At 72.1% G+C, this 115343-nt stretch carries 85 protein-coding genes (2 of these 85 cut by a window edge); 18 read left to right on the top strand and 67 right to left on the bottom strand.

From position 1 onward, the window contains the following. The 22 genes from ASE15_RS10415 to ASE15_RS10310 all read right to left on the bottom strand — a co-directional run. Window positions 1-1470, bottom strand: partial view of an RDD family protein gene (locus tag ASE15_RS10415; protein WP_056763167.1) — the 5' portion only. It extends 192 nt beyond the left edge of the window; 1470 of the gene's 1662 nt are visible here — the first part of the coding sequence; it begins with the start codon at window positions 1468-1470; the stop codon falls past the left edge of the window. Then, window positions 1470-3977 carry a transglutaminase family protein gene (locus tag ASE15_RS10410; RefSeq protein ID WP_056763165.1) on the bottom strand — a complete coding sequence of 836 codons (2508 nt, stop codon included), beginning with the start codon at window positions 3975-3977 and terminating at the stop codon, window positions 1470-1472. The genes ASE15_RS10415 and ASE15_RS10410 overlap by 1 nt, the downstream gene beginning before the upstream one ends. Further along, window positions 3977-5425, bottom strand: coding sequence for a DUF58 domain-containing protein (locus tag ASE15_RS10405; RefSeq protein WP_082618364.1), 1449 nt, complete (start codon window positions 5423-5425; stop codon window positions 3977-3979). The genes ASE15_RS10410 and ASE15_RS10405 overlap by 1 nt, the downstream gene beginning before the upstream one ends. 4 nt (window positions 5426-5429) lie before the next feature. Beyond that, on the bottom strand, window positions 5430-6404 hold the full coding sequence (locus ASE15_RS10400) for a MoxR family ATPase (protein ID WP_056649837.1): 975 nt from the start codon (window positions 6402-6404) through the stop codon (window positions 5430-5432). 44 nt (window positions 6405-6448) lie between these two features. Next, a complete protein-coding gene (locus tag ASE15_RS10395) occupies window positions 6449-12472 on the bottom strand; it encodes an Ig-like domain-containing protein (RefSeq protein WP_235534335.1) in 6024 nt (2007 codons plus the stop codon). A gap of 343 nt (window positions 12473-12815) precedes the next feature. After that, on the bottom strand, window positions 12816-13838 hold the full coding sequence (locus ASE15_RS10390; RefSeq protein WP_056649835.1) for a polyprenyl synthetase family protein: 1023 nt from the start codon (window positions 13836-13838) through the stop codon (window positions 12816-12818). Next, on the bottom strand, window positions 13835-15643 hold the full coding sequence (nuoN, locus tag ASE15_RS10385; protein ID WP_056763162.1) for an NADH-quinone oxidoreductase subunit NuoN: 1809 nt from the start codon (window positions 15641-15643) through the stop codon (window positions 13835-13837). The genes ASE15_RS10390 and nuoN overlap by 4 nt, the downstream gene beginning before the upstream one ends. After that, a complete protein-coding gene (locus ASE15_RS10380; protein ID WP_056763160.1) occupies window positions 15640-17205 on the bottom strand; it encodes an NADH-quinone oxidoreductase subunit M in 1566 nt (521 codons plus the stop codon). Before ASE15_RS10380 ends, nuoN begins: the two co-directional genes overlap by 4 nt. Window positions 17206-17212: 7 nt before the next feature. Next, on the bottom strand, window positions 17213-19165 hold the full coding sequence (gene nuoL, locus ASE15_RS10375) for an NADH-quinone oxidoreductase subunit L (RefSeq protein WP_369800586.1): 1953 nt from the start codon (window positions 19163-19165) through the stop codon (window positions 17213-17215). 115 nt (window positions 19166-19280) lie between these two features. Continuing rightward, window positions 19281-19580 (bottom strand): NADH-quinone oxidoreductase subunit NuoK, encoded by a 300-nt coding sequence (gene nuoK / locus ASE15_RS10370; protein ID WP_056649827.1) that lies wholly within the window; start codon window positions 19578-19580, stop codon window positions 19281-19283. A gap of 1 nt (window position 19581) precedes the next feature. After that, window positions 19582-20409 carry an NADH-quinone oxidoreductase subunit J gene (locus ASE15_RS10365; protein WP_056649825.1) on the bottom strand — a complete coding sequence of 276 codons (828 nt, stop codon included), beginning with the start codon at window positions 20407-20409 and terminating at the stop codon, window positions 19582-19584. Further along, complete coding sequence (gene nuoI, locus ASE15_RS10360; RefSeq protein WP_056649822.1) at window positions 20406-21074, bottom strand: NADH-quinone oxidoreductase subunit NuoI; 669 nt, start codon at window positions 21072-21074, stop codon at window positions 20406-20408. The genes ASE15_RS10365 and nuoI overlap by 4 nt, the downstream gene beginning before the upstream one ends. Continuing rightward, on the bottom strand, window positions 21067-22500 hold the full coding sequence (gene nuoH, locus ASE15_RS10355) for an NADH-quinone oxidoreductase subunit NuoH (protein ID WP_056763159.1): 1434 nt from the start codon (window positions 22498-22500) through the stop codon (window positions 21067-21069). The genes nuoI and nuoH overlap by 8 nt, the downstream gene beginning before the upstream one ends. Beyond that, complete coding sequence (locus ASE15_RS10350) at window positions 22497-25235, bottom strand: NADH-quinone oxidoreductase subunit G (RefSeq protein ID WP_056649816.1); 2739 nt, start codon at window positions 25233-25235, stop codon at window positions 22497-22499. The genes nuoH and ASE15_RS10350 overlap by 4 nt, the downstream gene beginning before the upstream one ends. Further along, window positions 25235-26569, bottom strand: coding sequence for an NADH-quinone oxidoreductase subunit NuoF (gene nuoF, locus ASE15_RS10345; RefSeq protein WP_056763259.1), 1335 nt, complete (start codon window positions 26567-26569; stop codon window positions 25235-25237). Before nuoF ends, ASE15_RS10350 begins: the two co-directional genes overlap by 1 nt. An 11-nt stretch (window positions 26570-26580) precedes the next feature. Then, window positions 26581-27444 (bottom strand): NADH-quinone oxidoreductase subunit NuoE, encoded by an 864-nt coding sequence (gene nuoE / locus ASE15_RS10340; protein ID WP_056763157.1) that lies wholly within the window; start codon window positions 27442-27444, stop codon window positions 26581-26583. Continuing rightward, window positions 27441-28802 (bottom strand): NADH-quinone oxidoreductase subunit D, encoded by a 1362-nt coding sequence (locus ASE15_RS10335; RefSeq protein ID WP_056649810.1) that lies wholly within the window; start codon window positions 28800-28802, stop codon window positions 27441-27443. The genes nuoE and ASE15_RS10335 overlap by 4 nt, the downstream gene beginning before the upstream one ends. Next, window positions 28799-29521, bottom strand: a complete 723-nt coding sequence (locus ASE15_RS10330) for an NADH-quinone oxidoreductase subunit C (RefSeq protein WP_369800585.1) — start codon at window positions 29519-29521, stop codon at window positions 28799-28801. The genes ASE15_RS10335 and ASE15_RS10330 overlap by 4 nt, the downstream gene beginning before the upstream one ends. A gap of 71 nt (window positions 29522-29592) precedes the next feature. Next, window positions 29593-30144 carry an NADH-quinone oxidoreductase subunit B family protein gene (locus tag ASE15_RS10325; protein ID WP_056649804.1) on the bottom strand — a complete coding sequence of 184 codons (552 nt, stop codon included), beginning with the start codon at window positions 30142-30144 and terminating at the stop codon, window positions 29593-29595. 25 nt (window positions 30145-30169) lie between these two features. After that, window positions 30170-30532 (bottom strand): NADH-quinone oxidoreductase subunit A, encoded by a 363-nt coding sequence (locus ASE15_RS10320; RefSeq protein ID WP_056649801.1) that lies wholly within the window; start codon window positions 30530-30532, stop codon window positions 30170-30172. A 151-nt stretch (window positions 30533-30683) separates the two neighbouring features. Further along, window positions 30684-31985, bottom strand: a complete 1302-nt coding sequence (locus tag ASE15_RS10315; protein ID WP_082618380.1) for a geranylgeranyl reductase family protein — start codon at window positions 31983-31985, stop codon at window positions 30684-30686. 290 nt (window positions 31986-32275) lie between these two features. Beyond that, entirely contained in the window at window positions 32276-32971 is a 696-nt protein-coding gene (locus ASE15_RS10310; protein ID WP_056649794.1) for a demethylmenaquinone methyltransferase, read from the bottom strand. A 32-nt stretch (window positions 32972-33003) separates the two neighbouring features. On the opposite strand from ASE15_RS10310, the gene ASE15_RS10305 reads away from it, so the two are divergent. Together ASE15_RS10305 and ASE15_RS10300 are read left to right on the top strand one after the other, a co-directional pair. After that, complete coding sequence (locus tag ASE15_RS10305; protein WP_082608815.1) at window positions 33004-34416, top strand: isochorismate synthase MenF; 1413 nt, start codon at window positions 33004-33006, stop codon at window positions 34414-34416. 168 nt (window positions 34417-34584) lie between these two features. Beyond that, entirely contained in the window at window positions 34585-35118 is a 534-nt protein-coding gene (locus ASE15_RS10300) for a hypothetical protein (RefSeq protein ID WP_157257544.1), read from the top strand. Between the two features lie 319 nt (window positions 35119-35437). Here ASE15_RS10300 and ASE15_RS10295 read toward each other — a convergent pair whose 3' ends face one another. The 5 genes from ASE15_RS10295 to ASE15_RS20825 all read right to left on the bottom strand — a co-directional run bounded on the left by ASE15_RS10295 (window position 35438) and on the right by ASE15_RS20825 (window position 40839). Next, window positions 35438-37060, bottom strand: coding sequence for a S1C family serine protease (locus ASE15_RS10295; protein WP_082618362.1), 1623 nt, complete (start codon window positions 37058-37060; stop codon window positions 35438-35440). Between the two features lie 113 nt (window positions 37061-37173). Continuing rightward, the gene (gene menD, locus ASE15_RS10290) at window positions 37174-38991 is read right to left on the bottom strand and encodes a 2-succinyl-5-enolpyruvyl-6-hydroxy-3-cyclohexene-1-carboxylic-acid synthase (RefSeq protein WP_056763150.1); all 1818 of its coding nucleotides are present in this window, start codon (window positions 38989-38991) and stop codon (window positions 37174-37176) included. Beyond that, a complete protein-coding gene (locus ASE15_RS10285) occupies window positions 38988-39983 on the bottom strand; it encodes an o-succinylbenzoate synthase (RefSeq protein ID WP_056763256.1) in 996 nt (331 codons plus the stop codon). The genes menD and ASE15_RS10285 overlap by 4 nt, the downstream gene beginning before the upstream one ends. A 107-nt stretch (window positions 39984-40090) precedes the next feature. Beyond that, on the bottom strand, window positions 40091-40699 hold the full coding sequence (locus ASE15_RS10280) for a TetR/AcrR family transcriptional regulator (RefSeq protein WP_082618361.1): 609 nt from the start codon (window positions 40697-40699) through the stop codon (window positions 40091-40093). After that, window positions 40699-40839, bottom strand: a complete 141-nt coding sequence (locus ASE15_RS20825; RefSeq protein ID WP_157257542.1) for a hypothetical protein — start codon at window positions 40837-40839, stop codon at window positions 40699-40701. Before ASE15_RS20825 ends, ASE15_RS10280 begins: the two co-directional genes overlap by 1 nt. A gap of 54 nt (window positions 40840-40893) precedes the next feature. Between ASE15_RS20825 and ASE15_RS10275 the strand changes: the two genes are divergently transcribed. Then, window positions 40894-41859, top strand: coding sequence for a 1,4-dihydroxy-2-naphthoyl-CoA synthase (locus tag ASE15_RS10275; protein WP_056650045.1), 966 nt, complete (start codon window positions 40894-40896; stop codon window positions 41857-41859). Window positions 41860-41908: 49 nt separating this feature from the next. Here ASE15_RS10275 and ASE15_RS10270 read toward each other — a convergent pair whose 3' ends face one another. Next, complete coding sequence (locus ASE15_RS10270) at window positions 41909-42157, bottom strand: hypothetical protein (RefSeq protein ID WP_056649781.1); 249 nt, start codon at window positions 42155-42157, stop codon at window positions 41909-41911. A 174-nt stretch (window positions 42158-42331) separates the two neighbouring features. Between ASE15_RS10270 and ASE15_RS10265 the strand changes: the two genes are divergently transcribed. Then, the gene (locus ASE15_RS10265; RefSeq protein ID WP_082618360.1) at window positions 42332-43003 is read left to right on the top strand and encodes an alpha/beta hydrolase; all 672 of its coding nucleotides are present in this window, start codon (window positions 42332-42334) and stop codon (window positions 43001-43003) included. On the opposite strand, the gene ASE15_RS10260 is transcribed toward ASE15_RS10265, so the two are convergent. Beyond that, the gene (locus ASE15_RS10260; RefSeq protein ID WP_235534332.1) at window positions 42996-44069 is read right to left on the bottom strand and encodes a DUF3048 domain-containing protein; all 1074 of its coding nucleotides are present in this window, start codon (window positions 44067-44069) and stop codon (window positions 42996-42998) included. The two genes, ASE15_RS10265 and ASE15_RS10260, sit on opposite strands and share 8 nt — an antisense overlap. A 71-nt stretch (window positions 44070-44140) precedes the next feature. Between ASE15_RS10260 and ASE15_RS10255 the strand changes: the two genes are divergently transcribed. Together ASE15_RS10255 and ASE15_RS10250 are read left to right on the top strand one after the other, a co-directional pair. Further along, a complete protein-coding gene (locus ASE15_RS10255) occupies window positions 44141-45373 on the top strand; it encodes an AMP-binding protein (protein ID WP_056649774.1) in 1233 nt (410 codons plus the stop codon). A 10-nt stretch (window positions 45374-45383) separates the two neighbouring features. Continuing rightward, window positions 45384-46253 (top strand): 1,4-dihydroxy-2-naphthoate polyprenyltransferase, encoded by an 870-nt coding sequence (locus ASE15_RS10250; RefSeq protein WP_056649771.1) that lies wholly within the window; start codon window positions 45384-45386, stop codon window positions 46251-46253. Here the strand turns inward: ASE15_RS10250 and ASE15_RS10245 are convergent. Beyond that, window positions 46250-46552, bottom strand: coding sequence for a DUF4229 domain-containing protein (locus ASE15_RS10245; protein ID WP_056649768.1), 303 nt, complete (start codon window positions 46550-46552; stop codon window positions 46250-46252). The two genes, ASE15_RS10250 and ASE15_RS10245, sit on opposite strands and share 4 nt — an antisense overlap. 134 nt (window positions 46553-46686) lie before the next feature. On the opposite strand from ASE15_RS10245, the gene ASE15_RS10240 reads away from it, so the two are divergent. Next, window positions 46687-47193, top strand: a complete 507-nt coding sequence (locus ASE15_RS10240; protein WP_082608809.1) for a PLD nuclease N-terminal domain-containing protein — start codon at window positions 46687-46689, stop codon at window positions 47191-47193. A gap of 47 nt (window positions 47194-47240) precedes the next feature. On the opposite strand, the gene ASE15_RS10235 is transcribed toward ASE15_RS10240, so the two are convergent. The 7 genes from ASE15_RS10235 to ASE15_RS10205 all read right to left on the bottom strand — a co-directional run bounded on the left by ASE15_RS10235 (window position 47241) and on the right by ASE15_RS10205 (window position 54381). Further along, window positions 47241-48530 carry an LCP family protein gene (locus tag ASE15_RS10235; RefSeq protein ID WP_056649765.1) on the bottom strand — a complete coding sequence of 430 codons (1290 nt, stop codon included), beginning with the start codon at window positions 48528-48530 and terminating at the stop codon, window positions 47241-47243. A gap of 151 nt (window positions 48531-48681) precedes the next feature. Then, window positions 48682-49647 carry a c-type cytochrome biogenesis protein CcsB gene (gene ccsB, locus ASE15_RS10230; RefSeq protein ID WP_056649761.1) on the bottom strand — a complete coding sequence of 322 codons (966 nt, stop codon included), beginning with the start codon at window positions 49645-49647 and terminating at the stop codon, window positions 48682-48684. Beyond that, window positions 49644-51554 (bottom strand): cytochrome c biogenesis protein ResB, encoded by a 1911-nt coding sequence (locus tag ASE15_RS10225; RefSeq protein WP_056763146.1) that lies wholly within the window; start codon window positions 51552-51554, stop codon window positions 49644-49646. Before ASE15_RS10225 ends, ccsB begins: the two co-directional genes overlap by 4 nt. Beyond that, on the bottom strand, window positions 51554-52327 hold the full coding sequence (locus tag ASE15_RS10220) for a cytochrome c biogenesis CcdA family protein (RefSeq protein WP_056763251.1): 774 nt from the start codon (window positions 52325-52327) through the stop codon (window positions 51554-51556). Before ASE15_RS10220 ends, ASE15_RS10225 begins: the two co-directional genes overlap by 1 nt. 69 nt (window positions 52328-52396) lie before the next feature. Next, window positions 52397-53041: a TlpA disulfide reductase family protein gene (locus ASE15_RS10215; protein ID WP_082608808.1), complete on the bottom strand. Its 645-nt coding sequence runs from the start codon at window positions 53039-53041 to the stop codon at window positions 52397-52399. Window positions 53042-53093: 52 nt separating this feature from the next. Further along, window positions 53094-53783 (bottom strand): histidine phosphatase family protein, encoded by a 690-nt coding sequence (locus ASE15_RS10210; RefSeq protein ID WP_056649749.1) that lies wholly within the window; start codon window positions 53781-53783, stop codon window positions 53094-53096. 91 nt (window positions 53784-53874) lie between these two features. Next, window positions 53875-54381 (bottom strand): MarR family winged helix-turn-helix transcriptional regulator, encoded by a 507-nt coding sequence (locus ASE15_RS10205; RefSeq protein WP_056763145.1) that lies wholly within the window; start codon window positions 54379-54381, stop codon window positions 53875-53877. Between the two features lie 215 nt (window positions 54382-54596). Here ASE15_RS10205 and ASE15_RS10200 point away from each other — a divergent pair, with 215 nt between their 5' ends. Next, window positions 54597-55148, top strand: a complete 552-nt coding sequence (locus ASE15_RS10200; protein ID WP_056649743.1) for a YceI family protein — start codon at window positions 54597-54599, stop codon at window positions 55146-55148. Window positions 55149-55306: 158 nt separating this feature from the next. On the opposite strand, the gene ASE15_RS10195 is transcribed toward ASE15_RS10200, so the two are convergent. Together ASE15_RS10195 and ASE15_RS10190 are read right to left on the bottom strand one after the other, a co-directional pair. Further along, window positions 55307-56011, bottom strand: a complete 705-nt coding sequence (locus tag ASE15_RS10195; protein WP_056763142.1) for a redox-sensing transcriptional repressor Rex — start codon at window positions 56009-56011, stop codon at window positions 55307-55309. A gap of 95 nt (window positions 56012-56106) precedes the next feature. Further along, complete coding sequence (locus ASE15_RS10190; RefSeq protein ID WP_369800582.1) at window positions 56107-56475, bottom strand: glutaredoxin family protein; 369 nt, start codon at window positions 56473-56475, stop codon at window positions 56107-56109. Between the two features lie 105 nt (window positions 56476-56580). Here ASE15_RS10190 and ASE15_RS10185 point away from each other — a divergent pair, with 105 nt between their 5' ends. Further along, the gene (locus tag ASE15_RS10185) at window positions 56581-57390 is read left to right on the top strand and encodes an HAD family phosphatase (RefSeq protein WP_056649733.1); all 810 of its coding nucleotides are present in this window, start codon (window positions 56581-56583) and stop codon (window positions 57388-57390) included. A gap of 139 nt (window positions 57391-57529) precedes the next feature. Here the strand turns inward: ASE15_RS10185 and ASE15_RS20360 are convergent, their stop codons facing one another. Both ASE15_RS20360 and ASE15_RS10180 read right to left on the bottom strand, forming a co-directional pair. Beyond that, a complete protein-coding gene (locus ASE15_RS20360; RefSeq protein WP_003792170.1) occupies window positions 57530-57628 on the bottom strand; it encodes a 30S ribosomal protein bS22 in 99 nt (32 codons plus the stop codon). 221 nt (window positions 57629-57849) lie between these two features. Beyond that, window positions 57850-59046, bottom strand: coding sequence for an acetoin utilization protein AcuC (locus ASE15_RS10180; protein WP_235534330.1), 1197 nt, complete (start codon window positions 59044-59046; stop codon window positions 57850-57852). Between the two features lie 273 nt (window positions 59047-59319). Between ASE15_RS10180 and ASE15_RS10175 the strand changes: the two genes are divergently transcribed. Next, the gene (locus ASE15_RS10175) at window positions 59320-60696 is read left to right on the top strand and encodes a TrkH family potassium uptake protein (RefSeq protein ID WP_056763140.1); all 1377 of its coding nucleotides are present in this window, start codon (window positions 59320-59322) and stop codon (window positions 60694-60696) included. Window positions 60697-60767: 71 nt separating this feature from the next. Then, window positions 60768-61439, top strand: a complete 672-nt coding sequence (locus ASE15_RS10170) for a TrkA family potassium uptake protein (RefSeq protein ID WP_056649726.1) — start codon at window positions 60768-60770, stop codon at window positions 61437-61439. 162 nt (window positions 61440-61601) lie between these two features. Here ASE15_RS10170 and ASE15_RS10165 read toward each other — a convergent pair whose 3' ends face one another. The 22 genes from ASE15_RS10165 to ASE15_RS10060 all read right to left on the bottom strand — a co-directional run bounded on the left by ASE15_RS10165 (window position 61602) and on the right by ASE15_RS10060 (window position 103067). Next, window positions 61602-62186: a hypothetical protein gene (locus ASE15_RS10165; RefSeq protein ID WP_056763138.1), complete on the bottom strand. Its 585-nt coding sequence runs from the start codon at window positions 62184-62186 to the stop codon at window positions 61602-61604. A gap of 196 nt (window positions 62187-62382) precedes the next feature. After that, window positions 62383-63114 carry an ABC transporter permease gene (locus tag ASE15_RS10160; RefSeq protein ID WP_056650029.1) on the bottom strand — a complete coding sequence of 244 codons (732 nt, stop codon included), beginning with the start codon at window positions 63112-63114 and terminating at the stop codon, window positions 62383-62385. Between the two features lie 95 nt (window positions 63115-63209). Continuing rightward, window positions 63210-63986, bottom strand: coding sequence for an ABC transporter ATP-binding protein (locus tag ASE15_RS10155; protein ID WP_056649720.1), 777 nt, complete (start codon window positions 63984-63986; stop codon window positions 63210-63212). After that, entirely contained in the window at window positions 63973-64626 is a 654-nt protein-coding gene (locus ASE15_RS10150; RefSeq protein WP_082618359.1) for a TetR family transcriptional regulator, read from the bottom strand. Before ASE15_RS10150 ends, ASE15_RS10155 begins: the two co-directional genes overlap by 14 nt. Before the next feature lie 225 nt (window positions 64627-64851). Beyond that, a complete protein-coding gene (locus tag ASE15_RS10145) occupies window positions 64852-66816 on the bottom strand; it encodes an Ig-like domain-containing protein (RefSeq protein ID WP_056763135.1) in 1965 nt (654 codons plus the stop codon). An 89-nt stretch (window positions 66817-66905) separates the two neighbouring features. Next, window positions 66906-69182 carry a glycoside hydrolase family 127 protein gene (locus ASE15_RS10140; RefSeq protein WP_056763133.1) on the bottom strand — a complete coding sequence of 759 codons (2277 nt, stop codon included), beginning with the start codon at window positions 69180-69182 and terminating at the stop codon, window positions 66906-66908. Window positions 69183-69352: 170 nt separating this feature from the next. Further along, a complete protein-coding gene (locus ASE15_RS10135; RefSeq protein WP_162259128.1) occupies window positions 69353-72148 on the bottom strand; it encodes an immunoglobulin-like domain-containing protein in 2796 nt (931 codons plus the stop codon). A 165-nt stretch (window positions 72149-72313) separates the two neighbouring features. Continuing rightward, on the bottom strand, window positions 72314-77191 hold the full coding sequence (locus ASE15_RS21490) for a family 43 glycosylhydrolase (protein ID WP_082618357.1): 4878 nt from the start codon (window positions 77189-77191) through the stop codon (window positions 72314-72316). Window positions 77192-77525: 334 nt separating this feature from the next. Then, window positions 77526-81425 carry an alpha-L-arabinofuranosidase C-terminal domain-containing protein gene (locus ASE15_RS10125; protein ID WP_157257536.1) on the bottom strand — a complete coding sequence of 1300 codons (3900 nt, stop codon included), beginning with the start codon at window positions 81423-81425 and terminating at the stop codon, window positions 77526-77528. A gap of 261 nt (window positions 81426-81686) precedes the next feature. Further along, window positions 81687-82796, bottom strand: coding sequence for a sugar ABC transporter permease YjfF (locus ASE15_RS10120; protein WP_231907654.1), 1110 nt, complete (start codon window positions 82794-82796; stop codon window positions 81687-81689). Then, a complete protein-coding gene (locus ASE15_RS10115) occupies window positions 82793-83935 on the bottom strand; it encodes an ABC transporter permease (protein WP_082608803.1) in 1143 nt (380 codons plus the stop codon). The genes ASE15_RS10120 and ASE15_RS10115 overlap by 4 nt, the downstream gene beginning before the upstream one ends. Further along, a complete protein-coding gene (locus ASE15_RS10110; RefSeq protein ID WP_056649702.1) occupies window positions 83932-85470 on the bottom strand; it encodes a sugar ABC transporter ATP-binding protein in 1539 nt (512 codons plus the stop codon). The genes ASE15_RS10115 and ASE15_RS10110 overlap by 4 nt, the downstream gene beginning before the upstream one ends. Window positions 85471-85619: 149 nt before the next feature. After that, window positions 85620-86609, bottom strand: a complete 990-nt coding sequence (locus ASE15_RS10105) for an ABC transporter substrate-binding protein (RefSeq protein ID WP_056649699.1) — start codon at window positions 86607-86609, stop codon at window positions 85620-85622. Window positions 86610-87166: 557 nt separating this feature from the next. Beyond that, on the bottom strand, window positions 87167-88675 hold the full coding sequence (gene araA, locus ASE15_RS10100) for an L-arabinose isomerase (protein ID WP_056649696.1): 1509 nt from the start codon (window positions 88673-88675) through the stop codon (window positions 87167-87169). A gap of 93 nt (window positions 88676-88768) precedes the next feature. Beyond that, on the bottom strand, window positions 88769-89599 hold the full coding sequence (locus ASE15_RS10095) for an L-ribulose-5-phosphate 4-epimerase (protein WP_082608802.1): 831 nt from the start codon (window positions 89597-89599) through the stop codon (window positions 88769-88771). A gap of 22 nt (window positions 89600-89621) precedes the next feature. Next, a complete protein-coding gene (locus ASE15_RS10090) occupies window positions 89622-91235 on the bottom strand; it encodes a xylulokinase (RefSeq protein WP_056649692.1) in 1614 nt (537 codons plus the stop codon). 164 nt (window positions 91236-91399) lie between these two features. Next, window positions 91400-92470 (bottom strand): LacI family DNA-binding transcriptional regulator, encoded by a 1071-nt coding sequence (locus ASE15_RS10085; RefSeq protein WP_235534328.1) that lies wholly within the window; start codon window positions 92468-92470, stop codon window positions 91400-91402. Continuing rightward, entirely contained in the window at window positions 92467-93324 is an 858-nt protein-coding gene (gene proC / locus ASE15_RS10080) for a pyrroline-5-carboxylate reductase (RefSeq protein WP_056649686.1), read from the bottom strand. Before proC ends, ASE15_RS10085 begins: the two co-directional genes overlap by 4 nt. A 125-nt stretch (window positions 93325-93449) precedes the next feature. Further along, window positions 93450-94139 carry a hypothetical protein gene (locus ASE15_RS20810; RefSeq protein ID WP_056649683.1) on the bottom strand — a complete coding sequence of 230 codons (690 nt, stop codon included), beginning with the start codon at window positions 94137-94139 and terminating at the stop codon, window positions 93450-93452. A 123-nt stretch (window positions 94140-94262) separates the two neighbouring features. Further along, entirely contained in the window at window positions 94263-97505 is a 3243-nt protein-coding gene (locus tag ASE15_RS10070; protein ID WP_235534326.1) for a family 43 glycosylhydrolase, read from the bottom strand. A gap of 195 nt (window positions 97506-97700) precedes the next feature. Then, on the bottom strand, window positions 97701-102269 hold the full coding sequence (locus ASE15_RS10065) for an Ig-like domain-containing protein (RefSeq protein ID WP_235534324.1): 4569 nt from the start codon (window positions 102267-102269) through the stop codon (window positions 97701-97703). 243 nt (window positions 102270-102512) lie between these two features. Beyond that, window positions 102513-103067 carry a potassium channel family protein gene (locus ASE15_RS10060; protein ID WP_082608800.1) on the bottom strand — a complete coding sequence of 185 codons (555 nt, stop codon included), beginning with the start codon at window positions 103065-103067 and terminating at the stop codon, window positions 102513-102515. Window positions 103068-103182: 115 nt separating this feature from the next. Here ASE15_RS10060 and radA point away from each other — a divergent pair, with 115 nt between their 5' ends. Continuing rightward, entirely contained in the window at window positions 103183-104679 is a 1497-nt protein-coding gene (gene radA, locus ASE15_RS10055; RefSeq protein WP_056650016.1) for a DNA repair protein RadA, read from the top strand. A 76-nt stretch (window positions 104680-104755) separates the two neighbouring features. Next, window positions 104756-105841: a DNA integrity scanning diadenylate cyclase DisA gene (disA, locus tag ASE15_RS10050; protein ID WP_056649680.1), complete on the top strand. Its 1086-nt coding sequence runs from the start codon at window positions 104756-104758 to the stop codon at window positions 105839-105841. A 430-nt stretch (window positions 105842-106271) separates the two neighbouring features. Here disA and ASE15_RS10045 read toward each other — a convergent pair whose 3' ends face one another. Then, entirely contained in the window at window positions 106272-107120 is an 849-nt protein-coding gene (locus ASE15_RS10045; protein WP_157257534.1) for a hypothetical protein, read from the bottom strand. Window positions 107121-107242: 122 nt separating this feature from the next. Here ASE15_RS10045 and ASE15_RS10040 point away from each other — a divergent pair, with 122 nt between their 5' ends. Then, the gene (locus tag ASE15_RS10040) at window positions 107243-108199 is read left to right on the top strand and encodes an A/G-specific adenine glycosylase (protein WP_082618356.1); all 957 of its coding nucleotides are present in this window, start codon (window positions 107243-107245) and stop codon (window positions 108197-108199) included. A gap of 41 nt (window positions 108200-108240) precedes the next feature. Here the strand turns inward: ASE15_RS10040 and ASE15_RS10035 are convergent, their stop codons facing one another. After that, the gene (locus ASE15_RS10035; RefSeq protein ID WP_056763127.1) at window positions 108241-108768 is read right to left on the bottom strand and encodes an amino-acid N-acetyltransferase; all 528 of its coding nucleotides are present in this window, start codon (window positions 108766-108768) and stop codon (window positions 108241-108243) included. Between the two features lie 37 nt (window positions 108769-108805). After that, a complete protein-coding gene (locus tag ASE15_RS10030) occupies window positions 108806-109810 on the bottom strand; it encodes a sugar-binding transcriptional regulator (RefSeq protein ID WP_056763125.1) in 1005 nt (334 codons plus the stop codon). Between the two features lie 240 nt (window positions 109811-110050). Here ASE15_RS10030 and ASE15_RS10025 point away from each other — a divergent pair, with 240 nt between their 5' ends. The 3 genes from ASE15_RS10025 (at window position 110051) to glpK (ending at window position 114433) form a co-directional block, all read left to right on the top strand. After that, entirely contained in the window at window positions 110051-111799 is a 1749-nt protein-coding gene (locus ASE15_RS10025) for a glycerol-3-phosphate dehydrogenase/oxidase (protein WP_056763123.1), read from the top strand. Between the two features lie 212 nt (window positions 111800-112011). Further along, a complete protein-coding gene (locus ASE15_RS10020) occupies window positions 112012-112773 on the top strand; it encodes an MIP/aquaporin family protein (RefSeq protein ID WP_056763121.1) in 762 nt (253 codons plus the stop codon). Between the two features lie 142 nt (window positions 112774-112915). Beyond that, window positions 112916-114433, top strand: a complete 1518-nt coding sequence (gene glpK, locus ASE15_RS10015; RefSeq protein ID WP_056649659.1) for a glycerol kinase GlpK — start codon at window positions 112916-112918, stop codon at window positions 114431-114433. A gap of 84 nt (window positions 114434-114517) precedes the next feature. Here the strand turns inward: glpK and ASE15_RS10010 are convergent, their stop codons facing one another. Further along, window positions 114518-114910, bottom strand: coding sequence for a hypothetical protein (locus ASE15_RS10010; RefSeq protein ID WP_056649656.1), 393 nt, complete (start codon window positions 114908-114910; stop codon window positions 114518-114520). A gap of 95 nt (window positions 114911-115005) precedes the next feature. On the opposite strand from ASE15_RS10010, the gene ASE15_RS10005 reads away from it, so the two are divergent. Next, window positions 115006-115343, top strand: the 5' end (the start) of a protein-coding gene (locus ASE15_RS10005; protein ID WP_056649653.1) for an alpha/beta fold hydrolase. 961 nt of this gene lie beyond the right edge of the window; only the first 338 of its 1299 coding nucleotides appear in the window; the start codon lies at window positions 115006-115008; the stop codon falls past the right edge of the window.

The following is a 115343-nucleotide window of genomic DNA, read 5'->3' as shown; positions in this document are numbered from 1 at the left end:
CGTCTTGGAGACCGAGCGGGTGGGATCCTCGACCGCGACCAGGACCACGGCGCCTTCCCCGGTCGCCTGCGGGTTGCGTCCGATCAGCGCCGTGCCCGTCACGGTGACCCGACGGCCCGACTCGAGCTCGAGCACGAACCCGGCCGGGGTGTCCCGCCGGACGTCGCTCACGCTGAACCGGGTGCTGTCCCAGTCGGGATCCTCGTCGGCCGCCGCGGCGCTCGACACGGGGGCGACAGGTGCGGCAGGCGCCTGCTGGGGCGGAGCGGAGGGCGCGGCGTAGGACACGGAGGGCTGCGCTGTCGGGCCGGGAAGTCCCCCGCCCGACGACGGAGCCTCCGTGGGAGCGGAGGGCGCCACCTGGGCGGCGGTTCCCCCGGGCACCGAGACGCCGGGTGCTCCCGGGACTCCCGTGATCAGGCCGTCCTGGGCGCCTGCCTGGGGCGCCGGAGCCGCGCTGAACGCCCACGGGTCGGACGCGACCGGGACCTGCTGCGGGGCACCGGGATATCCGGGCGCGACCGGGGCCGCGTAGCCCGCGGGCGGGGTCGACGAGTACTGGACCGGCGTCGCGGCCGGGGCCGCGTACCCCGTGGGCGGGGCCGCGAAGGCACCCGTCGGGGGCATCGCCGCGAACGGCTCCGCGGGTGCGTGCGGCGCCCCGGACGCGGACGGCGCCACCGCGCGGACGTCGAGGACCACGGCCTTGGCCGCCTTGTCGTGCCAGCCCTGCCCGCGGCCGGACTTGTCGAAGGCCGGGGAGAGCGCCACGAGGAACTCTCCGACGCCGCACGCGATCGCCCCGAGCCCGATCACGATCCACCGCAGCGCGGCGCGGCCGAAGCCCAGGGGCGAGCGGTCCTCGGCCCGGACCGTGCGCAGCCCCAGCAGGAGGTTGCCGATCGTGCGGCCCGTCCGCCCCTCCCAGAACCAGATCCCGAGCCAGTAGACGAGCCCCAGGGCGCCGGTCACGGCCCACAGGATCGTCACGCTCCCGAGCAGCTCCTCCGCCTGAGCCTGCGTCGCCACGGTCATGCCGCCCGTGAGCGGCACGCCGAGGGCGGCCAGCCCACCGAGCACGACTCCCCCGGCGACGAGCCCGATCACCGCGCAGTCGACGAGGAACGCGACGAAGCGGCGGCCGACGCCCGCGACAGGGGCCGCGTGCCCTCCTGCCGACAAGGACCCGGAGGACGCCGAGGACACGGCGGGTGCGCCCGGGACCCCGGGTGCGCCCGGCTGCCCGGGACCCACGGGGAGGCCGTACGCACGCTGGGTCATGGCCGCGACCTCGCGCTCGGTCGTGACCCCGAGGACGGGCTCCGAGGCGGGGTCCGGCACCGGGTCCGGTGAGAGGCCCGCCGCGTACGGGCTGCCGGTGCGCGGGAACCTGGTCCCGCAGACCGCGCAGAACGCGGAGCCTGCGGCCTGCGTCGTGCCGCAGGCGCTGCAGGTCGTCGTCTCGGACATCACTTGTCTCCTGGCTTGGTGACGGGACCCGCCGCCGGCGTGCGCGCCGACCGGACGGACTGTCGAGCCCGACGGAACCTGGCAGGCAGCCAGGACCTCCGTGCGCCCCGCAGGGATCGTAGCGACACCGCGGCGCGAAGTCGCTGCCTGCGCGGCAGGGTGGACCGCATACCGGTCAGCACGGCGTCGACCTCCGTCCAGAAGGACTCGATCTCCTGCGGGCTCGGGTCCCCGGTCCCGAAGACCTGGGCATCGGCCGTCCGGGCGAGCGTGACGGTCGGTGCCGCAGCCGCGGGGAACGACTCGGACAGTGCCCCCGCGCCCTCCCGGCGCGTCGCACCGCCCGCGACGGGCGCTCCCAGGTCGGTGGCGGCGTCGAGCACCTCGCGCCAGCCACCGCTGATCCGGTCGACGGGCCGCTCGGCCTCGCGACGCCTCTTCCTGCGCCGTGACTTGAAGGCCACGATCAGGAGCAGCGGGAGGGCGAGCAGGATCAACGGCACCGCGACCGCGACCGCGACGAGGGCTGCCTGACCCCAGTCGAACCCGGACGACTCGGCGTCGTCCTTCTTTTCCTCGTCGTCGACCGTGCCGGCCTCCGCGTCCGCGGGCTCCTCGGGCGGCTCCGGGTCCTCGAGGACCGGGGGCTTGGGCACCTGGTCGCTCTTGGGCTCGGGCTCGATCTTGTTGTCCTCCTCCGGGATGGCGTCGACCGGCACCCACCCGTAGCCCTCGAACGGCACCTCGACCCAGGCGTGGACGTCGGCGCCCGTGGCCACGAACGGCGTGCCCTCCTCCCAGGTCTCGGGTGGGTAGAAGCCCATGACGACGCGCGCCGGGATCCCGGCGGACTGCGCCATCAGGGCGAGCGCGACCGCGAACTGCTCGTCGTCGCCGATCATCTCCTCGTCGGCGAGCAGCGTGTCGATGCGCTCGGCCGAGTGCCCCGGGCGCGAAGGGAGCTGCGTCTCGAGACCGCTCGAGAAGATGCCGCTCGCGACGAGGCCGTTCTTCAGGTTGTCGAGCTGGACGACGGGGTCCGTCTCCTCGGCCATGAACTGCGCGGCCTTGCCCGCGACCGAGTCGGGGACGTTGATCGAGCGCGGGAGCTTCTCGTCGAGGATGCGCGTGGACTGCAGGTCCTCGGCCGACGGGGCGGGCGCGACGATCGCGTCGAGGCGGAACGAGTCGCCCGGGCGCAGCCCCGCCGTCACGACACCGGTCGCCGTGGTCGAGTTGTAGTAGGTGGTCGAGCCCAGGTCCTCGGCCCGCTCGCCCTGGTAGACGATGCCCGCGAGCGACCCGACGTCGGGCACCCACACGCCCCGGTAGTCACCGATCGTGACCGTGAGGTCGGTCGGCGTGCCCTGGGCGACCGTGGCGATCTGGTCACCGGCCCGCGTGAAGACCCCCGACCCGGACCCGGCCCCGCCGCTCGAGACGTCGTAGACGACGCCGTTGTACGCGTCGAGCGTCGCGAGGCGGACGCGGGCACCCGCAGGCAGGCCCTCGACCGTGAACAGCTCGTCCTCGGTCATCTCCTTGGCGTACTTGCGGAACGACGCGAGCGGGCTGACGTACTCGTGCAGGTCGAGCGGCGGCACGACGTTCTCCCGCAGGACCATGCGCTCGGTGTCGGGCGTGAGCACGGGAGCCAGCAGGACCGCCGCGACCCCGCCGAGGGCGAGCATCGCGGCGCCGCCCCGGGCGCGGTGCCAGCGCAGCCGACGGGTCGCCGCGAGGCTCGCCTCGGTCGTGACCTGGTGCTCCCCGAGCCTCGCCTCGGTCGCGCGCCACGCGCCCCACAGCAGGCCGACGACGACCAGGACCAGGCCCTGGACCACGGGCACGGCAGGCACGACCGTGCCCAGGAGGATGATCGCGACGAACGCCAGCGCGACGGGGACGAGCGCCCACTGGGCGTCGCGGACCCGCCACGCGAGCGTGCCCGCGACGAGCGACGTGACGAAGAGCAGGAGGAACGGCACGACCCCGAGCTCCGGGAACGACTGGAGCGGCGGCACGGACGTGACGATCTCCTTCCAGCCCGTCACCGCGCCGAGCAGCAGGCCGCGGAACGTGTCGAGGGTCGGCAGGACGCCGGCGACCGTGGTGCCCGGCAGTGCGAACGGACCGCCGAGCAGCACGTAGACGAGGACCGCGGCGGCCGCGACGCTGAGCGTTCCCCAGCGGCGCCAGGCGCCGAGCCAGGCGACGCCGAGGCCCAGGACCATGCCGCCGACGGCGGGCAGCAGGTGGGCGGTCGAGCCCCACGCCGGGCCGAACCCGACGATCGCCGCGCCCAGCATCACGACGAGCGCGAGCGCGTCGAGGGCGCCCGAACCCGTGAGGGCCCGCGGGGCGCTCGTGCCGCGCGGGGCCCGGGACGTCGTCCCGTTCGAGCGGGTGCCCGTCGCGGTCGAGCCCGTGGTGTGGCCCGCGGGCCTGCCCTGCCAGGAGGGGCTGCCGGGACCGGCCGCCCGACCCCGGGTGTCGTTCTGGGACATCAGTCGTTCAGCCTCCGCAGTGCGAGGGGAAGGTCGCCCAGCTCCCCGATGGTGAGCACGACGAGCTCGGCGATCCGGTGGCGGCTGACCTTGGCGCCCGGGACGCACTGGATCGCCATGACCCGGACGTCCTGCGGCAGGCGGGCCGAGGCCGCGCGCAGCTCCGTGGGCGTGACCGAGCTGCCGACCACGAGCGCGACGACCGAGGCGTCCGTGACGCTCGCGGTCGCGACGCGGGCGACGTCGACGAGGCTCGTGCGCAGCTCACGGGTCTCGACGCGGGCGAGGTCGTCGAGCAGGCGTACGCGGTTGTCGCCGCGCAGGCTGCCGTCGTTGACGAGGACCGTGAGGCCACGGTCCTCCTTGATGGCCTGGAGGCCGAGCGAGCCGCACGAGCTCACCGCGAGCTCGAACTCGTCGGGGTGGCCGTAGTCCTCGGTGCGCGTGGACAGGATCACCGCGAGGTGCGAGCGCCGCGTCTCCTCGAACTGGCGGACCATGAGCTGCCCCGTGCGGGCCGTCGTCTTCCAGTGGATGTGGCGACGGTCGTCGCCCGGGACGTAGTCGCGCAGCGCGTGGAACGACACGTCGGAGTTGGAGATGTCCTGCGTCACGCGACCTTCGAGGTCGCGCAGGAAGCCCGTCGAGGAGCCCGACAGGTTCTTGGTGCGCGGGTGGACGAACAGCTCCTCGGGGTCCGTCCAGACGACCTCGCGACGCAGCAGGCCCAACGGGTCGGCACGGACCGAGCGCACAGGGCCCACGGGGATGACCGAGCGGCGGTGCGTCGGGATCGTGAAGATCTCCTCGTGGCTCGCCCCGGTGCGCAGGCGCGGGACCGGGAACGAGGCCACGCCCGCGCCCACGGGCAGCTCCATCACGGCGGGCAGGAGGGGACGCTGCGACTGGTTGCTCACCTCGAGCCGGCCGACCGCGCGGTCGCCGACCGTGACACGCTGCTGCCCGAGGTCCAGGTCCACCGTGTACTTGAAGGTCCCGCGCACGAACGCGACGGCTGCGAGGAGCGCGACCGTCAGGACGACCGCGACCACGATCAGCTCGACCCACGAGAACAGCAGCCCGGTCCACCACGCCGCGACCGTCCCGACCAGGACGGCCCAGCCGAACGGGCTCACGACCGAGGCCACGGGCGCGAGCGCCTCCGCGACGGGCGTCGTCACGGGCGCGAGGAGGCGGCGCAGGCGCGTCCCCCTGCCCGACGGCGTCGCGCGCCCCGGGCGCGCGGGCGCGGCCCTGCCCGTGGTCGGGCGGGCCGGACGGCTCCAGGGAGTCCGGGCGCGTCGGGGAGCTCCGGCAGGGGTCCCGGAGGACTCGGGGGCGCCGGGCGCTCCCGTGGTGCCCTGGACGCTCGGGACGCCCTGGGGCGTCCGTCCGGGAGCCGGGTCTGGGGTACCGCCTGCGGCGACGGAGGTCTCGGTCGTGGTCATCAGGTCAGGCCGACCGGCGTTCCTGCGGCGCCGCGACGTCGGCCAGGAGGCGCGCGAGCACGCCCTCGTTGGTCGCCCCCGCGAACTCGGCCTCGGGGTCGAGCACGAGCCGGTGCGCCCAGGCGGGCTGTGCGAGCTCCTTGATGTCGTCCGGCAGGACGTAGTTGCGACCGTGCGCCGCGGCCCACACCTTGGCGCACCGGACGAGCGCGAGCGCCCCACGGACCGAGACCCCGACGCGGCACTCGGCCGCGTTGCGGGTCTCCTCGGCGAGACGCGAGATGTACTCGAGCACGGCGCCGTCGACGTGGACACCCGCGGCGAGGTCGGCCATCTCCGCGACGGCCTGCGTCGTGATGAGTGCCTGCAGAGTCGCGCTGCGGTCACGCACCGAGGCCCCTTGCAGGATCTCGACCGTGGCCGCGTGGTCGGGGTACCCGAGCGACGTCTTCATGAGGAAGCGGTCGAGCTGCGCCTCGGGCAGGCGGTAGGTGCCGGCCTGCTCGATCGGGTTCTGGGTCGCGATGACCATGAACGGCCGACCCACCGAGTGGGTCACGCCATCGACCGTGATCTGCCCCTCCTCCATGACCTCCAGGAGCGCGGACTGCGTCTTGGGCGAGGCACGGTTGATCTCGTCCGCGAGGACGATCGACGCGAAGATCGGGCCCTGGTGGAACTCGAACTTCGCGGTCTTCTGGTCGTAGATCGTCACGCCCGTGACGTCGGAGGGGAGCAGGTCCGGCGTGAACTGGATGCGGTTCTGCGTGCCCTGGACGCTCGCGGCCAGCGCTCGGGCCAGCGAGGTCTTGCCCGTGCCGGGCGCGTCCTCGAGGAGGATGTGGCCCTCGGAGAGCATGCACGTGAGGACCAGGCGCACGACGTGCGGCTTGCCCAGCACGGCCTGGCCCACGTTGGTGACCAGACGGTCGAAGGTCTGAGCGAACCAGGCGGCCTGCTCGGGGGTCATGGTGGTCATGGTGTTCTTTCCTGTGCGGAGGTCCGAGGGGTGAGAGGGCGCGGTCATCGGTTGGGCCAGGTCTGACGTTCGACCGTGACGCCTCCGTGGTTGATCGTGACCCAGGCCTGAGGCGCCGGGTAGTAGTTGCCCATGATGCAGGGAAGGTCGACCGAGCTGCCGGCAGCGAGATACGCCGAGTAGGTGCGACCTGCGTAGACGATGTTGTGGTCGTACCCCGACGCGTTCGACCAGCACTGGAAGTCGTACGTGCCGCTGGGGAACGTCTCGTTGGCGTTGACCCGGTACTTGGTGCAGATGTACGTGTCGTTGCAGTCACCGAGCGATCCGGTCGCGGCACCGACGCCACGGGTGACCCAGACCTTGGGCGGGATGGGCGGTGCGTCGGTCTTGTAGCCGACGTAGCCGCTCCAGGCCCCGCACCCGGCGTTGTTGCAGGCCTGTGCGCGCAGCGAGAAGGACTGTCCGTAGTCGCTCCCCACGTTGATGGTCGTACCGGAACCCGAGCGGCCGTCGGTCAGAGCCCAGTTGTAGCTCGTCACGGGGTTGCCTCCGTCGGAGCCGGGGGCGTGGACGGTGTACTGGCCGCTGGTCGCTCCCGTGCGTCCAGCCGAGACGCCGGGCGCCCCCGGGGTCGTGTAGGCCTTGACCGCACCCGAGGCCCCGCTCGCTGCCGAGGTCCCGCCGTCGTTGGTCGCAACGACCGTGAACGTGTACGTGGTCCCGGCGTTGAGTCCCGTGAAGGCGGCGGACGTGCCCGTCACGGTCTTGGTGCCGCCGCCGTTGCTCGCGGTCACGGTGTAGCTGGTGATCGGGCTGCCGTTGCTGTCGGGGGCGTTCCAGGCGATCTGGGGGACGCCCTTGGCGTCGCTGGCACTGACACCGGTCGGGGCGTCGGGCTTGGCGAACGGCGTCACGGCACCCGAGGTCGCACTGGGCGCGCCGAGTCCTGCCTTGTTCTCGCCGACGACGGTGAACGTGTAGGACGCGGCGTTGTCCAGGCCCGTGGCCTTGTGCGTGGTGCCCGTGGTCGCGACGGGCCCCCCGTCCGCTGCGCCTCCCTTGTAGCGCTGGACGTAGTACGTCTTGGTGTCACCGTTCCACTGCTCGCCGGTGAGAGCTGTCCAGGAGACGTCGATGACGCCGCCGTTGATGGCGGACTCCCCCGAACGCTTGGCGCTCGGGGCCGAGGGTGCCGCGGGCTTGCCCGCGGGGACCATCCCCGCCGACCATTCGCCGAACTCGGAAGGGTCGGGTGCGAGGTTGACGGCCTGGATCCGGACCTTGTAGTCCACGCCGTTCTTCAGACCGGTCCAGACGAACTGGTTGCCGCCGATACCGGTCTTCTGGATCGCGCCGCCCGGCGGCGCCGGGGAGATCTCGAGGTTGACGGACTCGATCGCCGAGCGGTCGGTGTAGGTCTTGTTGACCCACGTGATCGTCAGCGACTGGTCGCCGAACTCGAGGGTCGGCGGGGCCGGCGGGTCCGGCTTCTCGTCGGGTCGTGCGTCCTCCGAGGGCGCCGACGGGTCGGAGTCCCCCACCTCGTTGGTCGCGACCACGGTGAAGTTGTAGGTCACGTTGTTGGTCAGGCCGTCCAGGGTGCACGTGGTGGTCGCGCACGCCTTGCTGTACCCGTTGGCCGACTTGACGGTGTACCCGGTGATCTCGGCACCGTTGTTGACGGGCGGGTCCCACGTCAGGACGACCGTCTTGGAGCGGACCTCCTCGACCGTGGGCTTGGCCGGGGTCTCGGGGCGCCCCTGGACGGTCACCTGGATGCGTCCCTCGACCTCGCGGTCGGGGTCCGCCGTGGCGTCCTGGATGCGGTAGCGCACGACCATGACCCCGACGAACGTCTTGTCCGGGGTGACCACGACCTGGTCGCCGGAGACCGCCGCCGAGCCGTTGCCGGTCTCGACCATGGCGCCGACGACCTTGAGGCCGGTCTCGGGGAACGGGTTGGAGTCGTTGGCCAGGACCTTGACCGGGACGTCCTTGCCCTGGTGGGCCTTGTCGACCGTGTCCTCGTTGGCCTTGGCCAGAGGCCGCGTCGAGGCCACGACCTTGACGGTCAGGGTCCCCTCGACCGGCGGGTGCTCCCCGTCGGTCACGGAGATCGGGACGCTCAGGACCGTGCCCTTGGCGACCTCCGGGGTGGCCTGGACCGTCGCGGTGGTACCGCTGATCGCGACCGAGATCCCGGCCGGGGCCCCGCCCGCGGTGAACGTGACGGGGTCCCCGTCCGGGTCCTCGACGAACCGCGCCAGGTCGACGCTGCCCTCGTCACCGGCGGCGACGTCGACGTTCGAGGCCGACAGGACCGGGGGAAGGTTCTTGGGTGCCAGCACGATGATGGGAAGCGTGAGCAGGGCCTTGTGCCCCTCGGGGTCGTCGGGCCCCGACCCGTCGGTGACCTCGAACGACAGGGCCGCGGGTCCGGCGTAGTCCACGCGGGGGGTGTACGTCAGGTTCGTGGCGTCGGTGACCGCGAACGTCCCCTCCAGGGCCGAGATCTTGGACTCCTCGGTCAGACGCGGGGTGCGCCCCTCCAGGACCAGGACGTAGTCGGTGATGTCCACGGGCAGCGACTCGCCCGCGTGGACCTCGAGCGGCGCGATCCCCGGGCGCAGCTGCGGGATCTGCTCGGTCAGGCCGGGCACCTTCACGAACGCCCGGGAGGTGAGCCCGTCGACGTCGGTCACGGTGTACGTGATGACCTGGCGGTCCTGGGTCAGCGGAACCGTCAGCACCCCGTCCGGTGCCACGGAGACGCCCAGCGTCTCGGTCGTGACCGTGAGCTCGGACCCGGCCCCGTCGGGATCCTCGTCGTTGTCGAGGACCGCGACCTGCACGCTCGTCCGGCCCAGGATCGAGTCCATCGGGACCGTGTCGTCGCGCGCGATCGGCGCGAGCAACGGGGCGTCCTGGTCCACGTTCACCGTGATCGAGGCCGCGGCGCGCGCGCCGAGCGCGTCCTCGATCCCGTAGTAGAACGACGTCGCGCCCGCCTCGGCAGGGCTCGTCAGGACCACGCGGCCCTTCACGACCTGTGCGTCGAGCTCCTTCGGAGCCTCCAGGCCTGCCGGGCGCAACGCGATCTGGTCCCCGTCGGGGTCGGTGTCGTTGGCCAGCGCGGCCACCGAGACCGTGCGGTCGGGGCGGACCGTGACCACGTCGTCGATCGCGACGGGCGGCTGGTTCGCCGCCGGCGGGCGGGAGATCCCTACCTGGGCCGTGCCCACCGCGATCTCGCCACGCGCGTCCTGGACCGAGTACGTGAACGTGTCGGAACCGGTCGCGTCCTTGGACGCCTCGTAGACGAGGTACCCGTCCTCGACCGTGGCCTTCCCCTTGCCCGGTGCCGACGCGATCCCGGTGAGCTGGACCGAGTCGCCGTCCGGGTCGATCCCGTCCAACGGCACCGCGACCCGCACGCTCGCACCGGAGAGCACGCGCATCTGCACGGGCAGCGGCTGGGGCGCCGAGTTCTCCTCGCCGTCACGGATGTGGATCGTGACCTGGGCCGAGTCCTCCTGGCCGTTCTTGTCCCGGACGCGGTAGATCGCGTACGCCGTGCCGGCCTCGGGACCGGCCTTGAACCGCAGCTGGCCCTCGGACGCGAAGATCTCGCCCTGCTCGGGGGCCACGCCCTGCTCGAGCTCATCCTGCAGGAAGAGCTCCAGACCGTCGGGGTGCGTGTCGTTCTTGAGCACGGGGATCGTGACCACGTCGCCCACCCGCACGGTCGCCTCGTCCGCGGCGGCGTTCGGCGGCTGGAGCTTGACCGGGGCCGGGACCGGGATGACCCGCACCTGACCCGTCGTGGTCTGCGTCCCGTTGGAAGCCGTGTACTCGATCGTCACGGGCGCGTCCAAGCGGCGGATCTCGGTGATCCGGAGCATCTGGTGCCCCAGCACCGCGACCGACACACCAGCGTTGTCCGGCACGTTGACCGACTGCACCACGAGCACCCCGCCCGCAGGATCGGTGTCGTTGGCCAGCACGTCCACGAGCGTCTTGCCACCCGAGGGCAGCAGCGCGGTGTCGGAGACCACGATGGGCGGCCCCTCGGCGGCCGAGGCCGGCAGCACGTCGACGCGCACCAGCCCCGTCGTCGCGTTGGGACCGTCCGAGACCTGGTAGGTCAGGTCGTACGAACGCGGTTCGTTGGAGAAGAACTGGAACGTGCCCGCATCGAAGTTGGGCGTGATCTGCGCGGGCGCGGACTCGGAGACCGCCGCCAGGCGCAGCTCGTCACCGTTCGCGTCGTAGTCGTTCAGCAACGGCTCGACCGTGACGGGCTGCCCCGCGGGAACGACCACGTGGTCCGCGACGGCGACGGGCGCGAGCTGACCGGCCCCCGACACGTCCACGTTCAGCACACCCTCGAAGACCTCCTGGCCGTCGGCCACCATGATCTTGACGATCTTGCGGCCCGTCGACCCGCCGCCGTCACGGAACTCGACCGTGCCGTCCGGGCGCGAACGCACCTCGTCCCCGGCGGACGTCACCGATGCCGCCGCGAGGTACAGGTCGTCGCCGTCCGGGTCCCGGAAGAACGGCAGGACCTTGATCTCGGCGGTCTTGCCGGACTCCACGACCAGGACCGGCTCCCCCGTCTGCTCGGGCGCGGCGTTCTCGCTCCACGGCGAGACCTTCAGCTCGACCCCGGCCTCGGCGACCCCGCCGCGACCGTCGGACACCGAGTACCGGAACGAGGACGTCCCCGCCTCGGCGTCCGCCGGGACGACGGCCTGGAGCGCTGCGCCTCCCAGCACCGTCTGCACCTGCGCGTCGCGCGGCCCCTCGCCGGCGAGCGTCGCGGTCATGACGTCCCCGTCAGGGTCCACGTCGTTGCCCAGGACGGGCAGCAGGGTCGTGCGCCCGGGGCGCACGCCGAACGTGTCGTCGACCGGCAGCGGCGGCTGGTTGGGCTGGGAACGGTCGAGCACGAACTGGTCGACCTGCTCCGGGGTGCTCAGGTCCGCCTCGGACTCCTCGCCCTCGGCCTGCTCGGGGAGCACCAGCTCCCAGTCGTCGACCTTCTCGTACTCGTCGGCCGCCATCCAGAGCGTGCCCGCCGACAGGTCGTTGAGCACGATCGCCTTGCGGTTGACCCTGTACTCCAGCCGGTTCTGCGGATCCACCCCGTCGAGGCGCTTGTCGATGTCCAGGTCCGTCCCTGCGCAGTCACGGATGACCTGACCCGACTGCGACCACGCGCCGTACGTGCACCCGCCCAGCTGCACGGGCGCCGCCGGCAGGCCGGACGCCGCACGTGTCACGGCGTCCCCCCCGCCCAGGGGCGCCAGGACCAACCCCGAGCTCGTCGCGACCGCGACGTCAGCCGTCTTGGCCCCTGGCTGCTGCAGGCGCGCGTCCGACGCCCCCTCGAGCGGGACGGTCTTGCCCCCCGGGAGGACCAGCTGCGACTGGGTGCGGTTGAGCACGACCGGCTCCGAGCCCACGGTCGTGACCTCGACCTCGTCGCCCTTGCCGACCGGCACCTTGGACGAGGTGACCTCCTCGACCGTCCCGGTCGCCGTCGTCGTCACCTTGGTCAGCTCACCCGTGGCCGGGACCACGGCGTACACCGTGCCGTCCTGGGAGACCTGGACGACGCCCTCACCGCCGAGCTCGGCGGTCGGCTCGAGGTTCTCCGCGTCGAACGACGCGACCCCCGCGAACGGGATCACCCACAGCAGGCCCTCCTCGCCGTCGAGGACGGCCACCGTGGAACCTCCCAGCGCGACCTTCGCGCCCGTCGGCGGACGCACCGTCCCGTCGAGCTTCAGCCGCGCCACGTCGACGGGGCTCACGGCCCCGGCGCCGTCGTCGACGAGCAGCACCTTGCCCGCGTTCTGCAGCACGTCGAACGAGGCCGACGACGCCAGCAACGACCCGTCCAGGGCCTGGGACTCGAAGTTGAACCGGCCCAGGGCACCCCCCGACGTCCGGGTCACCCAGACGCCCGAGTCGTTGAGCTCCACGTCGGCGGTGGCCTGACCGTCGTACGTGATCGCGAAGGCGACCAGCGCGGTCGAGAAGATGGACACCGTGCTCACGGATGCGACGGAGCGACGCCTGTCGTACAGACGGGAAAGGAAGGTCACAGATCCTCCGAGGATGCTGAGTGCTGCAACCAGGTGTCCCCAGAGCCCCTCCTGCCAGGTGCCCCTACCCGTCGCGGGTAGAAGGATAACCACAAGACGTCACGTCATTAGCATCCAGTGGATGGGGAGAACTCCCCCTGGCACTACTGGCAGCAATGCTGCGAGCGGTGTCCTCGCAGGCCAGGGACACCGTCCCGCGGGTCGGCGAGCGTGGCCCGGCGGGGCGAGATTCACCTGGTACGGCAGAGGGCGGCGCCGGGGACCGTGAGGTCCCCGGCGCCGCCCTCCGTGAGGATCAGGCCGCGCGGTCGGCGAGCGCCTGGGCGAACGAGACGAGCGCGTCCTTGACCGGCCCTGCGGGCAGCGGGTCGAGCTCGGCGATCGCCGCGCGGGCCCAGCCCACGGCGAGCGCCCGGGTCTCTGCCAGGACCTCGTGAGCACGCAGCGCGGCGACGGCCGAGGCGAGCTCTGCGTCCCCGGACAGGTCCGAGTCGAGCAGGTCGACGATCGCCACGTCCGCGGCGGTGCCCTTGCCACCGCTCACGCGGGCGCGCAGCAGCAGAGCGGGCATGGTCGGGACCTTCTCGCGGAGGTCCGTGCCGGGTGTCTTGCCGGACTGCTCGCCCGAGGACGCGAGGTCGAGCACGTCGTCGGCGAGCTGGAACGCGACGCCCAGCTTCTCCCCGTACTCCGCGACGACCTCGACGACCGACTGGTCGCACCCGCCGAACATCGCACCCAGGCGAGCCGAGGTCGAGAGCAGCGACGCGGTCTTGTCCGCGAGGACCTCGAGGTAGTGCTCGACGGGGTCGTCGTTCTCCGAGGGCCCCGTCGTCTCGTGCAGCTGGCCGAGGCACAACCGCTCGAAGGTCCGCGCCTGGATGAGCACGGCCTCCGGACCCAGCGCGGCGACCGTGGACGCTGCACGGGCGAAGAGCAGGTCACCGATGAGGATCGCGACGGAGTTGCCCCACACGGCGTGCGCAGAGGGAGCCCCGCGCCGCACGGGCGCGGAGTCCATGACGTCGTCGTGATAGAGCGAGGCCAGGTGGGTGAGCTCGACGACGACGGCCGCCTCCACCACCTCCGGCCGGGCGCCGTCGCCCAGCTCCGCGCACAGCAGTGCGAGGAGCGGGCGCAGGCGCTTTCCGCCGGCGTTCACGAGGTGGCGGGACGCGGTGTCCGCGAGCCCGTCGGAGTGCGCGACGGCGTCGCCCAGGCGCGCCTCGACGGTCGCAAGGCGTGCGGTGAGCGTCGCGGAGAGCTCCGGATCGGTCAGGGGGATCGCCGTCGCTGAGACGGGTGGCACTGTGGTCACGGTCTGAACTTAGCCGCCTCGAGGGCAAGATCGAGAACCGAGGAGGGCAAAACGCCGAGAAGGACGACTCCTGTCACGCAGATCACGATCGCGACCGTGGTGAATCCCTCGGACCTGACGACCGTCACCCGGGTCGCGAGCGCGGCCACGGCCGAGGTCGCCGCGGGACCCCCGTCCGCGTTCTCCGGGCTCTCCTGCTCGACCCCGCCGGCGACGCTCGACGGCGACGGCGTGAAGAACATGAGGACGATGATCCGCACGTAGAAGAACACCGAGACCGCCGAGGCCAGGACGCCGATCAGGGCGAGCGGCCAGGCCCCCACCGCGACAGCGGCACCGAACGCCGTGAACTTCGCGATGAAGCCCGCGGTCAGCGGGATGCCGGCCATCGAGAGAAGGAACAGGGCGAACGCCCCCGCGAGCCACGGGCTGCGCCTGCCCAGACCGGCCCACTCGGTCAGGTGCGTGGCCTCGCCGAGGATCGCTCCGCCGTCGGACGCGGGGAGGTCCCCCGCTCCCCCGGCCCCAGACCCCGCTGCTGCCACGGACCCTGCCGTCCCGCCAGAACCCACCGCGGCGAGCACCGGGCTCTCCACGGCGGCCCGAGGCTGCGGCGACCGCTCGCGCACGAGCGTCACGACCGCGAAGGCCCCCACGGTCGCCAGACCGTACGCGAGCAGGTAGAACACCACGGCCCGGACGCCGAACCCGCTCAGCTCGCCGAAGCCCACGAGCGCCACCAGGAGGAAGCCGGCGTGCGCGATCGACGAGTATGCGAGCAGGCGCTTCATGTCGGTCTGGATCACACCGATGACCGACCCGACGACCATGGTGAGGATCGCGACGACCCACAGCGCGACCACGAGCTTCTCCTGGAGGTCCGGCGGGAGCGCCGAGCCGATCAGGTAGAGGACGCGCACCAGCGCTCCGAACGCGGCGGCCTTGGTGCAGGCTGCCATGAAGCCCGTGATGGGCGTCGGGGCGCCCTGGTAGACGTCGGGGGTCCACGAGTGGAACGGGGCCGCACCGATCTTGAAGAGCAGGCCCGCGAGCACCATGACCAGGCCCAGGAGCACCAGGCCCGTCATCCCGTCGAGGCCGCCGCCGTTCAGCAGGGCCGCGCGCACCTCGGCGAGCCGCACCGAGCCCGCGAAACCGTAGACGAGCGCCACGCCGAAGATGAAGATCGCCGACGCGAAGGCTCCCAGCAGGAAGTACTTGAACGAGGCCTCCTGCGACAGGAGCCGACGACGGCGCGCGAGCGCCGTGAGCACGTACAGGGGCAGGGAGAGCACCTCGAGCGCGACGAACATCGTCAGCAGGTCGCCCGTGGCCGGGAAGATCATCATCCCGCCCACCGCGAACAGCACGAGCGGGAAGACCTCGGTCTGCTCGAGGCCACGGCGGCGCGCGAGGTCCTCGTACGCCGAGCCGGGCACGGCAGCTGCGGTGGGCGCGAACGCGTCCTGCCCGGTCGAGGTGCGGTCGGCGATCACGAGCGTGGCCAGCAGCGCGAGGACCACGACGATCCCCTGGAGCGCCAGGCCGAACGGGTCGATCACGAGCGACCCGCCCAGCACCTGGATGCCGTTGAGCTCCTGCACGTCGTCCCAGAGCAGGACGATCGTCGTGAGGGCCCCGACGAGGGCGCCCAGGGCCAGGACGACCTGGACCGCGCGGCGGTGCCGGTCCGGCACGAAGGCCTCGACCAGGACACCCAGGACACCGGCCCCCAGGACGACGATCACGGGGACGAGGTAGGCCCAGTCGATCGTGGGGGCCACGAAGGCGGCTGCGGTGCTCACGAGTCGCTCCCTTCAACGCTGAGGAGTTCGGGGTTCGGGGCGGGATCCTCGAGCCCGACGGCCGTCATGGTCGCCTGTGCGGGCTCGCGCACCAGGTCGAGCGCCGGCGCCGGGTAGAAGCCGAGGACCAGCAGGGCCACGATCAGGGGCGCGACGACCCACTTCTCACGAGCTCCCAGGTCCGCCGTCCCTGTCAGGGCGTCGGGCGTCCGGCCCGTGAAGACCTTCTGGTAGGTCAGCAGCACGTACAGCGCCGCGAGGACCACGCCCAGGACCGCCACGAGGGCCGCCGGGTTGCTGCGCGAGAAGGTACCGACGAGGACCATGATCTCGGAGACGAACGTCGACAGGCCCGGCAGCGAGAGCGCCGAGAGACCGGCCACGAGGAACGTCCCCGCGAGGACCGGGGTGACCCGTTGGAGGCCGCCGTAGTCGGTCAGGCGCTGCGAGCGCGTCGGGTGCCGCGCGATCAGGAAGCCCGCCAGGAGGAAGAGCGCCCCGGTCGAGATGCCGTGGTTGAACATGTAGAACGACGCCCCGGAGATGCTGAGCGACGTGAACGAGAAGATCCCCAGGACGATGAACCCGAAGTGGGACACCGACGTGTAGGCGATGAGCCGCATGACGTCGGTCTGGCCGATCGCCATGAGTGCGCCGTAGAGGATCGAGACCACGGCCAGCACCACGATCACAGGAGCCGCCCACCGGCTCGCGTTCGGGAACAGCGGCAGGCACAGCGTCAGCATGCCGAACGTGCCGACCTTGTCCAGGACGCCCACGAGCAGCGTCGAGGTACCCGCGGGGGCGTGCTCGGCGGCGTCGGGCAACCAGGTGTGGACCGGGAAGAGCGGCGCCTTGATCGCGAAGGCGAGGAAGAACGCGAGGAACAGCAGCCGCTCGGTGCTCACGGGCAGCGGGTTCGCCGCCAGGTCGTCGACCAGGGTCTGGGTCAGGAAGCCCTGCTCGCCGCCCGGCCCGTTGAGGTAGAGCGCGATGACCCCGACGAGCATGACGAGCCCGCCCGCGAGCGAGAAGAGCAGGAACTTCACGGCCGCGTACCGTCGCTGCGCCCCGCCCCCGAAACCGCCGATCATGAAGTAGACCGGGATCAGCATGGCCTCGAACAGGACGTAGAAGAAGAACACGTCGCGCGCCACGAAGACCGCGACCATGAACGCCTCGAGGAGCAGCACCAGGCCCAGGTAGTGGCGGAGCTTGGAGAGGTCGCCGTCCTGCTCGCGCCACGCGGCGAGCACCACGAGCGGGACCAGCAGCACCGCGAGCCCGACCAGCAGGAGCGCGACGCCGTCCGCGCCGACCGCGTAGCTCACGCCGAGCTGCGGGATCCACGCGTGCGTCTCGGTGAGCTGGAAGGTGCCTGCGTCCGCGGTGTCGAACGCGCTGATCGCGAGGCCGAGCAGCACGAGCTCGGCGAGCGCGAAGACGACCGCGACGGTCCGCAGGTGCTTGCGCGCGGAGGTCGCGCCCAGCCCCCAGACCGCCGCCGCGCCGACGAGCGGCAGGACGATCAGGAGTGTCAGCCAGGGAATCTCGGTGGTCATCGGTCCCTCAGCTCCCTGTTCCGGTGGTCACGGCGAGGACCACCGCGACGATCACGATCAGGCCAGCGAGCATCGTCGCCGCGTAGGACCTGACGAATCCGTTCTGCATGCCGCGCAACTTCTCCCCTGTCGCTCCGACGAGGCCGGCGAGGCCCATCCAGCCGCCGTCGACCATCTGCCGGTCCCCGTAGACCAGGGATCGTGTGAGGTACTGCCCGGGCCGCATGAAGACGGCCTCGTTGACGTCGTCCTGGTACAGGTCCCGGCGCGCGGCCCGCGTGAGCGCCGACCCGTGCGGAGGCACGATCGGCACGCGGGACACCGCGTACTGGCGCCAGGCCAGCAGCACGCCCACGAGGACCAGCAGGAGGGTCAGGGTGATGAGCGCCCAGACCGGCAGGACCGGTTCCGCGTGCTCGGCGTGGCCCGTGACCGGCGAGAGCCAGTCGACGAACCCGTTGCCGATCGCGAGGAGCCCGCCGAGCGCGACCGACCCCACCGCGAGGACGACCATGGGGATCGTCATGAGTGCCGGGGACTCGTGCGGGTGCTGCACGGGGCCGTCGGTCGAGAGGTTGCCCGTGGGGCTGCCCGACCCGTCGTTCCAGCGCTTGTGCCCGTGGAACGTCATGAAGAACAGGCGCGACATGTAGAACGCCGTGATCCCGGCGCCCAGCAGCGCCACGCCGCCGAAGACCCACGCCCGCCACTCCTGCCCGTCGATCGGGACGAACGCGGCCTCGATGATCTTGTCCTTGGACCAGAACCCGGAGAACGGCGGGATGCCCAGGATCGCGAGCCAGCCCAGGCCGAACGTGACCCACGTGACCTTCATGTACCTCGACAGCGCGCCGAAGCGCCGCATGTCCACCCCGTCGTTCATGCCGTGCATGACCGACCCCGCACCGAGGAACATCCCGGCCTTGAAGAAGCCGTGCGTCACGAGGTGGAAGATCGCGAACGCGTACCCGATGGGCCCCAGGCCCGCCGCGAGGATCATGTAGCCGATCTGGGACATGGTCGAGGCCGCCAGGGCCTTCTTGATGTCGTCCTTGGCGCAGCCGATGATCGCGCCGAACAGGAGCGTGACCGCACCGACGATGACCACGACGAGCTGCGCCGTCGGCGCCCCCTCGAACACGGGGGCCGAGCGGACCACCAGGTAGACGCCCGCGGTGACCATGGTCGCCGCGTGGATGAGGGCCGAGACGGGCGTGGGGCCCGCCATGGCGTCCCCGAGCCAGGCCTGGAGCGGGAACTGGGCCGACTTGCCGCACGCGGCGACCAGGAGCGCCAGGCCGATCGCCGTCAGCAGGGCCGTGCCCGCCGCGGGCGCGTCGGCGAAGACCGTCGCGAAGTCGACCGCTCCGAAGCCCGCGAACATGAGCATGAGCGCGACGATCAGTCCCAGGTCGCCCACGCGGTTCATGATGAACGCCTTCTTGGCCGCGACCGCGTTGGCCCGCTCGTGGTTCCAGAAGCCGATGAGCAGGTACGAGGCCAGGCCCACGCCCTCCCACCCGACGAACAGCAGCAGGTAGGAGTCCGCGAGGACCAGGATCAGCATGGCTGCGACGAACAGGTTCAGGTAGGCGAAGAACCGGCGCTTGTCCGGGTCGTGCTCCATGTACGCGACCGCGTAGACGTGGATGAGCGTGCCGACGAACGTCACGAGCAGCACGAACGTCATGGACAGCGGGTCGATCCGCAGGCCCACGCCCACGTCCAGGCCGCCCGCGGCGATCCAGTCGAAGAGCCGGTGGTCGACCACCCGCTCGTCGGCCGGCAGGCCGAGCATCGAGAAGAAGACGACGAGGGCGACGACGAACGCGCCGCCCGACATCAGCACCCCGAACCACGCGCCCCAGCGGTCGCTGCGGCGCCCCGCGAGCAGCAGGATCGCGGCCCCCAGGAGGGGCAGCACGATCAGCAGCGGGGCCAGCAGGAACGGGCCGGGCACGATCGTCGAGACGGGCACGATCTCCTGCGTCGGGAGGGCGGCCGGGAGCAGCGCGCCGAGCTCGCCGACGCGCGGGAGGGCTGAAAGCAGAGTCACCGTTGGCATGCCTGCCCTCTCAGTTCTTCAGCAGGTTGACGTCGTCGACCGAGGCCGAGCGGCGGGTACGGAAGATGGCCACGATGATCGCGAGCCCCACGACGACCTCGGCCGCGGCCACGACCATCACGAAGAACGCGATGACCTGCCCGTGGAGGTCTCCGTGCATGCGCGAGAACGTCACGAACGTGAGGTTGGTCGCGTTGAGCATGAGCTCGATGCCCATGAACACGATGATCGCGTTGCGGCGCAGCAGCACCGTGGTCGCGCCGATCGCGAACAGGATCGCGGCGAGGATCAGGTAGTTGGTCAGCTCCATGTCAGCGTTCCTCGTCCTCGTCGGTGCCCGCGGCCAGCTCGGGGAACCTGCGGCCCGTGAGCTCCGGCTCGTGCTCGACCAGCACGTCTCGCTCGGCCGCGAGGATGCGGTCGGCCGACCTCTCCTGGCCGCGGATGCGCAGGATCCGCGAGACCGAGTGCTCGATGGGGCGCCCCTGCGGGTCGAGCGCCGGGGTGTCCATGGCGTTGTTCTGCGCGTAGACGCCCGGGGCGGGCAGGGGGGTGAGGAGCCCTCCCTCGGCGAGGGCCGCGACCTTGGCGTCCGAGACCTGCCGCTGCCCGACGCGCGGCACGAGCCGGCGGCGGTGGGTCAGGACGAGCGCGGCGATGGCCGCGGTCACGAGCAGGATCCCGACGACCTCGAGGGCGAACACGTAGTCCGCGAAGAGGATGCGGGCCAGCGCGACGGGGTTGGTCTCCGCGTTCGCGGCCGTGAGCCCGACCGAGGGCGGAAACGTCGCCTGCGCGATCACGCCGACCAGGACCGAGCCGAGCCCCAGGCCCAGCAGGATCCCGATGAAGCGCTGGCCGCGGATGGTCTCGACGAGCGAGTCCGAGGCGTCGACGCCCACGAGCATGAGCACGAACAGGAAGAGCATCATCACGGCGCCCGTGTAGACCACGATCTGCACGACGCCCAGGAACGCGGCCTCCTGCGCGATGTAGAGGATCGCGAGGCTGATCATGACGAACACGACGCAGATCGCGGCGTGCACGGCCTTGCGGGCGAACAGCAGGCCGAGCGCGGCCAGGACCATGAGGGGGGCGAGGACCCAGAACAGGACGACCTCTCCCCCGCTGACGGTCACCGGACCACCTTGCGGACCTCGGGGCGCCGGGCGGCGGCGGGGTCCACGACGGGAGGCAGGGTCGGGTCGTCGGGCCGGTGCTCGCGCACCCAGTCGATCTGCTCGGGCACGGGCCCGGTCACCTCTCCCCGGTAGTAGTCGGTGTCGGTCGTGCCCGGCACCATGGGGTGCGGCGCGGCCAGCATGCCCTCGCGCAGCGGCGCGAGGAGGTCTTCCTTCTCCCAGATCAGCCCTTCACGGGTGGGTCCGGTGAGCTCGTACTCGTTGGTCATGGTGAGCGCCCGGGTGGGGCACGCCTCGATGCACAGCCCGCAGAAGATGCAGCGCAGATAGTTGATCTGGTAGACGCTGCCGTAGCGCTCGCCGGGCGAGCGGTGCGCGCCGTCGGGCAGCGCGGAGTTGTCCGCGCCCTCGACGTAGATCGCGTCCGCGGGGCACGCCCAGGCGCACAGCTCGCACCCGATGCACTTCTCGAGCCCGTCCTCGTAGCGGTTGAGCTGGTGACGCCCGTGGTAGCGGGGCTTGGTGGGCACCTTCTCGAACGGGTACTGCTCGGTCACGGTGGGCTTGAACATCGAGGAGAACGTCACCCCGAACCCGGCGACGGGCGCGAGCAGCCCGCCGAGCCCCTTCCTCTGCGGGATCAACGACTCGTAGTCAGCCACGGGGGACCTCCTCGTCCTGGGCGTCGGGTGCTGCGGGACCGTCCCCTGCGGGCGGGCTGCCCTCGGGGACCAGGCGCCGTGCCCGGCGCGGCGCACTGGGCAGCGTCTGGCCCGGCAGCGGCGGGACGGGGAAGCCGCCCGCGAAGGCGTCGAAGGGCTCGGGTGCCGCGGTGCTGCCCTTGCGGTAGGGCGAGGTGCCCGACGGCGCCGCTCGCCCGCCTGCGTCGGCGTCGGGCACCTTCTTCTGCGGCCACAGGAAGATCGCGGCGATCGCGACCACCCCCAGGACGACGGCCGCCACGAGGATCGCGCGGTTGTCGACGTCGCCGAAGCGGATCATGCCCTGGACGACCGAGAGCACGACGATCCAGGCGAGCGCGGCCGGGATGAGGACCTTCCAGCCGAACTTCATGAACTGGTCGTAGCGCAGGCGCAGGAGCGTCCCGCGGACCCACACGAACACGAACATGAAGGCCCAGACCTTGACGAGGAACCAGAGGATGGGCCACCAGCCCTCGTTGAACATGCCGTCGTTGATCGCCGACAGGGGCCACGGCGCACGCCAGCCGCCCAGGAAGAGCGTGGTCGCGACCGCCGAGACGTTGATCATGTTGATGTACTCGGCGAGGAAGAACCACGCGAACTTCATGGACGAGTACTCGGTCATGTAGCCCGACACCAGCTCGCCCTCGGCCTCGGGGAGGTCGAAGGGCAGGCGGTTGGTCTCGCCGATCATCGCGATGATGTAGATCACGAAGCTCGGGACGAGGATGAGCGCCCACCAGACCTTGGTCTGGGAGTCGACGATCTGCGAGGTCGACATCGAGCCGGCCATGATGAAGACGCTCACCAGGGCCAGGCCCATCGCGAGCTCGTAGCTGATGACCTGGGCGGTCGAGCGGACCGCGCCCAGCAGCGGGTAGGTGGAGCCCGACGACCAGCCGCCGAGCACGATCCCGTACACGCCCACCGAGGCGCACGCCAGGATGTAGAGCACCGCGACGGGGAAGTCGGTGAGCTGTGCGGGTGTCGAGTAGTCGGTGAACGGGATCGTGACGTTCGGCCCGAACGGGATGACCGCGAACGTCAGGAGCGAGCAGAACACCGCGATCATGGGCGCGAGGATGTAGACGAACTTGTCCGCCGCGGTGACCGTGAGGTCCTCCTTGAGGAGGAGCTTCATGGCGTCCGCGAGCGACTGGAGCAGGCCGAAGGGCCCGTGCACGTTGGGGCCGGGACGGACCTGCATCCGGGCCACGACCTTGCGCTCGAACCAGATCGCGATGAGCACGCTCGTGAGCAGGAAGACGATGATCAGCACGGCCTTGACCAGGTAGGTCCAGCCGTTGTCCTGGGAGAAGTCGGCCGAGATCCCGGGCACGCCCGGGGTCTCGGTGACCAGGGCGAGGTTCAGCAGGCCGCTCATGATGCTCCCCCGTCGGTGGGCTGGACGGTCTCGCCGGGCCGCGAGGCTCCGGCAGCGGGCTCGATCCGAACGAGCGCGCCCTGGGCCACACCGAGCTCACGATGGACCTGCGAGCCCTCGGAACCGAGCGGGAGCCAGACGACGTGCTCGACCATGTCGGTGATCACCACGGGCAGCTCGATCGAGCCGCGGTCGGTCGACACCCGGACCACGTCCCCCTCGAACAGGTCCGCGGCGGCCGCGGTCGTCGCCGACAAGCGGGCCACGGGCCGCTTGGCCGTGCCCGCGAGGAAGCGCTCGCCGTCCTGGCCGCGCGCGGCGTCCAGGAGCAGGCGCCACCCTGCGAGCACCGCGGTGCCCGGGGCGACCGCGGGTGGTTCTGCGGCCGCGACCTCGGGGGCCGCGGGGCGGGCTCCGTCCCAGGTGCCGAGCTGGTCGATCTCCGCCCGGACCTCCTCGGTCGTGCGGGCCCCGAGCACGAGGCCCGCGGCGTCGGCGAGCGCGTCGAGCACGCGGTGGTCGGGCATCGCGGTCGAGGCGAGCGCGGCCTCGAAGGTCCGCACGCGCCCCTCCCAGCTCACGAACGCGCCGGCCTTCTCGACCGGCGGCGCGACGGGCAGCACCACGTCCGCGAGCGCCGTGACGTCCGAGGCACGCACCTCGAGCGAGACGACGAACCCTGCGGCCTCGAGCGCCCGGAGCGTGTGCGCGGGGTCGGGCAGGTCGTCGGTGTGCAGACCGCCCACGAGCACGCCGCCGAGCTGGCCCACGGACAGCGCGTCGAGGATGTCTCCCGTGCTGCGGCCGGGCGTCTCCGGGAGGTGCTCGACGCCCCAGGCGACGGCTACGTCGACCCGGGCTGCGGCGTCGGGCACGGGGCGTCCGCCCGGGAGGAGGGCCGGCAGCGTGCCGGCCTCGACCGCCCCGCGCTCCCCCGCGCGACGCGGGACCCACGCGAGGCGTGCTCCCGTGCTCGCGACGAGGCGCAGGAGCGCCGAGTACCCGCCGGGGACGCCGGCGAGACGTTCGCCGACCAGGACCACGGCCCCGGGCCGGGCGAGCGCGTCGCGCAGGGCCGAGACCTCGGCCGGCTCCTCGACCGACTCGGGGGCGTCGGGGCCCACGGCCCCGTCGTGCCCGAACAGCGTCTGGGTCCCGGTGGCGAGCACGTCGAGCCACTCGGCCTCGGTGCCCGGGGCGGCGCGCAGGAGCGTGGCGTCGAGGCGCTGCACGCCCCGGCTCGCGAAGGGGGCCAGCGAGAAGACCCGCAGGCCGTGCTTCTGGACGCCCTTGCGCAGGCGCAGGAACGTGACGCCGGCCTCCTCCTCGGCCTCGAGCGCCACGAGGAGCACCGCGGGCGCGTGCTCGATCTCGTCGAACGTCACGCCCAGTCCGGTGCCGGCGACCGCGTGGGCGAGGAAGTCCGCCTCCTCGGTCGAGTGCACGCGGGCGCGGTGGTCCACGTCGTTGGTCCCGAGGACGACGCGGGCGAACTTGCCGTACGCGTACGCGTCCTCGACCGTGAGGCGACCCCCGGGGAGCACCCCGACGCCGCCCGCGGCCCGCGCTTGCGCGAGGCCGGTCGCCGCGACCTCGAGGGCCTCGGCCCAGCTCGCGGGGCGCAGCTCGCCACGCGTGACCCGGCCCTCGGCGTCGACCTCGCGGTCGCGCACGAGCGGGTGGGTCAGACGGTCCGGTGCGTCCTGCCACGCGAACGCGAAGCGGTCCTTGTCGGTGATCCACTCCTCGTTGACCTGGGGGTCCTCGCCAGACAGGCGCCGGAGCACCACGCCGCGGCGGTGGTCGATGCGGATCGCGGACCCGCACGCGTCGTGCTCGCCCACGCTCGGGGTCGAAACCAGGTCGAACGGCCGCGACCGGAAGCGGTACGCGGCCCCCGTCAGGGCGCCGACGGGGCAGATCTGCACGGTGTTGCCGCTGAAGTACGAGGCGAACGGGCGCCCCGACTCGTCCTCGAGCGCGGCCCCCACGGGCGCCTCGAAGCCGGCCTGCGCGCCGTACGGCAGGGAGCCTGCAGGGGCCGCGGGCTCGGACTCGCCGTCGGCGAAGCCCAGGACGCGCGCGTCGAACCGTCCGATCTGCTGCTGTGCCCCGCGCTTCTGCAGGTCGATGAAGGCGTCGCCCGCGATCTCCGCGGAGAACCGGGTGCAGCGCTGGCACAGCACGCAGCGCTCGCGGTCGAGCAGGATCTCGGTCGAGATCGCGATGGGCTTGGGGAACGTGCGCTTGACGTCGACGAACCGGCTCGTCGCGCGCCCGTTGCTCATGGCCTGGTTCTGCAGGGGGCACTCACCGCCCTTGTCGCAGACCGGGCAGTCGAGCGGGTGGTTGATGAGCAGGAGCTCCATGACCCCGTGCTGCGCCTTGTCCGCGACCGCCGACGTGTGCTGGGTCTTGACGACCATGCCGGGCGTGGCCTCGAGCGTGCAGGAGGCCTGCGGCTTGGGCATGGGACGGACGTTGCCCTCGCGGTCGGGCGTCGCGACCTCGACCAGGCACTGTCGGCACGCGCCCGCGGGGGCGAGCAGCGGGTGGTCGCAGAACCGCGGGATCTGGATGCCGACCTGCTCGGCGGCACGGATCACGAGCGTACCCTTGGGCACGGCCATCTCGATGCCGTCGATCGTGAACGTCACCTCGTCGCGACGCGCGGGGGGCTGGGCGCCCCCTGCCGCCGCGGCGGGCGACGTGCCGGCGGACGTCGTGGTCGTCATCAGTGCGCTCCTGCCGTCAGGGCCTGCGGGGCACGCCGGGGCGTGTAGTCGAACAGTGCGGCGGCCGACGGGTCGAACGGGCAGCCGCGGCCGGTGATGTGCGCCTCGAACTCCTCGCGGAACAGCGCGATGCTGCTCGTGACGGGCGACGTCGCGCCGTCGCCGAGCGCGCAGAACGCACGGCCGAGGATGTTGTCGCACGTGTCGAGCAGGACGTCGAGGTCGCTCTCGGTGCCCTCGCCGTGCTCGATGCGGCGCAGGATCTGCTTGAGCCAGTACGTCCCCTCGCGGCACGGCGTGCACTTGCCGCACGACTCGTGGGCGTAGAAGTCCATCCACCGGCTCACGGCCCGCACCACGCACGTGGTCTCGTCGAAGATCTGCAGGGCGCGCGTGCCGAGCATCGAGCCCGCCGCGGCGACCGACTCGTAGTCGAGCGGTGTGTCGAGGTGGGCGTCGGTGAACAGGGGCGTCGAGGACCCGCCGGGCGTCCAGAACTTCAGGCGGTTGCCGCCACGGATCCCGCCGGCCATGTCGAGCAGCTCGCGCAGCGTGATGCCGAGCGGCGCCTCGTACTGCCCCGGGCGCACGACGTGCCCCGACAGCGAGAACAGCCCGTGGCCCGACGACCGCTCGGTCCCCATGGACCTGAACCAGTCGGAGCCCTCGTTGACGATCGCCGGGACGCTCGCGATCGACTCGACGTTGTTGACCACGGTGGGCCGCGCGTACAGGCCCGCGACCGCGGGGAACGGGGGCTTGAGGCGCGGCTGGCCGCGCAGTCCCTCGAGCGAGTCGAGCAGCGCGGTCTCCTCGCCGCAGATGTACGCGCCAGCGCCCGCGTGGACCGTGACGTCCAGGTCGAAGCCCGAGCCCTGGATGTTCTTGCCCAGGTACCCGGCCGCGTAGGCCTCCTCGACGGCCCGGAGCAGGCGGCGGTACACGTGCAGGACCTCGCCGCGCACGTAGATGAACGCGTGGTCGCAGCCGATCGCGTAGGACGTGATGGCCACGCCCTCGATCAGGAGCTGCGGGCTCGCGAGCATGAGCGGGATGTCCTTGCACGTGCCGGGCTCGGACTCGTCGGCGTTGACGACGAGGTAGCGGGGCCCGCCGTCGGGCGCGGGCAGGAAGCCCCACTTCATGCCCGTGGGGAACCCTGCCCCGCCGCGGCCGCGCAGGCCCGAGTCCTTGACGACCTGCACGACGTCCGCGGGCGGCTGCGAGAGCGCCTTCGCGAGGCCCTTCCAGCCCCCCTGCGCGACGTACGCGTCGAGCGTCCAGGAGCGCTCGGCGTCCCAGGTCTCGCTGAGGATCGGGGTCAGCGGGTCGATCGTCTGCTCGCTCACGGCTGCTTCCCCTTCGCGGCGTCGGGCGTGGCCCCCGTGGCGTCGGCGGGCGTGGTGGGCGTGCGCTCGGCGGAGGACTGCTCGTGCCCGACGGCGGAGGCGCCCGCCGCGGTCGTCTCACCCGCGACGGCGGCCGACTCGGGCTCCCGCCCGGTGGCAGGCTCGTCGACCTGGTCCGGAGCCGCCCCGCCCGGTGCGGTCCAGTCGTGATCGCGCGCGAGCCGCAGGCCGGCGAGGGTGGGTTCGCCTGCCCCGACCCCCTCGTCGGCGCGCCCGTCCGAGAACCCGGCGAGCACCCGGCTCATCTGCTTGAAGCTGCACACCGAGGCGGCGCCCCGCGTGGGTGCCACCTGCTCCCCCGCCCGCAGGCGGTCCGCGAGCCGGGTGGCCCCCGCCGGGGTCTGGTTGTCGAAGAACTCCCAGTTGACCATCACGACGGGCGCGTAGTCGCACGCCGCGTTGCACTCGACGCGCTCGAGCGTGATGGCCCCGTCCTCGGTCGTCTCGTCGTGCCCGACCCCCAGGTGCTCGGAGAGCTCGTCGAAGATCTCGTCGCCCCCCATGACCGCGCACAGCGTGTTGGTGCACACCCCCACGGTGTAGGTGCCGTTGGGGTGGCGCTTGTACTGCGTGTAGAAGGTCGCGACGGCCGACACCTCGGCCGCCGTGATGCCGAGCTGCTCGGCGCAGAAGGCGATGCCGTCGCGCGAGACGTACCCGTCCTCCGACTGCACCAGGTGCAGCATGGGCAGCAGCGCCGAGCGCTTCTGCGGGTACCGGGCGATGATCGCCGCGGTGTCCTGCGCGAGGCGCGCGTACGTCGCCTCGTCGTATCCGGACCTGTGAGCCTCGAGCGTCATCGGTCCACCCCTCCCAGCACCGGGTCGAGCGAGGCGACCGCGACGACGACGTCGGCGACCTGGCCGCCCTCGCACATCACGGCGACCGCCTGCAGGTTGTTGAACGAAGGATCACGGAAGTGCGCCCGGTAGGGGCGCGTGCCGCCGTCGGACACCAGGTGCACCCCGAGCTCGCCGCGCGGGTGCTCGACCGACTGGAAGACCTGGCCCACGGGGACCCGGAACCCCTCCGTGACGAGCTTGAAGTGGTGGATCAGGGCCTCCATCGAGGTGCCCATGATCTCCCTGATGTGGTCGAGCGAGTTGCCCATGCCGTCGCTGCCGATCGCGAGCTGGGCGGGCCAGGCGATCTTCTTGTCGCCGACCATGACGGGCTGGCCGGCCGTGGCCTCGAGCCGCTCGAGGCACTGCTCGACGATGCGCAGCGACTGGTAGCACTCCTCGAGCCGCAGCACGACGCGCGAGTAGCAGTCGGCGTCGTCCGAGGTGGGCACGTCGAAGTCGTACGTCTCGTAGCCGCAGTACGGCGCGGCCTTGCGCACGTCGTACGGCAGCCCGGTCGAGCGCAGCACGGGCCCCGTGATCGCGAGCGCCATGCAGCCCGAGAGGTTGAGGTGCCCCACCCCGACCAGGCGGGACTTGAAGATGGGGTTGGCGAGCATGAGGTCGCCGAGCTGGGCGAGGTACCCGCGGATCAGCGGGTCGGCCTTGCGGATCTGGGCCACGACGTCCGGCGGGACGTCCTGGACCACCCCGCCCGGGCGCACGTACGCGTGGTTCATGCGCAGTCCCGTGACGGCCTCGAAGATCCGCAGGATCTCCTCGCGGGCCGTGAACGAGATGGTCATGACCGTGGTCGCGCCCATCTCGTTCCCGCCCGTGCCGAGGCACACGAGGTGGGACGCGATCCGGTTGAGCTCCATCATGAGCACGCGGATGATGCTCGCCCGCTCCGGGATGTCGTCCGTGATGCCGAGGAGCTTCTCGACCGCGAGGCAGTAGGCCGTCTCCTGGAACAGGGGCGCGAGGTAGTCCATGCGGGTGCAGAACGTGACCCCCTGGGTCCACGTCCGGAACTCCATGTTCTTCTCGATGCCCGTGTGGAGGTAGCCCACGCCGCAGCGGGCCTCGGTGACGGTCTCGCCGTCGATCTCGAGCATGAGCCGCAGCACGCCGTGGGTCGACGGGTGCTGGGGGCCCATGTTGACGACGATGCGCTCCTCGCCGAGCTGGGTCGCCTCTGCCGCGATGTCCGCCCAGTCGCCGCCCGAGGCCTCGTAGCTGGGGATCGACGCGTCGAAGTCGCCGTACGGCGCCTTCGTGGCGTGGGGTGTCGCGTGCGGTGTGGTGGGGCTCACGAGTACGACCTCCTCTGGTCCGGCGGGGGCACCGTGGCGCCCTTGTACTCGACCGGGATGCCGCCGAGCGGGTAGTCCTTGCGCTGCGGGTGGCCCGGCCAGTCGTCCGGCATCTCGATGCGGGCCAGGGCCGGGTGGTCGTCGAAGACGATCCCGAAGAAGTCCCACGTCTCGCGCTCGTGCCAGTCGTTGGACGGGTACACCGACGTGGTCGAGGGGATGTGCGGGTGCGCATCGGGCACTGCGACCTCGAGGCGCAGGCTCCGCCCGTGCGTGACCGACGTCAGGTGGTAGACGGCGTGCAGCTCGCGGCCCACGTCGTGGGGGTAGTGCACCCCGCTCACGCCCATGCTCAGCTCGAACCGCAGGTCCTGCTCGTCGCGCAGCGCGCGGGCGACCGTGACGACGTGCAGCGGCCGGACGTGCAGCGTGAGCTCGGCGTGCAGCCCCGGCGGGTCGACGACGACCTGCTCGACGGCGTCCTCGAACCGCACGCCGGCCTCGGCGAGCACCTCCGCCAGGACGTCCACGGCCTCGTCGAACCACCCGCCGTAGGGGCGAGCGCTCGGTCCGGGCAGCACCACGGGGCGCACCAGACCGCCGTAGCCCGAGGTGTCCCCCGAGCCGTGGGCACCGAACATGCCCGTGCGGACCTCGACGACCTCGAGCGGCTCGCGCCCACCCGAGCCCGGTCCCGCCACGAGCTCTTCGCCGGGCACGTCGCCCTGCGCGACCTTCTCCCGCTGGACGGCGTCCGCCGGGCGGCCCGTCGTCCCGTCGTTGGTGCTCGTCACCGCAGCAGCCCCTTCATCTGGAACGTCGGGGTCGCCTCGAGCGCCGCGGCCTCGGCCGCCTTGGCCGCCTCGCGACGGTTCACGCCCAGCGGCTCGGCCTGGATCTGCTCGTGCAGCGCGAGGATCGCGTTGATGAGCATCTCCGGGCGCGGCGGGCAGCCGGGCAGGTAGATGTCGACCGGCACGATGTGGTCGACCCCCTGGACGATCGCGTAGTTGTTGAACATCCCGCCGCTCGACGCGCACACGCCCATCGACAGCACCCACTTGGGCTCGGACATCTGGTCGTAGACCTGGCGCACCACGGGCGCCATCTTCTGGCTCACGCGGCCCGCGACGATCATCAGGTCGGCCTGCCGCGGCGAGGCCCGGAAGACCTCCATGCCGAAGCGGGACAGGTCGAAGCGCGACGCGCCGGCCGCCATCATCTCGATGGCGCAGCACGCCAGGCCGAACGTCACCGGCCACAGCGACGCCTTGCGGAAGTACCCCGCGAGGTTCTCCACGCTCGTGAGCAAGAAGCCCGAGGGAGCCTCTTCGATCCCCATCTGCGTTCTCCCTATCTGGTTCCGGCTAGTCCCACTCGAACCCGCCACGGCGCCATTCGTAGACGAACGGCACCGTGATCAGGGCGAGGAAGCTCAGCATGGCGACGAGGCCGAAGGTGGCCAGGACGGTGAAGTCCACCGCCCACGGGTAGAGGAAGACCACCTCGATGTCGAAGATGATGAAGGTCATCGCGACGAGGTAGTACTTGATCGGGAAGCGCCCTCCGCCGATCGCGTGCGGGGTGGGCTCGATGCCGCACTCGTACGCGTCGAGCTTGGCGCGGTTGTATCTCTTGGGGCCGATCACGGCGCTCGCGGCGACTCCGCCGAGGGCGAGCACGGCTCCGATGCCCATCAGGACGAGCACGGGCACGTAGGGGTTGGTCATCGGTCTGCTCTCCGGGGGGCGCGCTGGGGCATGTCGGGAGTGCTGCCGCCGGGCGTCCGCGCGAAGCTGCGGGCACCCGGGTCTGACGGGGGTAGGGGTGGTGACTGCGTGAACAGCGGTGACGGCCTCTTTGCCGCCTCACCAAGGTTTGTCATGCCGATGGCACCACCCTCGTCAGTCCCGCGATGACCCGGTCGACGACGTCGCCACCACGAGGTTCGTAACAGTCGGACAACAGCTTGAGGACGAAGCGCATGACGAGCGGCCGCGGCAGCCCGTACCTGGTGCACAACCGCATGATCTCGGGGTGCTCGATGAGACGCACGAAGTACCGGCCGAGCGTGTAGTAGCCGCCCAGGTCGCGGCGCATGATCTCGGGGTAGGTCGCGAGCGTGCGCTCGCGCGCCGCGTCGGTACTGCGGGCCCGCGACTGCGCCACGACGTCCGCTGCGACGCGCGCGGCCTGCATCGCGTAGGCGATGCCCTCGCCGTTGAACGGGCTGACCATGCCGCCCGAGTCGCCGACCAGCACCACGCCGCGCGAGTAGAGGGGCTTGCGGTTGAAGCCCATGGGCAGGGCCGCACCGCGGACGGGTCCGGTCTGGTTCTCCGGCGTGAACTCCCACTCGGCGGGCGCGTTGGCCATCCAGCGGGCGAACAGGTCCTTGTAGTCCACGTTCGCGGCCGACTGCCGGGCCGGGGTCGAGTTGACCGAGCCGAGCCCCACGTTCGCGGTGCCGTCGCCGAGCGCGAAGATCCACCCGTAGCCGGGCAGGAGGTTCGACTTCCCTGCCGGCCCGTCCCAGAGCTCGAGGTGGGACTCCATCCAGGCGTCGTCGTGGCGCGGGGTCTTGAAGTAGGTCCGCACCGCGACGCCCATGGGGCGGTCCTCGCGCTTCTCGAGCCCCAGGGCGAGCGCGAAGCGGGACGAGACGCCGTCCGCGGCGATGACGACGGGGGCGCGCAGCTCGTACTCGTCGCCCGCGCGGCGCCCGTTCTCGTCGAGCGGGCGCGCCGTGACACCCACGACGCGGCCCGTGCGCTCGTCGAGCAGGGGGCCCGTCACGTTGGTGCGCTCGAGCAGCTTGGCGCCCGTGCGCTGCGCGTGCTCGGCGAGCGTCTGGTCGAGGTTCATGCGCGAGCGGGCGAGCCCGTAGGACGGGTAGGCCTTGAGCTCGGGCCAGGGCAGCTCCCACGAGCGTCCGCTCGCGACGACGCGCAGGCCCTTGTTGCGGATCCAGCCGTCCTCGGCGCGGGTGGGGACGCCCATGCGCACGAGCTCGCCGACGGCCCGCGGGGTCAGCCCGTCGCCGCAGATCTTGTCGCGCGGGAAGGAGGCCTTCTCGAGGAGGAGGACGTTCAGGCCCGCCGAGGCGCAGTAGTGCGCGGCCGTGGCCCCTGCTGGGCCCGCACCGACGACGATGACGTCCGCGTCATCATTCCTGTCACGCACGTTCTCACCTCGCTCGGCAAGCTCGAACACACCTCGGAAAGCCCCTTGTGAAGTCGCTCACAATGGACATCGCCACTCTAGTCACAGACGCGGGCGGATGTGTAGCAAGGCAACCCTTCCCTGGTGACCGAACCGCCAGGTCAGGCCGCGGACGCCCCGCGCCCCGGCCCGCGCGCACGGGGGGCGACGGCGGAACGGGGCGCGGCAGAGCGAACGACGACGGGCCCGCGCGGGGCACGCCGGCCGGCGCCGCAGCGCGCAGAGCGCGACGGCCCGGCGCAGGGACCCGCTCAGGCGGGGCGCACGGCCCGGTGCAGCGCGACGAGGCCGCCGCTCAGGTTTCGGTAGGCAGCGCCCTCCCACCCGGCGTCGATCATGAGGTGCGCCAGCTCGGGCTGCGCGGGCCAGTCCTGGATCGACTCGACGAGGTACTCGTACGAGCTCTTCTCCTTGGTCACGAGCCCCGCCATGACCGGCAGCATCTTCATGAAGACGCCCGTGTAGAGCGCGCGGAAGGGCTTCCAGGTGGGGCGGGAGAACTCGCAGATGACGACCCGACCCCCCGGGCGTGTCACGCGCAGCATCTCGCGCAGCGCGGCGTCGGTGTCCACGACGTTGCGCAGCCCGAACGAGATGGTCACGGCGTCGAACGACTCGTCGGCGAAGGGCAGCGCCGTGGCGTCCCCCGCGACGAACGGCAGGTCCGGGCGCCGGCGCTTGCCCACCTGGAGCATCCCGACCGAGAAGTCGCACGGCACGACCTCGACGCCCTCGTCCGCGAACGGCTCGCTCGACGTGCCGGTGCCGGCCGCGAGGTCCAGGACGCGCTCGCCCGGCAGGGCCGCGACGGCGTCGACCGTCTGCTTGCGCCACCGCCGGTCCTGCCCCAGCGAGATGACGTCGTTGGTGAGGTCGTAGCGGGAGGCGATCCCGTCGAACATCGAGGCGACCTCGGTGGGCTTCTTGTCCAGGCTTGCTCGCGACATGCGCCCATCGTTTCACGCCTACGCTGGACACGATGACTGCGCACGCTCACCCCCGCAGGGACGCCGACGACCTCGGCGCCCCTCCGGCGGGGTCCCCCCGCCCTGGCTCCACCGACTTCCCGGCCGCACCCCGACTGGTCGTGCGGACGACCCGCCTGCCCGAGGGGCTGCCGGGCGACCTGACGGCCCTGCTCGACCTCCTGCCCGACGCGCGCCCCCTGGCGTGGGTGCGGCGCGGGGACGGGATCGTGGGGTGGGGCGAGGCGCTGCGCCTCGAGGCGTGGGGTCCCGGACGGTTCGCCGACGCCGAGGCGGCCTGGCAGGAGGTCCTGGGCGCCGCCGTCGTGCACGACGACGTGGACGTGCCCGGCTCGGGACTGGTCGCGTTCGGCTCGTTCGCGTTCGACGACACGTCCGGCACGGCCGGGGACGCCCGACCGGGCGGGACGATCGTGGTGCCGCGCGTCGTCGTCGGGCGCCGGGGCGGGCCCGAGGGCACGGCCTGGGTCACGAGCATCACCCAGGGCGACGCCCTGCCCGACGACGTCGCGTCCGTCCTCGACCCGGCCCGCCGCGAGCCCGTGGCCGGGCCCGGCGCGGTCAGGACCGTGGACGGCTCGCTGAGCGCCGAGGACTGGACCGCGGTGGTCGCCGAGGGCGTCGAGCGCATCCGGCGCGGCGACCTCGAGAAGGTCGTGCTCGCACGCGACGTGCTGGCCACGGCCGAGCACCCCGTGGACCCCCGCTGGATGCTCCGCCGCCTCGCGGTGGCCTACGACGCGTGCTGGACCTTCTCGGTGGACGGCATGGTCGGCGCGACCCCCGAGCTGCTCGTGCGCAGCGAGAAGGGGCTCGTGACCTCGCGCGTGCTCGCGGGCACCATCCGCCGCTCGGGCGGCGCCGAGGCGGACGACGACTCGCTGCTGCGCGCCGCGCACCTCGCGCGCTCGTCCAAGGACCTCGAGGAGCACGAGTACGCCGTGGCGTCGGTCGCCGACGCTCTCGCCCCGTTCTGCTCGTCGATGAACGTGCCCGACGCGCCGTTCGTGCTGCACCTGCCCAACGTCCTGCACCTGGCCTCGGACGTCACGGGCGTGCTCGCGGCCGGGGCGGGCGGGTCCCCCGCCCCGACGAGCCTCGCGCTCGCGGCCGCGCTGCACCCGTCGGCCGCCGTGTGCGGGACCCCGACGCTCGCCGCGCGTGACCTCATCCGCGAGATCGAGGGCATGGACCGCGCCCGCTACGCGGCCCCGGTCGGGTGGTTCGGCGCCGACGGCGACGGCGAGTGGGGCATCGCGCTGCGCTCGGCCGAGCTGTCGCCGCAGGACCCGCACCGGGTGCGTCTCTTCGCGGGCTGCGGGATCGTCGCAGCCTCCGACCCGGGAGCCGAGCTCGCCGAGTCCGAGGCCAAGCTCGAGCCCATGCGGTACGCGCTCGGGGGCTGAGCGCGGCCGGTCGACCAACGCGCACACCACCTGTGGCAGAGTCGGAACCCCTCGGCTCTGCTGGTGGTTTTGGTGAGTTACGCGACGTATAGCCCGTTCGACGGACATCTCCGGACAACGCCCAGGTCGGCCTGTTAAATTCGCCCGGTGCCCGATGCGACGATGACGATGACTCTGGATCCCACGCAGCGCGACGTCACCGTGCGCCGCGCCACGACCGCGGACCGCGAGGACCTCTGGCTCCTGGTGCTCCGCCTGCAGCCCGACGCGCCGGACCGGGCGACCTACGACCGCGTGGTCGGGCCCCTGCTGCGGGCGCTCGACACCCTCCTGCTGGTCGCCCAGGACGCCACGGGGGTCGTTGGCTACCTCCTCGCGAGCCAGCGCCTGACCTTCAGCGGGAACGGCGCGGTCGTCGAGATCGACGAGATCGCTCTCGCCCCCGAGGCCGACCAGTGCCTCGTCTCGGCAGAGCTGATCGGCGCGGTCGAGGCGTGGGGCCAGGAGCAGCGCGCGACGCGTGTCACGCTCGCCGACGTCCTGCCCCGCGAGACCGCCGAGGAGCTCGGGTTCGCCACGACCGAGGTCCGCTCCACCAAGGCGCTCGACCTGCTCGACGCCGACCCCGTGCTCACCTCGCCCTGGGACGGTCCGGCCGTGCCCGCGAGCGACGCCGACGAGGCCCTGCCGGTCCGCGACTGACCACGTCGCCCGGGCGTCACCGCCCTCGGGCGATCGAGCGCGTCCGCCCCGGCGGATCCGCCGTCCCGACAGAGCCCGGACACGACAGAGCCCGGACACGACGACGCCCGGTCCGTGCGGAGAACCGCACGTACCGGGCGTCGGTGCCGAGGGGCACCTGCAGGGGAACAGGGCCACGCCTCGGCTCGGTCTCGCCGGTCACGGGGGACGCGTCCCGGCGAGACCGTGAAGGACCGCAGCGGTACCGGCTCACGTCGGTGGGCACAGGGGGGAGGTCCCCACCGGTGCAGCCGGTACCGCCGGGTCCGGCCTGTGGTGCTCAGCCCTGACCGTTGAACCAGTCGAAGGGGTTGGGCACGTTGTTCGGGCTGGTCTGGTCGGACCCGTCCTGACCGTTGCCCGGGAGCTGGCCCGAGCCCGGGAGCTGGCCCGAGCCGTCCTGGCCGCTCGAGCCCTGGTCGGAACCGGAACCCGAGCCGGTGCTCTCCTCGGTCGGCTTGGCGGCGAGCGTCACGTCGACGTCGATCGCCTTGCCGTCGCGGACGACCGTGAGCTTCACGACGTCGCCGGTCGCACGCTCGCGCACGAACCCGGTCAGGGACTCGGCACCGCTCACGGCGGTGTCGTCGATCGCGACGATCACGTCACCGACCTCGAGCCCGGCCTCCGCGGCCGGGGAGCCCTCGGAGACCTGCTTGACCTCGGCGCCACGGCGCGTGACGCCGTCGGCCGTCGCGGTCGCATCGGTCATGCTCACGCCCAGGAACGCGTGCTCGGCCGTGCCGCTCTCGATGAGCTGCGCGCTGATGTTCTTCGCGAGGTTCACCGGGATGGCGAAGCCCAGGCCGATCGATCCGGACTGGCTCGACGTCGTCGCGATCGACGAGGTGATGCCGATGACCTCGCCCTGCGCGTTGAACAGCGGGCCACCGGAGTTGCCCGGGTTGATCGCGGCGTCGATCTGGATCGCGTTGGTGACCACGGTGCTGCCACCGTCGGCACCCGACGCGGCGACCGGGCGGTCGAGCGCGGAGACGATGCCCGTCGTGGCGGTGTTCGCGAGGCCCAGCGGGTTCCCGACGGCCAGGACGGACTCGCCGACCGTGACGTCGTCGGAGTCGCCGAACGACGCGGGCGTGAGGTTGCTCGGCGGGTCGACCAGCTTGACGACCGCGAGGTCGGTCGTCGGGTCGAGCCCGACGATCTTGGCCTCGTAGAGGCGTCCGTCGCTCAGCGTCACCTGGACGGTGTCGCCCTGGGCGCCCTCGACGACGTGGTTGTTGGTCAGGACGTGACCCTCGGTGTCGATCACGACACCCGAGCCCTCGCCACCGCCCGAGGCCGTGGTGACCTGGATCGAGACGACGGACGGCGCGACGGCGCTCGTCACGGCCTGCCAGTCCGGGTTCTCCGACGTCGAGTTCGCCACGGGGACCGTGGTGTTCTCCTTGTTCTCGCCGACCGAGGCCAGCGAGCTGGGCGCGGAGCCCGACCCGTCGAGGACGCTGAGCAGGCCGGCGGTCCCGGCGCTCGCGAGGACGGCCGCCGCGGCGGCCGCGCCGACCACGGGGATCCAGGTCCTGTTCTTCTTCGGGGCGGCCGGTGCTGCCTCGGTCGCGACCGGGGCGGGCGGCATGCCTGCCGCGGAGTACGCGGTGCTCGTGGGCGCACCGTACGGGGCGTGCGTCCCGTGGGGCGTGTGCTGGGCCGGGGCCGGCTGCGCGGGTGCCACGTGCGGCGCCGGCGGCGCGGGCACGGGGGCCGGGTGCGGCGCGGCGAACTGCTGCGTGGGCTGCGCCTGCGGGGCCGGAGACTGCGGGGCGGCGGGCGCCTCGGGCGTCACGGGAAGCTGCTGCGTGGCCTGCGCCTCGATGCGCTGCGTGTCGCCGTCGCGGGGGGCCTCGGGCTGGGGGACGTTCGACTGCGGGGTGTTCTCGGTCATGGGGTGTTCCCTCCTCGTTCTGTCTGAGGACTACTTCACACCCGGGCGCTGAAACACTGCTTGAACGTTCCTGTGAGTTCGCTGCGAGTTCCTGACGACGGCTGGGAGACCTCTCAGGCGCCCTCGGACGGCGCCGCGCCACCCGGCACGAGCTCCGGCGGCACGGCCCGCAGGACCGCGTCCCGCACGTCGGCAGCGAGACGGGAGCCCTCGGTCCGGCGCGCACCGCGCCCGACGCGGACCTCGAGCACCTCGACGCCCCGGGGCCGTCCCGCGAGCGCCTCGCGCAGCCCCTCGACGTCGGTCAGGAGCCGGTGCCGCACGCCGTAGCCCGCGCACAGCGCCGCGAGGTCGGCCCCGTGCGGCGTCGCGAAGACCCGCTCGAACGCACGGCTCGTCGACGGTTCCTGCTCCGCGAGCGCCCCGTACTCGAGGGTCGCGAAGATCGAGCCGCCGTCGTCGTTGACGACGACGACCTGGAGGTCCGCGGCCGGTTCGAGGGGCCCCCGCAGGAGCCCGCCCGCGTCGTGCAGGAACGTGAGGTCGCCGACGAGCACGCGCGTGCGGCGCCCCGAGCGCGCCGCGACGTGGGCGACGCCGGTCGCGGTCGAGACCGTCCCGTCGATGCCCGCGAGGCCCCGGTTGGCCAGCACGAGCGGCGAGGCTCCCCAGTCGGCGACCAGGTCCAGGTCACGCACGGGGTTGCTCGAGCCGACCACGAGCACGTCGCCCGGCCCGCTCGCCTCGGCGACGGCCGCTGCCACGGCGAGCGCCGTCGTCGGGCCGGGGGCCGCGGCGCTCGCGGCGACGACCTTGCGCGCCGCCTCGCCCGCGCCGCGCCACGCGTCGAGCCAGGCACGGTCCCCCACGGGCTCGGTCCACCACCCGGCCGGGACGCCGGGCAGGACGACGTCCGCCGCCCGGGCGGCGTCGGGCCAGGGTGCCGCGCCGGGCGCGACCACGAGCACCTCGACGTCCTCGCGCGCGAGGAGCTGCTGGACCGGCCGCGAGAGCGTCGGGCGCCCCATGACGACGACGCGCTCGACACGACCGCCGAGCACACCCAGGACGAGCCGGTGCGCCGCGACCGCGTGCGTCCCGGCCGCGGCCCCGGACGAGGCCTCGGCGAGCAGCGGCCAGCCGCGCGCCTCGGCGAGGCGCCGTGCGTCGTCCCCTGCCCCGTCCCCGGCGACGAGCACGGTCGCGGGGCCTGGATCGAGCGGATACGGCCCGACGACGTCGCTCACCTCCCCGACGAACGTCCGGAGCGCGTCGGCCCGGGTCTCGCCCGGCACCTCCCCCGGCCCTGCTGACAGCAGCGCTGCGAGCTCCGCGGGGGGCGCGAGGGGCTCGCGGAACGCGACGTTCAGGTGGACCGGGCCGGGGTACAGCGAGCGGGTCCCGCGCGCGGCCGCGAGCGCCCGCACCAGGACGGAGCGGAGGTCGCGGGCCTCGCCCGGGCGTCCGTCGGGGGCCGGGACGTCGACCGCGTGGCGCACCGCTCCCCCGTAGAGACCGACCTGGTCGGTCGTCTGGTTGGCACCGGTGCCGCGCAGCTCGTGCGGGCGGTCGGCCGTGACCAGGACGAGAGGCACCCCGGTGTGGTGGGCCTCGAGCACCGCGGGGTGGAGGTTGGCGGCCGCGGTGCCCGACGTCGTCACCACGGCCACGGGGCGCAGGCGGTCCGGACCCTCGGTGATGGCCGAGCCGCGCGAGAGGCCGAGCGCGAGGAAGGCCGCGGTGCGCTCGTCGATCCGCACGTGCAGGGTCAGCCGTCCGGCAGCGTCGGCCGCGGCGAGCGCGTACGCGAGCGCCGCGCTGCGCGATCCGGGGGACAGCACCACGTCCGTCACCCCGTCGGCGACCAGGCCCTCGACGATCTGCCGCGCCGCAGCCAGGGCGGGCGGGAGGACAGGGCGGTCGCCGCTCACGCTGCGGCCCCGTCGAGGAGGGCGCCGACGCGCTCGTACCGAGCAGTCCACCGTGCCCCGGTGGCGGGGTCGGCAGCGGCGCGGGCGAGCGCCCGGGTCGAGGGCTCGGGGCGCCGTACGGCGATCTGCCCGCCCACGGGCAGGAGCGGCTCGTCGACCACGTCGTGGGCCAGGAGCTGGGACGTCGCGAGGCCGCACGCGTACGGCAGGTCCGGCAGGGCGGCCGCGAGCGCGAGGCCCGCCGCGAGGCCCACCGAGCTCTCGAGGGCCGAGGACACGACGACGGGGAGGCCGACCTGCTCGGCGAGGTCGAGGCAGGCCCTGACCCCTCCGAGCGGCTGGACCTTGAGGACCACGACGTCCGCGGCCTCGGCACGCAGGACCTCGAAGGGGTCCTCGGCACGGCGGATCGACTCGTCGGCCGCGACCAGGACGGAGACCGCACGCCGTACGGCCGCGAGCTCGGGGACGCTCGCGCAGGGCTGCTCGACGTACTCGAGGCCGCCGGCCGCCCGGTCGAGGAGCGGGATCCGGTGCAGGGCCTCGTCGAGCGTCCAGGCCCCGTTGGCGTCGACGCGGATCCGGCCGCCCGGGCCGAGCGCGTCGCGGACGGCCTCGAGTCGCGCGATCTCGTGGTCGACGGGCTCGACCCGACCGTCGGGGCCTCGCTGGGCGACCTTGACCTTGGCGGTCCGGCAGCCGTCGGACGCCAGGACGATCCCGTGCGCGCGCTGCGGGTCGGTCGCGGGCACCGTGACGTTGACGGGCACGCTCGACCGCACCGGCGCGGGCCACCCGAGGTGCGCGGCCTCCCGGGCCGCACGCAACCACGCGGCGGACTCGGCGTCGTCGTACTCCCAGAAGGGCGAGAACTCGGCCCACCCGGCCTCTCCTCGCACGAGCAGCCCGTCCCGGACGTCCAGGCCCCGGAATCGGGTGCGCAGGGGCGTGGACCAGGCGACGAGCGGCGGGAGAGGAGGCGTGGGGGGCACGGTCACAGGTTATCTCCGGAGGCCGCCCCGGGCCGTCCGGTGGTGCCCCAGGGCCACGGAGGCACCGGAGGCCCGTCATCCCTGGGGCCCGACCGCGGGCGGACGGGTCAGGCGCCCCCGAGCAGCTCGGTCACGCACTCGACCGCGAGGTCGCGGACGGCACGGCCCTCGCACAGCGCGGTCACCGCGGCACCGTCCACCACCGCGATCAGCAGGACCGCGGAGAACCGCGCGCCGAGCTGGGCGAGCAGCTCGTCGATCACGACGTCGAGCTCCCCCCGTCCCTGCGCGAACGCGGCGGCCAGGACGGGGCTGCGCCCCGCGCTCACGACGTGCTCGTAGAAGCCGAGGAGCTCGCCGTGGTCCCCCGGGGGCAGCACCGCGTCGACGAGCAGCAGGGCACGCGAGCGCGTGCTCAGGGTCTCGACGCCGCCCTCGGCGACCAGTTCGGTCACCGAGTGGCCGATCGCCTGGGCCCGCTCGGCCCAGCCACGGACGATCTGCTCGCCCGCCGCACCGAGCAGGTCGTCGAGCCCCGTGAAGTAGTAGGTCGTCGCGGCGAGCGGGACGTCGGCCTGGGCGGCCACCGAACGGTGCGTCACGGCCGCGGGGCCGTCCCGCAGGATGAGCTCGGCCGCGGCCGAGACGATGCGGTCGCGTCGCTGGGTGCCGCGGGCCTGCCTGCGGGGGACGTGCTTCTCGGACTCTGGAGCCATCAGGGACTTCCTCCGGACAGGTTGAGGCCGTCGGTCCCGCGCGCGGCGGGGACCAGCGGCAGGATCTTGAGCACAGACGTGGCTTCACCGAAGTACACGATCGCGAGCACCGCCGTCAAGATCTCGCCGATCCCACCCACACACCGTAGGCCACACCGACGGTCGCCGACTCCCGGGCGGCTAGGGTGGCCGTCGTGAGCAGCATCCCCGCACAGGTGTCCGAGACGTTCGATCCCCAGGCCTGGCGCACCGTCGCCGGCTTCGAGGGACTCACCGACATCACCTACCACCGTGGCGTCGAACGCGGCCTGGTCGACGGTGAGCCGCGCGAGCGCGACCTCCCGGTCGTCCGCGTCGCGTTCGACCGGCCCGAGGTCCGCAACGCGTTCCGCCCCCACACGGTCGACGAGCTCTACCGGGTGCTCGACCACGCGCGCATGACCTCCGACGTCGGGACGGTCCTGCTCACGGGCAACGGCCCCTCGGCCAAGGACGGCGGCTGGGCGTTCTGCTCGGGCGGCGACCAGCGCATCCGCGGGCGCGACGGCTACCGGTACACGACGAGCGAGGACGCCCAGACGGCCGACGCGATCGACCCCGCCAAGGCCGGGCGGCTCCACATCCTCGAGGTCCAGCGCCTCATCCGGACCATGCCCAAGGTCGTCATCGCCGTGGTCAACGGGTGGGCCGCCGGGGGCGGGCACTCGCTGCACGTGGTCGCGGACCTGTCGATCGCGAGCCGCGAGCACGCGCGGTTCAAGCAGACCGACGCCAACGTGGGCTCGTTCGACGCGGGCTACGGATCGGCGCTCTTCGCCCGGCAGGTCGGGCAGAAGCGTGCCCGTGAGGTCTTCTTCCTCGCCCGCGAGTACTCGGCCCAGGACGCCTACGAGTGGGGCGCCGTGAACGAGGTCGCGGACCACGCCGACCTCGAGAGGCTCGCGCTCGAGCACGCGCGGATCATCGCGACCAAGTCGCCCCAGGCGATCCGCATGCTCAAGTTCGCGTTCAACCTGGCCGACGACGGGCTGGCGGGCCAGCAGGTCTTCGCCGGGGAGGCCACGCGGCTCGCGTACATGACCGACGAGGCCGTCGAGGGGCGCGACGCGTTCCTCGAGCGCCGCGACCCGCAGTGGGACGACTTCCCGTACTACTTCTGACGGGCGCCGGCGGTCTGACGGGCGCCGGCGCGGCGCGCTGCGCGCCGCGTCAGCCCGTGATGAAGCCGCTCAGCAGCCCGACGATCCCGCGGCCGGCGAACGCCGCGGTGACGGCCAGGCCGAACAGCAGGACGATCGACGCGACGACGGGGCCGATCGACCCGGCCGGCCGCGCGCCGTCCTCGTCGTCGTCCTCCTCGGCACGCAGCACGGGCCGGGCGGGGGCGATCGAGGGCGGGAACGGGGTGGCCGTGGACGTGGGCTCGAACGGGCTCTGGGTGGGGTTGATCGTTGCCATGCCTCTACGTTCCCGTGGGGAGGGGTGCAGGCACATCGGTCCAGCGGCTCGACCTGCGCACCCGGTGGTCCACCTCAGGGGTGAGCGGGTCGTCCTCCCCGAGGAGGAGGTACCACGGACCGTCCTCCTCGAACCGTCCGGAACATCGCTCCGACCTGCGGTGTTGCTCCGGGCATGACTCCTCGCACCGACGCCGTTGCCTCCACGCGCCCGCCCGTCCGGGAACCGGCACCCAGCACGAGACCGGCTCCCCCGGCGACCAGGATCGTGGTGGTGCACGGCCTGGGCGCGACGGCCGACAGCCACTGGTTCGGCGCGCTCCAGGAGCGTTACACGCCGTACGGGATCGAGGTCCTGGTCCCGGACCTGCCCGACTCGCAGGCTCCGGACCTCGACACGTGGCTCTCGCGGCTCGCCGAGGTGGTCGGGACGATCGACGAGCGCACCGTCCTGGTGGGCCACAGCCTCGGCTGCGTCAGCATCCTCCAGCATCTCGCCGCCCGCGACGACGACTGGCGGCTCGGCGGTCTCGCGCTCGTGGCCGGCTTCGTGGAGCAGGTCCCCGGGATCCCCGAGGTCGACCACTTCGTCGCCCGCGAGACCGACCCGGCGAGGATCGCTGCCCGCACCGCGCGCCGGCTCGTCCTGAGCGCCGACGACGACCCCGTGGTCCCCCGATGGCTGACGGAGGACCTCGCACGGCTCCTCGACGCCGACCTGACCGTGGTCGACGGCGCCGGGCACTTCCTCGCGCGCGGGGGCTTCGACCGGCTCGAGGTGCTCGAGTCGGTGCTCGACGGGTGGACGCTCACCGGCCCTGAGGCCGGCCCGCAACCAGTCAGCTGACCGTCCAGCTCCCGCCCTCGCGCGGGACGAGCTCGACCCAGGTGACGCCCTGCTCGAGGAGGACGGGCTCGCCGTCGGGCCCCGTGAGGACGAGCGGCTCGTCGACCGACTCCTGCGACCACGTCACGGCGACGTGCTTCCCAGCACTGGCCACGAGCCCCTCGCCCGAGCCCACCAGCAGCGTCTCCGGCACGGGCGTCCCGGCCGGGTCCTTGAACTGCGTGTCGCGGACCTCGACGCCGAGCACCACGACGTTCTGCGCCGAGAGCCGCGCGCCGTCGGACGAAACGGCCGGCGTGGTCCCCTCGTTGCGCAGGAAGGCCGCCTGCTCGGCGTCCCAGACCCACTGGGCCCGGCTCGCGAACGTGAGCGTCACGTCGAGCAGGCTCAGCGGCGCGCCCGTCGTGGTCGCGGTGCCCTGGCCCGGGACCCGGACGTGCCGGAGCTGGGTCGGAGGCGCCGCGCGGTCGTCCCCGGCCTGCGCCCAGAAGTCGGCCGGCGTCCCGAACAGGTTGTGCGGGGCCCGCTTGCCCTTCTTGAGGAAGAACCCGTCGTCGCCCTCGTCGTGCACGATCGTCTGGATGCCGGCATCGCGGACGGCTTCCACGAACGGGGGCTGCCCACCGCTGAAGGCGAGCACGCCGTGCGTCGGCCCGACGATGGCCGGGTCCATGGGACGCACCGAGCGGACGGGACCGACCGTCTCCGGGGACTGTGAGTGGTAGACCGCCACGAACCGCGTGATGCCGCCCTCGACGACCTCCTCCCACACCATGTCGGCCTGCTCGAGGCCGGTCTGGGGACGCGCCTGCGGCAGGTTCTCGATCTTGACGGCGAGCGCCGGACGGTCGTCGACCGCATCGGAGGGGACACCGGTGAGGGGCCAGGCGGGCGGGACCGCCGGGTCGGGCGGGCCCGCCTTGTCCGACTCGACGGCCGCCGGGACCGTGCTGGTCGGGGCGTCCGTGGGACCGCCGCTGCACGCCGCGAGCACGAGCGCGCTCACGATCAGCGCCCCGGCCCGCCCGAGGTCCCGTCCGACGCGCCCTGGTGCCCCTGCCGTCACGGTTGCCTGCCCTTCGTCGTGCTCCGGTCCACGGTTCCTCGTCACCCTACGACCGGATCTACGCTGGACGGATGTCACGCGCCGATGGTCCCCCTGACGCCCTCGCCCTGCGTGCGGCGGTCGCCGACGCCCTCGCCGGGCGCGGTCCCGCGGTCGCCCCGGCGCCGCTCGCCTTCACCGGACCGCTGCCCGAGGGCACGGCCCTGGTGCTGCAGACCTCGGGCTCGACGGGACTGCCGCGCGAGGTCGCCCTGAGCGCGAGCGCGCTCGTCGCCTCGGCGCGCGCCACGCACGAGCGTCTCGGAGGGGACGCGCAGTGGTTGCTCGCCCTGCCGCCGACGCACGTCGCGGGGCTCCAGGTGGTCCTGCGCTCCGTGGTCGCCGGGACCCCGCTCGTGACCGCCGACCTCGACGCTCCGTTCTCGCCCGCGGGCTTCGCCGCGGACGCCGCGCGCATGGACGGCGAGCGGCGCTACGTCTCGCTCGTCCCGACCCAGCTCCACCGCCTCGTGCACGCCCAGGGGACCGCGGACGGCGAGGCCGCGCTCGCCGCGCTGCGCTCGTTCGACGCGATCCTGCTCGGCGGGGCCGCGGCCCCGCCCGCGCTGCTGGCCGGGGCCCGCGCGGCAGGGGCCAGGGTCGTGACGACCTACGGGATGACGGAGACCTGCGGGGGCTGCGTGTACGACGGCGTCCCGCTCGCGGGCGTGCGGGTGCGGGTCGTCGAGCGCTCGTCCGGGCAGGTCCTGCCCCCGGGGGACGCGGGGGTCGTCGAGATCGGCGGGCCCGTCCTCGCGACGGGCTACCTCGGTGACGAGGCGCTCACGGCCGAGGCGTTCCGGCGCGACCCCGACGGCTCGCGCTGGCTGCGCACCAACGACCTGGGCTCGCTCTCCCCGGACGGATCGCTCACGGTCCACGGCCGGGCCGACGACGTCGTGGTCTCGGGCGGGGTCAACGTCGCCCCGGCCGCGGTCGAGGCCGTGCTGGCCGGTGCGCTCTCGGGCGAGGACGGGATCGGCGAGGTGTGCGTGGTCGGGATCCCCGACCCCGAGTGGGGGCAGGCGGTCGTCGCGGTCGTGACCCGCGGAGGCTCGCCCCGTGCGACTCCTGGCCCCGAGGGCGAGCCCGACGCCGAGCTGCTGACCCGGGCCCGGCACGCGGTCGCGACTACGCTGGGACCGCCCGCCGCACCGCGGTACCTGCTCGTCGTGGACGACCTGCCGCGACGAGGCCCGGGCAAGATCGACCGGGCGGCCGTGTCCGCGCTCGCCGCCCGCACCGCACCTCGCACCACCCACTGATCGGAGCACCATGGCCACCTCTGCCGAATGGGTCGCGGGCGCGCGCCTGCGCACCCTCCCCGCGGCGGCCGCACCCGTCCTCGTCGGCTCCGGAGCCGCGGCGCAGATCGACGCGTTCGCGTTCTGGCCCGCGCTGCTCGCGCTGGGCGTCGCGCTCGCGCTGCAGGTCGGCGTGAACTACGCGAACGACTACTCGGACGGGGTGCGCGGCACGGACGTCGACCGCGTGGGCCCCATGCGGTTGACCGCGTCGGGGGCCGCGCTCGCCTCGCAGGTCCGCAACGCGGCCTTCGTGTGCTTCGGCGTGGCAGCGGTCCTCGGTCTGGGGCTCGTGGCCCTCACGGGCCACTGGTGGCTGCTGGCCGTGGGAGCCGTCGCGATCGCCGCCGCCTGGTTCTACACGGGAGGCAAGAACCCCTACGGCTACCGCGGTCTCGGCGAGGTCGGGGTCTTCGTGTTCTTCGGGCTCGTCGCGGTCCTCGGGACCACCTACACGCAGGCCGGCCGCATCACCTGGGTCGCGGGCGTGGGCGCCGTGGCCGTGGGCCTGCTCGCGTGCGCGCTGCTCATGATCAACAACGTCCGTGACATCCCCACCGACGTGCTCGCCGGGAAGCGGACCGTGGCCGTGCGCCTCGGGGACTTCCGGGCGCGGCGCGCCTACGTCGCGATGATCTGGGTGCCGATCCTGCTGGCCGTGGTGTGCGCGTTCGCCGCGCCGTGGTCCTTGCTGGTGCTGCTCCTGCTGCTGCCCGCGGTGCTGCTGACCCTCCCGGTGCTCGCCGGGGCGCGCGGCCCCCTGCTGGTCCCCGTCCTCGCGGGCACGGGCATGTTCGAGCTCGGGTACGGGGTGCTGCTGGGCCTGGGGCTCGCGCTCTAGCCGTCCGTCCGACGGGCGTGCGTCTCGTCGGAGGCCGCGTCGACCGCGGCGTCCTCGAACGCGGCGTCGTCCTCGACCGCCCGCGAGAACTGCTCACCCGTCGCCCGCCTGTGTGCGGCGCGGTCCGCGAGGTACTGCGCAGCGCGCTCGCGCGGGCCCCGCAGCGTCAGGTAGGAGACCAGCAGGGCGAGCACGGCCGCGAGGACCGCGCACACGACCCAGTGGCCGAGGCCGAAGGCGTAGAGCACGACGAAGAGCACCCCGAAGATCGCGAGGCGCAGGGCGGAGTAGATGACCATGGGCACCCCTCCAGGGTAGGCGCCCAGAGGAGCCCGGGGCGACACGCCCCGGTGTGCACGAGCACCGCTCCCGCCCCGACCCCCGAAGGTCGCAGGCTGGACACGTCCTCGCCTCGGACGCATAGGCTGGGGGCATGTCCCGCGTCCTGCTGACCCTGCTCGCCGTAGGCCTCGCGGTCTACGCCCTCTCCGACTGCGCCACGAGCGCCGAGGACGACCGGAGCGGGATCCCCAAGGGGCTGTGGATCGTGATGATCATCTTCCTGCCGTTCGTCGGTCCGCTCGCCTGGATCCTGGTCTCCCGGACGCAGCGCTCGCGTCATGCCGCCGCGGGCGGGGCCGGCTCGCCCCGCCGCCCGTCGACCGGAGGCGCACGGCGCCGCAGCAGCGGACCGGTGGCTCCTGACGACGACCCGGACTTCCTGTGGAAGCTCGAGCAGCAGCGACGTCGCGAGGCACGCGACGAAGGGTCGACGTCGGGCTCGGGGACCGCTCCCGGCACGGCTCCCGGTCATGCCCCCGGTGCTGCCGACCACGAGGACGAGCGGGAGCAGGAGCCGCGGTCCCCGGGCAAGGGCTCGACGGGCGAGACGGACAGCGCGCCGGACGCGCCGTCGTCGGGCAGCAACGACCCGTCCTAGCAAGGAACCGGACCGCACCGGCTACGTCACCAGGAGCCGCACCGTGCTCAGCACGTCTCCTGGGCGTCGGCCGACGTGATCGCCTCGCCCGGCAGCCGGTCGGCGAGCGGGTCGACCGGCGCCTCGGGCGTCGTCGTCGCGGCGTCGACGGGAGGCACCGTGGCCGAGTCCGGGGTCTGCGGTTCGACGGCCGCGTCGGGGACGATCGGCTCGTCGGCGGCCAGCCGGGCCCACACGTCTGCGGCCTCGTCGCTCAGGACGACACGAGCAGGGTTGGACGGCTGGGGACCCGACGGGATCGTCAGGAACGTGACCGCGTCCGCGCGCACCGAGCGCAGCGAGAACGCGAGCCCCTTGAGGTCCACACCCCCGCTGATCGTGAGCGAGCTCGTCGCGGCGTCCAGGAACCTGATCAGGCTCGGGAGGTCGGTCAGGACGTTCTTGCCCAGCACGGACTTCGTGAGCGCCGCGAGCAACGCCTGCTGACGTCCCATCCGGTAGGTGTCCGAGCCGTCGCTCAGCCCGTGCCGTGCTCGTGCGAGGGCGAGCGCCTCGGGCCCCGACAGGACGTGGTCTCCCGCGGTGAGGTGCAGGTTCGCGTCCTCGTCGTCCATGTCCTCGGGGATGCAGATGGGCACGCCGCCGAGCGCGTCCACCATGCTCTGGAACCCCGCGAAGTCGACGACCAGGAACCCGTCGGTCCGCACCCCGCTGATCTGCTCGACGGTCATCTGCGTGCAGGTCGCGGCCGAGGCGAGGTCCTGGCCCGCGTTCCAACCGCGAGAGAACGCCGAGTTGAAGATCGACCAGGAGGACGGCTCGGTCGTCCCCCCGCCCGTGACCGTGCACGCGGGGATCGGGATCATCAGGTCGCGCGGGACCGAGACGAGCTCGACGCGCGACCGGTCGGCCGAGACGTGCAGCAGCATCGTCGTGTCCGAGCGCATACCGGCCTCGGCCCCGCCGATCGCCTCGTTCACCCCGGACCGGTCGTCCGAGCCGATGAGGACGAGGTTCACGGGCAGCCCGGCGAGGGGGTCCTCGGGGTCCGGGGTCGCGACAGGCGGGCGGGACGCCTCGGGTGCGACGAGCTCCTCGGTGTCCACCTGGTCGACGTTCGCGAGCGACTTCACGACGAGCGCCGTGGCTCCCGAGGCTCCGAAGGCCAGGACGGCTGTCGTCACGAGCCCGAGGACGCGCAGCACCCGGTGCTCCCGTCGCGCCGCTGCGTGACGTACCTGCCCGCGCCAGGGGACGTCGCCGTGGAGCGGCTCCGGGCCCGCACCGGCCCTGCGGTCGCCCTCGGGCCACGTCCCCCCGCCACGTTCGCTGGTCACGAGCGCCGACTCTAGCGACGGTGCCCGCAGGGCGCTCGTTCACCGCGGGGCGAGCCCGTCGAGATCCGGTGAAGGTCCGTCCGTGCAGGACAGGGCCGTCCCGCTCGGCGGGACGGCCCTGCGTGACCCCGGCGGCCCGGGGCGGGCGGCGCTACTCCTGGGTCGTGATGCCCGAGTACGAGTGCTTGCCGTTGAAGATCAGGTTGACGCCCGTGAAGTTGAACAGCACGCACGCGTAGCCCACGATCACGAAGTAGGCCGCACGTCGTCCGGACCATCCGCGCGTGGTGCGGGCGTGCAGGTAGGCCGCATAGACGACCCACACGACGAAGCTCCAGACCTCCTTGGGGTCCCAGCCCCAGTAGCGACCCCAGGCGTGCTCGGCCCAGATCGCGCCGCCGATGATGGTGAAGGTCCACAGGACGAACGCGACCGCGTTGAGGCGGAAGCTCAGTGCCTCGAGCTGCGCGGGCCGGGGCGTGGTGTCGAGCCAGCGCCAGGCGGGATGCCCCAGGAACGCGTTGCCGTTCTCGCGCGAGTCGCGCAGGAGCTGGATCACGGACATGACGAACGCGACCGTGAAGATGCCCGTGGCGATGATCGCGACCCCCACGTGGATCACGAGCCAGTAGGACTGGAGCGCGGGCTGGACGCCCGTGGCGTCGAGGAAGAACGAGTTCTGGGCGACCACGAGGAACAGCACCGAGAGGCCCGTGACGAAAGCACCGAGGAAGCGCACGTCGCGCCGCAGGCTCACCCCGAGGAACACCGCCATCGCGACGAACGCGCCGACGAGCGTGAACTCGTACATGTTGGCCCAGGGTGCGCGGCCGGCGGCGATCCCGCGGGTCACGATCGCCGCCAGGAGCAGGATGGTGCCGAGCCACCCCGTCGAGATGCCGATGCCCGCGGCCTTGCGCGAGACGGGCTTGGCGGGGGTCGCGACCGCGACCTTGACGGGGGCGTCCGCGTCACCGGAGGCGTCGGCGGCAGCCGGCTCGGCGACCGGTTCCTTGGCCCCCAGCCGGGACAGGTCGATCGCGAAGGCGATGAACGCGACCGTGAGCGCGGTCGCCGCCGCCCACACCAGGTCGGAGCTCAGCTCGGCAACGGTCATCGGTCAGCCTTTCGTGGTCGGTCGGCGCGAGCCGGCCCGGTGGTTCGGGTGGAGGACCCGCCGCGCGCGGCGGGCCGTTCGTCGGGGGGTTCGGTCGCGTGCTCGATCCCGGGGAGCGACTCGACCACGCGGTCGACCTCTCCCTGGAGTCCTGCGTCGTCGCCGCGGGCGAGCCCCGCGACCGTGACGACGGTACGCCGCGCGGACGTCTCGCCGTCGGGCACCTCGTCGCTCCACACACGCAACCACACGCGGCGGCGCGGTGTGAAGAGCGAGACGGCCAGCCCGCCGAGCGCGCCGAGCGCGAACACGAGGATCCAGGCGAGCGCCGGGTCGTGCCGCATGTCGAGCGCCACGTAGCGCGCGACCGGCCCCTCGGCGAACGTGAGGGTGCCCAGCCCGTCCGGCAGCTCGACCGTCTCGCCCGGCGCGACGAGGACCTGGACGCGGCCTCCCGTCTCGTCGACCGACGCCGTGAGGGTGTCGGTGTTGAGGCGGTAGACGTTCTGCGGCAGCCCGTCGTCGAGGCCCAGGTCGCCCCGGTAGACCTCGAGGACCAGCAGCGGGTTGGCCGGCTGCGGGAAGATCGAGCGAGCCCCGTCCTCGGTGACCTCGGCCGTGGGCAGGAAGTAGCCGACGAGGCCGATCTGGTCGAGTCCGGGCGAGGTGTCGGGCACCTTGATGACCCCGCGCGAGGTGTACATGGTGTCCTCGGGCAGGAACGGGACACGGCCCGCGAACGCGACCTGCCCGTCGGCGTCGTGGATGGTGACCTCGGGTGCGTAGCCGTTGCCCTGCAGGTAGATCTTGGCCCCGCCGGCCACGATCGGGTGGTTGACCTTGATCTGCTCCTCCTGCGAGGAACCGTCGGGGTTGCGCACCGTGACGTTGGCCGTGAAGTCGCGCGACTGCGCGAACGCGACCTGGTCCATCGCGAACTCGGCGTCGAACGAGTCGAGGGTCATCGAGAACGGGACGAGCGAGCTCGGCCGGAACAGCGAGCCGTTCTCGAACGTGTCGTAGTCGACGACCGCGTTCGCGAACCCGCGCCCCTCCGTGATGATCGCCTGCCCACGGAAGTGCAGGAGCTGTCCGGTCGCGACCGAGACGAGCAGGCCCAGGAGCGAGAGGTGGAAGAGCAGGTTGCCGGACTCGCGCAGGTAGCCGCGCTCGGCGGCCACGGTCCGGCGTTCGGGCAGCCCGCGGGCCACGTCGGCCGGCTCGGTCGAGACGTCCACGCGGAACGTGGGCAGCCGGCGGAACCGGCCGCGCAGGTGCGCGGCTGCCGCCTCGACGACCTCGTCGGGCGTCGCCGTGCTCGTGGTCTCGGCCTTGGCCGGGAAGCGGTCGAACCGTCGCGGGGTGCGCGGCGGGCGGTTGCGCACGGCCTGCAGGTGCGCCTTGGTGCGCGGCAGGATGCATCCCACGAGCGACACGAACAGCAGGATGTAGATCGCGGAGAACCACACCGACGCGTACACGTCGAAGAAGCCCAGCCGGTCGAGCCACTCCCCCGTGCGCGGGTTGTCCTGGAGGTAGGTCAGGACCGCGGCCGGGTCCTGGGGGCGCTGCGGCAGCACCGAGCCCGGGACGGCCGCGACGGCCAGCAGCATGAGGAGCATGAGAGCGACGCGCATGCTCGTGACCTGGCGCCAGACCCAGCGCAGGCTGCCCTGGAGGCCGAGCGAGGGGAGCTGCGGCGTGCCGGCCTCGCCGGCGCGCGCGGTACCGGGCGCGTCCGGGGTCGCGGCGTCGGGTCCGGTCGCGCGCGGGGCGCGCTTCGAGCTGCCCGACGGCGTCGCTCCCGTCTCGGCGGGCGCCTCGCCCTCCGAGGGGCGAGCCTCGGGCTCGGGGTGGCTGAACGCGTCGTCGATGCCCTCGGGGCGGTAGAGGTCCTTGTCGCTCATCAGATCACCGTCTCGAAGCCCGTGATGAGCCCGCCGAGGCGCGAGGTCCAGGTGCCCCAGACGCCGGTCACGAGCGCCAGGCCGATGAGGATGAGCATGCCGCCTCCGATGCGCATGATCGCGAGCCGGTGGCGCCGCAGGAAGGCCACGGCCTTCTTGGACCGCTCGAGGCCGATCCCGATGAGCAGGAACGGGACGCCGAGGCCCAGGCTGTACGCGATGCCCAGGATCGCGCCGCGACCCGCGGTGGCCTCGTCGAGCGACAGCGCCATGACCGCGGTGAGCGTCGGGCCGATGCAGGGCGCCCAGCCCAGGCCGAACACGATGCCCAGCAGGGGTGCACCCCACAGCCCCGCGGTGGGGCTCAGGTGCAGCCTGCGGTCGCGCTGGAGGAACGGCATGGCACCCATGAACGCGAAGCCCATGAGGATCACGAAGACCCCGATGACGCGCGTGATGACGTCCTCCCACTGCTTGACGTGCACGCCGACCGCACCGGCGGCGACCATGAGCAGGACGAAGACGAGCGTGAAGCCGGCCACGAAGAGCCCGACGCCGGTCGCGACCCGCCACCGGCCCGGGGCGCGCACGGTCCGGACGGCGGTACCGCCACCCCCACCGCCGCTGCCGCCTGCCTGGCGCGACGTGGCGCCGGCGTTGGCCGCGGCGAGCCCGCTCACGTACCCGACGTAGCCGGGGACGAGCGGCAGCACGCACGGGGACGCGAAGGACACGAGCCCCGCGAGGAGCGCGACCGGCACCGCCAGCAGCATGGAACCGCTGAACGCCGTGGTGGCGAACGTGGTGCCGACGTCACCGGCGAAGGAGAGAGGGTTCACGGGTCAGGCGTCCTCTGCGAGGACGTCGTCGACGAGCCCGGTGAGGGTCGAGCCCTCGGCGCGACCGATGATGCGTGCGGCGACGCGCCCCTCGCGGTCGAGCACGACCGTCGTGGGCACCGCCTGGATCGGCACCGAGCCCTCGAGCGTCGCGATCGCCTCGCCGCGCGTGTCCTCGATCGAGGGGTAGGGCACCTCGAACGTGCGCTCGAACGCGAGCGCGGCGCCCGCGTCGTCGGTGCTGTTGATCCCGAGCAGGCGCACCCCCTGGTCCGCGCGGTCGTTCGCGAGCGCGACCAGGTCCGGCGCCTCGGCCCGGCACGGCGCGCACGACGCGTACCAGGTGTTGAGCACGACGACGTCGCCGGCCCACTCGCTCGTGTCGATCGCGTTGCCCTCGAAGTCCGTGCCGGTCAGGACGACGGGGTCGTCACGGTCCGACACGTCCCACGTCTTGACCGAGCCGTCGCCCGAGACGTAGCCCTGACCCACGACGTCGTCGGGGCTCGTGGCGCCCGACTCCTGGGCGCAGCCCGTGAGGACCAGGCCGAGCGAGACGATCGCGACGGGGACGAGAGCAGGACGACCGGCGGTGCGATGCCCGGGTGCGGGCGCGCGACCGTGCCGGGCACGGAAGGGGTGGATCATGGCAGCACTGTCTCCCACCTGCCTGGGCACAACCTGAGAAACCCCTGGTGGGTCACGCTCCGGAGACCTTCGCGGCCCCCGGCAGCAGGTCCGCGACCGGCTCGGTGTAGTGGATCCCGACGAGGCGGTCGCCGTCGAAGCGCAACGAGGTGAGGGACGCGAGCGAGCACTGACGGTTGCGCGGGTCGTGCCACAGGCGCTTGCCCTCGAACGCCAGGCGCGAGATCCAGATGGGGAGCTGGTGGCTCACGAGCACGACCTCGCGCCCCTCGGCCTGCGCGCGGGCGTCGTGGATCGCGGCGTGCATGCGCGCGACCTGCTCCTTGTAGGGCTCGCCCCAGGACGGGCGCAGCGGGTTCCAGAGGTAGGGCCAGTGCCCGGGGTGGCGCAGCGAGCCGTCGCCCACGCCGAACTTCATCCCCTCGAAGTGGTTGCCCGCCTCGATGAGCCGCTCGTCGGTCCCGAGCGGCAGGCCGAAGGCCTCGGCGACGGGCGTCGCGGTCTCCTGCGCGCGCTGGAGCGGGGACGCGATGACCAGGGCGACGTCGAAGGGCTCGTGCGCGCCGTCGTCGGGCAGTGCGGGTGCGCCTTCCGCGGGCTTGCCCGACAGGTGCCCCGCGACGCGACGCGCCATGGTGTGCCCGAGCTCGGAGAGGTGGTACCCGGGGATTCGCCCGTAGAGGATGCCGTCCGGGTTGAAGACTTCACCGTGACGCATGAGGTGGACCGTGGTTGCAACCATGCCGACCAGTCTCCCAAAGATCTGGCGCGCGCGGTGCACGTGCCCGGGGTGCTCCGGGCCACACCTCGCCGCCCGGCGCGCCCGGCCATACCTACTGCTCGCGCGGCTCCGCGACCCGGCACGCCTCGGCGACGGCTTCCATGGCCTCGCCGAGGTTGCGCAGCTGCGCCGGGGTCAGGACGTCGACCAGGTAGCGACGGACCGCGGTCACGTGGCCCGGGGCCGACGCGACGAGCTCGGCGTACCCCGCCTCCGTCATGACGCAGTTCACACCCCGTCCGTCGCCCACGCTCGCGGCGCGACGCACGAGCCCGCGCTGCTCCATGCGGTGGACCGTGTGGGTCACGCGGCTGCGGGAGCGGGCCAGGCCGTCGGCCAGCGCGGACATGCGCAGGGTGTGGTCGGCCGCCTCGGACAGGCGGACCAGGAGCTCGTACTCACCGAGGGTCAGGCTCGAGAGGTCCTCGTGCTCCCTGCTGAGGGCTTCGACGAACCGCGCCGAGCCGTCGAGGAACGAGCGCCAGTAGCGCTGCTGGTCGTCGTCGAGCCAGGAGGTGTCGTGCACCGCGGTGGCGTGCTGGTCCTGCTGAGCCGTCATCTCTTCCTTCATCCGTCACGCCCCCTCCGTGTGAACAACGGCCCCATTCTCCCATCGTCGGGGGTGGTGGCCGGTCCAGGGAGAACTCGTGCCCTCCTCGGGGAATAGAGGGCGGTGGGCTTGCGTTGATGCGTTCGTATGAAGTTGAATCTTCAACTAATGGCACGTCGACGGCGCGCCTGACGCAACGCAACTCGACCTCTCAGGAGACACCCATGGCCACGAACCTTCCCTCCGGACTGACCGCAGGCACCTACGCGATCGACCCCTCGCACTCGCAGGCGACCTTCACGGTCCGCCACGCAGGCATCTCCAAGGTCCGCGGCTCGCTCGCGATCGCCGACGGCAACATCACCATCGGTGACGACGTCGAGTCCTCCAACGTGGTCGCCGCGATCGACGCCAAGTCGGTCAACACGGGTGACGCGGGCCGCGACGGCCACCTCCAGTCGGCCGACTTCTGGGACGCCGAGAAGAACCCGACCTGGAACTTCGTCTCGACCGCCGTCGAGGCCGACGACGACGACTTCGTCATCGCGGGCGACCTGACCATCAACGGCGTGACCAAGCCGGTCAAGCTCGAGACCGAGTTCACGGGCACCGCCGTCGACGCCTACGGCAACTCGCGCGCCGGGTTCGAGGCCGAGACCGAGATCTCCCGCAAGGAGTTCGGCCTGACCTGGAACGTGGCCCTCGAGGCCGGTGGCGTGCTCGTCGGCGACAAGATCAAGATCGCGCTCGACCTCTCGGCGATCAAGCAGGCCTGAGCCTCTCGCCCCCGACCGGCCCCCGCGTCCTGACGCGGCCCGGTACGCCAGGAGCCGGCGACCCGTGACGGGTCGCCGGCTCCTGTGCTGTCCGGGCGAGGTGCGCACGGGGCCCGACGGCGGGACGCGCCACCGCGGTCGGGCCCGGTGCGGGTGCCCTAGGCTCCGGCGCCCTCGTCGTCGTCCTCGTCCGCACCGGCCTCGCCCGGGGGACGGTTCGCGAGTGCTCGTGCCTGCGCATGGAAGGCCAGGATCTGCAGCTCGCTGCCCACGTCGACCGAGCGCACGATCACGTCGTCGGGCAGCTGGAGGGCGCGCGGCGCGAAGTTGAGGATCTCGCGGACCCCGGCCTCGACGACCCGCTCGGCGACGTCCTGCGCGACGTGCGCGGGCGTGGCCAGGACGACGATCGTGACGTTCTCGCGGGCGATGACCTCCTCGAGCGCGTCGACGTGCTCGACCACGAGGCCCGCCGCCTCGGTGCCCACGACCGACGGTGACGCGTCGAGCAGGGCCGCGACCTCGAAGCCGCGGGTCCCGTAGCCCGAGTAGTTCGCGAGCGCGTGGCCCAGGCTACCGATACCGATGATCGCGATCCGGTGCTCGTCGGTCACGCCCAGCGCCGACGTGATGTAGGTCGCGAGCGAGTCGACCACGTACCCCACGCCGCGCGTCCCGTACGACCCGAGGAACGACAGGTCCTTGCGGAGCTGTGCGGAACCGACCCCGGCCAGCTCGGCGAGCTCGGTCGACGAGGTGGTCTCCACCCCGCGCCCCTCCAGGTCGCGCAACGCCCGCAGATAGGCGGGCAGACGTGTCACCGTCGCGCCAGGAATGCCGGTGTCCCCCAGGGTCTCTGCCACTCGTACCACCCATACCTCGTCATGTCGTCGTCGTTGACGACCTCGCTGTGCTGCTTTCTCGGATCATCTCAGGCTCTGGCCCCGAACGCGGAACGTCAGCCGCTGACGCGCCGCCGGGCGAGCGCCTTGGCGAGCCGTGCGCCGTCGACCTGCCAGAACCCTTGCTGGACCCCGTCCACGGTCACGACCGGGACGTAGTCCCCGTACTCGGACGCGAGCGCACCGGTCGGGTCGTCGTCCACGTCGACCTCGGTCCACGTGACCCGCTGCTCGGCGCACACCGCCTCGACGATCTCGCGAGCCGTGTCGCACAGGTGGCACCCGTCGCGCCCGTAGAGCACGACGCGCGGGGGCAGGGGAGGCGCGGCTCGGGGAGGGGCGGCCGGGCCGAGCGCCTCGGACCCTGCCTCGGGTCCTGCGGCTCGTCCTGCGGCGTGTCCGGCGGCAGGTTCTGCGGTGCTCACTCCCCCAGCCTACGCATCCCGGACAGAAGGTCCGTCCGGGTGCCCGGCGTCCTGAGGCGCGCGGGTCGTCGGCGGGGGTCGGTGGGCGCCGATAGAGTGGACGGCATGCCGACGTCTGCACCTGGGTCCACCCATCCGACGGCGGCCTTCTTCGACGTCGACAACACCATCATCCGGGGCGCCAGCTCGTTCCACCTGGCCCGGGCGCTGTACCAGCGCGGCTTCTTCTCCACCCCGGACCTCGTGACGTTCGCGTTCCACCAGGCCCGGTACCTCCTGCTCGGGGAGAACAAGCGCCAGATCGACCAGGTCCGCTCCCGGGCCCTCGACCTCATCGCCGGCCGCTCGGTCGCCGAGGTCGTCGCGATCGGCGAGGAGGTCTACGACCAGGTCCTCTCCCTGCGGATCTTCCCCGGGACCCAGAAGCTCCTCGACGAGCACATCGCGGCCGGTCACCAGGTGTGGCTCGTGTCCGCGACCCCCCTCGAGATCGGCCAGCTCATCGCCCGGCGGCTCGGGGCCACCGGGGCGCTCGGCACGGTCGCCGAGCACGAGGACGGTCTCTACACGGGCCGCCTCGTCGGCGACATGATGCACGGCCGGGCCAAGGCCGCGGGCGTGCGCGAGCTCGCCGAGCGCCACGGGATCGACCTCTCGGCCTCCTACGCCTACGGCGACTCGCTCAACGACGTCACCATGATGCAGGCCGTGGGCCACCCGTGCGCGATCAACCCGGACACGCGGCTGCGCCGCCACGCCAAGGACGTCGGGTGGCCCATCCGCGAGTTCCGCGGCCGGCGCCGACGCGTCGCGAACCGGGGGCTCAAGACCGCGAGCTGGGCGGGGGCGGCCTGGGTCCTCGGGCTCGTCATGCGCTCGATCCGGCGCTCGCTGAAGGGCCGCACCGGCCTCTGACCCGCCGCTCCCCGGGCCGCCGACGAGCCGGACTCACCGACCAGCCGGCGCCCGCGACGATCCCGGGCATGCGAAGAGCCCGGCACCCCTGAGGGGTTCCGGGCTCCTGCGGCAACCGGCGCGTGAACGCGCCGCGCTGCTACTTCTTGTTACGACGCTGGTGGCGCGTCTTGCGAAGCAGCTTGCGGTGCTTCTTCTTGGCCATACGCTTGCGGCGCTTCTTGATGACGGAGCCCATGGGTCCTCACAATGCTGGATCGGTGTGCGATCGGGATCGCCCCGATCATGGTGGTCCACGGCTGATCGGGAACCGACCAACACGAGAAAAAGTCCGTCCCTTAGCCTACCTGCTCCCAGGCTGTCGCCAGAAATCGAGCGAGGGTGACGTCGTCGGGCGGGGGGCGGAACACCCTGGCGGGCGCTCGCCCGCCGCCCGGTTCCGGGGCTCCCCGAACCGCCTCAGTCGAAGTGCGCGTCCAGTCCCAGCAGGGGAAACACGGCCTTGCGCGTCGCGACGACCGCGCGGTCGACCTCGTCCTCGGGGTCGTAGCCCCGCCCCCACGACGTGAACGCGACCTCGCCGTCCCCCATGAGCGCGGCGGTCTCGCGGTGGGCTACCGCGGTGATGTGGTCGCGCCACGCGACCGGCACGGGCGTGGACGGCGCCACGGGCGCGTGGACGACCTCCGCGACGACGTTGGACCACGCGAACGGGACGACCGACGTGACCGAGTAGCCCCCGCCGCCCAGGGCGACCCAGCGCCCCTCGGCGAGCTCGTGCGTCAGCTCGTGGATCCAGCGCACGGCCGTGCGCTGGGCGTCGATGCTCACGTCGAGGTCGCTCAACGGGTCGTGACCGTGCGCGTCGCAGCCGTGCTGGGACACGATCACCTGCGGCCGGAACGCGCGCAGGACGGGCGGGACGACCGCGTCGACGGCCCGCAGCCAGCGCGAGCCGTCGGTCCGGCGCGGCAGGCCGAGGTTGACCGCGGTGCCCGACGCCGTGGCGCCGCCCGTGTCCGTCGCGTGGCCCGTGCCGGGGAACAGCGTCGCGCCGCTCTGGTGGACCGAGACCGTCAGGACGCGCGGGTCGTCCCAGAAGATCGACTCGACGCCGTCGCCGTGGTGCGCGTCGAGGTCGACGTACGCGACGCGCTCGGCGCCGTCGTCGAGGAGGCGACGGACCGCCGCCGCGGCGTCGTTGTAGATGCAGAATCCGGACGCTGCCCCGCGCTGGGCGTGGTGCATGCCGCCCGCGATGTTCACGGCGTGCAGCGCGTGCCCCGACCAGACCGCGCCCGCGGCCTCGTACGAGCCGGACAGGATGCGTGCCGCGGCCTCGTGCATCCCGGCGAAGACCGGGTCGTCCTCGGTGCCCAGCCCCAGCGCTGCGTTCTCCACCCCTTGCTCCGAGGCCGCGTGCACCGCGGCGACGTATGCCGGGTCGTGCACCAGGTCGAGCACCTCGTCGGTGGCCGGCGACGTCCCGACGACCTCGACCCCCGGGGCGTCGAGCAGACCCAGCGCGCGCACCAGGCGCATGGTCAGGTCCAGACGCGTCGGAGACATGGGGTGCCCGTGCCCGAAGTCGTACCCCAGCAGGTCCGGGCTCCACACGACCTGCGCGACGAACGGCACGGTGTCGGTTCCGGTCACGTGCGCTCCTCGGTCGGTGGTCCTCGTCCGGACGGCGGGTGCTCCGTCGCACGGCCCGTACCGCGGCACGCGACGGTGTCGGCGGCAGGCAGGAAACACGGTAGCGCCCGCACGGCCCGACGGCGCCACGCGGTTCAGCCGGTGGGCAGGGGCCGTCCTGTGGCAGAGTTGGGCGACACATCGGCACGCACGGCGACCGGACGGCCCCTCAAGGGCCTCCCCCGCCACCCGTCCACCCGGACGAGGACGCACGGACAGCGAGACGGAGGACCGATGCCCCAGGGGGTTTCCGGGCGCTTCTTCGCAGGACGAGAGCTGGTCGACCGCCTCGCCCGCCACTCCCCGGCCCGCCTCGCGGTCACGGTCTTCGCGGCGGTGATCTCGCTCTTCACGCTGCTCCTCATGGCCCCCTGGGCCACGACGTCCGGGAAGTCGGCGCCGCTGATCGACGCGCTCTTCACCGCGACGTCGGCCGTGTGCGTCACGGGCCTCGTGGTCGTCCCGACGGGGACCTACTGGTCCACGTACGGGCAGGTCGTGATCCTCGTGGGCATCAAGATCGGTGGTCTGGGCGTCATGACCCTCGCCTCGATCCTCGGCATGGCCGTCTCGCGGCGCATCGGCCTGACGCAGAAGCTGCTCACGGCCTCGGAGACCAAGACGACCCGGCTCGGCGAGGTCGGTTCGCTCGTGCGCGTCGTCATCATCACCTCGACCAGCATCGAGCTGCTCATCGCGCTGCTGCTCCTGCCGCGCTTCATCGTGCTCGAGGAGACGTTCGGCGAGGCCGCCTGGCACGGCCTGTTCTACGGGATCTCGGCGTTCAACAACGCGGGCTTCATCCCCACGGCCGAGGGCCTGACGCCCTACGTGGGCGACTGGATGCTGCTCATGCCGATCATCATCGGCGTGTTCATCGGCTCGCTGGGCTTCCCCGTGATCCTCAACATCATGCGCAACCGGCGGCGCGCCTCGAAGTGGAACCTGCACACCAAGCTGACGCTCACCACGAGCGCGGTGCTGGTCGTGGTGGCCGTGGTCCTGTTCGCGGCGTTCGAGTGGACCAACGCCAAGACGCTCGGCCCGCTGAGCGTCAACGAGAAGATCCTCGCGTCGCTGTTCGCCGGGGTCATGCCACGGTCCGCGGGCTTCTCGACGATCGACATCAACGGCATGCACGAGTCGAGCTGGCTCATCACCGACGCGCTCATGTTCGTCGGTGGCGGCAGCGCCTCGACGGCGGGCGGCATCAAGGTCACGACGCTCGCGGTCATGCTGCTCGCGATCGTGTCCGAGGCGCGCGGCGACCGCGACCTCGAGGCGTTCGGTCGGCGCATCCCGCGCGAGACCCTGCGCCTGGCCGTGGCCGTGTCGTTCATCGGCGCGACGGCCGTGCTCGTCGCGAGCCTGCTGCTGCTCGAGATCACGGGCTGGACGCTCGACGTGATCCTCTTCGAGACCATCTCGGCGTTCGCGACCGTGGGACTCTCGACGGGCGTGACGGCCGACCTCCCGACCGCCGGCAAGTACGTCCTCGTCGTGCTCATGTTCATCGGCCGCACCGGGACCATGACGCTCGCGGCCGCGCTCGCGCTGCGCGACCGGCGCCGCGTCATCCGCTACCCCGAGGAACGCCCGATCATCGGCTGACCCCGCCCCCTGCTCCCCCTGGTGCGGTCCCGGCTCACGACCGGCCCGCCCTCCCGACGAAAGGTCCCCAGGTGCCCGACAAGAAGGCCCCCGAGAAGAACGCCGGCGTGCTCGTGATCGGGCTCGGCCGGTTCGGCTCCGCGATCGCCGCGACCCTCGACCGGCTCGGCCAGGACGTGCTCGCGGTCGAGCGCTCGCCCGAGCTCATCGCGCAGTGGTCGGGCCGCATCCCTCTCGTCGAGGCCGACGCCTCGAACCCCACCGCCCTGGAGCAGCTCGGCGCGCGCGACTTCCCGGTCGCGGTCGTGGGCGTGGGCACCTCGCTCGAGGCGAGCGTGCTCATCACGGGCAACCTGGTGGACCTGGGCACGCCACAGATCTGGGCCAAGGCCATCTCGGCCGAGCACGGGCGCATCCTGCAGCGCATCGGTGCGCACCACGTGGTGTTCCCCGAGGCCGACGCGGGCAGCCGCGTGGCGCACCTGGTCTCGGGCAAGCTGCTCGACTACATCGAGGTCGAGGACGGCTTCACGATCGTCAAGATGCGGCCACCCAAGGAGACGCAGGGCTTCACGATCGAGCAGACCAAGGTCCGCGACCGCTACGGCGTGACCATCATCGGCGTGAAGTCGCCGGGCCAGGACTTCGTGTACGCCGAGCCGACCACGCGCATCTCCGCGAACGACCTGCTCATCGTCTCGGGGCACGCGGAGCTGCTGGAACGGTTCGCGGCGCGTCCGTAGCCACGCACGGGGCCCGCGTTCCCCACCGAGCGATCAGCTGTCAGAAGCCCACCGGGGTATGTCCCGGTGGGCTTCTGACAACTGATCGCTCGGCGTCGTCCGGGTCACGTGCCGGCGGACCGGTCCTGGGGCCGCGAGGGCACGCAGGCCCGACGACGTCGCTCAGCTCGCGCGGGTCCGGCGCCGTCTCAGGGCCGCGCCTCCCGCGACGAGGCCACCGGCGATCGCCAGGGTGCCCACGACCGTGACGCCCGTGGAGGCCAGCGGGCCGGGAACCGTGCCGGGGGTCCCGCCCTCGGCCGTCGTGCCGTTGCCCGTGGTCGTCCCTCCGCCCGTTCCGCCGCCGTCCGTGCCGCCGACGGCGCTGCGGACGTCGAACGACGCCGACCGGACCGAGGCTCCGCTCACGGGGTCGGTCACCACGACGTAGTGGGGGCCCGGGACCGTCGAGAGCGGGACGGTCGTGACGAGCTCGATGGTCCCGTCGGCGCGCGCCGTCACGGTCCCGAGGAACGTGGGCGTCGAGTGGAGGTGCACGTCGTACGTCACGAAGGGCACGAATCCCCGGCCCCGGACCACGAGCGTCCCGCCCGGGACGGGGTTCTCCGCGACCGCGTCGACCGCAGAGAGCGTGGTGATCCCCGTGATGCCGACCTGGAGGCTCACGCCCTCCGGTCCGTGGTCCCCGACCGGGACCGGCGGGGAGGCGACCGCGGGAAGCCCTCCGAGGACGATCCCGCCTGCCACGACCAGTCCTGCCACAGCCCCTGCGAACGTGCGGGCTCCAGCCCGCGGGTCCACGATCCGCACTTGCGCACTCCCTTGTCGCCTCGCGCCCCCGAGCGCGCCCATCCTCCCACGTCCTGGGGCCCCTGCGGGCGCCTCAGCGGGTGAGATTCGGCGAACCGTGGTACAGGGCAGCGCCGAGGCCTCCCGGCCAGGCCTACGCGGTCCGGCGCCTCAGCGTGAGCGTCCCCAGGACGATCGCGCCCAGGATGAACCCGACGATGACCGCGACGGCACCGCGGACGTCGGCGAACCCGCCGCCCGCAGCCACGTCCTGGAGCGCCGAGACGCCGTACGTCAGGGGCAGGACACGACTGATGGCCTCGAGCACCGCGGGCATCTCGTCCCGCGGCATGAGCAGGCCGCACGTGATGAGCTGCGGGAACAGGATCACGGGCATGAGCTGCACGGCCTGGAACTCCGAGCGGGCGAGCGCCGAGGCCGCGAGCCCCAGGCACGACCCGAGGATCGCGTCGAGCACCGCGACGAGCACCACGAGGCCCACGGGCCCCGCGACGTCCATGCCGCACACCCACACCGCGAACGCCACCACGACCAGGGCCTGCACGGTCGCGAGGAGCGCGAACGCGAGCGCGTACCCACCCACGAAGTCGCCCTTGCCGAGCGGCATGGTCATGAGGCGCTCGAGCGTCCCCGACTGCCGTTCGCGCAGCGTCGTGACGCTCGTGACGAGGAACATGATGATCATGGGGAACAGCCCCACGAGGATGGGGCCGAACTGGTCCAGGACGGGCGTCCCGTCGAACATCCAGGCGATGAGCCCGAGCAGCACGCACGGCAGCACGACGAGCAGCGCGATGGTGCGCGGGTCGTTGCGGATCTGCCGCAGGACCCGGCCCGCGGTCGCGAGGGTCAGGCCCGGGCTCAGGGCACGGGGTGCGTGCTGCACCGGCGCAGCGCGCTCGCCCTCTCGCCTCGACGTGCCCGTCGCGAGCGTCGCCGCTTCCCGTGCGTCGGGCGCGCTCATGACGCCTCCCCTCCGAGGTGACGCGGACTCCTGGCGGCCGCTGCGCCGTCGGGCACGGGGGTCTCCTCCACCAGGCGCAGGAACGCGTGCTCGACGTCGTGGGCGCCCGTGCGCTCGAGCAGGCCCGGCAGGGTGTCGTCCGCGAGCAGGCGACCGTCGCGCAGCAGGAGGAGCCGGTCGCAGCGCGTCGCCTCGTCCATGACGTGCGACGACACGAGCAGCGAGGTCCCGGCGTCACGCAGGCGCGCGAACAGGTCCCACAGGTCGCGGCGCAGCACGGGGTCGAGCCCGACGGTCGGCTCGTCGAGCACGAGCAGCTGCGGGTCTCCGAGCAGCGCGGCCGCCAGCGAGACACGCGAGCGCTCACCGCCCGAGAGCGTGCCGACCCGGCGCCGGGCGTGCCGCGCGAGGTCCACGGCGTCGGTCACGCGCGCGACGTCGCGCGGACCCACGCCCAGGATCGTCGCGAAGTAGCGCAGGTTCTCGGTCACGCTGAGGTCCGCGTAGACGCTGGGCGACTGGGTCACGTACCCGACCCGGCGCCGCAGCACGGGGTCGCCGGCCGCGCGGCCCAGGACCTCGACCTCGCCGCCCGTGATCTGCTGGACCCCGACGAGCGCGCGCATGAGCGTGGTCTTGCCGCTGCCGCTCGGCCCGAGCAGGCCGACGATCTGACGGTCGGGAACCGTGAGGTCGAGCCCGTGCAGGACCGTGGTCCCGCCGCGGTCGACGCGGAGGCTGCGGACGCTGATGACCGGGTCAGTATTCCCCATGTGAGGAATTCTGCTCCTCGGGAGGTCCCGGCGCAAGACCCTCGTCCACGCCCTCGAGATACCGCTGGATCGTCGGGGCGATCGACTGCACCAGCTCGTCGGGGGACATCGACGCCACCGGCTCGAGGTGCAGGAGGTGCCGGGCGACCAGCACCCCGAGCACCTGGCTCGCGACCAGCCCCACGCGCCGCGCCGCGACCTCGCGCGGCAGGAGCGCGGCGACCTGGTCGAACACCGTCCGCTGGAGATAGCGCGGCAGCTCCTGCACGTGCCCGTCGGCCGACAGCAGCCCGGACAGCACGAGCCGGAGCTGGACCTGCCCGTCGGGCGCGTCCCAGACCGCGAGCACGGTCCGCGCGAGCCGCTCCCCCAGGCCCTCGATCCCGCCCTCGGCGAACCGGCCCGCGAGCGCCTGCGGGTCGGCCCCTGCGGGGACGAGCGAGGCTGCGAAGAGCTCGCCCTTGCCGTCGAAGTAGTGCCGGATCAGGCCGGGGTCCACCCCGGCCGCGCGTGCCACGCCGCGCATGCTCACGGCGTCGTAGCCCTTGGCGGCGAACTCCTCGCGCGCCGCGGCCACGATCGACGCCCGGGTGTCCTCGCCCGCGGGCCGTCGGCCCCGCCGCACCGCACCAGCACTCATGCCTCGATTCTGCCCGACGGCGGAGCGCACCCGCGCTCCCGGGTGCGCTGCGGCGTCGGGCGGGAGAGGACGACGACGCCCGGCCCGCCGCGACGCAAGGAGACGTCGCGGCGGGCCGGGCGTGGCCCCGGTGCACCGGCCGGCCAGAGCACGGCCCGGGGCAGCCGCGGGACGAGACAGCACCGCCTCGCCCCGCGGCGGTCATCAGGTCGTCGGGTCAGCCGGTCACCCGCAGTCGAGGGCCGCGTACGGCGCCTCGAACGTCGCGGAGGTGCCGTCGTCACCACCCGTGCTCGCGGTGATCGTGACGACCCCGGCGTCGACCGAGCCCGCTCGCGTCGCGAACGACTGCGACGCCGACTTGCCCGGCTCCACGCCCACGAACGACTTGGACCCGAACGCCGAGGTGACCTTGACGTCGACCGGCACGTCCTCACCGTTCACCGCACGCACCGACACGGCGACCTTGCCCGCGACACACTTCGCCGTGGCCGAGACCTCGACCGCGAGGTCGGGGTCGGGCTCGCCCAGGGCGGGCAGCTCGATCCGCTGTCGGACCTCCTGGTTGCCCGCGGCGTCGGTCGCAGCGAACTCGATGACCTGCGGCTCCTCGGTCAGGGCACGCGTGAACGGCTCCTGGTAGGTGCCCCAGAACGTGCCCGGCCCCTCCCACTGGATCCGGTCCACGCCCGACCCGGCGTCCGTGGCGGTGAGCGTCACCTCGACGCTCGACCCGAGGTTCTTGACCGTGGCGACCGTGACCGGCGCGGTCGCGTCGACCTTGAGCTCGCGCGTCGCCTCGCCCACGTTGCCCGACGCGTCGGTCGCGCGGGCCGCGACCGTGCGCACCCCGTCCGTGTCGACCGTGACCGGACCCGTGTACGCGGCCCAGGCACCGCCGTCGACCGAGACCTCGACCGCGGGGGCCGGGTCGCGGTTGTCGCTCGCCGCGACCGTCACCCGCACGGGCTCGACGTACCAGCCCGAGGTCGCCGGCCCCGGCTCGACCGACAGGAAGACCGTGGGTGCGATGGTGTCCTCGGCATCGTCCGGGGCCACGACGAACACGGTCGCCTCGGCCGGCAGGTCGGTCCCCTCGACGTCCCCCTCCACGAAGAAGAGCCCGCCCGCCTCGGCGTACTGCGACGGCTCGACGGCGTCCCACTCGACTCCCGTGCGGCTGTCGCGCGAGCCGTCCTCGAACGCGGCCGTGACGCTCGACGGCAAGGTCGGCGCGGTGCCCGCGAGCGTCACGACGCTCACGTAGTCGACCTCGGTCACGTCGCCGGGCTCGCCGTCGCGCACGTAGACCGTGCCCTGGACGGGCTCGACGATCCCCTCGGCCACCCCCGTGACGCCGAAGCTGCCCTTCTCGGCGACCTGCTCGGCCGTGACGTCGGCCCAGTCGACAGCGACGGACGCGACGCGCCCGTCCTCGTAGATCGCGTCGACGTCCTCGGGCAGGTCCGGCAGCTCGCCCACGAGCGTGGGGACGTGCACGGGCGAGACGTCGATGGGCGCGTTGGGGTCGACCGGCTCGGGCTCCTCGGTGCCGCCCGTGCCCCACAGCTCCCACTCGGTGACCCCGACGGCCGAGTACGTCGCGACCGTGGCTCCCTTGAGCGCGTTGAACGTCGCCCTCACCTTGGTCGTGGTCACGGGCTCGAAGGTCGTCTCGTTCGGCGCGAGGCGCGCCGTCCCGTAGGTGCTGGGGTTGACGACGTCCTTGTACGTCGAGGTCGCCTCGTCCCAGTACTGGATCTTCCACGACCCCGGGACCCGGACGTTGTCGCCGTTGGCCCCCTCGCCGTCCGACCAGAACGACAGGACCGAGCGGTCGACCCGGACGGGTGCCTCCCACGCGTACTCGAGCCACTGCGTCGCGGGGCGGTTGCCGTCCCACGTGGCCCACGCCTTGTCGTACGAGCCGGTGTGCGCGACCTCTCCGTCGTTGACCGCGTCGATCGCGTGCCAGCTCGCTGTGTAGCTCGCCTCGGGAGTGCCGAGGAGGGCCACGTTGGCCGGAGCCTCCGCGGCGGCCGTCACGGCCGGGAGGGAGGAGCCCACCGCGGCGACCGCGATCCCTGCGCCGCCCAGCGCCCCGGCCCCCACGAGCACGCCCGCGAGCGTCGCCGCCGTCCACCGTCGCGGACGGGAGAACCCGGCCGCCCCTCGTCCTGCTCGTGCCATGACCGTCCCTCGTCCCGGGGCCCGCAGGCCCGTTGCGTCGTGCCTGTGCGTGGTGTCCGGCGCCGCGTCGCGGCGCCCCTCGTGGGCGCTCACGCGATCTTCGCCTTGCCTGCCGCGACCAGGACCTTCTGGCTGTCGCGGCGCGTCAGCAGGCCCTCGGCCACGAAGGTCTCGGCCGTGCGCTGGACCGTCGCGAGGAACGCCGCACGGTCCGCGAAAGAGCCCTCGGCCCAGACGACGTCGAGGAACGACGTACCGTTCGCGCGGCGCGCGTTGGCCACGCCCGAGTCGGTGCCCGCGAACACGATCCTGGGCTCGGAGCGCTCGAAGTACATGTGGTACAGCGCGCTGCCGCCCGAGTACGCCGGCTCGAAGGTCAGGTCGCCGAGCTGGAACACGTTGTCCCCGAGCGCCTTGGCCGCGGTGTCCAGGCTCCCGTCGAGCCGCATGCTGGCGTACAGCGAGAGCTTGAGGAACTTCGTGGCCGCGCTGCGGGCCAGCAGGACCACCGGTCCGTAGTGCAGGGCCTGGATCGCCGGGTTGTCGATCGTGGGCTCGACGCGCAGGGAGAGCGGCATCGAGATCTCGACGCGGTCGCCGCTCGTCCACGTGCGGCTCACCGTGACGTAGGTGCCGGGCGTGGCCGCGAGGTCCTGCGCCTCACCGTTGACCTTCACGGTGAACCCGCGCTGGATCCAGCGCGGGACCCGCAGCCGCAGGTCGAGCGGACCCGAGCCGTTGACCACGAGCGTGCTCGCCCCGACCTTGGGGTACTCGGTCTGCTGCACGATCTCGAAGCCCTGCTCGGACCAGTCGAGCGTCGAGGCGACGTAGAGGTTGACGTGCAGCACGGGGTTGCCGGGGGCGTCCTCGGCCGACCGGAAGTAGATCGAGTCGCGGTACTTGACGTGGTTCTCGAGGCCCGTGCCCCCGCAGCACGTGCCCGTGTTGTCGTACTCGCGGCGCGCCCCGGGGTGGACCGGGTACATGTACGTGACCTCGGGGCTCGTCGAGGACTCGGCGTTCTTGCGCGAGCCCAGGATGTGGTTGAGCACCCCGGTCTCGTAGTAGTCCATGTACTTCGGGTCGAGCGTGTGGAAGTAGAGCAGGCGCGAGACCTTGAGCATGTTGTACGTCGCGCAGGTCTCGGCGTTGCGCGTGCCGATGTCCCCCGCGACGGTGTTCGCGGGGCCCCACAGCTCGCCCTCGCCGTTGCCGCCGTGCGCGTAGGTGCGCCCCGGGACGACCATGCCCCAGAAGTTCTTCACGGCGTCGAAGTACTTCTGCTCGTGCGTGTGCGAGTAGACCTTGAGGTAGCCCGGGAACTGCGGGATGTGCTGGTTGGCGTGCTTGCCGTTGAGCGTGTCGGTGCCTGCGGCCGAGGCGTTCACGAGCGCGTTGAGGTCGAACAGCTTCGCGGTCGCGAGGAAGTCCTCACGACCGGTGATCTGGTGGAGGTCGGCCATGACCTCGTTCATGCCGCCGTACTCGCCCGCGATGTAGATGGCCCACATGCGCTCGAGCTGGTCCGCGGGGAGCTTGCTCAGGCGGCTGTGGACCCACTCGCCCATCGACGTGACGATCTCGAGCGCCTGGGCCGAGCCCGTGAGGTGGTAGGCCTCGAGCAGTCCGGCCATGATCTTGTGGCACGTGTAGTACGGCGCCCAGATCTCGCCGTACGGCGCGTACTTCTCGAGCTGGCTGAACTGCCACTCGCCGTACGCGGCGAGGAAGCCCGGGTGGCTGTAGCGGCCCGTGGCCGCGAGCGCGGCCTGGACCTCGCCCAGCCCCGCGACGATCGCGTCGACCTTGTCCTTGAAGACGGCCTCGCCCGTGCTCCCGTAGGCGAGCGCGACCATCGACAGGAAGTGGCCAGCGTAGTGACCGCGCAGCAGGTTCGCGGTCTGGGTGTTCGCGCGGCCCGGGTAGTCGTCAGGACCCCAGGCGTCCTCGTTGGCGTGCCCGAACCCCTCCCACCCGCCGGGGGCGTTGGCCCCCTTGGTGTCGAGCCCTGCGGTCCGACGGAAGACCGCGAGGATCCGGTCGACCGGGTAGGCCCGGGCGAGGTTGAGCGCCTGGTCCTGCGCCCGCGTGAAGACGCTCGGCTCGAGCGTGACCTGCGACATCGAGAACGGCTGTGCCGTCCATCCGTCGAGGGCGACGCTGCGGTCGAGCGACTGCAGGAAGCGCCGGCTGACCGGCGGGGCGGGGTTGACGAACGGTGCCGGTGCGGCGACGGCTGGTGCCGCGACCGCGAGGTTCCCTCCTGCTCCGGCAAGGGTCGCAGCACCGGCTGCGGCCCCGAACGTCAGCGCGCCGAGCCGTAGGACGGATCGGCGCGAGTAGGTCGAGTCGTGCTCTGACATGTCGTGTCACTCCTCATCGAGTTTCGATTCTTCGAGCTGGTGGTGCTGCAGGACCCGACCGCCGGTGGCATCGAGCAGACGACGGGCGCAGGAGGGAAACCTCGCCCACTGCCGGTCAGGCCCTGTCCGGGCCGGGCGGGGGCACGTCGCCCCCGCCCGGCCCGGAAGTGCTAGCCGCAGTCGAGGGCCGCGTACGGCGCCTCGAACGTGGCGGTGACGGGCGAGGCACCCGTCGTGCTCGCGGTGATCGTGACGACCCCGGCCTCGACCGAGCCCGCACGCGTCGCGAACGACTGCGACGCCGACCTGCCCGGCTCCACGCCCACGAACGACTTGGACCCGAACGCCGAGCCGACCTTGACGTCGACCGGCACGTCCTCACCGTTCACCGCACGCACCGACACGGCGACCTTGCCCGCCACGCACTTCGCCATGGCCGAGACCTCGACCGCGAGGTCGGGCTCGGGCTCGGGGTCGACGGGGGCCGTCACGGTGACCGTGGCGGTGGCCCGCGTCGTGATCGACGGGCCGAACGACCCGCTGACCGCGAACGTGCCGGCCTGCGCCCAGGACGCGGGGTCGACCGCGTCCCACGTGACCGCGAGGTCCTTGGTCGCACCGTCGCCGTACGTCGCGGCGACCGTGGCCGGCAGCACGGGCGCGGTGCCCGCGGCCGTCGTGACCGTGACGGGGGCGGCCGAGGCCACGAACGCGTCGGGCTGGTAGTGCGCGAGCAGGCGGTCGTACTCGGCCTGCGTGACCGGGAGCACCGTGCCGTGGCGAGGGCTCACGGGCAGCGTCGCGGGCTCGGACTTGGTCCAGACCCCCGAGTCGAGGTCCGTCGACTCGAACGGGACGTAGCCCTTGCCGCCGTGGTAGCTGGGCTGATCCATGAAGACGTACCACTTCTCCTCGGTGTTGGACTTGAAGACCGTGGGTCCCTCGCCCGCCGTGAAGGTGCCGCCGTAGCCGTTGGGCTGCCCCACGCCGATGTTCTCGGTGATGAGGTCCCAGCTCGTGGCGCGCAGATCCGTGGACTTCTCGCTCCGGACCGTCATGTACTTCTCGTCCTTGATGAAGCGGTAGTACGTGTCGCCCACCTTGGTCACCGAGGCGTCGATGATGCCGAGGCCCGTGCCGCGCTTGTTGTCGACCCAGATCCGCGGCTCGCTGAAGGTCACGAAGTCACGCGTCGTGGCGTACATCATGCGCTGGTAGCTCGTGGCGATCTTGCGGTCGCTGCTGTCGGTCGTCGGGTAGAGGGCCGAGGCCCAGTACACGACGTACTCGCCCGCGGCCTCGTCGTAGAACGCCTCGGGGGCCCAGGTGTTGCCCGCGTAGTCGCTCGAGACCTTGACCATGCGCTGGTCGGACCAGCTCACGAGGTCGGTCGACTCCCAGACCATGAGGCTCAGCGAGCCGCGCTCCTGCGCGTTGCCGAAGTTGTTGCCGCCGTAGATCTTGAGGTCGGTCGCGACGAGGAAGAACTTGTCGCCCTCGGGCGAGCGGATGACGAACGGGTCGCGCAGACCCTTCTCCCCCAGGCCCGAGCGCAGGACGGTCTTGTCGTCGTTCAGCTCCTGCCACTTGAGCGGGTCGTTGCCCTGGCTCGCGGCGAAGTAGATCTCCTCGCCGTCGGCCGTGCTCTCGCCCTTGAAGTAGGGGAAGAAGTACGCCGCGGGCTCCTGGGCCTCGGGGGCCCGGCGGACCGTCGCGGTGCGGGGCTGGGTCGAGGTCGCGGTGCCCTTGGTCGCGGTGACCGTGAGGGTCACCTCGGTGTCGCCCGCCCCGTGCGCGGGGCGGTGCACCACTCCCGTGTCGCTCACGGTGCCGGGCGCCGAGGACGTCCACGTCAGGGTCGAGCCCTGCGCACCCTTGGTCGGGAGCGTGAGGTTGCCACGGACGTCGGCGATGTTGGTCACGACGGCGTGCTGCGCGTCCCAGGCGGCCGCCTGGGCGTCGTCGAGCGCCGGGGGGACGACCACGGTGAAGGTCCGCGGGAGCGTCACGGCGCCGCGCGTGACCGAGGCCGTCAGGGTCACGCTCGCGGCCGGCCGCCCGGCGGCGGGCTGGGTGACCTTGCCCGACGACGTCACGACGTCCGCGTGCGAGGTCGCCCACGCGATGGTCGAGCCCTGCGCGCCCGTGACCGGGAGCGTGAGGTTGCTCGTGACGGCGCTCGTGTCGCCCAGGTCGAGGGCGGCGGCGTCGGCTCCCGCGGCCGCTGCCGAGGTCTTCTGCGCGAGGGCCGCGACGTCGTTCGCGGGCAGCGCCCGGTCGTAGACGCGGAAGTCGCGGACCTGACCCTTGAGGTATTTGTCGCCCGAGTAGAGCGAGCGGCCGATGTAGTTGGCGGTCGTCGTCCCGGCGCCGATCGAGGCGGGGGTCGTGGTGACCGCGGTGTTCTGCGCGACCTGGACGCCGTCCTCGTAGAGGGTCCCGGTCGTGCCGGTCTGCGTGTAGGTCAGGTGCTTCCAGACCCCGCGCGCGAGGTTGGTGCCCTTGGTCGTGTTCTGCTCGGTCGACCAGTTGCCGGACGCGATACCGGTCCGGTAGGCGTTGCCCGTGGTGAACAGGTAGCCGTTGCCGTTCGAGCCGCTCGTGTTGCCCATGCCCCAGATGAAGTAGGGCGTGGCCTGGGCCGTGTCGACCAGGACGTCGAGGTCGACCGTGACCGAGGTCAGGTTCTTGAGCAGGCTGTCGGGGAGCCGGACGTGGTCGTCGGCCCCGTCGAGCGTGATGCCGTTCGCGCTGCGCGCGGCCCCGTTGACGGTGGCGGCCCCGAAGGTCGAGTCCGGCGCCGAGTTCGCGGCCGACGTGCCGCTCGCCTCGTCGAGCTTGTACCAGGCGACCAGCCCGGCCTCGGGCAGGACGGGATCGGCGGCTGCCACAGCGGTGGTCGTCAGCCCGGTGGTCAGGGCGACGGCGACGCTCGCTGCAACGAGACGTCCCCTGGTTCTTCTCACGATGTGCTCCTTCGGTTCGTGGTGCGGGCGATGCGGGTCGTGCGGGCAGGGCGGGTGGTGCGGGCAGGGCGGGCGCCGTCGGCGCCCTGACCGAGAAGTGAGCAGACGCCCCTGATCGGCCCTCAGGAGGGGCACCTGCTCACTTCTCGGCGGGGGCCAGGTGGGTCAGCCGCAGCTGGTCGCTGCGTAGGTTACGTCGTAGGCCGTGGTGACCGGGGCGCCGTCGAGCACGGCCTGGGCCGTGACCGTGACCTTCCCGGCCGCGAGCGTCACCGCGCGGGCCGAGAACGTCTGCGACGCGAGCTTGCCCGGCGCGACCTGGAGGAAGGTCTTGGTCCCGAGCGGCGTGGTGACGACCACGTCGACGGGCACCTCCTCGGTGTTCCGCACGAGCACCGTGAGCGCGGCCTTGCCGGCCACGCACTTGGGCGCGACCGTGACGTCGACCTCGACCTGGGCGGGCTCGGTCACATCGAGCGGCGGCACGCTCTCGAGCGTCGGGACGACCTTCTGGATGAGGCCGTCCTCACCGAACGTGAGCCGGTCGATGGTCGTCTCGCGGTGGTTCCCGTCGCCGCCGGGGATCGCGAAGCGGTGGTAGGCGATGTACCACTCGTCGGTCCCGGGGACCTGGACGATCGAGCTGTGCCCGGTCCCGAGGATGCCCTGGGACACGTCCTTCTCGAGGATCACGCCGCGGTAGGTCCACGGCCCGTCGATGCTCGTCGACGTCGCGTACCCGACCCGGTAGTTCTCCGAGCCCGTGTCGTCGATCGAGTAGGTCAGGTGGTAGGTCCCCTCGCGGTAGTTGAGGAACAGGCCCTCGCGGAAGTTCGTCAGACCACCGAACTTCGTGATGGTGTCCTGCTTGACCGAGACCATGTCGTCGTTCAGCTCGGCGTACAGCGGCGCGTTGCTGCCGTTGCCCCAGAACAGGTAGAACGTGCCGGTCTGCGGGTCCTCGAACGCCGCCGGGTCGATCGCCTGCCCCGTCGTGACGGCCTCCCCGTTGGTGATCATGGCCGTCGGCTGCGCGGTGAAGGGCCCCTCGGGGCTGTCCGCGACCGCGACACCGATCGTCTTGCGGTTGTAGGTCGGGTTGTGCCCCGAGAAGTAGAAGTAGTACTTCCCGTCGCGCTCGATGATGGTCGGCGCCCACGCGTTGCCCGTGGCCCACGGGACGTCGCCCGCTGCGCCGTCGAGCGTGAGGAACGGCTCGGCCGAGCGCTCCCAGCTCGCGAGGTCGGTCGACTTCCACACGTAGAAGTCCTTGCCGCCCCAGCCGGGCGTGCCGTCCGTGGTCGCGTAGATGTAGTACACGCCGTCGAAGACCGCGATGTTCGGGTCCGCGTACAGGCCGGGCAGGACCGGGCTCCGCATCTCCTTGGCCTGGACGGTCCACGTGCGCGCGGCCCCGTCGGGGCCCGTCACGGTGTAGGTCACGGGCTGCGTGAGGTCCTGGACCGAGCCGTTGGCGGGTGTCACGGTCGCACGGTCGGACACGACCAGGCGAGGTGCGAGCGCGGAGCGGTCCGTGCCGGGCACCACCGGGAGCGTGACCGTGCTGGACCCGCCGTCGACGATCGCGGCGACCTTGAGCTCGGCGAGCTCGGCTCCCGTGACGGCCGAGTGGTCCTGACCGAGGTCCTTGACCTCGTCGGCGCTCAGGGCGTGGTCGTAGACGCGGAAGTCGCGGACGTCGCCCTTGAGGTACTTGTCGCCCGAGTAGAGCGAGCGGCCGATGTAGTTCGCGGCCGTGGTGCCGTTACCGATCGACCCGGGGGTCGTGGTCACGTTGGTGTTCCGCGCGACCTGGATCCCGTCCTCGTAGAGGGTGCCGGTGGTGCCCGACTGCGTGTACGTCAGGTGCTTCCACACGCCGCGGGCGAGGTTCGAGCCCTTGGTCGTGTTCTGCTCGGTCGTGTAGTTCCCCGAGGCGATGGCCGTGCGGTACGCGTCCCCCGTCGTGAAGAGGTAGCCGTTGCCGCTCGACCCGCTCGTGTTGCCCAGGCCGTAGATGAAGTAGGGCGTGGACTGGGCGGTGTCGATGCGCACGTCGAGCGAGACGGTGATCTCCGTCAGGCCCTTGAGCACGTCGTCGGGCAGCTTGACGTGGTCGTCGACCCCGTCGAGGCGCACGCCGTCCGTGCCGTTGCGGGCGGCCCCGCCCACGACGGTCGCGGGACCGACGGCGCTGCTCGGCGCCGAGTTCACGGCCTGCGTGCCGCTCGTCTCGTCCAGGCGGTACTGGACCACCAGGCCCGGGATCTCCTTCGTCACGTCGATCGTGACGGTCGCGGTGCGCGACCCGTCCGCGGTCGTGGCGGTCACGGTCGTGCTGCCCGCCGCGACGCCGCGCACGGTGCCCGCGGAGGGCCCGTTGGAGACGACGGTCGCGACCGACGGGTCGGCGCTCGTCCAGGTGATGGTGCGGGCCGTGGCGTTGGCGGGGGTCACGGTCGCGGTGAGCGAGCGTGCCGATCCGACCGTGACCTGCGTCGAGGTGGGCGAGACCACCAGGCCCGTGACGGGGACGTCGCCCTCGACCACGGTCACGACGGCCTTGGCACGCACGCTCACGCCGGCGCCGAGCGAGCCCGTGACCTCGAAGGTCCCGGCCTGCGCGTAGCTCGCGGGGTCGATCGCGTCCCACGTGACGGCGGTCTGGGTGGTCGTGCCGGCCGCGGTGCGCGTGGCGACCGTGGCCGGCAGGACCGGCGCGTCACCGACGCTCACGACGGCCGCGACGTCCTCGGCCGACTCGACGAACGCGTCGGGCTGGTAGCCCTTGAGCAGCGCGTCGTACTCGGTCTGCGTCACGGGCAGGACCGTGCCGTGGCGCGGGCGTGAGGGCATCTCGTAGCCCGTGGACATCTTCCACTCGTCGGCGTTCAGGTCGGTCGTCTCAAAGGGCACGTAGCCGCGGCCGCCGAACTCGTCGATGAACAGGTACCACTTCTCCTCGGTGTTCGACTTGAAGATGGTCGGGCCCTCGCCCTGGTTGATGCCGCCGCCGAGCGAGTTGGCCTTGCCGATGCAGTCGGTGATGAAGTCGTAGCTCAGCGAGCGCAGCTCGCTCGCCTTCTCGCCCAGCACGAACTTGGAGCACGGCGTCGTGGACGTGTTGTTCCGCTCGTCCTTGGTGAAGCGGTAGAACTCGCCGTCGTGCTCGATCACGGTCGAGTCGATGACCGAGTAGCCCGGGTCGACCCACACCTGCGGCTCGGTGAACGTGTAGAAGTCGCGGGTCGTGGTGTACATCATGCGGTTGTACGTGTTGGCCGTGTGGCCCGGGTCGTCCTCCTCGTAGAGCTTGGAGGCCCAGAACACGACGTAGGCGCCGATCGTCGTGTCGTAGTAGGCCTCGGGGGCCCAGGTGTTGCCCGCGGTCTCCGGGGAGACCTGGACGAGGCGCTGGTCGGTCCAGTTCACCAGGTCGGTCGACTCCCAGACCATGATCGACTTGGATCCCGTGCGCTGGGACGCGTCCCAGTTGCCGTTGCCGTGGATCTTGAGGTCGGTCGCGATCTGGTAGAACTTGTCGCCCTCGGGCGAGCGGATGACGAACGGGTCGCGCAGGCCCGTCTCCCCCAGGCTCGACGTCAGCACGGGCTGGTTGTCGTTGAGGTTGCGGTACTTGAGCGGGTCGTTGCCCTTGCTCAGGCCGAAGTAGACCTGCTCACCGGTCGCGTAGCCCTCACCGATGAAGTAGGAGAACAGGTAGCCCGCGAAGTCCTGCTGCTCGGGGAGCGCGGGGACCGTCGCGGCGAACGCGCGCGTGGCCGTGGCCTGCCCCTTGCTCACGGTCGCGGTCAGCGTGACCGTCTGGTCGGCCTGGCCGTGCGCGGGGCGCGTGACCTCGCCCGACGGCGTGACGACCGTGGGGGCCGTGGTCGCCCAGGTGACCGTGGTGCCCTCTGCTCCCGTGGTCGGCAGCGTGAGGTTGCCGCGGACGTCGTCGAGGTTCTTGACCTCGAGCGCGGCGACCGCGGCGTCGACGACGCCCTGGTCGCCCGTGCCGGGCACCACGGTGACGTCGAACGTCCTGGTGGCGCTCTGGCCGCGCAGCGAGAGCGTCGCGGTCAGGGTCGCGGTGTGCGCCTGACCGACGGGCTGGGTGATGACGCCCGACGACGTCACGACGCTCGCGTCCGACGTCGCCCAGGTGACGGTCGAGCCGCCCGTGCCCTTCGCGGGCAGCGTGAGGTTCTTGGCCACGGCGCTCGTGTCCCCGAGGGACAGGGCGCTGACGTCGGCGGAGAGCGACGCCGCGGCGTTCGCGGTGCTGAGGTCGGCGACCTCAGCGGCCGTGAGCGCGCGGTCGTAGAGGCGGAAGTCCTTGATGCGCCCCTTGAAGAGGTTGTCGGCCGCATAGGCGGACTTGCCGAGGTAGTTGGCGGTCGTCTTCCCGTTGCCGATCGAGCCCGGCGTGTGGGTCACGGCCGTGTTGACGCCGACCTGCGCGCCGTCCTCGTAGAGGCGCCCCGTGCCGGCGCCCTGCGTGTAGGTGACGGTCTTCCAGACGCCACGCGCGAGGGCCGCGGACGGCGACTTGGCCGTGTTCTGCTCGGCACCCCACGCGGCGTTCGAGACGGACGCGCGGTAGTTCGCGTTGCCCGAGGAGAAGAGGTAGCCGCTGCCCGACTGCGGTGAGCCCACGGCCGTGTTGCCCAGGTTGTAGAAGAAGTAGTTGCCGCTCAGCGACGAGTCGATCCACACGTCGGCGCTGACCGTCACGGCCGAGTATCCGGCCAGGAGGTCGTCGGGGAGGTCCACGTAGCTCGAGCCGCCGAACGTGAGCCCCTGCCCGTCGGTCCAGTCTCCGCCGCCGACGAGCGTGCCGTCACGGCCCGAGCCCGAGGCGTCGTGGGCGACCGTGCCGCTCAGCTCGTCGAGCTTGTACCAGAGCTTCAGGCCGTCGGCCGTGGGGGTGGGGGCCTCTGTGGCACTCGTCTCGGTGGCGGCCGGCACCGCCGGGGCGAGCGCCGTCGTCGGGCGTGCGGGGGCCGGGTTCAGGGCCGCTGCCGGTCCTGCCAAGGCCATCGGGGCGAGCAGAGCGATGCTCAGCGCGCCCCCGAGGGCGCCTCTCGCCCCGCGGGGGGCCCTCCGTCGGGCCGAGGGCGCGGTCTGCGCCGGGTCGTGTCGGGTGGTCATGTGGTTCGTGGCCTCTCGCCGTCTCGTCGTTGAGCGCCCCCTGCTGGGGACCGTCGGGCCGGTCGTGCCGGCCCGACGGTCCCCCGCGTCCTTGTGGTGCGGGTGGTGCGGGTGGTGCAGGTGCTGCAGGTCGTGCTCGTGCTGTCACCGGCCCGGGTGGACCGGAGGGGTCACGCCGGGGCCGCGAGGTGGTCCCGCGACCCCGGCGGAGCTGGTGCGGTCGTCAGCCGCAGGTCGTGGCCGGGTACTCGACGTCGAACGTGGTCGAGCGGGCCCCCGGCCCCGTGCCGATCGTGCCCACGACCGTCGCGGTCCCCGCAGGGACCGAGACCGCGCGCGAGCTGAACGACTGCGACGCGCTCTTGCCGGGTGCGACCGACGCGAACGTCTTGGTCCCGAACGGCGTCGTGAACGCGACGGTCACGGCTTCGTCCTCGCCGTTGACCGCACGCACCGAGAGGTTCGCGCGGCCCGCGACGCACTGCGCCTTGGCCGTGACCGCGAGGTCCACGGGCTCGGCCTCGGTGCCGGCCGCCTGCAGGCGCAGGAACGTGACCGAGTAGGCCGGGAACGTGTAGTCGAACGCGTTGGACGCCCCGTCCCAGGTCCGCTCGACGGGCACGATCACCCGCGGGTTCGCCTTGGTGTTGGTGTCCGTGGGCGCGCCGACCATCTCGGTGACCGTGGCCTGGGCCGCGATCTCCTGGCCCGCGACCGTCACGGCCGTGTCCGCCGCGGTCGCGGTCGGGTTGACGACCTTGACCACGAGGTCGCCGGACTCCTCGTCGCGCGTGACGACCTGGTAGAGCGACTTCGCGGCGGGCTGCTCGTACGAGATCTGGAGCTGGCCGTCCAGGTAGAGCTCGATGGTGCTGCCCTGGACCACGACCTTGACCTTGTAGCCCTGGCCCGTCTCGACGCTCTTGTTCTCGACCGCGGCGATCTCGGCGGCGCTGCCGCCGTCGGCCCGCTGGAGGACCGAGCGGGTGTTGTTCCAGCCGCCGATGTTCCACCAGTAGTAGTCGTTCGGGCCGCCCGCGGCGAAGCCCACCAGGAAGCCCTCGGACCCTGCGATCTTGCGGGCGTCGAGCTCGAGCGTGTAGTTCTTCCAGTCCTTGGCGTACGCGCCCGTGACGATCGAGCGCGCGTCCGTCACGGACGTCGAGGACTGCGTGTAGACGCCGTCCTGCGCGGCCCACGTCCCGGTCACGGGAGACCACTGGGTGGCGTCGTCGAACCCGTCCTGGAACAGGACGTCGCCGCTCGCGTTGTCGGTGACCTTGACGTTGTCGTACGACGCGCTGGTCGACCACGTGGACAGGAAGACGCCCCCGTCCAGAAGACCGGCCGCGTCGCCCGTGCCTGCCGTGTGCACCGACGGGACGACCTCGTCACCCACGTTGTTCGCGAACAGCTCCTGGACGTAGTAGTTGGGCGTGCCCCACGACTCGTCGTTGTCGAACCAGATCGCGTCGGGCGACCACTGCACGTACGACTCGTTGGAGAGCAGCGGCGCGTACGACGCGAGCTCGACGACGTCGGAGTTGCGCTCGAGGCCCGTCATGAAGGCGGCCTCGGACAGCGCGTTGAAGAACGTGTTGCCGCGCGACGCGTACTCGCCGAGGAACACGTGCGGGCCCTCGCGGTCGTAGTCGTCGTAGCGGTCGGCGTTCTCGAGGAACCAGCTCGGGTCGTTGTAGTAGTGCTCGTCGACCAGGTCGACCTCCTGCGCACGGTTGAACTCCCAGAGCTCGTCGAACCGCTGGCCCGTGTCGTCCGGACCCGAGTTCGAGATGATCTGGACGTCGGGGTACGCGGCGCGCACGGCGTCCTTGAACTTCGGGAAGTTCGCCTCGAACGTCTTGGTGTTCTCCTCGTTGCCGAGTCCCAGGTACTTCAGGCCGAACGGCTCGGGGTGGCCGAGCTCGGCGCGCACCGCGCCCCACTCGGTCGTGACGTCACCGTTGGCGAACTCGATGAGGTCGAGCGTGTCCTGGACCCAGCGCTGGATCCGGACGTCGTCCTTCATCTCGGGGATGGTGCTGCCGCAGCCGTTGGCGCCGACCGACAGGACGGGCAGGGGCGTCGCGCCGAGGTCCTCGGCGAACGTGAAGTACTCGTAGTACCCGATCCCGTACGACTGGTTGTAGCCCCAGAAGTTCCAGTTCGTGGCCCGCTCCTCGACCGGCCCGATGGTCTCCTTCCACTGGTACGTGCGCCGACGGTCGGTGCCGTTGCTCTCGAGGTAGGTGTCGAACGTGCCCGCGTTGGTCACGCAGCCGCCCGGGAACCGCAGGAACTGCGGGTTCATGGCGTCGATCTTCTCGGCGAGGTCCTTGCGCAGGTGGGTCTTGCCGTTGACCGGCCCGACCCAGGTGTCCTGCGGCATGAGCGAGACCATGTCGAGGCGCACGGTGCCTGCGGCCCCCGCGAGGACCGCGAGGCGCCCGGCCGAGGTGGTCTCGGTCGCGGTGAGGGTCACCGAGTACTTCTTCCAGGTGTCGGTGCCGGCGACGGTCACCTTCCCGGTCGCGTAGGTGGTCCCCGCCGCGGCGTCCTCCACCTGCACGGTCAGGTCCTGCCCGACGGCGGAGCGCGCCCACACCGTGAAGTCGTACTTCTGGCCCTTCTCGAGGAAGAGGCCCGTGTTGAAGCCCGCGTTGCGCACGCCCGCGCCGGCCGCGGTCGCGTCGAGCCGGAGGTAGTAGCGGTTGCTGTCGTTGAGGCGCTGCGCGTCGGTCACCACCGTCGTGGTAGCGGTGCCGCCGTTGCGGTTGACCCGCTCCCAGGCCGTGAGCCCCGTGAAGGACGAGTTGTCCGACGAGTTGAACTCGAACGAGCGGTTGCGCACGAGTTCGGCATACAGCCCGCCGTCCGCGGCGTAGTTGATGTCCTCGTAGAAGATGCCGTACAGGTCGTCGCTCATCTCGACGGTCTCGCCCGCGGCGTCGATCGCGAGCGTGTGCTCGGCCGACGACAGCGCGGTGAGCGTGAGCCTGACGGCCGCGTCCTCGGCGCCGAGCACCAGGGCTCCGTCTGCGGCGCGCACCCCCGCGAACTCCCCGGCAGCGGCGCCCGGCACGCGCAGCGCGAGCTTGCCGCCGCCCACGTCGGTCAGCCGCACCTGGGCCGGGGCGGCATCGGCGGCCCCGAGCGTGATCCGCCCGTCGCTCGCGACGACCACCGGCAGACCGGTGCCCGCCTGCGCGAGCGTCGCGGCGCCGTCGGGCCCGCCGGCGACCGCCGTGGCCACCAGGCCCAGCGGCGACGCCGGGCGCTGCGCGACGAACGACAGGCCCGTGTCCGTCAGGACGAGGTGCTTGTGGTCGGCCGGGCCGTCGAGCGAGAACGTGCCCGTCGGGACGACGTCCTGGCCCTCGGCCGCGTCGACCGCGACGTAGTCGAACGTCGCGGCGTGCGTCGAGCCGTCCTGCGCCGCGAGGGCGTAGAGACCGACCTGGGTGACGTCGAACGTGACCGTCGTCGAGCCCGCGGGCTTCCAGTCCCCCGCGGTGGCGTCCCAGTAGGACACCGCGAGCGTGTCACCGGTGCGCTGCATGCGCAGCGTCTCGCCCGTCGAGCCCGCACGGTCGGTGAACGACGCGGCCGTGAACTTCCCGCCCGTCTCGTTGTCGAGCTCGATCGCGCGCGCCGAGGGCGACAGGCTGCCCACGTACGTCAGACCTGCACGGACGTAGTTGTCCATGTCCTTCCACGCGATGAGGCCCGCGCCCTGGTAGACCTTGCCGACCGGGGCCGACACCTTGGTCACGACCGTGAAGTCGCCCACGGGGACGTCCACCATGAAGACGTTCTTCGCGGTGTTCGCCTCCTGATAGGTGTCGCCCGTCTGGGACGTCAGGGTCAACGACCCGGGCGTCGTCGCGAGCGACCACGCCGACGGGACCGGGTTGACGACGTCCCAGGCCGAGCCGAGCTCGGCCGTGTCGAACTGGTCGACCCAGGCGCCCGCCGGAAGGACCGGCTCGGTGGCCGCGAAGGCCGCCGGGGTGACCGCGAGGGCGGTCGTCGCCCCCAGCGCGAGGACCGCGACGGAGGCCGCCCACGGTCGTGCCGTCCTGCCGCGGGATGTACTGCGGGCAGGGGAATCAGAGATGATCACAGTGCTCCAACCTTGCTGCAACGAGGAAAGGAGCGATGCCGGGTGCAGCCCGTGCGCTCCATTGCTGTACGGGTCAACCCGGCGGGTGCGCCCTCCCGGTCGTCCGAGCCGGCCCCGGGTACCAGCCGGGACCGGCTCGACCGGGAGGGTGCCACCTCCGGGCCGTTCTCGGTCCGTCTGCCTCGACGGACCGGGCTGTGGTGCCTCGCACGGGTCCGGCTCCAGGCCCGACCCGCGCGAGGCAGTGGTGCTGGACGGGCGCTAGGTGGCGCTGCCGCGTCCCTGACGGAACGTCATGGCCCGCTGCAGCAGGACGAACGCGAGCAGGACCACGCCGATGAAGACCTTGGTCCACCAGGAGTCCAGGCCCTCGCGGGCGATGAGCACCTGGATCAGGCCGTACACGAGCACGCCCGCGACCGACCCCAGGACGAACCCGCCGCCGCCGGTCAGGAGCGCGCCACCGATCACGACCGCCGCGATCGCGTCGAGCTCCATGCCGATGCCCGTGAGGTTGAAGCCCGACTTGGTGTAGAGGGCGAACAGGATGCCCGCGATCCCGGCGCACGTGCCGCTGATCACGTAGACCCACACCTTGGTCGAGCTGCCCTTGAGGCCCATGAGGTTCACGGCCGTGCCGTTGTCGCCCGTGCCCAGCCCGTAGACCGTGCGACCGAAGCGCGTGTAGTGCAGCAGGTAGATCGCGATCAGCAGGACCACGAACGCGATGACCATGCTCAGGTTGATGCTCCAGGCCTCACGGCCCTCGCCGAACTTGATCTTCCACGAGGCCAGGGCCGCGAAGCCCTCGTCCTTGATCGCGAGCGACTGGACGCTCACGACGTTGGCCAGGCCGCGCGCGAGGAACATCGCGGCGAGCGAGGCGATGAAGGGTTGTATGTCGAAGTACTGGACCATCACGCCGATCAGCAGGCCGAACGTCGTGCCGATCAGCACGCCCAGGACCAGGACCACGGGGAGCGGCGCCCCGACGATCAGGAGCTTGGCCACGACCAGGCCCACGAGGGCCACCACGGCACCGACCGACAGGTCGATCCCGCCCGTGATGATCACGAACGTCATGCCGATCGCCAGGACGATCAGGTACGAGTTGTCGACCAGCAGGTTGGAGAAGAGCCGCATGCTCAGGAAGTCGCGGCGGTCGGTGCTGTAGCGCGCCTGGCCCACGATCAGGATGACCGCGAGGGCCACGAGCGTGCCCGTGACGGGCAGGAGCCGGCGGTCCGAGAGCTTGCGGACCACGGGGTTGGTCATGAGGCGCGCGACGAAGCCCGTGTCGTGGCCTCCGCGCGGGCCCTTGCCCTGCTGGGGGTTCTTGGACGCCCGGGGCGCCGTCTGGACGGTGCTCACGCTGCTGCCCCCTTCGCGCTCGTGGTCGCCGTGCCCGCGCCCAGGGTGGGGCGCTTCCTCGGTAGTCGGGACGCGAGGAGCGAACGCAGCCGCTCGGAGGCCGCGATGCACACGATGATCAGCACGAGCGCCTTGAACAGCGGCGTGATCTGCGAGCTGATGTGGAAGATGACCACGGCTCGCTCGAGCGTCGAGAGCAGGAGCGCACCGACCACGACGCCCGCGAGGCTGAACTTGCCGCCGTCGAGCTTGGTGCCGCCCAGGACGACGACCATGATCGCGTCGAGCTCCTTCATGAGGCCGATGTTGTTGGCGTCGGCCGCCATGGTCGGGGCTCCGTAGACGATGCCCGCGAGCCCGGCGAGCAGGCCGCACAGCAGGTAGACGAACCACGTGATGTTGCGCGACTGGACGCCCGCGAGGCGGCTGGCCTCGCGGTTGATGCCGATCGACTCGACCAGCATGCCGAGCGCCGTGCGGCGCACCAGCAGCGCGACCAGGGCGAACACGACCCCGGCGATGACCACGGGGGTCGGGATGCCCAGGATGAAGCCCGAGCCGATCGACTTGAAGGGCGGGCTCGTGGTCGTGGTGATCTGGCCCTTGGTGATGAGCATCGCGATGCCGCGGCCCGCGACCATGAGGATCATGGTCGCGATGAACGGCTGGATGCCCAGGACCGTGACGAGGAAGCCGTTGAACGCACCGATCACCGCGGCGACCAGGAGGCCGATCGCGACCGCGGCGAGCGCCGTGCTGAGCGTGCCCCCCGTGCCGCTCGCGTCGATGTAGGTCAGCGACACCGCGAGCGAGATCGCCATGACGGCGCCGACCGAGAGGTCGATCCCGCCCGTCGCGATCACGAGGCACATGCCGATGCCGAGCAGGAGCGGGGTCGCGCTCGCCCGCATGATGTCGATCAGCTGGCCGAACAGGTGGCCGTCCATGATCGTCACGTCGAGGAAGCCGGGGCTGCGCAGGCCGCACGCGAGGAGCATGACGACCAGGGCGACGACGGGCCAGAACAGGTGGTGGTGCGTGACACGGCGCAGCGCGCCCTGGGCACCCCGCGGTGCGGGGCTGCCGGACACCGGCGGCGACGCCGACGGTGTCGTCGGAGTCGTGGTGGTCGTGCTCATGATGCGCTCCCGCTCGCTGCGATCGTCTCGAGGATCGTGGTGGACGTGACGTCGGGTCCGTTGGTGATCTCGCCGATCTTCTGGCGGTCACGCATGACGACGACGCGCTGGCTCAGGCGCAGCACCTCGTCGAGCTCGGACGAGATGAAGACGACGCCCATCCCGTCGGCGGCCAGCTCGGCGACGAGCCGCTGGATCTCGGCCTTGGCACCCACGTCGATGCCGCGCGTGGGCTCGTCGAGGATGATGAGGCGCGGCGCGGTCGCGAGCCAGCGGGCCAGGAGGACCTTCTGCTGGTTGCCGCCCGACAGGTTCTTGATGAGCATGTTCGGGTTCGCCGGGTAGACGTTGAGCGCCTTCATGTAGCGGTCGACGACCGCGTCCAGCTCCTTGGCCGGGATGGGGCGCCACGGGCCACGGCTCGCCTGCATCGCGAGGGCGATGTTCTCGCGGACCGTGAGGTCCCCGATGATGCCCTCCTTCTTGCGGTCCTCCGAGGAGAACGCGACGCCTCGCTTGATCGAGGTCAGGGGGGCCGCGCTGCGCGTCGTGCCGTCGAACGTCAGCTTCCCGCTGCCCGCCTTGTCGGCGCCGTAGAGCAGGCGGGCGACCTCGGTGCGGCCCGAGCCGAGCAGGCCCGCCACGCCGACGATCTCGCCCGCGTACACGTCGAGGTCGAAGGGCTCGACCGAGCCGTCACGGCCCAGGGCCACGGCCTGGAGCAGGGGGGCCTCGTCGTGCTCGGAGACGACGCGGTGCGCGCGCGCCTCGACGTCCGCGAGGGCCTCGCTCGACCGGCCGATCATCGCGGAGATGAGCTCCATCCGCGGCAGCTCCTTGGTCAGGTGCTCGGAGATGAGGCGGCCGTTGCGCAGGATGGTCAGGCGGTCGGTGATCTCGTAGATCTGGTCGAGGAAGTGCGACACGAAGAGGATCGCGACGCCCTTGTCCCGCAGCGAGCGGATCACGTCGAAGAGCTCGGCGACCTCGGCCTTGTCGAGGCTCGAGGTGGGCTCGTCGAGGATCAGGACCTTCGCGTCGACGACCATGGCCCGCGCGATCGCGCAGAGCTGCTGCACGGCGATCGAGTGGGAGGACAGGGCCGACGAGGGGTCGATGTCCAGGTTGAGGAGGGCGAGGTACTCGCGGGCCTTGCGGCGCGTCGCGGGCCAGTTGATGAAGGGGCCGAACCGGATCTCGTGCCCGAGCATGATGTTCTCGGCGACCGAGAGGTTCGAGCAGAGGTTGACCTCCTGGTACACGGTGCTGATGCCCGCGTCCTGGGAGTCGCGGGTCCGCGTGAACCGGTGCTCGGCACCGGAGACCACGATGCGTCCCGCGTCGATCTGGTAGACCCCCGTGAGGGCCTTGATGAGGGTGGACTTGCCGGCGCCGTTCTCACCCATCAGGGCGTGGACCTCACCGGGGCGGAGGGTGAGATCGACGCCGTCGAGGGCCTTGACGCCCGGGAACTCGATGGTGATCCCGGTCATCTCCACCACGGGCGCCGCGGTGGCGGCGGTCGTCGTTGACATGGTTGTTCTTCCGTCCTGGGGAAGGTGCTGGAGCTCAGGCACCGGCCGGCGGGGACGTGGTGCACGTCCCCGCGCGCGGTGTGTGCGGCCCGCCCGGGTCGCCGCGCCGCGTGGGGGCGGCGACCGGGCGGGCCGTCAGGTGCTGCTCGTCAGAACGAGCGGGCGTCGATGATCTCCTGCGTGATGGTCTGGTCGAACGCCTGGTCGACCACGATGGTCTCCTTCTCGACGTCCTCGCCCGCTGCGACCTGCTTGATGAGCTCGAGGAGCTGGTCGCCGAAGGCCGGGTTGCACTCGACCACGAAGTTGAACTTGCCCTCAAGGAGAGCGGTCAGGCCGTCGTGCACGCCGTCGACCGTGACGATCTGGATGTCCTTGCCCGGGACCTTGCCCGCGGCCTCGATGGCCTCGATGGCGCCGAGGCCCATGTCGTCGTTGTGGGCGAAGATGAGGTTCATGTCGGGGTAGGCCTGGAGCGCGGCCTCGGTGGCCGCCTTGCCCTCGGCGCGCGTGAAGTTACCGGTCGCCTCGCCGACGATCTGGTCCTCGACGACCGAGCGGAAGCCCTCCTGGCGGTTGGTCTGCGCGCCCGAGCCCATGGTGCCCTGGAGCTCGAAGATCTTGGCGTCGGGAGCGTTCTCCGCGACCCACTCGCCGGCCGTGACTCCCTCGGCGGTGAAGTCCGCGCCGATCCAGGTCACGAAGGGGTCCTCGACCGTGGTGTCGACCGTGCGGTCCACGAGGACGACGGGGATCTCGGCGTCCTTGATCTCCTGGAGGACCTCGTCCCAGCCGGTCTCGATGACCGGGGAGAACGCGATGACGTCGACGTCCTGGTCGATGAAGTCGCGCAGGGCCTTGATCTGGTTCTCCTGCTTCTGCTGCGCGTCGACGAACGTGAGGTCGATGCCGTTCTCGGCCGTCAGGTTGGCCTTGACCGACTCGGTGTTGGCCGTGCGCCAACCGCTCTCTGCCCCGAGCTGGGAGAACCCGACACGGATGTTCTCGCTGCCGCCGCCTGCGCCGTCGGTGCTGTCGGCCGAGTCGGTCCCGCCGCCGCTGCACGCTGCGAGGGCGAGGACTGCTGCACCGGCCAGGATGCCCGTGAGACGGACGCGTGCCGTGGACTTGTTGAACATGGTTCTCCTCCTTGAGATGCGGTCCTCGGCGCCGTGCCGGGACCACGTCGGCCCGTCGTTGGGCTGTTGGTTCGTGGTCGTGCGTCTTCGGTTGTCGAGCTGCTCCGCTCACGTTCAGATGTGATCGCTCACACCCCCTGGGAAGAGATGTTAGCGCTCACACGCGGAAGTTGGAAGTCCTGAGGGTCACGTTTCCATCACGAGAGGTGACGCCGGTCTCGAAAGAGCGCGGAGACCTGGACCTTTGCTCCGGCGGCTGATCCTCGTGCCGCGTCGGAGACGCCGCGAGGCGAGGGGGCGGCGCAGGGCGCCGCGCGGCGCGAGGTCCGCACGGGACGTCGACGGGCGTCGGGAGCGCCGGCGGGCAGAGCGCCCACCCGGTGGCGCCCCCGACCCCGACCCGGCCGGGCCGATCCGCCGCCCTGCACCCCCCAGGGGCAGGACGGCGGGTCGGCCGCGGGGGCCGCGGCAGGAGCCCACGACGGGCCGTCAGGTCCGTCGGGGCCCCTCGCGCCGGCCGGGCCGCACAGGGCCCGTCCGCCGGGTCGCAGAGACGGTCAGAGCCCCTGCGCGACCCGGAAGTAGACCTGGTTCCAGCGCACCTGGTCGCGGAAGCCGCGGCGCGTCGTGCCCTCGTCGATCACGAGCAGCTCGGTGCGCGCGATCTCCGCGAAGACCTCGAACGCGTCGAGGCCCGCGGCGGTCGAGAGCACCGTGTGGTGGGCGCCGCCCGCGGTGAGCCACGCCTCGGCGGACGTCGCGAAGTCGGGGCGCGGCTCCCACACGGCGCGCGCGACCGGCAGGTGCGGCAGCGGGGCGCTCGCGGGGACGACGTCGACCACGTTGGCCGTGAGGCGGAAGCGGTCGCGCATGTCCGCGAGCGAGACGACGACGCCCACGCCGGGGTCGGCGTCGAACACCATGCGGACCGGGTCCTCCTTGCCGCCGATCCCGAGCGGGTGGATCTCCACGCGCGGGGTCGACGTCGTCAGGGACGGGCAGACCTCGAGCATGTGCGCGCCCAGGATCTTCTCGCTGCCGGGCGTGAGGTCGTACGTGTAGTCCTCCATGAGCGAGGCGCCGCCGGGCAGCCCCTCGCCCATGACCTTGGCGGCACGGACGAGCACGGCCGTCTTCCAGTCGCCCTCGGCGCCGAACCCGTAGCCCTTCGACATGAGGCGCTGGACCGCGATGCCGGGGAGCTGGCGCAGGTCGCCCAGGTCCTCGAAGTTGGTCGTGAAGGCCTTGGCGCCGACCGACTCGAGGAACGTCTCGAGCGCGATCTCCTGGCGGGCCGCGTAGCGCAGCGACGCGTGCCGGTCGCCGTCCTTGCGCAGCTCGGGGGCCACGTCGTAGAGGTTCTCGTACTCGGCCACGACGGCGTCGACATCGGCGTCGGACACCGCGTCGACGGCCTCCACGAGGTCGTTGACGCCCCACGTGTTCACGCTCACACCGAAGCGCAGCTCGGCCTCGGTCTTGTCACCCTCGGTCACCGCGACGTTGCGCATGTTGTCGCCGAAGCGGACCAGACGCAGCTCGTGCGTCGCGGCCCAGCCCGCGGCGCCGCGCACCCAGGAGCCCACGCGTGCGGTGACGGCCGGGTTGGAGACGTGACCGACGACCGTCGTGCGCGCCACCCCGAGGCGCGTCGCCATGTACGCGTACTCGCGGTCGCCGTGCGCGGCCTGGTTGAGGTTCATGAAGTCCATGTCGATCGAGTCCCAGGGGAGCTCGACGTTCGCCTGCGTGTGCAGGTGCAGCAGGGGCTTGCGCAGCGCGTCGAGGCCCGTGATCCACATCTTGGCGGGGCTGAACGTGTGCATCCACGTCACGACGCCGAGCACGCGGTCGTCCGCGTTGGCGTCGAGCATCGCGCGCCGGATCGAGGCCGAGTCCTTGAGGACGGGCTTCCAGACGACGTTCGCGGGGACGTCGGACGACGCGTCGAGGGCGCGCGCGACCTCCTGGGACTGCTCGGCGACCTGACGCAGGGTCTCGTCTCCGTAGAGGTCCTGGCTACCGGTGAGGAACCAGATCTCGCGGTCCGCGTAGGGCTTGCTCATAAGGTCCACATCTCTCGTGTCGGTGGGAACGGTCTTCGCGTCGGTGCGGAGCCGCAGTGCTGCTGGTCGTGCGGGGTGCGCGCCGGTGGCCCGTCAGCGCGCCGGCTGCTGCCCGTAGACGTGCTGGTAGCGCGCATAGAGCGAGTCGACGTCGGACTGCTCGATCCGGGTCGGGTCGCCGAGCTGGCGGCTGACGTGCACGGTCCGGGCGACCTCCTCGCACATGACGGCCGCCTTGACCGCCGAGCGGGCGTCCTTGCCGATCGTGAACGGGCCGTGGTTGCGCATGAGCACCGCGGGGCTGCGCGAGTCGCGCAGCGTCTCGACGATGCCGCGCCCGATCGAGTCGTCCCCGATGAGCGCGAACGGGCCGACCGGGATGTCCCCGCCGAACTCGTCGGCCATCATCGTCAGGACGCACGGCACGGGCTCGGCGCGCGCGGCCCAGGCCGTGGCGTACGTCGAGTGCGTGTGCACCACTCCCCCGACCTCGGGCATGTGGCGGTAGACGTAGGCGTGCGCCGCGGTGTCCGACGACGGCGCCCGGTCTCCCTCGACGAGGTTCCCGTCGAGGTCGCAGACGACCATCGACTCGGGCGTGATGTCGTCGTACGACAGCCCGGACGGCTTGATGACGAGCAGGTCGCCGAGGCCGTCGGTGGCGCCGGTGCCTGCCGCGCCCCCTGTGCTGTCTGGACCTTCGACGTCCCCCGCGCGCACGCGCTCGGAGACGTTGCCCGCGGTCCACACCACGAGCTCCCACCGGGGGAGCTCGGCGTGCAGCGCCGCGACGCGCTCCTTGGCGGCGTCGACCGCGGCACGCAGGTGGGCGGGGACGGTGCGGCCGGTCGGCGCGGTGGATCCCGCCTGAGCAGCGGGTTCGGCCGGCGCTGTCGCGTCGGTCGTCGCGGGAAGGGTGCTCATGGGTGGTTCTCCTTCGTCGGGGTCAGAGCGCGTCGACGGCCGCGCGCTCGACCGCGAGCCCGGCGTCGTAGCGGTCGAGGTAGGCCGCGAAGCCCGCGGCGTCGTCCGGGTCGGGGGCGACGGTGTCGAGCTCGGCCGTGGCGAACACGTGCTCGCGGAGGTAGGTGTCGAGGGTCTGCTCGTCGCCGGCCGCCACGGCGCGCGCGTAGGCCGCGAGCAGCGCGATGCCCCAGGCCCCGCCCTCCCCCGCGGTGCGTCCCACGGTCACGGGGGCGCCGATCGCCGCGGCGAGGAGCCGCTGGGCGACGCCCTCGGTCCGGAAGATCCCGCCGTGCGCGAACATGGCGTCGAGCGCGACGCCCTCGCCGTCGAGCACGCGCATGCCGAGGGCGAGCGTGCCGAACGCGCTGTAGACCTGCGCGCGCATGAAGTTGGCCAGGGTCAGCCGGCTGCCGGGCGTGCGGACGAACAGCGGCCGTCCCTCCTCGAGGCCCGTGATGGGCTCGCCCGACAGGTAGTTGTACGCGAGCAGCCCGCCGCCGTCGGCCTCGCCGTCGAGCGCGGCGCGGAAGAGCGCGCCGAACACGTCGTCGGCCGCGGCGGGCGTCCCGAGCGCGGCCGTGAGCTCGCCGAAGAGGTCGGCCCAGGCCGCGAGCTCGCTCGCCCCGTTGTTGCAGTGGACCATCGCGACGAGGTCGCCCGCGGGGGTCGTGACCAGGTCGAGCTCGTGGTGGCGGGTCGCGAGCGCGTGCTCGAGCACGACCATCGCGAAGATGCTCGTGCCCGCGCTGACGTTGCCCGTGCGCGGGGCGACCGAGCTCGTCGCGACCATGCCCGTGCCGGCGTCCCCCTCGGGCGGGCACAGCGGCACGCCCGGCAGCAGCGCGCCGCTGGGGTCGAGCCAGGCCGCGCCCTCGACCGTCAGGCTCCCGGCGTCCTGCCCGGCGACGAGGACCTCTGGCAGGAGGGACTCGACCGCGAGCCCGGGCCGTCGTACCCCGACGAGCTCGTCGAGCTGCGCGAGCATGCGGCGGTCGTAGGTCCGCGTCGTCGGGTCGACGGGGAACATGCCCGAGGCGTCGCCCACACCGAGCACCGAGCGCCCGGTGAGGATCCGGTGGACGTAGCCCGCGAGCGTCGTGAGCGAGGCCACCTGCGCGACGTGGGGCTCGTCGTCGAGGATCGCCTGGTACAGGTGGGCGACGGACCAGCGCAGCGGGATGTTGTGGTCGAACAGCTCGGAGAGCTCCGCGGCCGCCCTGCCCGTGGTCGTGTTCCGCCAGGTCCGGAACGGGACGAGCAGCTCGCCCTGCGCGTCGAACGCGAGGTAGCCGTGCATCATGGCCGAGACGCCGATCGCGCCGAACGTCGTGGGGCGCACCCCGTAGCGGCGCTCGACGTCGGCGACGAGCTCGGCGTAGCAGTGCTGCATGCCCTCGCGCACGGACTCGAGCGAGTAGGTCCACGTGCGGTCGGCGTACTCGTTCTCCCACTCGTGGCTGCCGCTCGCGAGGGGCGTCCCGTCCGGGCCGACGAGGCACGCCTTGATCCGGGTCGAGCCGAGCTCGATCCCGAGCGCGGTGTTCCCGGTGGCGACCGCCTCGCGGAGGTCGTCCACCCTGTCCTGCTGCACCATTGCTGTCTTCTCCTCGTCGCGTCGTCGCGCCTTGCCATGCCCTGCTTCTGAATGTTAGCGCTCACACGGAGTGGTGGCCAACCCCTCGGTGCAACCTCGTGGGGCGGACGGTGTCCGCGGGCGGCGCAGCACGGCACCACCCTCCGGTGGGCCCCGCGCCTGCCTCAGGCGCTCGGCGGTCCCGAGCTCGCCCGGACCACCAGGTCCGGCGGGATCTGCGTGGACTCGCGCGTGGACCCGGCGAACGCGTCGAGCAGCAGCCCCATGCAGCGCCGGCCCAGCTCGGCGAAGGGCTGGCGGACCGTCGTGAGCGGCGGGATGAAGTGGGCCGAGCCCTCGACGTCGTCGAACCCGACGACCGACACGTCGCGCGGGACCACGACCCCGGCCTCCCAGAAGGCCTGGAGCACACCGAGGGCGAGGTGGTCGTTGCCCGCGAAGACCGCGGTCGGCCCGTTCCCGTCCGCCACCCGGCGCGCGAGGTCACGACCGACGTCGTAGCCCGCGTCGGACGACCACGAGCAGCGGATCATCTCGCGGTCGATCTCCGGGACGCCCCGGGCGGCGAGCGCGTCGTTCCAGCCCTTGGCACGCTCGCGCGCGTCGAACCAGTCGAGCGGTCCGGCGAGGTGGACCACTGAGCGGTGCCCCAGGTCGAGCAGGTGCTCGGTGGCGACGCGCGCGCCGAGCCGCTGGTCGACTGCGATGGGCAGGATGCTCGCGGCCCCCGTCCCGGGCGCCCCCGCGTGCACCTCGTTCGGCTCGCGGGCCGCGATGAGGATGATCGGCACGGGCGCCCGGAACGAGTCGACCGCGGCCGCGACGTCCGTCTGGGGCGCGATGACCACGATGCCCTCGACCGCCTGGGCCATGAAGTGCTCGAGGACTGTGTGCATGGTCTCGGCGTCGTAGCGACGGATCGTCGCGACCGACACGAAGTACCCCTCCTCGCGCGCCGCGCCCTCGACCGCGATGAGGGTGCTCGTCGGCCCGTAGAGCGCCGAGCCCGTCGTGACCACGCCGATGGTCCCGGACCGCGCCGTCACGAGCGCGCGCGCCGCGCTGTTGCGCCGGTACCCGAGCGTCGCGATCGCGTCGAGGACCCGTTCGCGCGTCTGCGGGCGCACGCTCGGGTGGTCGTTGAGGACCCGCGAGACGGTCTGGTGCGAGACGCCCGCGAGCTCGGCGACGTCCGACATCGCGGGGGGTCGTGTGCGCCCCACGTCGGCGCTCATGCCTGCGCCTCCAGGGCTGCGGCGAGCTCCTCCGAGCGGTCGCGCGCGGCCTCGAGCGCCGTGAGGAACGCGGCCCTGACGCCGCCGTCGTCGAGCGCTCGCAGTGCCGCGACCGTGGTGCCGCCGGGCGAGGAGACCTTCTCGCGCAGGATGACCGGGTGCTCGCCCGTCTCGTCGAGCATGCGGGCCGAGCCCAGCACGGTCGCGGTCGCGAGCTCGAGCGCCACGGCGCGGGTCAGGCCCAGCAGGACCCCGGCCTCGGCGAGCGCGTCGACGACGTAGAAGACGTAGGCGGGCCCGGATCCCGAGAGCGCGGCCACGGCGTTCTGGTCCTTCTCGGCGACCCGGACCACGAGCCCGGTACGGCTCAGGAGCCGCTCGACGAGGGTCACGTCGTCGTCACCCGCTGCGGCGCCGCCGCTGACAGCGCTGACACCCGAGCCGATGACCGAGGGAGTGTTCGGCATGACGCGCACCACGGCAGTCCCTGCCGGGAGCCTGTCCTCGTAGAAGCGCGTCGAGAGCCCGACGACGACACTCACCACCACGGTCCCCTCGCCCAGGTGGGGCGAGACCTCGGCGAGCAGCGCCGCGACGTCCTTGGGCTTGACGGCGACCACGACGAGACCCGCCTCGCGCACCGCGGCGGTGTTGTCCGTCGTGGTCGTGACGCCGTGGCGCCCCTCGAGCTCCTGCGCCCTCTCGGCGCGACGCACGGTCGCGACCACGTCCGCGGGCTGCCACCCCGCACGGAGGGCTCCGGCGAGCACGGTCTCGCCCATGACGCCGGTCCCGAGGACCGCGAGACGGGTGGGGCTGCTGGGGCTGTCGACCTGGTGGGTCGTCGTGGACATCGTTGTTCCTGCTTCCTGGTCGTGCGTCCCGGCCCGGTGGGCCGGCCCTCCTGCAGCCCTCCGTGGGAGGCCCGCACGGCGTCGGCCGGTCGGTCGGACCGTCCGGCGCAGCGGCCCCTCGCGGGCTACAGCGGGAACGCTGTGTAGAACTTCTCGATCTGGTCGACGGGTCCCGTCGCCTGCAGCACGGCCGTGCCGTTGCGCCAGGTGACGGTCGCCGTCCCGGCTGCCGCGGCGACCGGGGTGACGGCATAGGTTCCCACGGGCTTGCCGTCGACCTCGACGTCGCCCGTGGTCGTGGGTTCGCCCCCCGCAGCCACCGCGGCCTCGAGCAGCTCGTCGTAGGCCACCTCTGCCTCGTCGTCGTTGCCCCATTGTCCCGCGAGGACCGTCACGGTGCTCGCCGCGTCACCCTCGCCGTCCGCGTAGGTCAGCTCGTGCCCCTCGATCGCCCCCGCGTCGCCGTACGCGTCGGTCAGCGCCTCCGACCGGAGCGCGAACTGGAGGACGGCGTCCGGGAGGACCTTGGCGAACTCGGTCGAGGCGGAACGCTCGACCGGTTCGATCGTGGGGGTCGGCGGCGCCTCGGTCACCGTGACCTCCGCAGGCGCCTCGGCCTCGCCCGCCCGGGCGAACCCCGGCCACACGAGAGCAGCGAAGCCCACCACGCCCGCGAGCAGGGCGAGCAGCACGCCCAGGGCGACGAGGCGCCGTCGGGCGTAGACGGCCGACGAGGGCGCGCGACCGTGCCTGCTGTCCCGCAGACCCGGACCGTCCTGCGACGCCGGGCGCTGCCGACCCGTCTGCTGGCTCATGACGCTCCCCTCGATCCGACCGGTGCTCGCGCCAGCCTATGGCGTGCCACGCCAGTGACCGCGCAGCCGCGCGGAAGCGTCGACCGCCGCGGCCCGGCGGGGGGCCGGGCCGCGGTGGTCGCCTCAGCCGCAGGCCAGGGCCGCGTAGGGCACCTCGGACGTGCTCGTCACGTCCTGGCCGTCGACCTGCCCGGTCGCGACCACCGTCACGACCCCCGCCTCGGCACCGGCGGAGCGGGCCGAGAAGGTCTGCGCCGCGGACTTCCCCGGGGCGACCCCGACGAACGACTTGGTGCCGAAGGGGGTCCGGACCTGCACCGAGACCGGTGCGGGCTCGTCGTTGACGACCCGCACCGCGAGCTGCGCGGTACCGTCCACGCACCTCGGGGTCGCCGTCACGCTCACGGCGACCTCGGGCGCCCCGGGACCGGTGCCCGGGTCGTCGGCCATGACCCGCAGCTCGGAGACCGCGACGGCCGAGTAGCTCGTCCCGTCACCGTCCGCGTGGATCACGGCGCGCAGCCGGGACGTGGTGACCCGGTCGAACGTCACGGTGTTGAGCGCCGTGGTGCTCGTGCCGTAGCCCGAGGGGTTCGCGACGTCCTTCCACGCCCCCTGTCCCGAGGCATCCCAGTACTGCAGCGACCACGAGGCGGGCTGGGCCACCCCGTTGCCCGTCCCCTGCGGGGAGTCCTGCCAGAACTGGATCTCGGCCCCCGTGAGGACGATCGGCCGGGCCCAGTCGTACTGGAGCCACTGGCTCTCGGGACGCTCGCCCGACCACGTGCCCCAGAGCTGGCCCTGGCTCGGGTTGCTCGGCACCAGACCGTCGTTGATCGCACCCAGGGAGTTCCAGCCGGCGGTGTAGGACGCGCTCGGCGTCGCGATGGGCGCGACGTTGCCGGTCAAGGGGCCCGAGACGTCGGCCGCGATCGTGAGGCGCTGGGCCGTCCCGGCGTTGCCGGCCGCGTCGATCGCCCGGAACGACACGTCGTGCTTGTTCGAGTCCGGGGCGGCGACGGGACCGGTGTACTCGGTCCACGCGCCGGTCCCGACCAAGTACTCGATGCGCGCCACTCCGGACGTCGCGTCGGTCGCGGTGACCGTGACCGTGCGGGCGGTCTCGTCGAGCACCCCGGTGCTCACAGGAGCCGTGCGGTCGATCGCGACGGTCTGGGAACTCTCGGTCGAGACGTTCCCTGCGTTGTCCGTGGCGCGCGCCGCCACGACGTGCCGGCCGTCGCCGCCCACCGCGACGTCGACGAACCGGACGCTCGGTGTGCTCGACCACGCGGCGTCGTCGACCCGCGTGGCGAGCGTGACCCGGCCCCCGCCGTCGTCGGTGCCCGTGACCCGGACCGTGACGTCGGAGCGGTACCACCCGTTCGTGCCCGCCGAGCCGCTGACCGAGAACGCGACCTCCGGGGCCGTCTCGTCCCCCTCGGTGTCGGCCGGGTCCACGACGGTCACGGTGCCCGTGACCCGCCCGGCGGCATAGCCGAGCACCGAGCCCTCGACCGTGAAGGTCCCCGCCTGCGCCACCGAGGACGGGTCGACCGCGTCCCAGAACACGGGGAGCGCGAGCGTCTCGTCGGGGTCGCCGGGGTAGGTCGCCGTGACCGTGCCCGGCAGCTCGGCCTCGCCGATCTCGACCGTCAGGGCCGGCCCGTCGATCGCGGCGGGCTGGGCCGCGAGCACCTTCCACTCCTCGACCGCGACGCCCGAGAACGTGCTGCCGTTGGTCGAGGCGTCCAGGACGGCGCGGAGCTGGGTCGTGGTCACGGCGTCGAACGTCGTGCTCTGGAAGCCGTTGGTCGAGGTCCCGTAGGCGCTCGGGTTGCGGACGTCGGTCCACGCGCCCGCGGTCGCGTCCCAGTACTGGATGCGCCACGCGGCCGGAGCCGCGACGCCCACGCCCGTGCCCTGCGGCTGGTCGTTCCAGAAGTCGATCTGCGAGCCGTTCACCCGCACGGGCGTGGCCCACGTGTACTGGACCCACTGCTGGGCCGGGTTGTTCCCCGTCCAGGTGCCCCACATGTCCGGGGGCAGGGGGTTCGGGCGCACGATCTCGTCGTTGAGCGCCTTGATCCAGTACTGCGTGGGCACGGGGTCGTTCGACACCGTGACCCGGGCCTCCTGGGCGACGTTCGCGCGCGGGGTCCGGTCGGCCGTGCGGGCCGGGGTCGGCACGACCTTCTCGATCCGGGCCGGGGACCGGGAGTCGTCCCAGCGCAGCGTGTCGATCGCGACCGAGCGACGGAAGTGGTTCCCGCCCACGGCGTCGGCCGTGTGGTAGACCAGGCGCCACTCGCCGTCGTACTCGACGATCCCGGGGTGGCTCGTGGTCGAGGAGACCGGGTCGAGGATCGTCCCGCGGTACGTCCACGGGCCGGCGGGCGACGCGGCCGTCGCGTACCCGATGCACGCGTGGTAGTTCGCCGGGGTGCACGACGACGTCGCACCGGCGTTGTTCCCCGCGTACGCCATGTAGTAGGTCCCGTTGCGCTCGAAGGCCCACGCCCCCTCGAAGAAGCCCGTCAGGCCGCTCACGGTCCTGACAGAGCCCACCGGGGTCTTCATGTCCTGGCCGAGCTCGAGCATGCGGAGGTTGCCGAAGCTCCCCCAGTAGACGTAGACCTTCTGCGACGCGCCCTCGCCGTCCACGAGGATCGTGGGGTCGATGTTGTGGATCGTGTTCGCGGTGGGCACCTTCTGCGAGATGATCGGCGCGCCCACGTGGTCCGTCCAGGGGCCGGTCGGCGAGTCGGAGACCGCGACCCCGATCCCGAACTTGTCCTCCGCGGTGCTCACGGCCTCGTGCACCGGCACGTACCAGTAGTAGCGGCCGTCGGCACCGGGCACGACCTGGCCCGCGTAGGCCCGGCCCGGGGTCGCCCACGAGAAGACCTGCTCGGGACGCATGAGCGACGGGTGGTGCGTCCACTCGCCCGTCGATCCCGTGGCAAGGGCGTCGTCGGTCACGAACGCGCCCCACTCGTTCATGATGAAGTCGTTCGTGGTCGGGCCCGCCTCGTCGTGCCCCGTGTAGACGTAGAGCTGGTCCGAGGCCGTGTCGTTGCCCGGCGCACCTGCGGGCACCACGAGCGGCGCGGGGTCGGCCGAGTAGTACGAACCGTCGCCCAGGATCGGGTTGTGGGGGCTCGTGAAGGTGTACGACGCCGGGGCCGCGGCGGCCTGCGGGACGGGTGCTCCGCCGTCGGGCTGCGTGGCCGCGGTGGCCTGACCCGCGCCGAGCGCGAACGCGGTCGAGGCGACGACAGCCACGACGGCCGCTGCCGCGGTGACGGACGGGCCACCGCGCGCGGTCCTGCGCGGTGGTTCGAGGAACGATCTGGTGGGGCTCACGGTGCTCTCCGGTCTGCTCGGCCCACCCTCGCCGGGCGACCGGAGGGACACGTCGGCGTGTCCTCCGCGAGCGCCACCCGGGCGGGCAGGAGATGAGGGGCGCGCACCCCGAGGGTTCCCTCTCCCCCGGGGTGCGCGGTCTGGCACCGTCGGGGGCGGCGTTTGCAGCCGCCGCCCCCGACGGTCGTTCGCTGGCTACCCGCAGCTGACGGCGTCGAACGCCTGCTCGACCTCGGTCGTGACCTGGGCGCCGTCGACCGTCGCGGTCGCGACGACGCTCACGGCCCCTGCCTCGATCGCGTCCTTGCGGGCGCTGAAGGTCTGGCTGGCGGACTTGCCCGGCGCCACGCCGGCGAAGGTCTTGGCGCCGAACGGCGTCGTGACCTTGACGTCCACCGGGACCTCCTCGTCGTTCACGACCCGGACCGTGAGCCCTGCGACCTTGCCCACGCACTGCGACCTCGCGGTCACCGTGACCGCGACGTCCGGCTCGGGCTGGCCCTCGCCGGTGCCGACCGTGACGGTCGCCCTGGCCCGCTTGTCGGTGCCCTCGACCGCCCCCGTGACCTCGAACGTGCCGTCCTTGGCGTACTTCCCGGGCTCGACCGCGTCCCAGGTCACCGCGATCCCGCTCTGCTGCGAACCGTCGTTGTACTGGACCGTGACCGAGGCAGGGAGGACCGGCGCGGTACCGACCGCGGTCGAGACCGCGGTGTCGGCGATGGTGTTGATCTGGACGGCGTCCGGGCCACGCACCCAGACGGTCGCCTGGGCGACCAGGGTCGTCCCGGACACGAAGCCCTGGACCGTGAAGTCGCCGATCTGCTCGACCTGCGCCGCGTCCACGGCGCCCCAGGCGACACCGTTCTCGACGACCGAGCCGTCCGCGTAGGTCACCGCGACGGTGCCCGGCAGCTGGGGCAGGGTCCCGACGGCGGTCCGCACGTGGACGTCCGCGGCCGAGACCGCGGGAGCCGCGAAGACGCGCCACTCGGACACGCCCACGGCAGAGTTGCTCGTGCCCGCTGCGTTGGGCAGGGCGGTGAAGACGGCACGCAGCCGGCTCGTCGTGACGGCGTCGAACGTCACCTCGTTGGTCTTGAGGCGCTCGGTACCGTACGCCGACGGGTTCGTCACGTCCTTCCACGTGCCCCCTCCGGCCGCGTCCCAGTACTGGAGCTTCCACGCCTTGGGCACGGCCACGCCGTCACCCCCCGTGGTCGTGTCGGTCCAGAAGTCGATCGACGCCTTGTCCACCCGGACCGGGGCCTCGAAGTCGTACTGCAACCAACGGCTCTCCGGGCGAGAGCCCGACCAGGTGCCCCACAGGTCCGTGCCGGCACCTCCCGTGAAGAACGACGGCTTGCCGTCGTTGACCGCGTCGACGTTGTTCCAGCCCGCGGTGTAGTCCGCGGTCGGGGTGGCCGTGGAGGCGACGTTGATCTCGCCGTCCGAGAGCGCGGTCGCCTGGACGACGACGTCCTTGGTCGACGTGAGCTCGCCGTCCGACACCGTCAGGCGCAGGGTGTAGGCGCCGGACTTCGTGAAACGCACGACCGACGTCGTGGCCTTCGGGTTGTCGAACACCGCGCTGCCGCCCTCGGGAGCCGCCTCGACGGACCAGCCCGACGTGATCTGACCGTTCGGCAGACCGTCGTCCTGGGCGGTGCCCAGCAGGCGGGCCGAGCCGGCCTGGTTGTACGTCGAGTCCGTCCACGCGTCGGCCTTGGGCGCCTGGTTGGTCGAGGCGGGCGCCTCGACCCCGGTCGAGAAGGCCTGGACCTCCTTGATGCCGGTCCTGGTGCCCGCCGCGTGGGTCACGGTCACGCGGAGCTTCGAGGTCGTGACCTCGGGGAACTGCACGTGGTTGAAGTTGCCCTGCGGGAACAGCGGGGCGCGCGACTGCGCCGGCACGGGCTTCCACTGCGTCCCGTCGAGGTACTCGACCGTGTAGAGAGCCGGGGCCGAGTAGCCCGCGACGGTCGCGGTCGAGGACGAACGGTAGAAGTAGACGCGCACGTCGTCGACCTTCTGGGCCGAGCCCAGGTCCACCTCGAGCGAGTCCTTGGCGTTCGGCGAGCCCGCGGTGCCCCAGAAGGGCTCGTTGACCGTCGTGCCGTCGACGGCGCCTGCCGGACCACGGCCGTTCGCGGAGAACGAGGCCGTGACGGGCTTGCCCTGGGCGAGGTTCGTCGAGCCGGCCGAGGCCGGGGAGACGTCGGCGCCCGCCTTGGCCATCATGTCCACGACGCGAGCGTCCGCGGCGAACACGACGTCCTGCGGAGCCTGCACCCGACGCTGCTCGGCCGTGGTCACCGTGACGCCGGCGGGGGCGTCGACCGTGCCCGTGGACGGGTCGTAGGTCACGTGCGCGAGCTCGTCGACCGTGAACGCGAGCTCACCGTCGAGGAAGACCGAGTACCCCTCGGGGACGTCGGCGCCGTAGTGCTTCTCGCCGCCCGGCGCGTCCCACGTGATCGTGAGGTCCTTGTCGCGATACCGGACGTTGTTGACCGTGAAGTGGTCCCAGTCGATGTCGATGGGGGCGAGCTCGATCTTGTCGTCCGAGCGCGGGCGCAGGCCCATCGCGTCCTCGATCATGGTGAAGTTCGTCGTGCCGAGGATCGTGTGGTGGATCCACGAGCGGTAGCCGATGTTCTGCGGGTCGGCCGTGCCGTTCGACCAGAACTCGTTCTGGTCCGGGTACCGGTTGTCGCCGTTGTTCTGGTAGTGCGACCAGGCGTTCCAGTAGAGGAGCTTCTTGTAGAGCTCGGCGTCCACGTAGTCGTTCGGGTAGTCGCGCAGGACGCTCGAGAGCATGCGGAACGACACGGTCGAGTTGATGACCGAGAAGTTGTTGCTGCCCGGTCCGCCGTAGGCCGCCTGGTCCGCCTGGTTGGCCGTGAAGAACGGGAAGACGGGGTACTGCTCGTCGTCCGCGAAGAGACGCAGGGCCTCGACGTACGGCTGGTCGTAGTCCGCGTCACCCGGCTTGGGCATGAGGCCCACGCTGAACGGGTAGTAGTTGTTGATCTCCTTCCACGGCACCAGCGCGTCGGTCGCGACGTGACGGTGCTTGAGGAGGTTGCCCTTCAGGCCCACCTCGTCGGGCGTCTCGCGCGCGGGCTCCCAGAGGTACTCCAGGACGGCTGCCTTGATCTGCGCGGCGAAGGCGTCCATCTCGGCCGCCTTGGTCTCGTTGCCCGCGGTCCGGTAGGCCGCGGCCGACGCCTTGGCGTTGGAGTACAGGTAGGCGTTCTCGGTGCGGTCCATGTTGCCCGCGCGCCAGTGGAACGACACCGCGTCGGCGTCGTTGCCCGTCATGGCGCCCCAGTTGTACTCGATGAGGCCGTTGCCGTCGTTGTCGAAGGAGGCCTGCAGGTCCTTGACGTCCCGCTCGGCATACTGCGCGAGGTTCTGGGCGATCACGGTCGGTCCGCCGTGCAGCTGGTACGAGCGCCACGCGGCCTCGGAGATGTACTGCGTGTAGCTGTTGGACCAGTTCGCGGGGTCACCCGGGTTGTCGACGTACTTGCCGCTCTTGGCGACCTCGCCCGCGGAGACCCAGGGGCCGTACGAGTAGACGGGGTCACGGAAGTACTTGAGGTCGTCGATGAACATGCCCGTGGTCAGGACGATGTTGTTGTTGTAGCCCAGCACGCCCTCCATCGAGGTGGGGAACTGGAAGTCGTTGCCCGGGATGTTGGCGTCGAGGAAGTTGAAGCGCATCAGCCACCAGCGGTAGAAGAGCGTCTTGTCGATGTTGTCCTCGGGCGTGTCCAGGTAGGGCACGTTGTCTGCCCACCACTGGTTGTAGGCCGTGACGTGCGCGGTGTAGGCGGCCCCCGGGGTCGCCGCGCGGAACGCGTCGTAGTCGGTGCGCGACTCGGGGATCTCCTCGGTGACGAACCCGAGCTGGACCTTGGTGCTCGCCGAGCCCGTCGCGGGGACGTCGAGCGTGCGCGTGATCGCGCCGTCGGCCGGGGAGAAGCCGTCTCCCGAGAGGCGCGGGAAGACCGTGGTCAGCTTGTTGAACGCCTGGACCGAGCCCGTGAGCTCGTCGCCCTCGGGGGTCTTGGCGAACGACGACGCGGCCGAGATCCGGACCTGCTTGGCCGTGCCGTTCGTGCTCGAGACCGTGAGGTTCGTGACGGCCACGTTGGCGTCGGTGATGAACTTGGTCTGCACCACGCGCAGGCCCTGTGCGGTGTTGTTGAACGTGCTGCGCCAGTAGCTGGGGGTCTGCTTGCGGGCCGACGCGTCCTCGGTGAGGGTCACGTTCGACCCGTTGACGTTCACCGTGATGGTGTACGCACCCTGGCCGCCCGCGAGCGACTCCCAGTACGCGACCTCTCCGCCGAAACCGAGCGTGGCGGGCTGGTGGGTCTTCATGAAGACCGCACGGCCACGGCTGAACAGCCACTGGTTCGCGTCGCCGTTCGAGCCGCCCGGCGTGTTGCCCGTGCGGGCGAGCATCTTGTCGATCCAGAAATCCTTGTCGGTCCCGCTCCCGGCTCCGGCCGCGACGTCGGCGTCGAAGATCGCCTGGAGCTGGTTGCGCACGTGGTAGCCGGTCCCCTCCGCAGGGACGGGCTTCGCGTCCCCGCTGAACACGGGGTACCCCACGTCCGCGTTCGGAGCGGCCTGGGCCAGCGAGGGGACGATGAGTCCCGTCGTGGCGACGGCAAGGGTCAACGTGCTCGCGATCGTCAGCCGGGCTCTGCCGCCCGGGACGTGCTGGGGTCTGGTCGCTCGCTTCTTCACGGGCGTACACCTCTCCTCGTCGAGATGGTTCGGTCCCCGGAAAGATGGCACACAGAAACGCTGAACGCAATGGTTTTCGGTGATTGGTCCGGTTCTGCTTGCTTGATATGAGCGCTCACATGCACCCCTGCCCAGGCTGTGACCTGCGGCGATGTGCTGGAAGAGCGTCTTGGGAGCGTCACAACGGCGCTCAGCGCCGAAACTTTGCCGGTGTGTTTTTTCGGTGGGCCCCGCGTCGTTGCGTCAGCGCTCGTGAGGTCCGGCCGCGGACTCGCCGGGCTCGCCGTGGGCCTCACGCCACCGTGCGCGCGACTCGAGCCGCTGGGTCGCGACCGCGACGAGGATGCCGATGACCGCGAGGTCGAACAGGATCTGGACCATCGTGACGACCCGCGCCGCCTGCCCCACCGGGTGGATGTCCCCGAACCCGACGGTCCCGAGCGTGACGACCGTGAAGTAGAGGGCGTCGGTGCGCGTCTCGATCCCGACGAACTCCGCGTCGCTGTGGATCGCGAGGAGGTAGTAGGCGATCGCGAAGAAGATGATGATGGGCGACAGCAGCCCGACGACCGACTGGACCCGCACGCTGGGTTCACGGCCCGCACGCAGCTGGCGGCGCACCTGGAACGTGACGAGGTAGCAGAGCCCGACGAACCCGACCACGAAGAACAGGATCTGCGTCCACTCACGCTCGGAGTCCCCGAGGGGCACGCCGTAGAAGAGGAGCAGGCACGCCGCGAGCGAGCCGAGGGTGGTGATGACCGTCCACCACGGGCTGTCCTTCCGGAGCCGTCGCATGGGTACATGATGAGCAGCCGCGCTTCAGCGCGCGACCGGACACACCTGCGCTCGCCGGACCTGGGCCCGCGGTGCGTGTCGGTGCGTGTGGGTGCCTGTCGCTAGCGTGGCGCCCGTGACGACATCGACCTCCGCGGGCTCGCGCGCCGCGAGCAAGCGCCCGGCCCGGCCCGCCTACCGTTGCGGCGAGTGCGGCTGGACCACGGCCAAGTGGGTCGGTCGCTGCGGCGAGTGCCAGGAGTGGGGCACCGTCACGGAGGAGGCCGCAGCGTCGGCAGGGCCGCGCACCGCGGCAGTCGCGCCCACGCGCTCCCCCGCCCGCCCCATCGGCGAGATCGACGTGGAGACCGCGCGGGCCACGCCCACGGGAGTCGCGGAGTTCGACCGCGTGCTGGGCGGCGGGATCGTCCCGGGGGCCGTGGTGCTGCTCGCCGGGGAGCCTGGAGTCGGCAAGTCGACGCTCCTGCTCAAGGTCGCGAGCAACGTCGCGGCCGGGGTGAGCGACAAGGCCGTGTCCCCGGAGGACGCCCCTCGCCCCGCCCCGAAGCCCCGCACGGTCCTGTACGTCACCGGCGAGGAGTCGGCCGGGCAGGTCAGGCTGCGTGCGGAGCGTGTCGGGGCGCTCGCCCCTGGCCTGCTGCTCGCGGCCGAGACGGACCTCGCGACGGTCCTGGGGCACATCGAGGCGACCGACCCGGACCTCCTGGTGGTGGACTCGGTGCAGACCATCGCCTCGGCCCAGGTCGACGGCGCCCCCGGCGGCGTGAGCCAGGTCCGCGAGGTCGCCGCCGCGCTAATCGCCGCGGCCAAGGAGCGCGACCTGCCCGTGATCCTCGTCGGGCACGTCACCAAGGACGGTTCGGTCGCCGGGCCCCGCACGCTCGAGCACCTCGTCGACGTCGTGTGCCAGTTCGAGGGCGACCGGCACTCCCGCCTGCGCCTCGTCCGCGCGATCAAGAACCGCTACGGCCCCACGGACGAGGTCGGGTGCTTCGACCTCTCGGAGACGGGCATCGTGGGACTGGCCGACCCCAGCGGGCTGTTCCTCTCGCACTCCGGGGCCGGCGTGCCCGGCACGTGCATCACCGTGACGCTCGAGGGCCGCCGGCCCCTCGCCCTCGAGATCCAGTCGCTCGTGGTCCCCAGCTCGTTGGCCAACCCGCGGCGCACCACGAGCGGGATCGACTCGAGCCGTCTCGCGATGATCCTGGCGGTCATGCACCGGCACGCCGGGGTCCGCCTCGTCGACCAGGACGTGTACGTCTCGACGATCGGCGGCGCACGGGTCAGCGAGCCCGCGGCGGACCTGTCCATCGCACTGGCCACGTTCTCGGCCCGCGAGGACCAAGTCATGCCCCCGGGAACCATCGCGATCGGCGAGGTCGGGCTGGCCGGGGACATCCGGCCGGTCGCGGGCCTCGACCGCCGGCTCGCCGAGGCCGCGCGGCTCGGCTTCACCCGGGCCGTGGTGCCGCACGGGTCGTCTCCCAAGCCCCCGGCGGGCATGACGGTCCTGCCGGCGCAGCACCTGGGAGAGGCCGTCGAGCTCGCGCGCGGCGGCCACCTGCCCCCGCAGCAGGAGCGCTCCCGGTTCGACGTCGGGCAACCGTGATCCCATCGTGACCTCCAGTTGTCCCCGAACGGCGTTTTCCTGCCCCTGAGACAACCTGGCAGCGTAAGATGCCCACGTGGCCAACTCCCCTGTGCATCCTGACGACCTGCTCCGGGAGACCCTCGCCGCAGTGGCCCCCGGTACCGAGCTCCGCGACGGGCTCGAGCGCATCCTTCGAGGTCGGACGGGCGCACTGATCGTGCTGGGCCTGGACAAGGTCGTCGAGACCATGTGCTCGGGAGGGTTCGTGCTGGACGTCGGCTTCTCGGCGACCCGGCTGCGCGAGCTCTCCAAGATGGACGGCGCCGTGGTCCTGGACCGCGACGCGAACCGGATCCTGCGCGCGGCCGTGCAGCTCCTCCCGGACCCCACGATCGAGACCACCGAGTCCGGCACGCGTCACCGCACGGCCGAGCGCGTCGCCAAGCAGAGCGGCTTCCCGGTCATCTCGGTGAGCCAGTCCATGCGGATCGTCGCGCTCTACGTCGGCGGCCTGCGCTACGTGCTCGAGGACTCGGACACCATCCTGTCGCGCGCCAACCAGGCGCTCGCGACGCTCGAGCGCTACCGCGCCCGCCTCGACGAGGTCAGCGGGACGCTGTCCGCCCTCGAGATCGAGGACCTCGTCACGGTCCGCGACGTGTGCGCCGTGGTCCAGCGCCTCGAGATGGTGGGGCGCATCTCCGAGGAGATCGCCGGCTACGTCGTCGAGCTCGGCACCGACGGCCGCCTCCTCGCGCTCCAGCTCGACGAGCTGATCGGCGGGATCGGCTCGGACCGCGAGTCCGTGATCCGCGACTACGTCGAGCTCAGCCGCAAGGAGCGCTCGCTCGCGGACGTCAAGAACGCGCTTGCCGCTCTGGACCAGACCCAGCTGCTCGACCTCACGATCATCGGCCGGGTCCTCGAGCTGCCCGGAGGTGGCGAGGCGCTCGACGCCGCGGTCGCACCGCACGGGTACCGCCTGCTCTCCAAGGTCCCCCGCCTGCCGGGCACCATCATCGACCGCCTGGTCACGCACTTCGGCGGGCTGCAGAAGCTGCTCGCGGCCAGCATCGACGACCTCATGGCCGTGGACGGCGTGGGCGAGCAGCGTGCCCGAGCAGTCCGTGAGGGCCTGTCACGGCTCGCGGAGTCGAGCATCCTCGAGCGGTACGTCTAGGACCGAGCGGTAGCTGCGGGAACTCTTCTGGTCGCTTGCCTCGCAGCCGACCAGTTGTCAGAAGTGGGCCGGTGCAAACCCCGGCCCAGCTCTGACAACCAAGCCGACCCGACGAGCTGGCAGCCAACCCACCCGACCACCCGATCAGTTGTCAGAAGTGGGCCGGCGCAAACCCCGGCCCAGCTCTGACAACCAAGCCGACCCGACGAGCTGGCAGCCAACCCACCCGACCACCCGATCAGTTGTCAGAAGCGAGCCGGTGCTTACCCCGGCCCAGCTCTGACAACCAAGCATCGAACGCAACGGCCCAGGTGGCGCGGGCGTACGCGCAGCGCACACGTCGCAGGCAGGGGGCCAGGCAGGGGGCGCTGCCCGGGAGCACGACGGTCCGTGCCCCGGGTGTGGGCGTGCGCGCGGGAGCTGCCCAGCGCTACGGAGTGGCCCCGTCAGCGGGAGGAACCGCCCCGTCCGCAGGAGCAGTCCCGTCATCCGGGGCCGTCTCCCCGGTCGCAGCCGGGTCTCCCTCAGCAGGAGGCACCGCCCCGTCGGCCGGCGGCACCGCGCCGTCGACGGGCGCCTCGGTCGCGGGTGGCGTCTCGACCGGCGGCGGTGGCGGCGCGAGGAGCGTGAACACCACGGGCGCACTCGTCAGCCCGGCCACCTCGGTCGACGCGACGACCGCGCTGTAGTCCCCTGCTCCGGGTGCCGGCAGGTCGGCGGGGCACTCCGCGGCCGACCGCACGCGGGCCCAGTCCACGGTCTGGGGATATGCGTCGCCGGGGGCCATGAGGAGCACCTTCTTGGCGGGCGGGCAGTCGACCGACGACCAGATGCGGTCCTCGCCCGAGGTCACGACGAGCTCGAGCGAGGCGGGGGACGCGTCGACGAAGCAGGGCCGCCGGCCGACGTGCGTGAGCGTGAGCGAGAAGGACGGGTTCTCGCCGTCGGCGTACGAGGCCTTCGACACCGTGAGCCCGAGCGTGAGGTCCTTGACCTCGCACTTCTTGTAGCCGCCGGTCGCGACGGCCTGCGGCGGGGGTGGCGCGACCTTGCCGTGGGGCTCGTCGGCGAGCAGTCCGGTGCCGAACGCGATCGCCGCCTTGACGAGCATCACGACGCCGACGACGATCACCGCGAGCAGGACGAGCGCGACGACCCGCCGCACCCTCAGGGTCCGGGAGGTGGGCCTGCCCGACGACGTCCCGCCCGCCCCGTCTGCCGGGCGCCCCTGGACCGGGGTCGCCCCGGTCGGTGGCCGGGTGCCTCGCGGCGTGCTCACGTGCGGCTCCGTTCGACGGTCGGCGCGGGGCGTTCCCGCACTGGGGCAACGGTACGTCCCGCGCGGGACGGTTCGGTCACTGCCACACCGCGCCCTCGCGCATCGGCGAGAATGGTCGGATCATGCCGCTCTCCTCCACCACGCTCGACGCCGCCGCTCCCCGCACCGGAACCCGCGCCGCCCTGGCGAGCCTCCCCGCCCCGGACCCGCACGCGGACCTGCGCGACGCCGTCGGGCGATGGTTCGCTGCGAACGCCCGCGACCTGCCGTGGCGGCGCGACGACTGCTCCCCCTGGGGCGTCCTGGTCAGCGAGGTCATGCTCCAGCAGACGCCCGTGGTGCGGGTCGAGCCCGCGTGGCGCGCCTGGATGGACCGCTGGCCCGAGCCCGCGGACCTGGCCGCGGCCTCGACGGCCGACGTGCTGCGCGCCTGGGGGCGTCTCGGCTACCCGCGCCGGGCCCTGCGCCTGCAAGACTGTGCGCGCGCCGTCGTCGAACGGCACGGGGGTCGCGTCCCGCAGGACGCGGGCGAGCTGCTCGCGCTGCCGGGCGTCGGCGAGTACACAGCCGCGGCGGTGACGGCGTTCGCGCACGGTCGGCGGGCCGTCGTCGTGGACACGAACGTGCGGCGCGTCCTGGCGCGCGCGGTGTCGGGGACGGCGCTGCCTGCGCCGTCGTACACCGCGGCCGAGCGTCGGCTCGCGACCCTGGTCGCGCCGACCGAGGACGACGACGCGGCCCTGTGGGCCGCGGCCTCGATGGAGCTGGGCGCGCTCGTGTGCACGGCGCGCTCGCCGCGCTGCGACGAGTGCCCGGTCGCGGACCTGTGCGCGTGGCGTGCGGCGGGCAGCCCGCCGGACGAGCACGCAGCCCGACGGCGGACCCAGGCCTGGGAGGGCACCGACCGGCAGGCGCGGGGCCGAGTCATGGGCGCGCTGCGCGCGGCGGACGGTCCGGTGCACCGCGACGCGGTCGCGGGACTGTGGCCGGACGCTGCCCAGCTCGGGAGGTGCGTCGCGAGCCTCGTCGAGGACGGGCTGCTCGAGCAGGACGGCGACGTCTACCGTCTCCCGGCCTGAGCCCGCCGGCCCCGTCGGACCACGCGAACGCCCGGGGCGCCTCAGAGCGTGATGAGCATGCGCGTGTTGCCGAGCGTGTTGGGCTTCACGCGGGCGAGGTCGAGGAACTCGGCCACGCCGTCGTCGTGCGAGCGCAGGAGCTCGGCATAGACGTCGGGCGAGACGGGCGTCCCGTCGATCGCCTCGAACCCGTGCGCCCGGAAGAAGTCGACCTCGAACGTCAGGCAGAAGACCCGTCGGAGCCCCAGGGCGCGGGCGCGGTCGAGGAGCTCGACCACGAGCTGGTGCCCCACCCTGTGGCCGCGCCAGGCCTGGTCCACCGCGAGCGTGCGGATCTCGGCGAGGTCGTCCCACATGACGTGCAGCGCGCCGCACCCGACGACCTCGGGGGCGCCCGGCTCCCCCACGTCCGCGACGACGAACTCCTGCACGGCCTCGTAGTAGCCGACCATCTCCTTGGCCAGGAGGATGCGGGCCTGCGCGTAGGGCTCGACGAGCCCGCGGATGGCCCGCACGTCCGCCGGGAGGGCAGGGCGGAGCGTCAGGGTGGGGGTCGAGGTGCTCGTCACGCGCCCAATCTACGCCGCGACGCGGCCCGGTGCGCAATCATGCACCCAAATGCATACTCTCATTGCGCGTGCGTGCGACCGCGATCCGGCCCGTCTCCTGCTCGATCAGGTGCGATGCCGTGATCTCGTCGACGACCAGGTGCGTGACGACCCCGGCGCGCAAGGCCGCACGCAGCGGCGCGACCTTGTTGTCCCCCGCGACCGCGCAGATGCGCTGCGGGATCCGCCGGAGCTCGTCGGGCCCCGGGCCCGTGGCGCGCTCGTTGAGCGCGATGTCGCGGTACGTGCCGTCGGCCCGCAGGAACACCGTGCACACGTCCCCCACGACCCCCTCGGCGTCGAGCACCGCGATGTCCTCGGGCTCGAGGTAGCCCGCCGAGTAGACGTGGCTCGGGACGCCACCCGAGACGGCGCCCACGGAGAACAGCGCGACGTCGGCCCGCCGCTGGACGTCCAGCACGCGCCGGACCGACCGCTCGCGCCACATCGCCTGCTTGGTCTCGGCGTAGTCGAAGAACGCGGGGACTGGGAAATGGTGCACGTGCGCGTCGAACGCCTCGCCGAACCCGGCGATCAGGTCACCCGCGTAGTGCACCCCGGAGGTCCGGGTGTTCGCGGCCCCGTTGAGCTGCACGACGGCGGACCCTCGGGTCGGCTTGCGGCTCAGGTGCCGGGAGATCGCCGCGAGCGTCGTGCCCCACGCGATGCCGAGGATCATGTCGGAGTCGAACCACGAGCCGAGCAGGCGTGCGGTCGTCAGGGCGACCTGGTCGAGCCGGTCGACCTGCTGCGTCGAGTCCGGGACGGGCACGACGTAGGCGTCGATGCCGTACGTGGCCGAGATGTGCGCGCCCAGCCCCGGCGCCCGACTCTGCGTTGGCCGGAGCGTGATCTCCACCAGACCTGTCTCACGGGCCTTCTTGACCAGCCGCGAGACCGTCGACCGCGAGGTCCTCAGGTGCTTCGCGATCGCCTCCATCTTCATGTCCTGGAGGTAGTACATCGAGGCCGCCCGCAGGACGTCCTGCTCCCGATCCGCCATCTGCCGGTCTCCCACCACTGTTGCACGTTTGTGCACTGCGCTTGCGCGAACGTTCCTGACATGTTGACGTTAATACGTGCAGCGGCATTTCGACAGCGCTGTGCCACGGAACGGTGCCCGCTCGGGGACCGGGTCGTACCGCTAGCGCGGGACGCACACCCGTGGGAACGTCACAGTGAGACGTAGTTCCCGCTGTGTCCCTCGGGATGCACCAGTTCGACGACGAGAGAAGGCCATCGGATGACTTCCAGCAGACTCACCGCAGAGTCTCGCCAGCAGGCGCTGTCAGCGCTCGAGGCGAGCACCAGCGCGGACCAGGAGCTCGACGTCCTCGTGATCGGCGGAGGCGTGACCGGAGCGGGCATCGCCCTCGACTCCGTGACCCGTGGCCTCTCGACCGCGATCGTCGAGGCCCAGGACTGGGCCTCCGGGACGTCGAGCAGGTCGAGCAAGCTGGTCCACGGCGGGTTGCGCTACCTGCAGATGCTCGACTTCCACCTGGTCCACGAGGCGCTGACCGAGCGCGACCTGCTCATCAAGGACCTCGCGCCGCACCTCGTGCGCCCGGTCCCGTTCCTGTACCCGCTCGAGCACCGCGTGTGGGAGCGTGCCTACGTCGGCGCCGGGATCGCGCTGTACGACACGCTCGCGAGCATGGCTCCGGGCAAGCGGGCGCTGCCGCTGCACCGCCACCTCTCGCGCAAGCAGATGGAGCGCAAGTTCCCCGACCTCGCGCACGACGCCGCGATCGGTGCCGTCCAGTACTGGGACGCCTCGGTCGACGACGCACGCCTGGTCTCCACCCTGATCCGCACCGCGGCCTCCTACGGGGCACACGCCGCGTCCCGGACCCAGGTCGTCGAGCTGACCAAGGGCTCGACGGGCGCGGTCAACGGCGCGATCCTCGAGGACCTCGAGACGGGCAGGCGCATCACGGTCCGCGCCCGCGCCGTCATCAACGCGACGGGCGTGTGGACCGAGGACACCGAGGCCCTCGCCGGCACCGACGGCGGGCTGCGCGTCCTGGCCTCGAAGGGCGTCCACATCGTCGTCCCGCGCGAGCGCATCAAGGGCCAGGTCGGCCTGATCCTGCAGACCGAGAAGTCGGTCCTCTTCATCATCCCGTGGTCCCGCTACTGGGTCATCGGCACGACCGACACCCCCTGGGAGCAGGAGCTCACGCACCCGGTCGCCACGTCCGCGGACATCGAGTACATCCTCGAGCACGCGAACGCGGTCCTCGCCCAGCCCCTGACGCGCGACGACATCATCGGGACCTACGCGGGCCTGCGCCCGCTGCTCCAGCCCGGCACCAAGGAGGGCACCAGCTCGGCCAAGGTCTCGCGCGAGCACACCACGGCCTCCCCCACCCCGGGTCTCACGGTCATCGCGGGCGGCAAGCTCACGACGTACCGGGTCATGGCCAAGGACGCGGTCGACTTCGCGATCGGCCAGCGTGCCGCGGCCCTGCCGTCGATCACGGACAAGATCCCGCTGCTCGGTGCGGTCGGCCTCGACGCGGTCCGGCGCCAGGCGCGGCCGTGGGCCTCGAAGTTCGGCTGGACCCCGCAGATGGTCGACCACCTGCTCCACCGCTACGGCTCGAACCTGCGAGACATCGTCGCGCTGTGCCAGGCCGACCCCTCGCTCGCCAAGCCGCTCGAGCACGCCCCCGCGTACCTGCGGGCCGAGATCAGCTACGGCGTGACCCACGAGGGCGCCCTCCACCTGGAGGACCTCCTGCTGCACCGCACGCGCCTGAACTACGAGGTGCTCGACCGCGGTCTCGGCGCACTCCCCGAGATCGCCGACATCGCCGCCCCGCTCCTCGGCTGGACCGCCGAGCAGAAGGCCGCGGAGATCGCTTCCTACACGGCACGCGCCGGAGCCGAGGAGGCCGCCGAGCAGGAGCCCGACGACGCCACGGCCGAGCGCACGCGCCTCGCAGCAGACGACGTCGCACCGCTCAAGCCGCTCGACGCCTCCTGACGCACCTGCCTTCCTGACCACCGGAGCCCCCGGCTCCCCGAGAACAACTTCATCCGCCGGTCCCCGGCCCGCTCGGCTCGCGCCGGGCGACGTCGGGGCCGGCACACCCCCAACCTCACGGGTGCGCACCTCGCGGCGCACACCGGGGCCCCGCCGCACGGATGCGCCGGGGTGGTTGCGACAACGAAGTCCACCAAGAAAGAGAGAAGCTGATGGACACACTCCTCCTCAACGCCTTCTGGTCCGAGATACTCGGCACCGCGACCCTGATCCTGATGGGCGCCGGCGTCGTAGCCAACGTGATCCTCCCCAAGACCAAGGGCTTCAACGGCGGCTGGCTCCTCATCAACTTCGGATGGGGCCTTGCCGTCTTCACCGGTGTCTACGTCGCCTACAAGTCGGGTGCTCACCTCAACCCGGCCGTGACCATCGGTCTGTTCACCGCGGACCGCCCCTTCTACTCGGTCACCGGCCCCGAGGGGATGGTCACCGCGACGATCGAACCGACCGTGAGCAACATGTTCATGTACTTCGGCGCGCAGATGATCGGTGCGATCCTCGGTGCCGTGCTCGCGTTCATCGCCTACAAGAAGCACTTCGACGAGGACGCTCCTGCCGCGACCAAGCTCGCGGTCTTCTCGACCGGCCCCGAGCTCCGCTCCTACGGCTGGAACTTCATCACCGAGGTCATCGCGACCTTCGTGCTCGTGTTCTTCGTCGTGGCGTCCGGCAACACCCCCTCGGGCCTCGGCCCGCTCGCGGTCGCGCTGGTCGTGGTCGGTATCGGTGCGTCCCTCGGTGGTCCCACCGGGTACGCGATCAACCCTGCTCGTGACCTCGGCCCGCGCATCGCCCACGCCCTCCTGCCCATCAAGGGCAAGGGTTCGAGCGACTGGGCCTACTCGTGGGTCCCGGTCGCCGGTCCCCTCGTCGGCGGCGTGCTCGCCGGCCTCCTCGGGGCAGCCTGGGGCTGACCTGCTCCCTCCGCGTGACCGGGACGGGGCGACCCGCCCCGGTCACGCGACCACCCGCCGTCGGGCACGGCGACCCTTCGTGAACTCCCGCCGCGCAGCGCGGCACCCGCTCAACCACACCGACGTGAAGGACTGACACACCATGGCCGACTACGTTCTCGCCATCGACCAGGGAACCACCAGCTCCCGGGCCATCGTCTTCAACCACTCCGGGGAGATCGTCTCCTCCGGCCAGCTCGAGCACGACCAGATCTTTCCGCGGGCCGGCTGGGTCGAGCACAACCCCGAGCAGATCTGGAACAACGTGCGCGAGGCCGTGGGTCTCGCACTGACCCGCGCGAACGTGACCTACACCGACATCGCCGCGGTCGGCATCACCAACCAGCGCGAGACCGCGGTCGTGTGGAACCGCAAGACGGGCAAGCCCGTCTACAACGCGATCGTCTGGCAGGACACCCGGACCCAGAAGATCGTCGACGAGCTCGGCGGCGAGGCGGGCCCCGAGAAGTACAAGGCGATCGTCGGCCTGCCCCTCGCGACGTACTTCTCCGGTCCCAAGGTCAAGTGGATCCTCGACAACGTCGAGGGCGCCCGCGAGGCTGCCGACGCCGGCGACCTCGTGTTCGGCAACACCGACACCTGGGTCCTGTGGAACATGACGGGCGGCGTCGACGGCGGCGTGCACGTCACCGACGTGACCAACGCGTCGCGCACCATGCTCATGGACCTCGACACCCTGAGCTGGCGCGAGGACATCGCGGCCGACATGGGCATCCCCCTCTCGATGCTCCCGGAGATCAAGTCGTCCTCCGAGGTCTACGGGAAGGGTCGCCCCGGCGGGCTCCTCCCCGGCGTCCCGATCGCGGGCATCCTGGGCGACCAGCAGGCCGCGACGTTCGGCCAGGCGTGCTTCGAGGTCGGACAGGCCAAGAACACGTACGGCACGGGCAACTTCATGCTGCTCAACACGGGCACCGAGAAGGTCATGAGCGAGAACGGCCTGCTGACCACGGTCTGCTACAAGATCGGCGACCAGCCGGCCCGCTACGCGCTCGAGGGCTCGATCGCCGTCACGGGCTCGCTCATCCAGTGGCTGCGCGACAACCTGGGCATGTTCTCGGACGCGCCCGACGTCGAGTGGCTCGCCCGCAAGGTCGACGACAACGGTGGCGCGTACTTCGTGCCCGCGTTCTCGGGTCTGTTCGCACCGCACTGGCGCTCCGACGCCCGTGGCGCGCTCGTGGGCCTCACGCGCTACGTCAACAAGAACCACATCGCGCGCGCCGCGCTCGAGGCCGTCGCGTTCCAGACCCGCGAGGTCCTGGACGCCATGAACGCGGACTCGGGCGTCGACCTCACCGAGCTGCGCGTCGACGGCGGCATGGTGCAGAACGAGCTGCTCATGCAGTTCCAGGCGGACCAGCTCGGCGTGGACGTCGTGCGGCCCAAGGTCGCGGAGACGACGGCGCTCGGTGCCGCGTACGCCGCGGGCATCGCGGTCGGGTTCTGGCAGGGCGAGCAGGACGTCATCGCCAACTGGGCCGAGGACAAGCGCTGGAGCCCGTCGATGGACGAGGGCGAGCGCGAGCGTCTCTACCGCAACTGGAAGAAGGCCGTGAGCAAGACCCTCGACTGGGTCGACGAGGACGTCGAGAAGTAGTCCTTCTCGCAGCCTCGCCGGAGCCGGCGTGACCAGGAGGTCACGCCGGCTCCGGCGTGTCAGGAACCGACCGGCTCCGGCGTGTCAGGAACCGACCGGCTCCGGCGTGTCGCCCGGTCGGACGATGCGCCCGTCGTCGCTCACGAGGCCGACCGCGACCCCGGTCGCCGCAGCGATGCGCAGGCACGCAGCCTGCGCCGCGCGCGCCTGGGACCAGCCGAACGCGACGTAGAGCAGCTCACGCCCGATCGAGTAGTCGGCCAGGCGGGGATCGTCGACGTCCTCGTCGGCGTCCGGCCCGTTCATCGGCGGGAACTCCTGGGCCAGCGCGTCGTAGAACGTCCGGAGGGCGACGGACGTGACCGCGGGGTCCGTGTAGTCGTGGTCCTCGCCCCACTCGGCCTGCTCCTCGAACCATGCCTCGAACCCGTCGTCGTCCACGGTCTCCGTGGCGAACACGGCGATGTCGTAGCTCATGCCTGCCTCCTTCTCGATCCTGAGGTTGCACGCTACGGATCGCCTCCGACACACCCAGCCTCCAGGACCGGCTCGCGCTCGATAGGCTCGTCGCCATGACCTCCGTGAGCTGCACGATCCCCGGGATGCACGTCACCGACCACGTGGTCGAGGTCCCCCTCGACTGGTTCGACGAGACCGACTCACGCCGGATCACGGTCTTCGTGCGCGAGCTGGTCGACCCGGTCCGGCGGCGCGAGGACCTGCCCCTGCTCGTGTTCCTCCAGGGCGGCCCGGGCGGCAAGGGGCCACGGCCCACCGGGCCCGAGGGGTGGGTCGGGACCATGCTCGCGACGCACCGCGTGATCCTGCTCGACCAGCGCGGCACGGGCCGCAGCTCGGCCGTGCGCGGGCGCCACCTGGCAGCGCTCGGCGACGCGGCCGCGCAGGCCGA

This window comes from Oerskovia sp. Root22, assembly GCF_001429135.1.
In the GTDB taxonomy this organism is placed as follows: Bacteria; Actinomycetota; Actinomycetes; order Actinomycetales; family Cellulomonadaceae; genus Oerskovia; species Oerskovia enterophila.
The sequence above is the reverse complement of the archived record's forward strand: the minus strand, read 5'-3'. Positions and strand labels throughout refer to the sequence as shown.

What these genes read in the sequence shown, in the direction of transcription:
- ASE15_RS10220 (WP_056763251.1), bottom strand. Translation starts at nt 52,327, where the DNA reads ATGCTGCTGGCGGTGCCGGTCGCGCTCCTCGCGGGGCTCGTGTCCTTC.
- ASE15_RS10020 (WP_056763121.1), top strand. Translation starts at nt 112,012, where the DNA reads ATGGACACACTCCTCCTCAACGCCTTCTGGTCCGAGATACTCGGCACC.
- ASE15_RS10215 (WP_082608808.1), bottom strand. Translation starts at nt 53,041, where the DNA reads ATGATCCACCCCTTCCGTGCCCGGCACGGTCGCGCGCCCGCACCCGGG.
- ASE15_RS10085 (WP_235534328.1), bottom strand. Translation starts at nt 92,470, where the DNA reads ATGAGCGCCGACGTGGGGCGCACACGACCCCCCGCGATGTCGGACGTC.
- ASE15_RS10310 (WP_056649794.1), bottom strand. Translation starts at nt 32,971, where the DNA reads ATGTCGCGAGCAAGCCTGGACAAGAAGCCCACCGAGGTCGCCTCGATG.
- nuoE (WP_056763157.1), bottom strand. Translation starts at nt 27,444, where the DNA reads ATGACGCTCGAGGCTCACAGGTCCGGATACGACGAGGCGACGTACGCG.
- ASE15_RS10030 (WP_056763125.1), bottom strand. Translation starts at nt 109,810, where the DNA reads ATGGCGGATCGGGAGCAGGACGTCCTGCGGGCGGCCTCGATGTACTAC.
- nuoH (WP_056763159.1), bottom strand. Translation starts at nt 22,500, where the DNA reads ATGAGCGGCCTGCTGAACCTCGCCCTGGTCACCGAGACCCCGGGCGTG.
- ASE15_RS10150 (WP_082618359.1), bottom strand. Translation starts at nt 64,626, where the DNA reads ATGAGTGCTGGTGCGGTGCGGCGGGGCCGACGGCCCGCGGGCGAGGAC.
- ASE15_RS10265 (WP_082618360.1), top strand. Translation starts at nt 42,332, where the DNA reads ATGACTCCTCGCACCGACGCCGTTGCCTCCACGCGCCCGCCCGTCCGG.
- ASE15_RS10325 (WP_056649804.1), bottom strand. Translation starts at nt 30,144, where the DNA reads ATGGGGATCGAAGAGGCTCCCTCGGGCTTCTTGCTCACGAGCGTGGAG.
- ASE15_RS10010 (WP_056649656.1), bottom strand. Translation starts at nt 114,910, where the DNA reads ATGAGCTACGACATCGCCGTGTTCGCCACGGAGACCGTGGACGACGAC.
- ASE15_RS10245 (WP_056649768.1), bottom strand. Translation starts at nt 46,552, where the DNA reads ATGGTCATCTACTCCGCCCTGCGCCTCGCGATCTTCGGGGTGCTCTTC.
- ASE15_RS10140 (WP_056763133.1), bottom strand. Translation starts at nt 69,182, where the DNA reads ATGTCAGAGCACGACTCGACCTACTCGCGCCGATCCGTCCTACGGCTC.
- ASE15_RS10060 (WP_082608800.1), bottom strand. Translation starts at nt 103,067, where the DNA reads ATGCGACGGCTCCGGAAGGACAGCCCGTGGTGGACGGTCATCACCACC.
- ASE15_RS10255 (WP_056649774.1), top strand. Translation starts at nt 44,141, where the DNA reads ATGTCACGCGCCGATGGTCCCCCTGACGCCCTCGCCCTGCGTGCGGCG.
- ASE15_RS10175 (WP_056763140.1), top strand. Translation starts at nt 59,320, where the DNA reads ATGCCCCAGGGGGTTTCCGGGCGCTTCTTCGCAGGACGAGAGCTGGTC.
- ASE15_RS10270 (WP_056649781.1), bottom strand. Translation starts at nt 42,157, where the DNA reads ATGGCAACGATCAACCCCACCCAGAGCCCGTTCGAGCCCACGTCCACG.
- araA (WP_056649696.1), bottom strand. Translation starts at nt 88,675, where the DNA reads ATGAGCAAGCCCTACGCGGACCGCGAGATCTGGTTCCTCACCGGTAGC.
- ASE15_RS10205 (WP_056763145.1), bottom strand. Translation starts at nt 54,381, where the DNA reads ATGACGGCTCAGCAGGACCAGCACGCCACCGCGGTGCACGACACCTCC.
- ASE15_RS10305 (WP_082608815.1), top strand. Translation starts at nt 33,004, where the DNA reads ATGACTGCGCACGCTCACCCCCGCAGGGACGCCGACGACCTCGGCGCC.
- ASE15_RS10095 (WP_082608802.1), bottom strand. Translation starts at nt 89,599, where the DNA reads ATGAGCACCCTTCCCGCGACGACCGACGCGACAGCGCCGGCCGAACCC.
- ASE15_RS10295 (WP_082618362.1), bottom strand. Translation starts at nt 37,060, where the DNA reads ATGACCGAGAACACCCCGCAGTCGAACGTCCCCCAGCCCGAGGCCCCC.
- ASE15_RS10410 (WP_056763165.1), bottom strand. Translation starts at nt 3,977, where the DNA reads ATGTCCCAGAACGACACCCGGGGTCGGGCGGCCGGTCCCGGCAGCCCC.
- ASE15_RS10400 (WP_056649837.1), bottom strand. Translation starts at nt 6,404, where the DNA reads ATGACCACCATGACCCCCGAGCAGGCCGCCTGGTTCGCTCAGACCTTC.
- ASE15_RS10090 (WP_056649692.1), bottom strand. Translation starts at nt 91,235, where the DNA reads ATGGTGCAGCAGGACAGGGTGGACGACCTCCGCGAGGCGGTCGCCACC.
- ASE15_RS10350 (WP_056649816.1), bottom strand. Translation starts at nt 25,235, where the DNA reads ATGACGACCACGACGTCCGCCGGCACGTCGCCCGCCGCGGCGGCAGGG.
- ASE15_RS10320 (WP_056649801.1), bottom strand. Translation starts at nt 30,532, where the DNA reads ATGACCAACCCCTACGTGCCCGTGCTCGTCCTGATGGGCATCGGAGCC.
- ASE15_RS10025 (WP_056763123.1), top strand. Translation starts at nt 110,051, where the DNA reads ATGACTTCCAGCAGACTCACCGCAGAGTCTCGCCAGCAGGCGCTGTCA.
- ASE15_RS10115 (WP_082608803.1), bottom strand. Translation starts at nt 83,935, where the DNA reads ATGAGCACGACCACCACGACTCCGACGACACCGTCGGCGTCGCCGCCG.
- ASE15_RS10200 (WP_056649743.1), top strand. Translation starts at nt 54,597, where the DNA reads ATGGCCACGAACCTTCCCTCCGGACTGACCGCAGGCACCTACGCGATC.
- ASE15_RS21490 (WP_082618357.1), bottom strand. Translation starts at nt 77,191, where the DNA reads ATGGCCTTGGCAGGACCGGCAGCGGCCCTGAACCCGGCCCCCGCACGC.
- ASE15_RS10405 (WP_082618364.1), bottom strand. Translation starts at nt 5,425, where the DNA reads ATGACCACGACCGAGACCTCCGTCGCCGCAGGCGGTACCCCAGACCCG.
- ASE15_RS20360 (WP_003792170.1), bottom strand. Translation starts at nt 57,628, where the DNA reads ATGGGCTCCGTCATCAAGAAGCGCCGCAAGCGTATGGCCAAGAAGAAG.
- ASE15_RS20810 (WP_056649683.1), bottom strand. Translation starts at nt 94,139, where the DNA reads ATGAGCCAGCAGACGGGTCGGCAGCGCCCGGCGTCGCAGGACGGTCCG.
- ASE15_RS10040 (WP_082618356.1), top strand. Translation starts at nt 107,243, where the DNA reads ATGCCGCTCTCCTCCACCACGCTCGACGCCGCCGCTCCCCGCACCGGA.
- ASE15_RS10240 (WP_082608809.1), top strand. Translation starts at nt 46,687, where the DNA reads ATGTCCCGCGTCCTGCTGACCCTGCTCGCCGTAGGCCTCGCGGTCTAC.
- ASE15_RS10110 (WP_056649702.1), bottom strand. Translation starts at nt 85,470, where the DNA reads ATGTCAACGACGACCGCCGCCACCGCGGCGCCCGTGGTGGAGATGACC.
- ASE15_RS10145 (WP_056763135.1), bottom strand. Translation starts at nt 66,816, where the DNA reads ATGGCACGAGCAGGACGAGGGGCGGCCGGGTTCTCCCGTCCGCGACGG.
- ASE15_RS10105 (WP_056649699.1), bottom strand. Translation starts at nt 86,609, where the DNA reads ATGTTCAACAAGTCCACGGCACGCGTCCGTCTCACGGGCATCCTGGCC.
- ASE15_RS10225 (WP_056763146.1), bottom strand. Translation starts at nt 51,554, where the DNA reads ATGAGCGACAAGGACCTCTACCGCCCCGAGGGCATCGACGACGCGTTC.
- ASE15_RS10300 (WP_157257544.1), top strand. Translation starts at nt 34,585, where the DNA reads ATGACTCTGGATCCCACGCAGCGCGACGTCACCGTGCGCCGCGCCACG.
- ASE15_RS10210 (WP_056649749.1), bottom strand. Translation starts at nt 53,783, where the DNA reads ATGGTTGCAACCACGGTCCACCTCATGCGTCACGGTGAAGTCTTCAAC.
- ASE15_RS10280 (WP_082618361.1), bottom strand. Translation starts at nt 40,699, where the DNA reads ATGGCTCCAGAGTCCGAGAAGCACGTCCCCCGCAGGCAGGCCCGCGGC.
- ASE15_RS10250 (WP_056649771.1), top strand. Translation starts at nt 45,384, where the DNA reads ATGGCCACCTCTGCCGAATGGGTCGCGGGCGCGCGCCTGCGCACCCTC.
- ASE15_RS10380 (WP_056763160.1), bottom strand. Translation starts at nt 17,205, where the DNA reads ATGACCACCGAGATTCCCTGGCTGACACTCCTGATCGTCCTGCCGCTC.
- ASE15_RS10155 (WP_056649720.1), bottom strand. Translation starts at nt 63,986, where the DNA reads ATGGGGAATACTGACCCGGTCATCAGCGTCCGCAGCCTCCGCGTCGAC.
- glpK (WP_056649659.1), top strand. Translation starts at nt 112,916, where the DNA reads ATGGCCGACTACGTTCTCGCCATCGACCAGGGAACCACCAGCTCCCGG.
- proC (WP_056649686.1), bottom strand. Translation starts at nt 93,324, where the DNA reads ATGTCCACGACGACCCACCAGGTCGACAGCCCCAGCAGCCCCACCCGT.
- nuoK (WP_056649827.1), bottom strand. Translation starts at nt 19,580, where the DNA reads ATGGAGCTGACCAACTACCTGATCCTCGCCGCGATCCTGTTCGCGATC.
- ASE15_RS10185 (WP_056649733.1), top strand. Translation starts at nt 56,581, where the DNA reads ATGCCGACGTCTGCACCTGGGTCCACCCATCCGACGGCGGCCTTCTTC.
- ccsB (WP_056649761.1), bottom strand. Translation starts at nt 49,647, where the DNA reads ATGACCGTTGCCGAGCTGAGCTCCGACCTGGTGTGGGCGGCGGCGACC.